At 74.3% G+C, this 114060-nt stretch carries 105 protein-coding genes and 3 pseudogenes (2 of these 108 only partly in view); 46 read left to right on the top strand and 62 right to left on the bottom strand.

Features of this window, described 5'->3' with window-relative positions:
* The 4 genes from H1D33_RS25960 to H1D33_RS25945 all read right to left on the bottom strand — a co-directional run.
* Positions 1-337: the start of an AfsR/SARP family transcriptional regulator gene (locus H1D33_RS25960; RefSeq protein ID WP_181570688.1), read on the bottom strand. It extends 2645 nt beyond the left edge of the window; only the first 337 of its 2982 coding nucleotides appear in the window; it begins with the start codon at positions 335-337; its stop codon lies beyond the left edge, outside the window.
* Positions 338-535: 198 nt separating this feature from the next.
* Positions 536-2203, bottom strand: coding sequence for a fumarate hydratase (locus H1D33_RS25955; protein ID WP_181570689.1), 1668 nt, complete (start codon positions 2201-2203; stop codon positions 536-538).
* A gap of 77 nt (positions 2204-2280) precedes the next feature.
* Positions 2281-3678 carry an outer membrane protein assembly factor BamB family protein gene (locus H1D33_RS25950; RefSeq protein ID WP_414685555.1) on the bottom strand — a complete coding sequence of 466 codons (1398 nt, stop codon included), beginning with the start codon at positions 3676-3678 and terminating at the stop codon, positions 2281-2283.
* Between the two features lie 138 nt (positions 3679-3816).
* The gene (locus H1D33_RS25945; protein WP_181570690.1) at positions 3817-4323 is read right to left on the bottom strand and encodes an Lrp/AsnC family transcriptional regulator; all 507 of its coding nucleotides are present in this window, start codon (positions 4321-4323) and stop codon (positions 3817-3819) included.
* A gap of 138 nt (positions 4324-4461) precedes the next feature.
* Between H1D33_RS25945 and hppD the strand changes: the two genes are divergently transcribed.
* Genes hppD through hisC form a run of 4 tightly spaced genes read left to right on the top strand, consistent with a single transcriptional unit; the run spans position 4462 to position 8505 of the window.
* Positions 4462-5667, top strand: a complete 1206-nt coding sequence (gene hppD, locus H1D33_RS25940; RefSeq protein WP_181570691.1) for a 4-hydroxyphenylpyruvate dioxygenase — start codon at positions 4462-4464, stop codon at positions 5665-5667.
* Positions 5668-5727: 60 nt separating this feature from the next.
* Complete coding sequence (locus H1D33_RS25935) at positions 5728-6360, top strand: RDD family protein (protein WP_307755253.1); 633 nt, start codon at positions 5728-5730, stop codon at positions 6358-6360.
* A gap of 19 nt (positions 6361-6379) precedes the next feature.
* Complete coding sequence (locus H1D33_RS25930) at positions 6380-7405, top strand: RDD family protein (protein WP_307755252.1); 1026 nt, start codon at positions 6380-6382, stop codon at positions 7403-7405.
* Positions 7402-8505 (top strand): histidinol-phosphate transaminase, encoded by a 1104-nt coding sequence (hisC, locus tag H1D33_RS25925; protein ID WP_181570693.1) that lies wholly within the window; start codon positions 7402-7404, stop codon positions 8503-8505. The genes H1D33_RS25930 and hisC overlap by 4 nt, the downstream gene beginning before the upstream one ends.
* Before the next feature lie 11 nt (positions 8506-8516).
* On the opposite strand, the gene H1D33_RS25920 is transcribed toward hisC, so the two are convergent.
* The 5 genes from H1D33_RS25920 to H1D33_RS25900 all read right to left on the bottom strand — a co-directional run bounded on the left by H1D33_RS25920 (position 8517) and on the right by H1D33_RS25900 (position 12934).
* Complete coding sequence (locus H1D33_RS25920) at positions 8517-9770, bottom strand: outer membrane protein assembly factor BamB family protein (protein WP_181570694.1); 1254 nt, start codon at positions 9768-9770, stop codon at positions 8517-8519.
* A gap of 98 nt (positions 9771-9868) precedes the next feature.
* The gene (locus H1D33_RS25915) at positions 9869-10351 is read right to left on the bottom strand and encodes an SRPBCC family protein (protein ID WP_181570695.1); all 483 of its coding nucleotides are present in this window, start codon (positions 10349-10351) and stop codon (positions 9869-9871) included.
* A 111-nt stretch (positions 10352-10462) separates the two neighbouring features.
* Positions 10463-10672, bottom strand: a complete 210-nt coding sequence (locus H1D33_RS25910; protein WP_181570696.1) for a DUF397 domain-containing protein — start codon at positions 10670-10672, stop codon at positions 10463-10465.
* Positions 10673-10817: 145 nt separating this feature from the next.
* Positions 10818-12017 carry a fumarylacetoacetase gene (gene fahA, locus H1D33_RS25905; RefSeq protein ID WP_181572581.1) on the bottom strand — a complete coding sequence of 400 codons (1200 nt, stop codon included), beginning with the start codon at positions 12015-12017 and terminating at the stop codon, positions 10818-10820.
* Between the two features lie 53 nt (positions 12018-12070).
* A complete protein-coding gene (locus H1D33_RS25900; protein ID WP_181570697.1) occupies positions 12071-12934 on the bottom strand; it encodes a hypothetical protein in 864 nt (287 codons plus the stop codon).
* Between the two features lie 93 nt (positions 12935-13027).
* On the opposite strand from H1D33_RS25900, the gene H1D33_RS25895 reads away from it, so the two are divergent.
* Positions 13028-14194: a homogentisate 1,2-dioxygenase gene (locus H1D33_RS25895; protein WP_181570698.1), complete on the top strand. Its 1167-nt coding sequence runs from the start codon at positions 13028-13030 to the stop codon at positions 14192-14194.
* A 52-nt stretch (positions 14195-14246) separates the two neighbouring features.
* Here the strand turns inward: H1D33_RS25895 and H1D33_RS25890 are convergent, their stop codons facing one another.
* The 3 genes from H1D33_RS25890 to H1D33_RS25880 are packed head-to-tail and all read right to left on the bottom strand — an operon-like array spanning position 14247 to position 17877.
* Positions 14247-15287: an NAD(P)-dependent alcohol dehydrogenase gene (locus tag H1D33_RS25890; protein WP_181570699.1), complete on the bottom strand. Its 1041-nt coding sequence runs from the start codon at positions 15285-15287 to the stop codon at positions 14247-14249.
* 9 nt (positions 15288-15296) lie between these two features.
* Positions 15297-16295 (bottom strand): tetratricopeptide repeat protein, encoded by a 999-nt coding sequence (locus tag H1D33_RS25885; protein ID WP_181570700.1) that lies wholly within the window; start codon positions 16293-16295, stop codon positions 15297-15299.
* Positions 16296-16335: 40 nt separating this feature from the next.
* Entirely contained in the window at positions 16336-17877 is a 1542-nt protein-coding gene (locus tag H1D33_RS25880; protein ID WP_246411865.1) for a BTAD domain-containing putative transcriptional regulator, read from the bottom strand.
* Here H1D33_RS25880 and H1D33_RS25875 point away from each other — a divergent pair.
* A complete protein-coding gene (locus H1D33_RS25875) occupies positions 17876-18400 on the top strand; it encodes a hypothetical protein (protein WP_181570701.1) in 525 nt (174 codons plus the stop codon). The two genes, H1D33_RS25880 and H1D33_RS25875, sit on opposite strands and share 2 nt — an antisense overlap.
* Before the next feature lie 33 nt (positions 18401-18433).
* Here H1D33_RS25875 and ispF read toward each other — a convergent pair whose 3' ends face one another.
* From ispF to H1D33_RS25860, 3 genes are read right to left on the bottom strand one after another with little or no spacing between them, the layout of a single operon-like run.
* Entirely contained in the window at positions 18434-18916 is a 483-nt protein-coding gene (gene ispF / locus H1D33_RS25870) for a 2-C-methyl-D-erythritol 2,4-cyclodiphosphate synthase (protein WP_181570702.1), read from the bottom strand.
* 29 nt (positions 18917-18945) lie between these two features.
* A complete protein-coding gene (gene ispD / locus H1D33_RS25865) occupies positions 18946-19641 on the bottom strand; it encodes a 2-C-methyl-D-erythritol 4-phosphate cytidylyltransferase (protein WP_181570703.1) in 696 nt (231 codons plus the stop codon).
* A 53-nt stretch (positions 19642-19694) separates the two neighbouring features.
* A complete protein-coding gene (locus H1D33_RS25860) occupies positions 19695-20180 on the bottom strand; it encodes a CarD family transcriptional regulator (RefSeq protein ID WP_013288937.1) in 486 nt (161 codons plus the stop codon).
* Between the two features lie 328 nt (positions 20181-20508).
* Here H1D33_RS25860 and H1D33_RS25855 point away from each other — a divergent pair, with 328 nt between their 5' ends.
* A complete protein-coding gene (locus H1D33_RS25855; protein ID WP_181570704.1) occupies positions 20509-21201 on the top strand; it encodes a hypothetical protein in 693 nt (230 codons plus the stop codon).
* A gap of 7 nt (positions 21202-21208) precedes the next feature.
* Here H1D33_RS25855 and H1D33_RS25850 read toward each other — a convergent pair whose 3' ends face one another.
* From H1D33_RS25850 to H1D33_RS25835, 4 genes are read right to left on the bottom strand one after another with little or no spacing between them, the layout of a single operon-like run.
* Positions 21209-21799 (bottom strand): hypothetical protein, encoded by a 591-nt coding sequence (locus tag H1D33_RS25850; protein ID WP_181570705.1) that lies wholly within the window; start codon positions 21797-21799, stop codon positions 21209-21211.
* Between the two features lie 25 nt (positions 21800-21824).
* Complete coding sequence (locus H1D33_RS25845; RefSeq protein ID WP_181570706.1) at positions 21825-22874, bottom strand: type III polyketide synthase; 1050 nt, start codon at positions 22872-22874, stop codon at positions 21825-21827.
* Positions 22875-22908: 34 nt separating this feature from the next.
* Positions 22909-24075, bottom strand: coding sequence for an acyl-CoA dehydrogenase family protein (locus H1D33_RS25840; RefSeq protein WP_181570707.1), 1167 nt, complete (start codon positions 24073-24075; stop codon positions 22909-22911).
* 41 nt (positions 24076-24116) lie between these two features.
* The gene (locus H1D33_RS25835) at positions 24117-24872 is read right to left on the bottom strand and encodes a methyltransferase domain-containing protein (protein WP_181570708.1); all 756 of its coding nucleotides are present in this window, start codon (positions 24870-24872) and stop codon (positions 24117-24119) included.
* 45 nt (positions 24873-24917) lie between these two features.
* Between H1D33_RS25835 and H1D33_RS25830 the strand changes: the two genes are divergently transcribed.
* From H1D33_RS25830 to disA, 4 genes are all read left to right on the top strand, one after another.
* Entirely contained in the window at positions 24918-25757 is an 840-nt protein-coding gene (locus H1D33_RS25830; RefSeq protein ID WP_246411867.1) for a UbiA family prenyltransferase, read from the top strand.
* A gap of 141 nt (positions 25758-25898) precedes the next feature.
* A complete protein-coding gene (locus H1D33_RS25825) occupies positions 25899-26684 on the top strand; it encodes a hypothetical protein (RefSeq protein WP_181570710.1) in 786 nt (261 codons plus the stop codon).
* 105 nt (positions 26685-26789) lie between these two features.
* A complete protein-coding gene (gene radA, locus H1D33_RS25820) occupies positions 26790-28238 on the top strand; it encodes a DNA repair protein RadA (RefSeq protein ID WP_181570711.1) in 1449 nt (482 codons plus the stop codon).
* A gap of 131 nt (positions 28239-28369) precedes the next feature.
* A complete protein-coding gene (disA, locus tag H1D33_RS25815) occupies positions 28370-29557 on the top strand; it encodes a DNA integrity scanning diadenylate cyclase DisA (protein ID WP_181570712.1) in 1188 nt (395 codons plus the stop codon).
* 6 nt (positions 29558-29563) lie between these two features.
* Here the strand turns inward: disA and H1D33_RS25810 are convergent, their stop codons facing one another.
* The 3 genes from H1D33_RS25810 to H1D33_RS25800 all read right to left on the bottom strand — a co-directional run bounded on the left by H1D33_RS25810 (position 29564) and on the right by H1D33_RS25800 (position 31509).
* Positions 29564-30331, bottom strand: a complete 768-nt coding sequence (locus H1D33_RS25810) for a hypothetical protein (RefSeq protein WP_181570713.1) — start codon at positions 30329-30331, stop codon at positions 29564-29566.
* Between the two features lie 105 nt (positions 30332-30436).
* Positions 30437-31000: a peptide deformylase gene (locus tag H1D33_RS25805; RefSeq protein ID WP_181570714.1), complete on the bottom strand. Its 564-nt coding sequence runs from the start codon at positions 30998-31000 to the stop codon at positions 30437-30439.
* On the bottom strand, positions 30997-31509 hold the full coding sequence (locus tag H1D33_RS25800; RefSeq protein WP_181570715.1) for a glycine cleavage system transcriptional repressor: 513 nt from the start codon (positions 31507-31509) through the stop codon (positions 30997-30999). Before H1D33_RS25800 ends, H1D33_RS25805 begins: the two co-directional genes overlap by 4 nt.
* A gap of 96 nt (positions 31510-31605) precedes the next feature.
* Here H1D33_RS25800 and H1D33_RS25795 point away from each other — a divergent pair, with 96 nt between their 5' ends.
* Positions 31606-32505 carry an HhH-GPD family protein gene (locus H1D33_RS25795; RefSeq protein WP_181570716.1) on the top strand — a complete coding sequence of 300 codons (900 nt, stop codon included), beginning with the start codon at positions 31606-31608 and terminating at the stop codon, positions 32503-32505.
* Between the two features lie 168 nt (positions 32506-32673).
* Here the strand turns inward: H1D33_RS25795 and H1D33_RS25790 are convergent, their stop codons facing one another.
* The 3 genes from H1D33_RS25790 to lysS all read right to left on the bottom strand — a co-directional run bounded on the left by H1D33_RS25790 (position 32674) and on the right by lysS (position 37656).
* Positions 32674-35211, bottom strand: a complete 2538-nt coding sequence (locus H1D33_RS25790) for an ATP-dependent Clp protease ATP-binding subunit (protein WP_181570717.1) — start codon at positions 35209-35211, stop codon at positions 32674-32676.
* Positions 35212-35682: 471 nt separating this feature from the next.
* Entirely contained in the window at positions 35683-36033 is a 351-nt protein-coding gene (locus H1D33_RS25785) for a histone-like nucleoid-structuring protein Lsr2 (RefSeq protein WP_091070408.1), read from the bottom strand.
* 114 nt (positions 36034-36147) lie between these two features.
* The gene (gene lysS, locus H1D33_RS25780) at positions 36148-37656 is read right to left on the bottom strand and encodes a lysine--tRNA ligase (RefSeq protein WP_181570718.1); all 1509 of its coding nucleotides are present in this window, start codon (positions 37654-37656) and stop codon (positions 36148-36150) included.
* A gap of 93 nt (positions 37657-37749) precedes the next feature.
* On the opposite strand from lysS, the gene H1D33_RS25775 reads away from it, so the two are divergent.
* Complete coding sequence (locus H1D33_RS25775; RefSeq protein WP_181570719.1) at positions 37750-38490, top strand: class I SAM-dependent methyltransferase; 741 nt, start codon at positions 37750-37752, stop codon at positions 38488-38490.
* A gap of 52 nt (positions 38491-38542) precedes the next feature.
* Here H1D33_RS25775 and H1D33_RS25770 read toward each other — a convergent pair whose 3' ends face one another.
* From H1D33_RS25770 to H1D33_RS25740, 7 genes are all read right to left on the bottom strand, one after another.
* The gene (locus H1D33_RS25770; protein ID WP_181570720.1) at positions 38543-39301 is read right to left on the bottom strand and encodes a type III pantothenate kinase; all 759 of its coding nucleotides are present in this window, start codon (positions 39299-39301) and stop codon (positions 38543-38545) included.
* Between the two features lie 17 nt (positions 39302-39318).
* Entirely contained in the window at positions 39319-40215 is an 897-nt protein-coding gene (nadC, locus tag H1D33_RS25765; protein ID WP_181570721.1) for a carboxylating nicotinate-nucleotide diphosphorylase, read from the bottom strand.
* Positions 40212-41903: an L-aspartate oxidase gene (locus H1D33_RS25760; protein ID WP_181570722.1), complete on the bottom strand. Its 1692-nt coding sequence runs from the start codon at positions 41901-41903 to the stop codon at positions 40212-40214. The genes nadC and H1D33_RS25760 overlap by 4 nt, the downstream gene beginning before the upstream one ends.
* A 61-nt stretch (positions 41904-41964) precedes the next feature.
* Entirely contained in the window at positions 41965-42858 is an 894-nt protein-coding gene (locus tag H1D33_RS25755; protein ID WP_181570723.1) for a septum formation family protein, read from the bottom strand.
* 219 nt (positions 42859-43077) lie between these two features.
* A complete protein-coding gene (panD, locus tag H1D33_RS25750; protein WP_307755251.1) occupies positions 43078-43503 on the bottom strand; it encodes an aspartate 1-decarboxylase in 426 nt (141 codons plus the stop codon).
* Positions 43504-43534: 31 nt separating this feature from the next.
* Positions 43535-44383, bottom strand: a complete 849-nt coding sequence (gene panC, locus H1D33_RS25745) for a pantoate--beta-alanine ligase (protein WP_181570724.1) — start codon at positions 44381-44383, stop codon at positions 43535-43537.
* Positions 44377-45312, bottom strand: coding sequence for a Rossmann-like and DUF2520 domain-containing protein (locus H1D33_RS25740; RefSeq protein WP_181570725.1), 936 nt, complete (start codon positions 45310-45312; stop codon positions 44377-44379). Before H1D33_RS25740 ends, panC begins: the two co-directional genes overlap by 7 nt.
* 186 nt (positions 45313-45498) lie before the next feature.
* Between H1D33_RS25740 and H1D33_RS25735 the strand changes: the two are divergent.
* Positions 45499-46586, top strand: a pseudogene (locus H1D33_RS25735) (SAM-dependent methyltransferase).
* On the top strand, positions 46583-47752 hold the full coding sequence (locus H1D33_RS25730; protein WP_181570726.1) for an NADH-quinone oxidoreductase subunit D: 1170 nt from the start codon (positions 46583-46585) through the stop codon (positions 47750-47752). The pseudogene H1D33_RS25735 and the gene H1D33_RS25730 overlap by 4 nt, the downstream one beginning before the upstream one ends.
* A 49-nt stretch (positions 47753-47801) precedes the next feature.
* Here H1D33_RS25730 and H1D33_RS25725 read toward each other — a convergent pair whose 3' ends face one another.
* The 4 genes from H1D33_RS25725 to H1D33_RS25710 all read right to left on the bottom strand — a co-directional run bounded on the left by H1D33_RS25725 (position 47802) and on the right by H1D33_RS25710 (position 52632).
* Positions 47802-49901: a hypothetical protein gene (locus tag H1D33_RS25725; protein WP_181570727.1), complete on the bottom strand. Its 2100-nt coding sequence runs from the start codon at positions 49899-49901 to the stop codon at positions 47802-47804.
* A 134-nt stretch (positions 49902-50035) separates the two neighbouring features.
* The gene (locus tag H1D33_RS25720) at positions 50036-51040 is read right to left on the bottom strand and encodes a glycine betaine ABC transporter substrate-binding protein (protein WP_181570728.1); all 1005 of its coding nucleotides are present in this window, start codon (positions 51038-51040) and stop codon (positions 50036-50038) included.
* A 186-nt stretch (positions 51041-51226) separates the two neighbouring features.
* Positions 51227-51949 carry an ABC transporter permease gene (locus H1D33_RS25715; protein ID WP_181570729.1) on the bottom strand — a complete coding sequence of 241 codons (723 nt, stop codon included), beginning with the start codon at positions 51947-51949 and terminating at the stop codon, positions 51227-51229.
* Entirely contained in the window at positions 51946-52632 is a 687-nt protein-coding gene (locus H1D33_RS25710) for an ABC transporter permease (RefSeq protein WP_181570730.1), read from the bottom strand. Before H1D33_RS25710 ends, H1D33_RS25715 begins: the two co-directional genes overlap by 4 nt.
* A gap of 2 nt (positions 52633-52634) precedes the next feature.
* Between H1D33_RS25710 and H1D33_RS25705 the strand changes: the two genes are divergently transcribed.
* Positions 52635-53627, top strand: coding sequence for an ABC transporter ATP-binding protein (locus H1D33_RS25705; protein WP_181570731.1), 993 nt, complete (start codon positions 52635-52637; stop codon positions 53625-53627).
* Between the two features lie 34 nt (positions 53628-53661).
* Here H1D33_RS25705 and H1D33_RS25700 read toward each other — a convergent pair whose 3' ends face one another.
* From H1D33_RS25700 to folP, 7 genes are all read right to left on the bottom strand, one after another.
* Positions 53662-54153 (bottom strand): hypothetical protein, encoded by a 492-nt coding sequence (locus H1D33_RS25700; RefSeq protein WP_181570732.1) that lies wholly within the window; start codon positions 54151-54153, stop codon positions 53662-53664.
* Positions 54154-54235: 82 nt separating this feature from the next.
* Positions 54236-54538, bottom strand: coding sequence for a hypothetical protein (locus tag H1D33_RS25695; RefSeq protein ID WP_120572796.1), 303 nt, complete (start codon positions 54536-54538; stop codon positions 54236-54238).
* Positions 54539-54601: 63 nt separating this feature from the next.
* Entirely contained in the window at positions 54602-55837 is a 1236-nt protein-coding gene (locus H1D33_RS25690; protein ID WP_181570733.1) for an ABC transporter permease, read from the bottom strand.
* A 118-nt stretch (positions 55838-55955) separates the two neighbouring features.
* Complete coding sequence (locus H1D33_RS25685; RefSeq protein ID WP_181572583.1) at positions 55956-56444, bottom strand: DUF3180 domain-containing protein; 489 nt, start codon at positions 56442-56444, stop codon at positions 55956-55958.
* Between the two features lie 38 nt (positions 56445-56482).
* The gene (gene folK, locus H1D33_RS25680) at positions 56483-57010 is read right to left on the bottom strand and encodes a 2-amino-4-hydroxy-6-hydroxymethyldihydropteridine diphosphokinase (RefSeq protein WP_181570734.1); all 528 of its coding nucleotides are present in this window, start codon (positions 57008-57010) and stop codon (positions 56483-56485) included.
* The gene (gene folB / locus H1D33_RS25675) at positions 57007-57366 is read right to left on the bottom strand and encodes a dihydroneopterin aldolase (RefSeq protein WP_181570735.1); all 360 of its coding nucleotides are present in this window, start codon (positions 57364-57366) and stop codon (positions 57007-57009) included. Before folB ends, folK begins: the two co-directional genes overlap by 4 nt.
* Positions 57363-58253: a dihydropteroate synthase gene (gene folP / locus H1D33_RS25670; RefSeq protein ID WP_181570736.1), complete on the bottom strand. Its 891-nt coding sequence runs from the start codon at positions 58251-58253 to the stop codon at positions 57363-57365. Before folP ends, folB begins: the two co-directional genes overlap by 4 nt.
* A gap of 359 nt (positions 58254-58612) precedes the next feature.
* Here folP and H1D33_RS25665 point away from each other — a divergent pair, with 359 nt between their 5' ends.
* The 8 genes and pseudogenes from H1D33_RS25665 to H1D33_RS25635 all read left to right on the top strand — a co-directional run bounded on the left by H1D33_RS25665 (position 58613) and on the right by H1D33_RS25635 (position 67025).
* Positions 58613-58927 carry a hypothetical protein gene (locus H1D33_RS25665; RefSeq protein ID WP_181570737.1) on the top strand — a complete coding sequence of 105 codons (315 nt, stop codon included), beginning with the start codon at positions 58613-58615 and terminating at the stop codon, positions 58925-58927.
* 14 nt (positions 58928-58941) lie between these two features.
* A complete protein-coding gene (locus H1D33_RS25660; RefSeq protein WP_089157613.1) occupies positions 58942-59304 on the top strand; it encodes a hypothetical protein in 363 nt (120 codons plus the stop codon).
* A 145-nt stretch (positions 59305-59449) separates the two neighbouring features.
* Complete coding sequence (locus H1D33_RS30420; RefSeq protein WP_479686825.1) at positions 59450-59914, top strand: hypothetical protein; 465 nt, start codon at positions 59450-59452, stop codon at positions 59912-59914.
* Positions 59915-60119: 205 nt separating this feature from the next.
* Positions 60120-62744: pseudogene (locus tag H1D33_RS25655) on the top strand (ATP-binding protein); the annotation flags it as partial.
* Between the two features lies 1 nt (position 62745).
* Positions 62746-64686: an MraY family glycosyltransferase gene (locus H1D33_RS25650; protein WP_181570739.1), complete on the top strand. Its 1941-nt coding sequence runs from the start codon at positions 62746-62748 to the stop codon at positions 64684-64686.
* Positions 64683-65243, top strand: a complete 561-nt coding sequence (locus H1D33_RS25645; RefSeq protein WP_181570740.1) for a hypothetical protein — start codon at positions 64683-64685, stop codon at positions 65241-65243. Before H1D33_RS25650 ends, H1D33_RS25645 begins: the two co-directional genes overlap by 4 nt.
* Complete coding sequence (locus H1D33_RS25640) at positions 65240-66415, top strand: M23 family metallopeptidase (protein ID WP_181570741.1); 1176 nt, start codon at positions 65240-65242, stop codon at positions 66413-66415. The genes H1D33_RS25645 and H1D33_RS25640 overlap by 4 nt, the downstream gene beginning before the upstream one ends.
* Positions 66416-66425: 10 nt before the next feature.
* The gene (locus H1D33_RS25635; protein WP_181570742.1) at positions 66426-67025 is read left to right on the top strand and encodes a hypothetical protein; all 600 of its coding nucleotides are present in this window, start codon (positions 66426-66428) and stop codon (positions 67023-67025) included.
* Positions 67026-67032: 7 nt separating this feature from the next.
* Here H1D33_RS25635 and H1D33_RS25630 read toward each other — a convergent pair whose 3' ends face one another.
* Complete coding sequence (locus H1D33_RS25630; RefSeq protein WP_181572584.1) at positions 67033-67587, bottom strand: hypothetical protein; 555 nt, start codon at positions 67585-67587, stop codon at positions 67033-67035.
* Between the two features lie 214 nt (positions 67588-67801).
* Here H1D33_RS25630 and H1D33_RS25625 point away from each other — a divergent pair, with 214 nt between their 5' ends.
* Both H1D33_RS25625 and H1D33_RS25620 read left to right on the top strand, forming a co-directional pair.
* Complete coding sequence (locus H1D33_RS25625) at positions 67802-70327, top strand: FtsK/SpoIIIE domain-containing protein (RefSeq protein WP_181570743.1); 2526 nt, start codon at positions 67802-67804, stop codon at positions 70325-70327.
* The gene (locus H1D33_RS25620) at positions 70327-71028 is read left to right on the top strand and encodes a hypothetical protein (RefSeq protein ID WP_181570744.1); all 702 of its coding nucleotides are present in this window, start codon (positions 70327-70329) and stop codon (positions 71026-71028) included. The genes H1D33_RS25625 and H1D33_RS25620 overlap by 1 nt, the downstream gene beginning before the upstream one ends.
* 70 nt (positions 71029-71098) lie before the next feature.
* Here the strand turns inward: H1D33_RS25620 and folE are convergent, their stop codons facing one another.
* From folE to H1D33_RS25600, 4 genes are all read right to left on the bottom strand, one after another.
* Entirely contained in the window at positions 71099-71803 is a 705-nt protein-coding gene (folE, locus tag H1D33_RS25615) for a GTP cyclohydrolase I FolE (RefSeq protein WP_181572585.1), read from the bottom strand.
* Positions 71800-73806: an ATP-dependent zinc metalloprotease FtsH gene (gene ftsH, locus H1D33_RS25610; RefSeq protein WP_181570745.1), complete on the bottom strand. Its 2007-nt coding sequence runs from the start codon at positions 73804-73806 to the stop codon at positions 71800-71802. Before ftsH ends, folE begins: the two co-directional genes overlap by 4 nt.
* Positions 73807-74238: 432 nt before the next feature.
* A complete protein-coding gene (gene hpt / locus H1D33_RS25605; protein WP_181570746.1) occupies positions 74239-74814 on the bottom strand; it encodes a hypoxanthine phosphoribosyltransferase in 576 nt (191 codons plus the stop codon).
* A gap of 99 nt (positions 74815-74913) precedes the next feature.
* The gene (locus tag H1D33_RS25600) at positions 74914-75051 is read right to left on the bottom strand and encodes a hypothetical protein (protein WP_181570747.1); all 138 of its coding nucleotides are present in this window, start codon (positions 75049-75051) and stop codon (positions 74914-74916) included.
* 150 nt (positions 75052-75201) lie between these two features.
* On the opposite strand from H1D33_RS25600, the gene H1D33_RS25595 reads away from it, so the two are divergent.
* Positions 75202-76161 carry a GlxA family transcriptional regulator gene (locus tag H1D33_RS25595; protein ID WP_181570748.1) on the top strand — a complete coding sequence of 320 codons (960 nt, stop codon included), beginning with the start codon at positions 75202-75204 and terminating at the stop codon, positions 76159-76161.
* Positions 76162-76208: 47 nt separating this feature from the next.
* Here H1D33_RS25595 and tilS read toward each other — a convergent pair whose 3' ends face one another.
* From tilS to dacB, 3 genes are all read right to left on the bottom strand, one after another.
* On the bottom strand, positions 76209-77174 hold the full coding sequence (gene tilS, locus H1D33_RS25590; protein ID WP_246412134.1) for a tRNA lysidine(34) synthetase TilS: 966 nt from the start codon (positions 77172-77174) through the stop codon (positions 76209-76211).
* Between the two features lie 61 nt (positions 77175-77235).
* Entirely contained in the window at positions 77236-78303 is a 1068-nt protein-coding gene (locus H1D33_RS25585) for a zinc-dependent metalloprotease (protein ID WP_181570750.1), read from the bottom strand.
* 66 nt (positions 78304-78369) lie between these two features.
* Entirely contained in the window at positions 78370-79782 is a 1413-nt protein-coding gene (dacB, locus tag H1D33_RS25580) for a D-alanyl-D-alanine carboxypeptidase/D-alanyl-D-alanine endopeptidase (RefSeq protein WP_181570751.1), read from the bottom strand.
* A 449-nt stretch (positions 79783-80231) separates the two neighbouring features.
* Here dacB and H1D33_RS25575 point away from each other — a divergent pair, with 449 nt between their 5' ends.
* Entirely contained in the window at positions 80232-80738 is a 507-nt protein-coding gene (locus H1D33_RS25575; protein WP_181570752.1) for an inorganic diphosphatase, read from the top strand.
* A gap of 53 nt (positions 80739-80791) precedes the next feature.
* On the opposite strand, the gene eccD is transcribed toward H1D33_RS25575, so the two are convergent.
* The gene (eccD, locus tag H1D33_RS25570) at positions 80792-82174 is read right to left on the bottom strand and encodes a type VII secretion integral membrane protein EccD (RefSeq protein ID WP_181570753.1); all 1383 of its coding nucleotides are present in this window, start codon (positions 82172-82174) and stop codon (positions 80792-80794) included.
* A 101-nt stretch (positions 82175-82275) separates the two neighbouring features.
* Between eccD and eccCa the strand changes: the two genes are divergently transcribed.
* From eccCa to H1D33_RS25550, 4 genes are read left to right on the top strand one after another with little or no spacing between them, the layout of a single operon-like run.
* Positions 82276-86220 (top strand): type VII secretion protein EccCa, encoded by a 3945-nt coding sequence (gene eccCa, locus H1D33_RS25565; protein ID WP_181570754.1) that lies wholly within the window; start codon positions 82276-82278, stop codon positions 86218-86220.
* Positions 86221-86276: 56 nt separating this feature from the next.
* Positions 86277-87611 carry a type VII secretion-associated serine protease mycosin gene (mycP, locus tag H1D33_RS25560; RefSeq protein ID WP_181570755.1) on the top strand — a complete coding sequence of 445 codons (1335 nt, stop codon included), beginning with the start codon at positions 86277-86279 and terminating at the stop codon, positions 87609-87611.
* Between the two features lie 30 nt (positions 87612-87641).
* Complete coding sequence (locus H1D33_RS25555; protein WP_181570756.1) at positions 87642-88436, top strand: phosphatase PAP2 family protein; 795 nt, start codon at positions 87642-87644, stop codon at positions 88434-88436.
* Positions 88437-88466: 30 nt separating this feature from the next.
* Positions 88467-89192, top strand: coding sequence for a phosphatase PAP2 family protein (locus H1D33_RS25550; protein ID WP_181570757.1), 726 nt, complete (start codon positions 88467-88469; stop codon positions 89190-89192).
* Between the two features lie 16 nt (positions 89193-89208).
* On the opposite strand, the gene H1D33_RS25545 is transcribed toward H1D33_RS25550, so the two are convergent.
* The 6 genes from H1D33_RS25545 to H1D33_RS25520 form a co-directional block, all read right to left on the bottom strand.
* Complete coding sequence (locus tag H1D33_RS25545) at positions 89209-90387, bottom strand: MarP family serine protease (RefSeq protein ID WP_181570758.1); 1179 nt, start codon at positions 90385-90387, stop codon at positions 89209-89211.
* Positions 90388-90463: 76 nt separating this feature from the next.
* Complete coding sequence (locus H1D33_RS25540; protein ID WP_181570759.1) at positions 90464-91153, bottom strand: NUDIX hydrolase; 690 nt, start codon at positions 91151-91153, stop codon at positions 90464-90466.
* A complete protein-coding gene (locus H1D33_RS25535; RefSeq protein ID WP_181570760.1) occupies positions 91150-91755 on the bottom strand; it encodes a TlpA family protein disulfide reductase in 606 nt (201 codons plus the stop codon). The genes H1D33_RS25540 and H1D33_RS25535 overlap by 4 nt, the downstream gene beginning before the upstream one ends.
* Positions 91752-92531, bottom strand: a complete 780-nt coding sequence (nth, locus tag H1D33_RS25530) for an endonuclease III (RefSeq protein ID WP_181570761.1) — start codon at positions 92529-92531, stop codon at positions 91752-91754. The genes H1D33_RS25535 and nth overlap by 4 nt, the downstream gene beginning before the upstream one ends.
* A 59-nt stretch (positions 92532-92590) precedes the next feature.
* Entirely contained in the window at positions 92591-93820 is a 1230-nt protein-coding gene (locus H1D33_RS25525; RefSeq protein ID WP_181570762.1) for a CapA family protein, read from the bottom strand.
* 139 nt (positions 93821-93959) lie between these two features.
* Positions 93960-94622 (bottom strand): adenosylcobinamide amidohydrolase, encoded by a 663-nt coding sequence (locus H1D33_RS25520; protein WP_181570763.1) that lies wholly within the window; start codon positions 94620-94622, stop codon positions 93960-93962.
* 175 nt (positions 94623-94797) lie between these two features.
* On the opposite strand from H1D33_RS25520, the gene H1D33_RS25515 reads away from it, so the two are divergent.
* From H1D33_RS25515 to H1D33_RS25485, 7 genes are all read left to right on the top strand, one after another.
* A complete protein-coding gene (locus H1D33_RS25515; protein ID WP_088976469.1) occupies positions 94798-95475 on the top strand; it encodes a Crp/Fnr family transcriptional regulator in 678 nt (225 codons plus the stop codon).
* Between the two features lie 159 nt (positions 95476-95634).
* Positions 95635-96378, top strand: a complete 744-nt coding sequence (locus H1D33_RS25510; protein ID WP_181570764.1) for a metallophosphoesterase family protein — start codon at positions 95635-95637, stop codon at positions 96376-96378.
* Between the two features lie 64 nt (positions 96379-96442).
* Positions 96443-96904 carry a glycosyltransferase gene (locus H1D33_RS25505; protein WP_181570765.1) on the top strand — a complete coding sequence of 154 codons (462 nt, stop codon included), beginning with the start codon at positions 96443-96445 and terminating at the stop codon, positions 96902-96904.
* 2 nt (positions 96905-96906) lie between these two features.
* Positions 96907-97401 carry a hypothetical protein gene (locus H1D33_RS25500; protein WP_181570766.1) on the top strand — a complete coding sequence of 165 codons (495 nt, stop codon included), beginning with the start codon at positions 96907-96909 and terminating at the stop codon, positions 97399-97401.
* Positions 97398-98276 carry a class I SAM-dependent methyltransferase gene (locus H1D33_RS25495; RefSeq protein ID WP_181570767.1) on the top strand — a complete coding sequence of 293 codons (879 nt, stop codon included), beginning with the start codon at positions 97398-97400 and terminating at the stop codon, positions 98274-98276. The genes H1D33_RS25500 and H1D33_RS25495 overlap by 4 nt, the downstream gene beginning before the upstream one ends.
* Before the next feature lie 28 nt (positions 98277-98304).
* On the top strand, positions 98305-99378 hold the full coding sequence (locus H1D33_RS25490; protein ID WP_181570768.1) for a radical SAM protein: 1074 nt from the start codon (positions 98305-98307) through the stop codon (positions 99376-99378).
* Positions 99379-99382: 4 nt separating this feature from the next.
* On the top strand, positions 99383-100150 hold the full coding sequence (locus H1D33_RS25485; protein WP_181570769.1) for a class I SAM-dependent methyltransferase: 768 nt from the start codon (positions 99383-99385) through the stop codon (positions 100148-100150).
* Positions 100151-100160: 10 nt separating this feature from the next.
* Here H1D33_RS25485 and H1D33_RS25480 read toward each other — a convergent pair whose 3' ends face one another.
* Positions 100161-102197, bottom strand: a complete 2037-nt coding sequence (locus H1D33_RS25480; RefSeq protein ID WP_181570770.1) for an aminotransferase class I/II-fold pyridoxal phosphate-dependent enzyme — start codon at positions 102195-102197, stop codon at positions 100161-100163.
* Between the two features lie 121 nt (positions 102198-102318).
* Here H1D33_RS25480 and H1D33_RS25475 point away from each other — a divergent pair, with 121 nt between their 5' ends.
* From H1D33_RS25475 to H1D33_RS25445, 7 genes and pseudogenes are all read left to right on the top strand, one after another.
* The gene (locus H1D33_RS25475) at positions 102319-102954 is read left to right on the top strand and encodes a TetR/AcrR family transcriptional regulator (RefSeq protein WP_181570771.1); all 636 of its coding nucleotides are present in this window, start codon (positions 102319-102321) and stop codon (positions 102952-102954) included.
* A 37-nt stretch (positions 102955-102991) separates the two neighbouring features.
* Positions 102992-103786 carry a TIGR03084 family metal-binding protein gene (locus H1D33_RS25470; RefSeq protein ID WP_181570772.1) on the top strand — a complete coding sequence of 265 codons (795 nt, stop codon included), beginning with the start codon at positions 102992-102994 and terminating at the stop codon, positions 103784-103786.
* Positions 103783-105460 (top strand): annotated as a pseudogene (locus tag H1D33_RS25465) (acyclic terpene utilization AtuA family protein). Before H1D33_RS25470 ends, H1D33_RS25465 begins: the two are co-directional and overlap by 4 nt.
* Positions 105457-106596, top strand: coding sequence for an acyl-CoA dehydrogenase family protein (locus H1D33_RS25460; protein ID WP_181570773.1), 1140 nt, complete (start codon positions 105457-105459; stop codon positions 106594-106596). Before H1D33_RS25465 ends, H1D33_RS25460 begins: the two are co-directional and overlap by 4 nt.
* On the top strand, positions 106593-108194 hold the full coding sequence (locus H1D33_RS25455; RefSeq protein ID WP_181570774.1) for an acyl-CoA carboxylase subunit beta: 1602 nt from the start codon (positions 106593-106595) through the stop codon (positions 108192-108194). The genes H1D33_RS25460 and H1D33_RS25455 overlap by 4 nt, the downstream gene beginning before the upstream one ends.
* An 11-nt stretch (positions 108195-108205) precedes the next feature.
* Positions 108206-110203: an ATP-binding protein gene (locus H1D33_RS25450; RefSeq protein WP_181570775.1), complete on the top strand. Its 1998-nt coding sequence runs from the start codon at positions 108206-108208 to the stop codon at positions 110201-110203.
* Positions 110200-111363: an acyl-CoA dehydrogenase family protein gene (locus H1D33_RS25445; RefSeq protein ID WP_181570776.1), complete on the top strand. Its 1164-nt coding sequence runs from the start codon at positions 110200-110202 to the stop codon at positions 111361-111363. Before H1D33_RS25450 ends, H1D33_RS25445 begins: the two co-directional genes overlap by 4 nt.
* Before the next feature lie 27 nt (positions 111364-111390).
* On the opposite strand, the gene H1D33_RS25440 is transcribed toward H1D33_RS25445, so the two are convergent.
* From H1D33_RS25440 to H1D33_RS25430, 3 genes are all read right to left on the bottom strand, one after another.
* Complete coding sequence (locus tag H1D33_RS25440; RefSeq protein WP_181570777.1) at positions 111391-112494, bottom strand: hypothetical protein; 1104 nt, start codon at positions 112492-112494, stop codon at positions 111391-111393.
* Complete coding sequence (locus H1D33_RS25435; RefSeq protein WP_181570778.1) at positions 112491-113432, bottom strand: transporter substrate-binding domain-containing protein; 942 nt, start codon at positions 113430-113432, stop codon at positions 112491-112493. Before H1D33_RS25435 ends, H1D33_RS25440 begins: the two co-directional genes overlap by 4 nt.
* A 126-nt stretch (positions 113433-113558) precedes the next feature.
* Positions 113559-114060, bottom strand: partial view of an alpha/beta hydrolase gene (locus H1D33_RS25430; RefSeq protein WP_181570779.1) — the 3' portion only. It continues 1283 nt past the right edge of the window; the window shows 502 of its 1785 coding nt (coding positions 1284-1785); its start codon lies off the right edge, out of view; it ends in the stop codon at positions 113559-113561.

The raw sequence follows: 114060 nt of genomic DNA, 5'->3' as shown, positions 1-114060 counted from the left end.
CCTGGGCGCGGGCGGTCTCCACGGTACGGGCGAACACCTCGGCGTCGAGGTCACCGGGCTCGACCCGGATGCCGTAGCCGGCCGGATCGGTGACGATGGTCTCGGCGGGCAGACCCAGCACCACGAACCGGTGTCGCAACCGGGACACGCAGATCTGCAACTGGGCCCGGGCGGTGGCCGGCGGGCGTTCCTCCCAGACCGCGTCGACCAGCTCCTCGAACGGCACCACCCGGCCGGCGCGCAGCAGCAGCAGGGCGAGCACGGCCCGGTCCCGACCTGCGGTGACGGTGGCTTCGCCGCCGCCCACCCGCAGTGGTCCCAGGATTCCGAACCGCATGCGCGCCCCCGTACGCCTTCGTGTCCTCCCAGGAGCGTAACGCGGTGGTCACCGAAGGCGGGGTTGAGGTGATAGAGATCTGATAGGGGATCGAGAGCGACGCGGTCCACACTCTTCCCGGGTTGCTGTCGGTGACGGCATCCGACGGGGGCGGTGCGCTCGCCGGGCCGACAGGCCGGGTGAGCGCACCGATGTCGGTCAGCGGCGACCGACGGTGAGCACCGGCTTGGTGACCTCGGCGAAGAAGTCGTTGCCCTTGTCGTCGACCACGATGAAGGCCGGGAAGTCCTCCACCTCGATCTTCCAGACCGCCTCCATGCCCAGCTCGGCGTATTCGAGCACCTCGACGTGCTTGATGCAGTCCTGGGCGAGGCGGGCGGCCGGGCCGCCGATCGAACCGAGATAGAACCCGCCGTGGGCGCCGCAGGAGCGGGTCACCTGGGCGGAGCGGTTGCCCTTGGCCAGCATCACCATCGAGCCGCCGGCCGCCTGGAACTTCTCCACGTAGGCGTCCATCCGGCCGGCCGTGGTGGGGCCGAACGAGCCGGACGCGTAGCCCTCCGGCGTCTTGGCCGGGCCGGCGTAGTAGACCGCGTGGTCGCGCAGGTACTGCGGCATCGACTCACCGGCGTCCAGCCGCTCGGCGATCTTGGCGTGCGCGATGTCCCGCGCCACGACCAGCGGGCCGGTCAGCGACAGCCGGGTCTTCACCGGGTATTTCGACAGCTCGGCGCGGATCTCGTCCATCGGCCGGTTGAGGTCCACGCGGACGACCTCCTCGGTCTCCAGCGTCTCGTCGGTGACGTCGGGCAGGAACCGCGCCGGATCGGTCTCCAGCCGCTCCAACCACACCCCCGACGGGGTGATCTTGGCGACCGCCTGCCGGTCGGCGGAGCAGGACACCGCGATCGCGACCGGGCAGGACGCGCCGTGCCGGGGCAGCCGGACCACCCGGACGTCGTGGCAGAAGTAGCGCCCGCCGAACTGCGCGCCGATGCCGAAGTTGCGGGTCAACTCCAGCACCTCGGCCTCCAACTCCAGGTCGCGGAAGCCGTGCGCGCTCATCGACCCCTGCGTGGGCAGCGTGTCCAGGTATTTCGCCGAGGCGTACTTGGCGGTCTTCAACGCGTGCTCCGCGGAGGTGCCGCCGACGACGATCGCCAGGTGGTAGGGCGGGCAGGCCGCGGTGCCGATCAGCCGCAGCTTCTCCTCCAGGAACTGCATCATCCGCGTCGGATTCAACAGCGCCTTGGTCTCCTGGTAGAGGTAGGACTTGTTGGCCGAGCCCCCGCCCTTGGCCATGAACAGGAACTTGTAGGCGTCGGGGTGGCCGTCCGGGTCCTCGGCGTAGAGCTCGACCTGGGCCGGCAGGTTGCTGCCGGTGTTCCGCTCGTCCCACATGGTCAGCGGCGCGAGCTGCGAGTAGCGCAGGTTGAGCCGGGTGTACGCCTGGTAGACGCCGCGGGAGATCGCCTCCGCGTCGGCGCCGTCGGTGAGCACGTGCCGGCCGCGCTTGCCCATCACGATCGCGGTGCCGGTGTCCTGGCACATCGGCAGCACCCCACCGGCCGCGATGTTGGCGTTGCGCAGCAGGTCGAGCGCCACGAACCGGTCGTTCGGCGAGGCCGCCGGGTCGTCGATGATCGACCGGAGCTGGGCCAGGTGCGCCGGGCGCAGGAAGTGGGCGATGTCGTGCATGGCCTCGGCGGTCAACGCGGTCAGCGCGGCCGGCTCCACGGTGAGGAACCGGCGGCCACCCGGGCCGTTGACGACGTCCACGCCCTCGTCGGTGACCAGGCGGTATTCCGTCTGGTCGGGACCGGTCGGCAGCAGGGGTGCGTACGAGAAGGCGGCGGCACTGCTCATGACCGAAAAGCCTAGGGCAGAGCGGTCGATTGGTGACACCCGCCGGTGGGTCCTGGGACGCCGATCTCAACCGGACGTCACTTGCCGCCGGAGCAGAGTTCCTTCTTCGGCCCGCAACTGCCCTGGTCGCTCGGGGGACGCCAGGTGTCGGCCGGGTCGGGAACCGGCACCGCCCCCTGGTCCGGCGGGGGCACGCCGGCGCCGGCCGCGCCCCAGCGGACGTACCCGATCTCCCGGCCCTCCCCGATGATCATGCCGTTCGGGCCGACCGCGAGCGCGTTCGCCGAGGTCCGCAGCTCGACCAGCACCCGGCCCCCGCGCGGCTCGACCGCGACCAGCCGGGACGGCTTCTCCTCGGTGAGCACCGCCGCGTACGGGGTGAGCGCCGCGCCGCTCTTCCCGCCGGCCGGGCGGGTCCACCGGGTCCGGTCGGCGGACAGCTCGCGGCCGAACAGCGAGTCCTTGTCGGCGCTGCGCACCACCGCGTAGCGGTCGTCGACGGCGAGCAGCTTCTCCCCGTCCGCGCCGACCTGGAGCAGCCGGCCGTCGTACCCGTCGAGCACCGCCTCGCGGCCGTCCGGGGCGACCCCGATGAGCACGTTCCGGGCGCCCTGCGGGTCCTCCCGCTGCACGCAGCCGGCGGAGTCCGCGGTGCGCAGGTTGATCCCGGCCCGGCGCCACACCTGCTGCCCGGTCGCCGGGTCGACGGCGGTGATGACGAAGTAGCAGCTCCCGTCACGGGAGGTGGCCGCGATCCGGAGCAGCCGGCCGCCGACCACCGCGAGCCGCTCCTCCCGGCCGGGCTGGACGTTCTGCAGCACCCGACCGGTGGCGGTGTCCACCACGTGCACCCGGCCGTCGACCGGGAAGCCGAGCAGCGGCGGGACCGACTCCGGCCCGGCCACCCCGCCGTCGATCCGGTTCGCGCCGAGCCGCCGGGTGCCGAGCAGCTCCGGGTTGTCGGCCAGCACGCCGCTGTGTACGCCGGGCAGGAACGCGGTCCACAACGGCGTGGCGCCGCGCGGGTCCCAGGCCCGCAACGTGCAGTCGGTCGGCTGCACGCAGTAGGCGTCGAGCAGCAGGTTGCGGTAGGTCCAGACGGCGATCGCCCGATTGTCGCGGCGACGCGTGACGCCGGACGCCGGGTCGAGCACCTCGTACCCCTTGTCCAGCAGCTTGCCCACGGCGACGACCGACTCCCGGCCGCTGCCGGCCACCGCCGACCAGTCGGCCTTGCGCTCCCAGAGCTGGCCGCCGTCGGCGAGCCGGCGCGACTCGATCCGGGTGCGCTGCTCCACGATCACGGTGTCGCCGGCGATGGTGACGCTGCGCGGGGTGCCGCCGACGCGCTGCTGCCAGGCCACGTCCGGCTCGGAGATCGGCTCGCTGCGGTCGACCCAGTCCCAGAGGCGGGGGAACGGGTTCCACACGCCGGTGGCGGCGAGCACGACCACGGTGATGAGCCCGAGCAGCAACCAGCCGCGTACGCCTAGGCCCTTCACACGGACACCGTAGCGACGATCACCGTTCTCCCGGGGTCCGCGCGGGGCGTGTCGCGCCGCTTCTTACCCGGGTTCGGATGTTAAGAGGGGGCCCCTGCTATGCAGAATGCGTTAAGCGGGGGCCCTTCCTTCCCCCCGGGCCGCGGAGCGGACCAGGGGGAGCGTGCGGTAGGGGATCTGCTCGGCCAGCGCGATGATGGTCGAGGCGCGCCGGATGCCCTCCGAGGCGACGATCTGGTCGATGACCCGCTGGAGGTCGGTGTTCGAGCGGGCCACGATGCGGCAGAGCAGGTCGCTGGAGCCGGTGATGGTGTGCGCCTCCAGCACCTCGGGGATCGCGGCCAGGTGCGCGGTCACCTGGTCGTGGCCGTGCCGCTGGCTGATCTCCAGGGTGACGAAGCTGGTCACCCCGAAGCCGATCGCGGCCGGGGAGATCTCCGGCCCGAAGCCGCCCACCACGCCCCGACCGACGAGCTTGTCCAGCCGCGCCTGGACCGTGCCCCGGGCCACCCCGAGCCGCCGCGAGCACTCCAGCACGCCGATCCGGGGCTCCTCCGCGAGCAGTTCGATCAAGCGCGCGTCCAACTCGTCGAGCTGTACATCCTGACCAGTGTTCATCATGGTTCACCGTACCGAATGCGCAACCTGACCAGGAATATCGCTGACTATTGCCCAACCGGAGGCGGTCCGGCGATGCTCGCCGGAAGCACATCCACGGCGGCCCACGAGGCCGGCCGGTACGCGAGGGAGGCCACCATGACCCAGGCGATCGACCGACCCCAGTCCACCGACGAGGCCGACGCCGACGTTCTCGTCGGCGCCGTCGACCACGACATCAGCCGGGACCCGTTCCCGGTCAAGGGGCTCGACCACCTGCACTTCCTGGTCGGCAACGCCAAGCAGGCGGCGCACTACTACTCCACCGCCTACGGCATGACCTGCGTCGCCTACCGCGGCCCGGAGCAGGGCTACCGGGACCACGCGCAGTACGTGCTGACCAGCGGTTCGGCCCGGTTCGTGCTGACCGGCGTGGTCCGCCCGGACGCCGACGGCGCGGAGCACGTGGCCAAGCACAGCGACGGCATCTCCGACATCGCGCTGGAGGTCCCGGACGTCGACGCCGCGTACGCGCACGCCACCGCGCAGGGCGCGACCGGCCTGGTCGAGCCGCACGACGTCAGCGACGAGCACGGCACGGTCCGGATGGCGTCCATCGGCGCGTACGGGGACACCCGGCACACGCTCGTCGACCGGTCCCGCTACACCGGCGTGTTCCTGCCCGGCTTCGTCGCCCGCGGCCCGATCGTGGACCGCCGGCCGATGATCGACGCCGGCCTCCAGCCGAAGCGCTTCTTCCAGGCCGTCGACCACGTGGTCGGCAACGTGGAGCTGGGCCGGATGGACGAGTGGGTCGAGTTCTACAAGCGGGTCATGGGCTTCACCAACATGGCCGAGTTCGTCGGCGACGACATCGCCACCGACTACTCCGCGCTGATGAGCAAGGTGGTGGCGAGCGGCACCCGTAAGGTGAAGTTCCCGCTCAACGAGCCGGCGGTGGCCCGCAAGAAGTCGCAGATCGACGAGTACCTGGAGTTCTACCGGGGCCCGGGCGCCCAGCACGTCGCGGTGGCCACCAACGACATCCTGGCCAGCGTGGACGCCATGCGCGCGGCCGGTGTCGAGTTCCTGGACACCCCGGACTCCTACTACCAGGACCCGGAGCTGCGCGCCCGCATCGGCAACGTCCGGGTGCCGATCGAGGAGCTTCAGTCCCGCAAGATCCTGGTGGACCGGGACGAGGACGGCTACCTGCTCCAGATCTTCACCAAGCCGGTGCAGGACCGCCCCACCGTCTTCTTCGAGCTGATCGAGCGGCACGGCTCCCTCGGCTTCGGCAAGGGCAACTTCAAGGCCCTGTTCGAGGCGATCGAGCGGGAGCAGGAGAAGCGCGGCAATCTGTGACACTGTCCGCGTGACCCAGCCTCCCCCGAACACGACGCCGCCGCCCGCCGGGCCCCGCCCGTGGGCGGCGGCTTCGCGCCGCCCACGCAGCACACCCCGCCGACGTACGCGGACCTGCCCGGCTACCCGACGCCCCCACCCGGGTACGCGCCGTACCCGCCGCCCGCCCCGCCCGCGGTCGCGCCGGACGGGCAGCCGCTGGCCAGCTTCGGCGACCGGCTGCTGGCCTGGCTGATCGACACCGCGGTGGCCTCGGGGGTGGCGATGGTGTTCTTCGCGCCGGTCTTCTTCCTGGTCTTCTATCGGGCGATCGACGATCTGGACCGGGCCGGCCCCACCGGCCCCGACCCGTCGACGATGCTGACCGACTTCTTCCTGCCGGTGCTCCTGGCCGAGTTGGGCCTGTTCCTGCTGCTGCTGGTCTTCTACTGGCTCTACCACGTGGAGTACGCCCGGCGCAGCGGCCAGACGCTGGGCAAGAAGGTGATGAAGCTGCGGATCGTGCCGGCGCAGCCCGGCGCCACGCTGACCCGGGGCATGCTCGGCAAGCGCTACCTCGTCGAGTTCGTCGCCGGGTCGCTGGTGCCGTTCCTCAACTACCTCGACGGCTTCTGGCAGCTCTGGGACAAGCCCTGGCAGCAGTGCCTCCACGACAAGTTCGCCGACACGGTCGTCGTTAAGGTTGGACCGTGAGCGCGAGGAGAACGGCACCGTGAGTCTGGAACCCGGCTGGTACGTCGACCCCGCCGAACCGGAGACCCGCCGCTGGTGGGACGGGGAGGGGTGGATCGGCGCGCCGATCCCGGTCGACGTCACACCGCCCGACGGTCCCCCGCCCGCCGAGCCGGAGCCGGCCACGACGCCGGCCGCCGGGGCGACGGCCGACCGGCCGACCTCCGGCACGGCCGGCGCGACCGGGCCGGTCCCCACGTCGGGCGCGCCCGGTCGGCCCGGCCCCTGGCCGGGGCAGCCAGGCCAGCCGGGGCACGCCGGACCGTGGCCGGGTCAGGGGGGCCAGCCGGGCCAGGCCGGACCGTGGCCGGGGCAGCCGGAGCAGCCGAGTCAGGCCGGACCGGGTCAGCAGGGGCCGCCGCCGGGCTGGCCGTACCCGCAGTGGCCGGGCCGGCAGCCGATCCCACGACCGCACGGACTGCCGCTCGCCTCCTACGGTGCCCGGCTGGTCGCCCGCCTGATCGACCTGGGCGTGGTGTTCCTGCTCAACGCGCTGGTCAACGGCTGGTTCGTCTGGCGCTACTTCGAGGCGGTCTCCCCCTACCTGCGGGAGACGATGCGTCGGGCGGTGAACGGCGACACCTCCACCGAGGGGCTGCCCCAGATCGACGACCAGGCCGGCGGGTTGCAGGTCGTCATCCTGCTGATCGCCACCGCGCTCTGGTTCGCCTACGAGGTGCCGTCGATGGCGGCGCGCGGGCAGACCTTCGGCAAGCGGATGGCCGGCGTACGCGCGCTGCCGGTCGAGGCGGACCAGCCACTCGGCTTCGGCCGGGCGTTCCGGCGGTGGAGCACGCTCGGCATGCCGACGCTGCTCTGGTACTGCTGCGGGCTGGGCCTGCTGCTCCAGTTCGTCGACGCCGTCTCACCGCTGTTCGACCAGCCGCTGCGCCAGGCGCTGCACGACAAGCGGGCGCAGACCGTGGTCGTCCAGCTCCCCCGCAACCGCCCCGACCCCCGTACCGCCCCGCACGACCGCGCCGACCCCCCGGGAGACACCCCATGACCGACACCGGACGTCACCAGCCTCCGCTGCGGCTCACCCGCGCCGACCTGGACGCGTTGCCCAACTACGTGCCCGGCCGCAGCCCGGCCGACCTGGCCCGTGAGCTGGGCCTGCCCGAGGCGATCAAGCTGGCCAGCAACGAGGTGCCGTACGGGCCGCTGCCCGGCGTGGTGGAGGCGGTCGCCGAGGCGGTCGCCGGTTCGCACCGCTATCCGGACATGGGCGTGGTGGCGCTGCGCCAGGCGCTCGCCGACCGCTACGGCGTGGACGCCGACCGGATCGCCACCGGCTGCGGCTCGGTGGCGCTGGCCGAGCACCTGGTCCGGGCCACCTGCCTGCCCGGCGACGAGCTGATCTATTCGTGGCGCTCCTTCGAGGCGTACCCGATCATCGCGGCGACCAGCGGCGCGACGAGCGTGCGGGTGCCGAACGACGCCGGCCACGGGCACGACCTCGCGGCGATGGCGGCGGCGGTGACCGACCGGACCCGGATGATCCTGGTCTGCAACCCGAACAACCCGACCGGCACGGCGATCCGCCAGGCCGACCTGGACCGTTTCCTCGACGCGGTGCCGGACGACGTGCTGGTGGTGATCGACGAGGCGTACCGGGAGTTCGTCACCGACGCCGAGGTGCCCGACGGCCTCGGCTACCTGGACCGGCCGAACGTGGCGGTGCTGCGCACGCTGTCCAAGGCGTGGGGGCTCGCCGGCCTGCGGATCGGCTGGCTGGTCGCCGCGCCGGCGGTGGCCGCCGCGGTCCGCAAGGTGGCCACCCCGTTCTCCACCAGCATGGCCGCCCAGGCCGGCGCGCTGGCCGCGCTGGCCCAGGCCGACGAGGTGCAGCGGCGCTGCGCGCTGGTCGTGGCCGAACGGGACCGGGTCACCGAGGCGCTGCGCAAGTTCGTGCCGGACGTGCCGGAGAGCCAGGCCAACTTCGTCTGGCTGCCGCTGGGCGAGCGGGCGGTGGCGTTCGGCAAGGCGTGCGAGGCGCGCGGCGTGATCGTGCGGCCGTTCCCCGGCGACGGGGTGCGGGTCACCATCGGCACCCCGGCCGAGAACGACGCGTTCCTCGCCGCCGCCGAAGCCGCCCTGGCGTAAGGAGGGGCCGCTCAGGTGGCGGCCAGGAGGACGGGCTCGGCCATCAGGAAGTAGCCCTGGTCGTCGTCCGTGGCGGCGGCGTCCTCGCGGACCCGCTCCACGGCGACGTAGCCGCCCGCCGCGTACGCCCGGCCCGGCTGCCAGCCGATCCCGTCCCGCCCGGCGGTGAACACGAACTCCGACCGCGTCGCACCGGTGAGCGGGTCGATCGTGACCAGTTCCCGCCGGTCGGTCAGCAGGTGCACCCGGCCCGGCTCGGTGGCGAGCACCCGCGCCGGGTGGATGTCCGCCCGCCGCCACAACTCCTCGCCGGTGCGCGGGGACCGCCCGGTCACCACGCCGCCGGAGGTGTCCACCACCCGCTCGCCGTCCAGCACCGACGCCGGGGCGTCCAGGCCCGGAGCGGCCGTCGGCTCACCCGGGTCGGTCACCAGCCAGCCCCGACTGTTCCCACCGTCCGGCCCGGCGGTACGCAGACCACGGCAACCGGAGTGCCCGTCGCGGCAGCCGACCGGGGTGACGACGAGCTGACCGGACGCGTCCGGCGGGCGCCACCGGGTCCGTACCTCGCCGGTCGCCGCGTCCCGCAGCTCGACCGCGGCCGGCCCGTCGCAGTTGTCCACGCCGACCAGCTCACCGCTCGCGGTGCTGCCCACGTCGACCCGGCAACCCCGGCCGAGGTCGGCGCGCCACAGCCGACGGCCGTCGGCCAGCGCGTACCCGCCGGCCGCGCCCGGACCGGTGGCGAGCAGCACGTCGAGGCCGTCGGCGGTGCGCGCCACGTGCAGTCCGGCCGGGTCCCAGACCGTGGTGGCGAACGTGCGGCGGGGCTTCGGCACCGAGCCCGGCGCCGGCCCGTCGGCGCGCCACACCACCCGGCCGGTACGCGCGTCCAGCGCCACCAGCTTCCCGTCGGACCAGCGGCTGACCACCGTGGCGCCCTGGGCGAGCACGCCGACCAGCTTCGCCGGCCAGCGACGGTACGACCAGAACGGGGTGACCCGGTGCGGGCCGGTGACCGGCTGGTCCGCGTACACCTGGCGGGTGCCGGCGTAGACGCGGAGCCGGCCGTCCACGACCAGCGGCGCCACCGGCAACCGCCCGATCACCCCGGCGGTCGGCGCGGGCGCCGCCGGGTAGGGGTCCCCCGCCACGGTCTCGACCTCGGCCGGCGCGAGCACCCGGACGACCACGGCGACCGACGCCGCGACGGCCAGCACCGCCACCAGCGCCACCAGGGCCCGCCGCCTGCCGGCCTTCGCCATCCGCCACCTCCGCCCCGGCACCCTACCGGCCGGGTCCGGACCACGATCCGGTTGCCCGGCCGGGACGCACGGTCGGGCACGGCGAGCGGCCGGACGGGTCAGGCGGCCTCGGCGGAGCGGGCCGGGCCGGCGGCCAGGGCCAGGTCGGCCAGGTCCCGCCGGAGCGCGCCCTCCACCGCCCGGGCGGCCAGGCCGCCGAGGATCAGGGCGAGCACCCGCCCGTAGGGCCGGGTCGGCACCGCCTCCTGCCGGACGGTCACCTCGGTGCAGCCGCGTCGCCGCCGCTCGACGGTGCGCAGGGTCCAGGTGATCCGGTAGTCGACGCCGGCGCCGGGCGAGCAGAGCACCAGGCGACGCGGGGCGGTCGCCTCGACCACCTCGAACTCCTCCGGCTCGGCGCCGCCGTCCGGCCGCACCCGGGTCTCCCGCCAGGTGGTGCCGGGAGCGAACCCGCCGTCGGTGAGCACCTCGACCGCGCCCACCGCGGAGAGCCAGTCGGCGCGGGACGAAAGGTCGGTGAGCAGGCGCCACAGATCGGCGTCCTGCGCTTCGATGAAGGCGGAAACGGTCACCGTCGACATGGCACCTCCCGTGTCCTCCACGGTACGGGCCGTCACCGGTCCAAGGGAGCCCCGGAGTGACATTTCCACCACCGGCGCCCCGTCCGGGGCGCCGGGGTCCGGCGGGATCGGTCAGCCGCAGAAGGCGTCGCCCCGCAACGCCGTGACGAACGCGGTCCAGCCCGGCGGGCTCACCGCCAGCGCCGGACCCTCCGGGTCCTTCGAGTCGCGTACGCCCACCACGCCGTGCGCGGTGACCACGTTGGTGGCCACCTCGACGCAGAGGCCCTGATCGTTGGAGCGGCTGCTGGTGCGCCAGACGGCGCCGGTCAACTCGGACATGCTCGGTCCTTCCTGTGTTCACTCCTCGCGTACGCACCGGACCGGCACCGCCCGGGCGCACGCGACCCGCGTCGATCAACGCACGACGAAACGGCCCCGATCGCACCTGCTGTGCGATCGGGGCCGTCGATGCGGAAGGTGGATCTCAGCGGGCCGGGAGGACCGTTCCGGTCACCTCGCCGAGCGCGATCGTGGTGCCGTCCGGACCCGGCGCGGTGGCGGTGATCGTCACCGTGTCGCCGTCCTCCAGGAAAGTCCGCTGGCTGCCGTCGGCGAACTTCACCGGCTCGGACCCGCCCCAGGTGAGTTCCAGGAACGAGCCGACCTGGTCGCGTTCCGGGCCGGAGACGGTGCCGGAGGCGTAGAGGTCGCCGGTGCGCAGCGACGCCCCGTTGACGGTGAGGTGGGCGAGCTGCTGGGCCGGGGTCCAGTACATGGTGGCGAACGGCGGCTCGGCCACCCGCTCGCCGTTCCACACCACCGACAGGGTCAGGTCCAGCCCGAGGTGCGGGGTGTCGCGGAGGTACTCCTGCACCGGCGGGTCCTGGTCGGGCGCGGGCACGAACGCGTCGGCGAGCGCCTCCAGCGGCGTGACCCAGCCGGCGACCGAGGTGGCGAACGACTTGCCGAGGAACGGGCCGAGCGGCTGGTACTCCCAGGCCTGGATGTCCCGGGCCGACCAGTCGTTGACCAGCACCACGCCGAAGACGTGGTCGGCGAAGTCCGCCGCCGGCACCCGGTCGCCGAGCCGGCTCGGCACGCCGACCACGAACCCGACCTCGGCCTCGATGTCCAGGCGTACCGAGGCGCCGGTGGTCGGGCCCTGCGTGCTGGCCCGCTGCCCGGTGGGGCGCACCACCGGGGTGCCGGAGACGACCACCGTCCCGGCCCGGCCGTGGTAGCCGATCGGCACGTGCTTCCAGTTCGGCAGCAGCGGCGGCTGGCCGGGCCGGAAGATCTGCCCGACGTTGCCGGCGTGGTGCTCCGACGAGTAGAAGTCGACGTAGTCCGCCACCTCGATCGGCAGCAGCAGCTCGACCTGGCCGACCGGCACCAGCAGCGGCTCCACCGCCGGCCGGTGCGCCGGGTCGGTGAGCAGCTCGACGATCCGCTCCCGGACGGCGGTCCACTGCGGCCGGCCGAGCGCCAGGAAGGCGTTCAGCGTGTGCCGGCCCAGCGCCCCGCCGGCCAGCACCAGGCCGGCCGCCTCGGCGCCGGCGAGGTCGAGCACGAGGTCACCGATCCGGACGCCGATCCGCGGCTCGCGGTCGCCGTGCCGGAACACGCCGTACGGCAGGTTCGTGACCCCGTACGACGACCCCGCCGCCCCCTCAACCCACGTCATGCGGAGCCGGCCGGGCATGCCCTCACGGCCCTCGCTCCGCTCGGTGCGTTCGGTCATGCAAAGCCTCCGTTCACCAGCCCCAGCCGGATCAGATCGGTCAGTGGTTCGGAGATGCTGCACGAGCCGTACCCGACCCAGAGCGGGCGCGGGGACTCGCGCCGGGCGCGGGCCGACTCGACCACGCGCACCGGGTCGGTGGCGGTGAGCAGTTCGGCCACGGCGTCCACCTCGGCGCCCTCGGCGGCGGCCAGCGTGGCGGCCAGCACGTTGACGAAGCCGTGGTGGGTGAAGCCGGTCTCCGGGTCGCGGTGCCGGATCGCGTGGTGCAGCCCGGCGGTGAGCTTGAACGGCAGGTCCCGTTCGTGGCAGGCGCTGATCACCGCGGCCAGTTCGGCCGGGGTCGGGAACAGCTCGGCGGCCAGCCCGCCGGTGCGGAACTTGGCCGCCAGCGGCAGCCCGTCGGCGCGCGCCCGGGCGAGCGCGTCCAGCGCGCCCATCAGCCCGAAGGTCAGCGGGATCTCCGCGTAGACGGCGGTGCCGTCGAGCCGGCCGGCGAGCGCGACCAGCTCGGCCAGGCCCGGCTGCGGGTCCTCGCCACGCTTGGCGACCGGCGCCTCGACCTGCCGGGCGGTCACCCCGTCGGGTCCGAGGGCGGACAGCGCGGCGGGGAGCTGGTCGAGGCCGGTGTCGCCGATCAGGCCGATGACGTAGCGCTCGGCCGGGTCGACCAGGTCGCCGAGCGCGCCGCGCTGGATCTCCGAGGCGGGCAGCAGCAGCGGGCCGACCAGGTCGGCGTACCAGGCCGTGCGGTGGGTGCGGTGCGCGGTCACCGCGTCGGGCAGCGCGGCGCTGCCCGGGGGGAAGACCGCGGCGTCGTCCACCAGGCCGGCGAGGAGGCGGGGCACCTGCGTTGACACGAGACAAGAATGTACGGGACGCTACGAGGAACGGACAACAGCGTCCGATTATCGGACGCCACCGGCCGGAGACGGGACATAACGGGAGGCGAGATGCCCTACTACCGCAGCGTGGGCGAGGTGCCGCGCAAGCGCCACACCCAGTTCCGGCAGCCGGACGGCACGCTCTACGCGGAGGAGCTGGTCGGCCAGGAGGGCTTCTCCTCCGACTCGTCACTGCTCTACCACCGCCACGCGCCGACCGCGATCCTCGCCGCCGAGGAGTTCGCCCCGCCCACCGTGACGCGGGTGCCGAACCTGCCGCTCAAGCCGCGCCACCTGCGCACCCACAAGCTCGACGGCACCGGCGCCGACCCGGTGCTCGGCCGGCAGTACCTGCTCGCCAACGACGACGTCCGGATCGCGTACGTGCTGGCCGACCGGCCCTCGCCGCTGTTCCGCGACGCCACCGGCGACCACTGCCTCTACCTGGAGTCCGGCTCGATGCGGGTGGAGTCGCCGTTCGGCGTGCTCGACGCGGTGGCCGGCGACTACGTGGTCATCCCCACCTCGACCATCCACCGCCTGGTGCCCACCGGCGACGAGCCGACCCGGCTGCTCGCCGTCGAGGCGGCCGGGCACATCGGGCCACCCAAGCGCTACCTCTCCGTCCGCGGGCAGTTCCTGGAGCACTCGCCCTACTGCGAGCGCGACGTCCGGGGGCCGGACACCCCGCTGCTCGTCGACGGCGAAGAGGTCGAGGTGCTCGTGCGGCACCGCCGCGGTTGGACGAGGTACGTCTACGCGAACCACCCGTTCGACGTGGTCGGCTGGGACGGGCACCTGTACCCGTGGGCGTTCTCCATCCACGACTTCGAGCCGATCACCGGGCGGATCCACCAGCCGCCGCCGGTGCACCAGACGTTCCAGGGCCCGAACTTCGTGATCTGCTCGTTCGTGCCGCGCAAGGTGGACTACCACCCGGCCGCCATCCCGGTGCCGTACAACCACCACAACGTCGACTCCGACGAGATGCTGTTCTACACCGGCGGCAACTACGAGGCCCGGCGCGGCTCCGGCATCGAGCAGGGCTCGATCTCGCTGCACCCGTCCGGCTTCACCCACGGCCCCCAGCCGGGCGCTGCCGAGCGCTCCATCGGGGCGGACTTCTTCGACGAGCTGGCGGTCATGGTGGACACGTTCCGCCCGCTGGACCTCTGCGACGCGGGCACCGCCTGCGAGGACGACGGCTACGCCTGGACCTGGGCGCGCAAGCCCTGACGTACGACGGAAGGGGGCCGCGCGGACGCGGCCCCCTTTCGTGCGTCGGTCGTCAGAACGTCGACGCGTCGATGACGAAGCGGTAGCGCACGTCGGAGGCGAGCACCCGCTCGTACGCCTCGTTGATCTTCTCGGCGCCGATCACCTCGATCTCCGCGCCCAGCCCGTGCTCGGCGCAGAAGTCGAGCATCTCCTGGGTCTCGGCGATGCCGCCGATCATCGAGCCGGCGAACGACCGCCGGGCCGGGATCAGCGAGAACGCGCGCACCGACAGCGGGTGCTCCGGCGCGCCCACGTTGACGAGCGTCCCGTCCACGGCCAGCAGCCCCAGGTAGGCGTCCAGGTCGATGACGGCGCTGACGGTGTTGACGATCAGGTCGAACGAGCCGGCCAGGTCGGTGAACGTCGTCTCGTCCGAGGTGGCGAAGTAGTGGTCGGCGCCGAGCCGCAGCCCGTCCTCCCGCTTCTTCAGCGACTGGGACAGCACGGTCACCTCGGCGCCCATGGCGTGGGCCAGCTTGACGGCCATGTGCCCGAGGCCGCCCATGCCGATCACGGCCACCTTGCGGCCCGGCCCGGCGTTCCAGTGCCGCAGCGGCGAGTAGGTGGTGATGCCGGCGCAGAGCAGCGGCGCGGCGGCGTCCAGCTCGATGCCGTCCGGGATCCGCAGCACGAAGTCCTCGGTGACCACGATCGCCTGCGAGTAGCCGCCCTGGGTCGGCTCGCCGTCCCGGCCGACCGCCCCGTACGTGCCGATGTTGCCCTTGAGGCAGTACTGCTCCAGGCCCCTGCGGCAGTTGTCGCACTCCCGGCAGGAGTCGACCATGCAGCCGACGCCGACCCGGTCACCGACGGCGAACTTCGTCACCGCGGAGCCGACCTCCCGCACCACGCCGGCGATCTCGTGGCCGACGACGATCGGGTAGGTGGTCGGGCCCCACTCGCTGCGCGCGGTGTGGATGTCGGAGTGGCAGATGCCGGCGAACTTGATGTCGATGAGGACGTCGTCCGGTGCGAGGTCCCGCCGCTCGATGGTGGTCGGCGCGAGAGGTTCGGACGCGGACGTCGCCGCGTAGGCGTTGACGGTCAGCATCCGATTTTTCTACCCCCGGCGGAAGACGGTGAATCCGGCGACCACCGTGGCAGTGATCGCACCCACCAACGGCCACGGGCCGCCGACCAGGGCGTACACCGCCAACAGCAGCGGCGCGGCGGCCACCGCGTAGACGGCCGGGGACAGTCCGCGCGACATCGCGTCGCGCGCGCCGGGCAGCCGCGACGCCGGCAGGCCGGCCAGCAGCCCGACCCCGACCGCCGCCAGCACGGCCAGCAGCCGGGACGCACCGGGCGCGGTCGGCGCCAGCGCGGCGACCAGCACGGTGAGCACCAGCGACCACCCGGCGGCGGACAGCACCAGCCGGCGCAGGCCGGCGTCGGCGGTCCGCCCCGGATCGGGGCCGGTCGGGGAGATGTCGGCCGCGTCGGTCAGGCGCTCCAGCGTCTCCGCGTAGCGGCGCCGCTCCAGCCGGGCCACCCCCGGGTCCTGTCCCGCCCCGGCCAGCTCCGGGTCCAGCCGCAACGCCTCCCGGTAGGCCCGCTCGGCCAGGTCGAACAGCTCCAGCCGGACCGCGACCAGGCCGAGCACCAGATGCCCCTCCGGCTCGTCCGGGGCCAGCTCGACCCCCCGCCAGGCCGCGTCCAGCGCCGGCTGCCCGTTGCGCGCGGCGGAGAGGATCGCGGCGGCGCTGCGTTGCGCGTACGCGTCGGCGGGGCCGAGCGCCAGGATCTCCTCGGCGGTGCCCGCGGCGGCCTTCCAGCGCTCCAGGTCGAGCTGCGCGAGCCCGCGTGCCACGAGCGCCGGCAGGGTGCCCGGAGCGGCTGCCACGGCCGTCTCGGCGGTGGTAAGTGCCTCGGCGGGGTGGCCGGCGGCGAGCTGCATCCGGGCCAGCATGGTCAGCGCCTCGACGTGCGCGGGCTCGGCCGCGATCAACGCGGTCAGCTCGCCGATCCCCTCGTCGTAGCGGCCCAGCTCGGCGAGGAGGTGGGCGCGCTGCAGGAAACCGTCGGCGGCGGACTGGTCGGGGGCGGCGTCACTCGGCATCCCGGCGAGCGTAGCCGCCCGGCGCGTCGCCCGGCCACGGTCAGGCGCCGCGGCAGGGCGTGCCGGCCCGGCCCCCGCAGGTGCCCAGGCTGCACCACCGCCGCAGGCCGCTCCCGTCGAGGAACAGCCACCCGCAGCGCTCGTCCGGGCAGGCCCGGACCGTGAGCCGGCTCGGATCGGCGAGCAGTTGGGCGCCGCTGAACGCGGCGGCGTGCAGGGGCAGCCGCAGCCCGGCGGCGAGATCGATCCACCAGCGACCGCGCCCGTCCCCCTCGCGTCGGAACACCAGCGTCCGGGCGGCCACCTCGGCGGCCCGGGCGACCGCGTCGAAGGCCCGACGGTCCGCCGGATCGACCAGGCAGGCGCGGAGGTCGGCCCGGAGCGTACGGGCCTCGGCGAGCACCCGCTCCGCCGTGTCCGGGTCGCGGCGCGCGAGGTGCAACAGCCGGTTCACCGCCACCTCGTCGGTCAACCCGGCGTGTCCCGCCCAGACGGCCAGCGTCCGGTAGCCGCGCAGCCACTCGGCCCCGGGCAGCGGAGACGCGGCGCCCCACCCGGCGAGCGTGTTGCAGAAGTCCAGCGCGGGGTGGCCGCCGACGCTCCACGGCAGGCTCTCGTCGCGGACCCGCACCTCGTACATCGGTCGGCCGACCCGGTCGAGCCGGTCGTCGCCGGCCACCACCCGGCGGTGCACCTCGCGCAGCCGCGGTCCCGGCTCGACGCCGAAGTCCGTCGCGAGCAGGTCCCGGGTGGTGCGGTAGAGCCCCAGCGCCTCGGCCCGCCGACCACCCCGGTACAGGGCGGTCATCAGCACCACCAGGAGCTGCTCCCGGGACGGGTGCCGGGTCGCCAGCGGCATCAGCTCGGCGATCACCCGGGTGTGCCGGCCCAGCGCGAGCTGCGCCTCGGCGCGCAACTCCACCGCGACCAGCCGCAACTCCTCGACCGTGCCGCGCAACCGGTCCCGTAGTTCGCCGTCCGCCGCGTCGGCGAGCAGCGGGCCCCGCCAGAGGGCGAGCCCTCGGTCCAGCAACCGCACCCGCTCGGCGGGATCGGCGACGGCGCCTGCCGCCCGAACCAGCTCGCCGAACTCGTCGACGTCGACGTGGTGCCCGGTGACGTCGACGAGATAGCCCTCGCCCCTGGTGTCGATCCGCACCCCGTACGGGTGCAGCGCTCCCCGCAACCGCCCGATGTACGTCTGCACCGCGCCGCGCGCCGAGGCCGGCGGCCGGCCGTTCCAGAGCAGGTCGATGAGACGGTCGGTCGGCACCACCCGACCCGGGTCGAGCAGCAGCAGCCCGAGCAGGCAACGCTCCTGCCGGCGGCTGCCGACCTCGACGGTCCGGCCCTCGTGGCGCGCCTCGAACGGTCCGAGCAGGCGGAAGTCCATACCGATCAGGACGAGTCGGCCGGGGCGCGCGGTTGTCGTCGGCGGTGAGCGCGTGGTCGGACGGCCCCACCGAGGGCCGGTGGCGCGGGTCGGGCGGCCCGGTGCCGCCGCCTCGGTGGTGAGCCGGTGGTGAGCCGCCGCGGTGAGGCTGGGATCGCCCTTGATCAGCAGGACGGATGGAGTGAGCATGCGGTTCAGCAGGATGAGCGTGGCGGTGGCGTCGGTCGTGGCCGCCGTGGTGGCGACCCTTCCCGGTACGGCGTCCGCCGCCGACGTCGCCCCGGGCGCCTGGGTGCCGGCACCCCAGGAGGCGTTCGAGATGCCCGCCGGCGCCCGGTGCGAGTTCGCGGTACGGGTGGAGCCGATCGTGGACGAGGTGCGGAAACTGACGCTGGCCACGTATCCGGACGGCTCCCCGAAGCGGGAGTTGTTCACCGGCGCGCTCGTCGACCGGGTGACCAACCTGGAGACGGGGGCCACCGCCACGGCCGACGCGAGCGGCACCTCACTCGTCGTCTACCACCCCGACGGGTCGATGACCTGGTACGTCACCGGTCCGGTGCTGCTCGGCTTCCGGGAGAACGCCGGTTCGCTGCCCAAGGGGCTGTGGATCGTCGACGGCCAGTTCCGGGTGGCGTTCACCCCCACCTACGACAAGACCATCACGATGCTGCACGGCACCACGCACAACGTCTGCACCGACGTCGACTGACCCCGGCGCGGCGGTCGGTCCCCGGCCGCCGCGTCAGTCCACCGGTGCCTCGTACACCAGCGCCACCGCGATGCCGGCCAAGCCCTCGCCGCGCCCGGGGAAGCCCAGGCCGTCGGTGGTGGCCGCGGACACCGTGACCGGCGCGCCGACCGCCTCGGACAGCACCCGCTGCGCCTCGTCCCGGCGCGGCCCGATCTTGGGCCGGTTGCCGACCACCTGGACGGAGACGTTGCCGATCGCGAAGCCCGCCGCCCGCACCCGGCGGGCCGATTCGGTCAGCAGCGCCACCCCGGAGGCGCCCGCCCACTCCGGCTGGTCCACCCCGAAGTTCGCGCCCAGGTCACCGAGGCCGGCGGCGGAGAGCAGCGCGTTGCAGGCGGCGTGCGACACCACGTCGGCGTCCGAGTGGCCGGCCAGGCCGTCCTGGTCCGGCCAGTGCAGGCCGGCGACCCAGCAGGGCCGCCCGGCGGCGAACGCGTGCACGTCGGTGCCGACGGCCACCCGAGGAACGATCATGACCAGAGGGTACGCGCCGCCCCCGGTGGTCAGCGGGTGATGGTCAGGAGGTGTTCGGCCAGGGAGAGGTCGAACGGGCGGGTGATCTTCATGGCCAGTTCCGAGCCGGGTACGCAGACCACCGCGACACCCTGCTTCTCCACCAGGCCGGCGTCGTCGGTGAGCGGATCCCCAGCCGCCCGGTGCGCGGCGGCCAGCACCGGCCGGCGGAAGCCCTGGGGCGTCTGCACCGCCCGCAGCGCCGCCCGGTCGACCGTGCCGAGCACCCGCTCCACGGCGTCGACCTCCTTGATCGTGTCGACCACCGGCAGGACCGGGATCACCGCGTCGTGCCCGTCCCGGACCGCCGCGGCCACCGACTCGACCAGCTCGGGCGGGGTGAGCGCCCGGGCGGCGTCGTGCACCAGGACGATCTCCGGGCCGGCGGGCACGGCCGCGAGGGCCGCCGCCACGGACGCCTGTCGCTCGGCGCCGCCCGGCACCACGGTCACCGGCGCCACCGGCGCGAGCAGCGCCCGCACCGACTCGACGTCGGCGGCCGGCGCGGCCACCACGATCGTGTGCACCGAGGGCGCGGCGGCGATCCGGCGGACGGCGTGCACCAGCAGCGGCTCGCCGGCGAGTGGTCGGAGCGCCTTCGGCCCGCCCGGGCCGAGGCGTACCCCGGCACCGGCCGCAGGAACGAGGACCGCGACGTCACCGCGCGGATTGAGCTGCGCGGTCACGTCGCGGTCCTCGGTTTCGTTCGCTGCGGTGCGGGTAGAGGCAGAGTTGCGGATCAGGCCTCGGTCAGCACCTTGTCGAGCAACGTCTCCGCCTCGTCCTTGGTGCTCTTCTCGGCCAGCGCGACCTCGCCCACGAGGATGTCACGGGCCTTGGCGAGCATGCGCTTCTCGCCCGCCGACAGGCCCCGCTCCCGCTCCCGGCGCCACAGGTCGCGGACGACCTCGGCCACCTTCAGCGGATTGCCGGAGGCCAGCTTCTCCAGATTCGCCTTGTAACGCCGCGACCAGTTGGTCGGCTCCTCGGTGTGCGGTGCACGGAGCACGTCGAAGACCTTGCCCAGGCCCTCTTCGCCGACCACCTCGCGCACACCCACGATCTCGGCGTTCTCGGCGGGCACCCGGACCGTCAGGTCACCCTGCGCGACCCTCAGGACGAGGTATTCCCTCGGCTCGCCCTTGATGACCCGAGTCTCGATTGCCTCGATGAGTGCGGCCCCGTGGTGGGGGTAAACAACGGTCTCGCCGACACTGAAAACCATAGGTTCGAAACCCCTTTCGCTGTGTCTAGGGTAACACGCTCAGGCACCGATGTCTCACCGCTGTCCTGACCGTTGGCGCAGCTCAGGGGCCCTGTGAGAGGTATTTCTTCGGCTTGACAGGAGGTCAAGTCGATGATTTGGGCACGCTCCGTGACTAGCAGATGACAACCGGGTGTGGGCAGTCGGAGCGTCGCAGATCTAGGGCAATGCGCTCCTTCCATGGTAGCTCCGCAACTCCACCCGCGCCCAGGTGTGGCGGTACGGCCCCCGGTGCGGGACGCTGGTAGGCGGACGCGACGTCCGCTCACCGAGACGTTCTGGGGGTCCGATGGGCGTGCCTGACGCTGACGGCCAGGGGCCGCCGGACGGGCTCGGTGGGCTGCCCCCGGAATGGGGCCGGGTGGTCGTCCCCGACGACGCCTCGGCGCTCGCCGAGGAGGCCCGGCAGGTGCGCCGCGAGCTGCGCCGCGACCCCCGGCACGCCCACCGGGCGCCCCGGGTCCGGCTCGGGCTCCCCCTGCTCGCGCTCCTGGTCTCGGTGCTGGTCACGCTCGCCGGGCTGGCCGCCGTCACCTGGCCACGGCCCCGCACCGGCGGCGGCCCGACCGTGCTCCCCCGGGTCACCACGGCCGCGCCGTCCCCGGTCGGCCCGCTGCCCGCGTTGGACCTGGTCGGCGCCGACGACACCCCGGTGCCGCTGCGCAGCCTGCTCCCCGCCATGATCATCCTGGTCGACGCGTGCGCCTGCGCCGACCGGGTCGGCACCGCCGCGGCCACCGCGCCCGCCGGGGTCACCGTGGTCACCGTCACCGAGGGCCGCAGCGCCGGGCCCGCCGTCGTCACCGGCGTACGCCCGCTCGGCGACCCGGCCGGCGGGCTGCGGTCCTACCTGCACCTCTCGGCCCACCCCGGCACCGCCGCCGCGCTGCTGGTCGACCGGCGGGGCGCACTGGTGCGGCTGGTGCCGGAGCTCGGCCCGGCCGCCGACTACCGGGCCGACCTGGCCCGCCTGGCCGGCTGACCCGACCTCAGTAGAGCGCCTCCAACCGGGCGTCCAGCTCCGCCTCGCCCCGCAGCGGGGCGAACCGCACCCACACCGGCGAGCCGGTGCCCTCCAGCAGCGGGACGTCCAACCGGCTACCGCAGCTCAGCACCCGCTCCACGTCGTCGCCGCCGGCCCCGGTCACCCGCACCCCGACCGCCCCGTCACCGGCGCAGCGCACCGACAACCGGTAGGTGTCGCCCGACGAGGGGTTGGCCTGCCGGACCACCGGCGGGCCGCCCGGCGACAGCCGGGACGTCTCCCGCCACACCACGTGCGACACCTCGAGCGGACGCGCCGAGCCGTCGGGGTCGACGTGGACCCAGACCGACCGGTCCGGCCCGGAGCGCACCTCGCCGGAGCCGGGGTCGATCACCACCGCGTCGGAACCGGTCGGCAGCGCCCGCCCGGCCGCGGCGTCGGCCTCGACCCGGGACCGGACGAGGTCGTCAGTGGTCGAGCCCCGGGTCGTGCCGAGCCAGGGCGCCGCCGACCGCCACCACCCGACGCCGAGCGCCAACGCCAGCACGGTCAACCCGACCAGCATCGCCCGCCGGATCCGCTCCTCGGAGGCCATGCCCGTCAGGGTATCGGCCCACCGGTCAGCCCGCGCGCTCCAACAGCGCCGCGTAGAGCGTCAGCCCCGGCCCGAACGCGAGCATCACCACCCGGCGCGGCGGCGACGGCGCACCGGCCAACCGGTCCAGGATCAGCAGCACCGTCGGGGACGAACAGTTGCCGTGCTCGGCGAGCGTCTCCCGGGACGCCGCCAACGCGGTCGGTGGCAGGGCCAGCTCACGTTCCACCACGTTGAGGATGCGCGGGCCACCCGGGTGCACCGCCCAGCCGTCCACCCCGGACCGGTCGCACCCGTGCCGGGCCAGCAGGCCGTCCACCAGGTCACCGACGAAGCGGGAGAGCACCTTCGGCACCTTCGGCGACAGGCCCATCCGGAAGCCGGTGTCGGTGACGTCCCAGGTCATGTGGTCGGCGGTGGAGGTGTCGGTGACGGAGGTGACCTCGCGCACCGCGTACCCCCCGCCGCCGGGCACGACCACGGCGGCGACCGCGGCGTCCGAGAAGAGCGCGTGCGAGACGATCTGCTGGGTGTCCACCCGTGCGCCCGCCGGCTGGATGTGCAGGCTGGTCAGCTCCGCGCAGAGCAGCAGCGCGGGCCGCTGCCGGGCGGTGACGAAGTCGCTCGCCGCGCCCAGGCCGGGCAGGGCCGCGTAGCAGCCCATGTGGCCGACGAACATGCGCTGGGTGTCCGGGGCCATGCCGAGGTCCCGGGCGAGCAGGATGTCCAGCCCGGGGGTCGCGTACCCGGTGCAGGAACAGACCACGAACAGGCCGATGTCGGAGGCGTCCAGGCCAGCGGCGGTGAGCGCGCGGCCGACCGCCTCCTTGCCCAGCGGCAGCGCCTCCACCTGGTAGCGGCGCATCCGACGCTCGGTCGGCCACTCCGAGACGTCCTCCAGCAGCGGGTTCACCGCCGCCTGCCGCCGGGTCACCCCGGAGTTGGCGAAGATCTTCTCGGCCAGCACCCGGGTGGTGCCCGAGAAGTGCTTCTCGAAGAACCCCGTCCACAGCTCGTCCTGCGCGGCGCCCGGTGGCAGCGCCATGCCCAGACCCGCGATCACCGGTACGCCCACGTCCCCCACCTCTCGACAGCTTTCTCCGCTCCGCTCACCAACGAGGGACCGCGCCGTCCCGGTCCGGGTCGCCGCCGAGCGCGGCGATGCCCAACCAGTCGGCACACACGTCGGAGGTGGCCGGGTGCAGCGAGCCGCACCGGGCGTCCCGGTAGAGCCGCTCCAGCGGATGACCCCGGCGGGTCGCCGAGGTGCCGGCGGCCTCCAGCATGGACGCGGCCACCTCCGCGGCCGTGGTGCCGGCGAGCAGCTTCGCCCGCCACACCCAGCGGTTCGTCTCGGCGGAGCCGGGCTCCTCGTCGACCCGGCGGGCCGCCTCCGCGACCACCAGCTCGGCGGCGGCGGTCGCCGCGTCCGCCCGACCCAGCCGGGCCCGGACCGCCGGCAGGCCGGCCAGGTTGCGGGCGTTCAGGTGCTCGGCCGCCGCGTCGATCGCCGCCCGGGCCACCCCGACGTAGACGGCGGCGTAGCTGGCCACCAGCCAGTGCGGCATGAGCTGGGCCACCACCAGGGCCAACCCCTCGACGCCGCCGAGCAGCCGGTCGGCCGGCACGGTCACGTCCAGGTGCAGGTCGTGCGAGGAGGTGGCGCGCATGCCGAGCGAGTCCCAGGTGGGCTCGACCGTGATCCCGTCCCCGGCCGGGACCAGGAACTGGGAGACCACCGACTGGTCGGTGGCGCTGCGCGCGGCCACCAGATAGCCGTCCGGGTGGCCGGCGCCGGAGCAGAAGGTCTTGCTGCCCTTGACGTGCCAGCCGCCGTCGACCGGCTCGTAGACGGTGCTGAGCTGGGACAGCCGGGCGCCGGCGCCGCGTTCGCTCATCGCCACCGCGTACCAGGCGCCGTCGGCCGCCGCGCGCAGCAGCCGGTCCCGGGCGGCCAGCGCCTCGTCCGGCACGCCGAGCGCCTCGGCCAGCTCCTCGGTGACCGCGCCCAACGCCCCGGTCACCGAGGCGTGCATGTTGAACACCAGCGCGGTCGCGCCGTTGCCCCGGGCCAGCTCGGTCGCGACGGCGGTGTACTCGGCGAACGTCGCACCCGACCCGCCCAGCTCGCGCGGGACCATCAGCCCGAACAGGCCGGCCTGGCGCAGGTCGGCGAAGTCGTCGACGGGGAACGAGCCGTCCCGGTCGTGCCCGGCCGCGCGGGCGGCCAGTCGTGGCGCCAACCGGCGGGCCGCCTCCAGCGCGTGCACAGTCATGTCGCCCCCTTCTCGACGTCCCTTACCCCGGGTGGTCCCGGCTACCCGCCCCGGCGCCCACTGCCCTGGTAGAGCACCGCGGTCGACCGGGTCGGCACGATGCGCGGCTCCGTCCGCACCGGACGGTCATCGCCGCGCCACCGGCGCAGCAACCAGGCCAGCGTGCCGCCCAGCTCCGGCCGGACGCCGCGCAGGCGCAGCGCCACGCCGTGCCGGGCGCACTCGGCCACCAGCGCGCGAGCGTCCACGAACAGCCGGGGGTCGTGGATGCCGCGCGGCACCGTGGGCAGCCGTTCGCCCAACTCCACCGCGACCAGCCGGGCCAGCAACGTGTCGTTGAGCGTGTCCAGCACCAGCAGGCCGCCCGGCCGCAGCAGCCGGCACGCCTCGGCCACCGCCCGCCGCCAGTCCGGCACGTGCTCCAGCAGCTCGCCGGCGGACACCACGGCGGCACAGCCGTCGGCCAGCGGCACCGCGGTCGCGTCGCCCTGGAGCACGGTCACCCCGTGCGCGGCGGCCAGGTCGAGCGCGGAACGGGTCAGGTCCACCCCGACGTGCCGGTAGCCCTTGCCGGCCAGGTGCGGCGCCAGCAGACCCGCCCCGCAGCCCAGGTCGACCAACAGGTCGTCCCGGGTGGACGCCGGGGGCACCAGGGCCGCGCGGGCGCGGGCCAGCCAGTGCAGCATCGCGAAGGCGCCGTCCGGGCGCCACCACTCGCCGGCCAGGTCGTCGTACTGCCGGGGGTCGTTCGGGGGCAGCGCCCGGCGCGGACCGACCACCGGGGACGCGTCTGGCATGGACCGAGCGTGGCACGACTCCCCGGTAACGACCAGACTTCCCTTATGTCGACGCGGGTGTTAGGGCTGGTCAGGGCGAGCCATCCGGAGCCGGCGGCGGCGGTCGTGCTGGTCGCCGCGCTGCTCGCCGCCGGTGTCGGGCACACCGCCGCCGGAATCGCGACGGTGGCGCTGACGGTGCTCGCCAGCCAACTCGCCGTCGGCTGGAGCAACGACCTGATCGACGCCGAGCGGGACGCCGCGGTGGGGCGTACCGACAAGCCGGTGACCACCGGCGCGGTCGCCCGGTCGACGCTGGCCCGGGCCACCGTGGTGGCCGCCGTCGCCACTCCGCTGCTGGCGCTGCCCGCCGGCCCGGCCGCGGCGGCCTGCGCCACCGTGGGGCTGGTCTCCGCGCTGCTCTACAACAGGCCGCTGAAGTCGACGCCGGTGTCGGTGCTCCCCTACGCGGTCTCGTTCGGCGCGTTGCCCGCGTTCGTGGTGCTGGCGCTGCCCGGCTCGCCCGCGCCGCCGGCCTGGCTGGTGGCCGCCGCCGCGCTGCTCGGGGCCGGGGCGCACTTCGCCAACGTGCTGCCCGACCTGGCCGACGACGCCCGCACCGGGGTGCGCGGCCTGCCGCACCGGCTGGGCCCGGCGGGCAGCCGGCTGGCCGCCGCCGGGCTGCTCCTCGCGGCCACCGTCGCGCTGGTGTTCGGCCCGCCCGGGCCGCCGTCGTGGACCGGCCTGTCGGCGGTCGCCGCCGCCGTCGCGGTGCCGGCCCTCGGGTGGTACGCGGGACGCGCCACCGCCCGGGCCGGCGGTCGCCCGGTGGCCGCCTTCCGCGCGGTGCTGGTGGTGGCGTTGATCGATGTGGTGCTGCTGGTGGCGAACGGTCGGGTGGTCTGAGGGGCCCCTCCGGGGGTGGCATTGCCGGGTCCGCGTGCGGGCCTCGATCAGCTCCAACTACCCTGGAGCGCGGTCTGCGCGGGTATGGCCACCCCGTGCCCGGGGGTCGACCGGGCGGGGATCGTGACGAGGAGGACCGACGTGACGCGCTCGATCAGGGGTTCCCGGGGGCCGGCCCTGCTGCTGGCCGGCACGGCGGCGGCGGCGAGCCTGCTGCTGTCCGGGTGCGGCGCCGGGCAGATCGCCGAGACCGCCAACAAGATCCCGTCGGTCCAGGGCGTCAACGTCCAGACCTCGGACAACCTCTACCAGGTGCGCGGCCTCTACGTGCAGTTCCCCGGCCCCAAGGGCTACGAGGCGGGCGCGACCGCGCCGCTCAACGTGGTGATCTACAACGACAGCAAGGCGCCGGTGACGGTGACCGTCACCACCGACAGCGCCCGCGAGATCGTGCTGACCGGCGGCGCCGGGTCCAGCGGCGCGGCCACCCCGACCGGTTCGCCGACCGAGCCGGCCTCGGCCTCCCCGACCGCCACCGACCCGAGCGCCTCGCCCAGCCAGTCGCTGGAGGTACCCGCCTCCCCGTCGGCCGGCCCGTCCGAGAGCGGTTCCGCCTCGGCCGGCCCGTCGCCGTCGGAGAGCGCGTCGGCGCCCGCCGGCGAGCCGGCCCGGATCGAGATCCCGGCGCTCGGCTACGCCCAGCTCAACAGCGGCAACCCGCGGTTCCTCCAGCTCGTCGGCCTGAACCAGAAGGTGCAGGTCGGCCAGCAGGTCAACCTGAAGTTCGACTTCGGCAACGGCAACGTGATCTCCACGCCGGCGCCGATCGGCGTGCCGCTGACCCCGGAGGCGCAGCCGTCGCCGGTCGTCAACCCGCGTGAGCACGCCGGCGAAGAGGGCGGCACCGAGGGCGGCAGCCACGGCTGACGCCGTACCGGTTCCGTCGACACCGCCGCGGTGGCCTGTGCCACACCGGCGGTGTCGTCGTTTCCGCGGTGGGCTTTCGTCGTACCGGCCGGTTAGCGTCCGGTGGTGACCACGCCCCGATCGACCTCCTCCCGCGCCGGCGCCGGCCGCGGCCGCGCCGCCGCCCGCGAACCCCGCCCCGCCTACGAGTGCGACGCCTGTGGCCACCAGCCACCCAAGTGGGTGGGCCGGTGTCCCGAGTGCGGCGAGTGGGGCTCGGTGGTCGAGTCCACGGTCACCGGTCCGCTGGTCTCCGGCCGGGTGGTCAGCTCCCGGATGCCGGCCGAGCCGGCCCGCCCGATCGCCACCATCAGCGCCGCGCCGGCCCGGGCCCGGGCGACCGGGGTGAGCGAGCTGGACCGGGTGCTCGGCGGCGGTCTGGTCCCCGGCGCGGTGGTGCTGCTGGCCGGCGAGCCCGGCGTCGGCAAGTCGACCCTGCTGCTCGACGTGGCCCAGCAGTGGGCCGCCGGCGCGGGCAGCCCGTCGCTGGTGGTCAGCGGCGAGGAGTCGGTCAGCCAGGTCCGGCTGCGCGCCGAGCGGATGGGCACCCTGCACGACCAGCTCTACCTGGCCGCCGAGAGCGACCTGGCGGCGGTGCTCGGTCACCTCGACGCGGTCAAGCCGGGGCTGCTGGTGCTCGACTCGGTGCAGACCATCTCCACCACCGGCACCGAGGGCGTGCCGGGCGGCGTGACCCAGGTGCGCGCGGTCACCGCGGCGCTGGTCGCGGTCGCCAAGGAGCGCGGGGTCGCCACCGTGCTGGTCGGGCACGTCACCAAGGACGGCCAGGTGGCCGGCCCCCGCGTGCTGGAGCACCTGGTCGACGTGGTGCTCCACTTCGAGGGCGACAAGCACTCCTCGCTGCGCATGGTGCGCGGCGTGAAGAACCGGTTCGGCGCGGCCGACGAGGTCGGCTGCTTCGAGATGCACGAGGGCGGCATCAGCAGCCTGGCCGACCCGTCCGGCCTGTTCCTGACCCGCTATTCCGAGCCGGTGCCGGGCACCTGCGTGACCGTGGCCATGGAGGGCCGGCGGGCGCTGGTCACCGAGGTGCAGGCGCTGATCGGGGCGACCGTCGCCGGCTCCCCCCGGCGCACGGTGTCCGGCCTCGACGGCGCCCGGCTCGCCATGGTCCTGGCGGTGCTCCAGCGGCGCACCGAGCGGCTGACCCTGCACGACCGGGAGGTCTTCGCCGCCACCGTCGGCGGCATCCGGGTGGTCGAGCCGGCGGCCGACCTCGCGGTGGCGCTCGCGGTGGCCTCCGGCGGGCTCAACCTGGCGCTCAACCCGCATCTGGTCGCCATCGGCGAGGTCGGGCTCACCGGCGAGGTGCGGCGGGTCGGCGCGGTGCCCCGCCGGCTGGCCGAGGCCGCCCGGTTGGGCTTCCGGATGGCCCTGGTCCCGCCCGGGTGCGGCCCCGGCAGCAGCGGCGTCACCCCGGAGAGCATGCGCGTGATCGAGGTCACGGACGTGCGGGCCGCGCTCCAGGCGGCCGCTCGCGCATCCGCGGAGTGACCGTGCGTGCTCGCGCGCGGGGAGCGGCCGGGCGATTCCGGACAGGTCACGCGGTGGGACGCGTCCGGCATCGTGACACATCACAGTAACCACGAGAGCACCCACCGCTCCGCAGTCCGTAGACTGTGTCCGTGCCGATCGACCGCGATGCCACCAAGCCCGCAACGGCGACGCCGCACGCCCGCACCGGCGCCGTGAGCGGCAACCCCACCCGCGCCATCAGTGTGACCGTGGGCGGGAGCGTCGGCGGTGCCGGCGCCGACCCGCTGCGCGCCAATCTCGCCCTGATGGCGCCGGGCACCGCGCTCCGCGACGGCCTGGAGCGGATCCTGCGCGGGCGCACCGGCGCGCTGATCGTGCTCGGCTACGACAAGGTGGTCGAGCAGATCTGCACCGGCGGCTTCCCGATGGACGTGGAGTTCTCCGCCACCCGGGTCCGCGAGCTGTGCAAGATGGACGGCGCGGTGGTGCTCTCCAGCGACGGCACCCGGATCGTCCAGGCCGGCGCGCACCTGATGCCCGACCCGTCCATCCCCACCGAGGAGTCCGGCACCCGGCACCGCACCGCCGAGCGGGTGGCCCGACAGACCGGCTATCCGGTCATCTCGGTCAGCCAGTCGATGCGGATCATCAGCCTCTACGTCAACGGCCAGCGGCACGTCCTGGACGACTCGGCGGCCATCCTGTCCCGGGCCAACCAGGCCCTGGCGACGCTGGAGCGCTACAAGCTCCGGCTGGACGAGGTCTCCGGCACGCTCTCCGCGCTGGAGATCGAGGACCTGGTCACCGTCCGGGACGCGGTGGCCGTGGTGCAACGGCTGGAGATGGTGCGGCGGATCGCCGACGAGATCGCCGGCTACGTGGTGGAGCTGGGCACCGACGGCCGCCTGCTGGCGCTCCAGCTCGACGAGCTGATGGCCGGCGTGGACGCCGACCGCACCCTGGTCATCCGCGACTACCTGCCGGTGGGCCGCAAGTCGCGCACCCTCGACGAGGGGCTGGTCGAGCTGGACCTGCTCAGCGCCACCGAGCTGATCGACCTGGTGGCGGTGGCCAAGGCCATCGGCTACCCGTCCGCCTCCGACGCGCTCGACGCGGCGGTCAGCCCGCGCGGATTCCGCCTGCTGGCCAAGGTGCCCCGGCTGCCGGCGGCCGTGGTCGACCGGCTGGTGGTGCACTTCGGCAGCCTCCAGCGGCTGCTCGGCGCGACCGTGGAAGACCTCCAGGCGGTCGAGGGGGTGGGCGACGCCCGCGCCCGTGGGGTCCGCGAGGGCCTGTCGCGGCTCGCCGAGGCGTCCATCCTGGAGCGGTACGTCTGATCCGCCTCAGCCGGTGACGGTCAGCTTCACCGGCTCACTGATCTTGGTGCCGACCCGGGCGAAGACCTGGTACGTGCCGATCGGGGCGTACGGGCCGGCGGCCAGGCCGGCCTCGCAGCGGCTGGTGTCGCGCCCGTTCCAGCCCAGCTCGTAGGCGCGCTCGAAGTTCGGCGTGAACGACTGCACGTCGGAGCCCTTGCCGGTGCCGCAGGTGTCGGACGACCAGACCTTCTCCGCGCCGGCCTTGACGTACAGCTCCTGGAGGTCGGCCCCGACGTCGCGGCTGCACGTACGGTTCGACACGTTCTTGATCTTGAGGCGCAGCGTGACCACGGTGCCCCGCTGGGCGTTGGCCGGCACCGCCACCGGCGTCACCTGGATCTCCGAGTCGGTGCAGGCGCCGTCGGCGGACACCGGCTCCCCCGACGCGCCACCGTCACCGGTGCCCGAGCCGCCCCCGGTGCTCCCGCCGCCGTCGGTGCCCGTGCCACCGCCGGTGCTCGTGCCGCCGCCCGTGTTGGCGCCGCCGCTGTCACCGGAGGCGCCCGGCGTGGGCGACGGACCTGTCGACTGGGGGCTCAGCACCGAGCCGGTGGGAGCCGGCGCCGCGGCCGAGCCGCCCGGGGACGGGTCGCTGCCCGGCGCACCGGTGTTCTTGTCCGTGCCGGTGCAGGAATAGAGCAGGACAATCAGGAAGAGCAGCCCCGCGCCGAGCACGACGGCACGACGCCGCCAGTAGACAGCGGGGGGCAGGGAACCGACCGTCAGACGCATGATGCGCCTACCGTAGTCGCGCGGTGCTCGGCACGCCGGTCCGACGCGCCGGTAACCGCGTGCGACGCCCGTACCGGCCTCCACAGTGGATGCTCCCGGCCATCGTCAGAGATAGACCTTGCGCTGGTAGACGGCGTGCGCGCCGGCGACCTGATCGAGGAAGAGCAACCCGGCGCAGTGGTCGATCTCGTGCTGGAGCGCACGCGCCTCGAAACCGTCGGTGACCAACCGCACCGGCTCCCCGCTGCCCGGCAGCATCCCCTCCACCACCAGACGGCTGGCCCGCTTCACGTCGCCGGTCAGGTCCGGCACCGACATGCAGCCCTCCCGGCCGGCCTTCCACCGGCTCGCCTCCACCACCCGGGCATTGCAGAGCACGAACGTGCCGTGCACGGTGACCGCCTTCGGATGCCCGGTCACGTCCACCGCGAACACCTGCGCGCTCACCCCGACCTGCGGCGCCGCCAGGCCCACACAACCCGGCGAGACCCGCATGGTGGCCACCAGGTCGGCGGCCAGCCGCACCACCTCGGCCGAGGTCGGGTCGACCTCCGGACCGGGCCGGCTCAGCACCGGCTCCGGGGCGGCCACCACCGGGCGCACCTCACCCGCGACGCCGAGCTTCTCCGGCGTCCAGCCGCCCAGGCCGGCGTACTCCTGGCCGGTCACAGCAGGTCCGTGTCCGCCGGGCGGAGGCTGACCCCGACACCCAGCTCCGCCGCGGCGCGGGTGAGCCGGCCGGCCACCTCGTCCGAGCTGCCCGGCGGCAACTCCACCTCGGCGACCACCACGTAGAGCGAACCGGTCAGCCGGGTGCTCAGATCGGTCACGTTGCCGCCCGCGTCGGCCAGCACCCGGGTCATCGCCGCCACGATGCCCATCCGGTCCGCGCCGTGCACCGCCAGCACGTACGGCTCGCCGGCCGGCTCATTGGCGCCGTCCGGAGTGACCACGCGTACGGTGGCCAGCAGGTGCCCGTCGGCGGCGAGCGGGGCGAACGCGGCCTCGACGTCGGCGGCGGCCGGCCCGACACAGATCAGGGTCATCGCGAAGTGCCCCCGAAGCCGGGTCATCGTCGAGTCGGTGAGGTTCGCGCCGAGCCCGGCGAGGACCTCCGCGACGTCGGCCACGATGCCCGGCCGGTCCCGGCCGATGACGGTGATCGCGAGCTCGTTCATTCGGACATTCTGCCCCGCCGCCGAAGATCCACCGCAGCGGCCCACCCGGCCCGCCCACCCTGCGGGAAAGCCGCCCGTGGCATCATCGGCTCCGCCATGACTGAACCCACCTTCGCCACCCAGGTCAGCCGGTGGTACGAGCGCAACGCCCGCGACCTGCCGTGGCGCCACCCCGGCATCGGCGCCTGGGCGATCCTGGTCAGCGAGGTCATGCTCCAGCAGACACCCGTGGTCCGGGTGGTGCCGGCGTGGGATGCCTGGCTGGCCCGCTGGCCGGAACCGCGAGCGCTCGCCGAGGACACCCCGGCCGAGGCGATCCGGATGTGGGGCCGGCTCGGCTACCCCCGCCGGGCGGTACGCCTGCGCGAGTGCGCGGTGGCGATCGTGGAGCGGCACGGCGGCGTGGTGCCCGACCGGCTGGAGCAGTTGCTGGCGCTGCCCGGGGTCGGCACGTACACGGCCCGGGCGGTGGCGGCGTTCGCGTACGGGCAGCGGCATCCGGTGGTCGACACCAACGTCCGGCGGGTGGTGTGCCGCGCCGTCGCCGGCGAACCCGACGCCGGGCCGACCACCCGTCCCGCCGACCTGGTCGCCACCGAGGAACTGTTGCCGGTCGAGCCGGCCGCGGCCGCGCTGGCGAGCGCCGCGTTCATGGAACTCGGCGCGGTCGTGTGCACCGCCCGCGCCCCGCGCTGCGCGGTGTGCCCGGTCGAGGCGAGCTGCGCGTGGCGAGCCTCCGGGCAAGCCGCGCCGGAAGGTCCCAGCCGCCGTCCGCAGCGCTACGCCGGGACCGACCGGCAGGTACGCGGCCTACTCCTCGCCGTGCTCCGGGAGACCACCGGACCGGTGCCGCACCAGCGACTGGATCAGGTCTGGCACGACGACGTGCAGCGGGCCCGGGCACTGGCCGGACTGGTCACCGACGGCCTGGTGGAACCGGTCGGCCCGGAGTCTTTCCGGCTGGCCGGCGACGGCCCACCCGTCCCCCTCCTCTGACCCCTTCCCTCACCTCGCACCAATGGTGACCAAGGAGTTGGCGTCACCCGCACGTCCTCACGCGACGCAAACTCCTTGATCAACGGGGCGGGCGGGGCGGGGAAGGCGACGGCCCCGGTGGCTTTCGCCTACCGGGGCCGTCGCCCTGGAACCTTGTCTCGCCCGGCCTTACGCGGCGGTGTCGTCCGCGCCGGTGGCGGCGGCGCCCAGATCCGCCGGGACCGCGTCCGGCACGGCGTCCGGCCGGTCCGCGCCCCGGAAGACGAGCTTGGACTTGTCGATGTTCTCCGGGTCGCCCTCGCAGTCGACCACCACGATCTGACCCGGGGTCAGCTCGTTGAACAGGATCCGCTCGGACAGGTTGTCCTCGATGTCGCGCTGGATCGTGCGACGCAGCGGCCGCGCGCCCAGCACCGGGTCGAAGCCCTTCTTCGCCAGGTACTTCTTGGCGTTGTCGGTCAACTCCAGGCCCATGTCCTTGTTGCGGAGCTGGCCCTCGATCCGCTGGATCATGATGTCCACGATCTGCAGGATCTCGTTCTCGCGCAACTGGTGGAAGACGATGGTGTCGTCGATCCGGTTCAGGAACTCGGGCCGGAAGTGCTGCTTCAGCTCGTCGTTGACCTTCTGCTTCATCCGGTCGTAGTTCGACTCGGAGTCCTCCGACTGCTGGAAGCCCAGCGACACCGCCTTGGCCACGTCACGCGTGCCCAGGTTGGTGGTCAGGATGATGACCGTGTTCTTGAAGTCCACGATCCGGCCCTGACCGTCGGTGAGACGACCGTCCTCCAGGATCTGCAGGAGCGTGTTGAACACGTCCGGGTGGGCCTTCTCGATCTCGTCGAAGAGGACCACCGAGAACGGCCGGCGACGCACCTTCTCGGTCAGCTGCCCGCCCTCGTCGTAGCCGACGTAGCCGGGAGGGGCACCCACCAGCCGGGAGACCGTGTAGCGGTCGTGGAACTCGGACATGTCCAGCTGGATCAGCGCGTCCTCGCTGCCGAAGAGGAACTCGGCGAGCGCCTTGGACAGCTCGGTCTTACCGACACCGGACGGGCCGGCGAAGATGAACGAGCCGGACGGGCGCTTCGGGTCCTTCAGGCCGGCCCGGGTCCGCCGGATCGCCTTCGAGACCGCCTTGACCGCGTCCTCCTGGCCGATGACGCGCTTGTGCAGCTCGTCCTCCATGCGCAGCAGGCGCGAGGTCTCCTCCTCGGTCAGCTTGTAGACCGGGATGCCGGTCCAGTTGCCGAGCACCTCGGCGATCTGCTCGTCGTCGACCTCGCTGACGACGTCCAGGTCACCGGCCTTCCACTCCTTCTCCCGCTGCGCCTTCTGGCCGAGGAGCTGCTTCTCCTTGTCGCGGAGCTGGGCGGCCCGCTCGAAGTCCTGCGCGTCGATCGCGGACTCCTTGTCGCGGCGCACCTGGGCGATGCGCTCGTCGAAGTCACGCAGGTCCGGCGGCGCGGTCATCCGGCGGATCCGCATCCGGGCGCCGGCCTCGTCGATCAGGTCGATCGCCTTGTCCGGCAGGAAGCGGTCGGAGATGTACCTGTCGGCCAGCGTCGCGGCGGCGACGAGAGCGGCGTCGGTGATGCTCACGCGGTGGTGCGCCTCGTAGCGGTCGCGCAGGCCCTTGAGGATCTCGATGGTGTGGGCCAGCGACGGCTCACCCACCTGGATCGGCTGGAAACGACGCTCCAGCGCGGCGTCCTTCTCCAGGTGCTTGCGGTATTCGTCGAGCGTGGTGGCGCCGATGGTCTGCAGCTCGCCACGGGCCAGCATCGGCTTGAGGATGCTGGCGGCGTCGATCGCGCCCTCGGCCGCGCCCGCACCCACCAGGGTGTGGATCTCGTCGATGAACAGGATGATGTCGCCGCGGGTGCGGATCTCCTTGAGCACCTTCTTCAGGCGCTCCTCGAAGTCACCGCGGTAGCGGGAGCCGGCGACCAGGGCGCCGAGGTCGAGCGTGTAGAGCTGCTTGTCCTTGAGCGTCTCGGGCACCTCGCCCTTGATGATCTTCTGGGACAGCCCCTCGACCACAGCGGTCTTGCCGACGCCGGGCTCGCCGATCAGCACCGGGTTGTTCTTGGTGCGGCGGGACAGCACCTGCATGACCCGCTCGATCTCCTTCTCGCGCCCGATGACCGGGTCGAGCTTGCCCTCGCGGGCGGCCTGGGTGAGGTTCCGGCCGAACTGGTCCAGCACCAGGCTGGTCGACGGCGCGGCCTCGCCCGGGGCGGCGCCGGCGGCGGCCGGCTCCTTGCCCTGGTAGCCGGAGAGGAGCTGGATCACCTGCTGGCGGACCCGGTTGAGGTCGGCGCCGAGCTTGACCAGCACCTGGGCGGCGACGCCCTCGCCCTCGCGGATCAGGCCGAGCAGGATGTGCTCGGTGCCGATGTAGTTGTGGCCGAGCTGCAGCGCCTCGCGCAGCGACAGCTCCAGCACCTTCTTGGCCCGCGGCGTGAACGGGATGTGCCCGCTCGGCGCCTGCTGGCCCTGGCCGATGATCTCCTCGACCTGCTGGCGCACACCCTCCAGGGAGATGCCGAGGCTCTCCAGGGCCTTCGCCGCCACGCCCTCACCCTCGTGGATCAGGCCCAGCAGGATGTGCTCCGTGCCGATGTAGTTGTGGTTGAGCATCCGGGCCTCTTCTTGGGCCAGGACGACAACCCGTCGCGCTCGGTCGGTGAACCGCTCGAACATGCCCTCGTGCTCCTCACGTGCCGTGCGCCTTGATGGTCAGATCTCGGCGGGGCCGGTGCGCGGACGTCCGGGACGGGCGTCCGTGCCTCCTTACTCTATCGCCGCGGACCGTCTCCGCTGAGGTCGTGTGACCCCCTGGATGACCGTTCCGACGTCGTTTCTGCCAACCGTCCACGCTCAGGAGGTGTTCCGGGACCCCCGCCTGTACGCGCAGAGCGAAATTCGAGAACCGGTGGACGGCCCGGTCGAGGGGCTCGCGCGGGGGTGTACGCGCCCCGCAACGGTCGTCCACAGCCTGTGGACGGAATCTCCACCGCCTGTGGACAACTCCACCGGACGCCGGTTTCTTCCCGCCGGACCCGCCCGCCCGCACCGGGGCGGACCGGACATCCGGCGCGGCCGGGCGGAAACGGCGACGCCGGCCCGGAGTCTCCTCCGGGCCGGCGTCGGGTCGCCCGTCGCGTGGTCGGGTCAGTGCCCCGCCTTCGCGTGGTACTCGTCCACGATCTCCTGCGGGATGCGACCGCGGTCGGAGATGTCCTTGCCGGCCTTCTTGGCCCACTCCCGGATGGCCCGGTTCTGCTCGCGGTCGGCGGTCGCGCCGCCCCGGCCGCGCGCGGCCCGGCCACCCACGACCACCCCGCCCCGACCGACCTTCGTGCCGTGCGCGATGTACTGCGCAAATTCACCACGCAATTTTTCAGCGTTGGAGGCCGAGAGGTCGATCTCGTACTGCACGCCGTCGAGCGCGAACTTGACAGTCTCGTCAGCGTCCCCGCCGTCCAGGTCATCGACCAGCTTGTGAATGATCTGCTTGGCCACGTCCCACATTCCTTTCGAGCAGGGTTGTGCTCCTGCAATACAGGAGCACAGTAACCTGTCCGATGCTTGCCCCGTCAATAGGATGGCGTAACGAGGCGGAGAAGCTTTGCCCGCCTACTCGGGGCGGACCAAGGGGAACAGGATGGTTTCCCGAATTCCCAGGCCGGTCAACGCCATCAGGAGCCGGTCGATTCCCATTCCCATACCACCGGCCGGCGGCATTCCATACTCCATCGCCCGGAGAAAGTCCTCGTCGAGGCGCATGGCCTCGTCGTCCCCGCGCGCCGCGAGCTGCGCCTGGGCCACCAGCCGCTCCCGCTGCACCACCGGGTCGACCAGCTCGGAGTACGCGGTGCCCAGCTCGAATCCCAGCACGTAGAGGTCCCACTTCTCGGCCAACCCGGGCTCGCTGCGGTGCGCACGGGTCAACGGGCTGGTCTCCTCCGGGTAGTCGCGGACGAACGTGGGCGCCTGCAACGACGGCACCACCAGTTCCTCGAACAACTCCTCGGCCAGCTTGCCCGGCCCCCACTTCGGGTCGACGGAGAGGCCGACCTTGTCCGCGTACTCCACCAGGCGTGACCTTTCGGTGCGGACGGTGACCTCCTCACCGAGCGCTTCGGAAAGAACACCGAACAGTGTCACCGAGCGCCACTCGCCGCCCAGGTCGAACTCCCGGCCGTCGGCATGCGTCACGGTCGTCGAGCCGGCGACCGCGATGGCGGCCTGCTGCACCAGATTCCGGGTCAGCGCCGCCATCGTGTCGTAGTCGCCGTACGCCTCGTAGGTCTCCAGCATCGCGAACTCCGGCGAGTGCGAGGAGTCGATGCCCTCATTACGGAAGTTGCGGTTGATCTCGAAGACCCGGTCCACGCCACCCACGACCGCACGCTTGAGAAACAGTTCCGGCGCGATTCGCAGATACAGATCGGTGTCGAGTGCATTGCTGTGGGTCACGAATGGGCGGGCCGCCGCGCCACCGTGCAGCAACTGCAGCATCGGCGTCTCGACCTCGACGAAGTCCTGCCCGTGCAGGGTGTCGCGCAGGCTGCGCACCGCGGCGGCCCGGGTGCGGACCATCTGCCGGGCCTGCGGGCGGACCACCAGGTCCACGTAGCGCTGGCGGACCCGGGACTCCTCGCTCAGCGGCTTGTGCGCCACCGGCAGCGGGCGCAGGGCCTTGGCGGTGACCGCCCATTCGTCGGCCAGCACCGACAACTCACCGCGTCGGCTGGTGATCACCTCACCGGTCACCCCGACGTGGTCGCCGAGGTCGACCAGGCGCTTCCAGTCCGCCAGCCGCTCCGGGCCGACCCGGTCCAGCGAGAGCATCGCCTGCAACTCGGTGCCGTCGCCGTCGCGCAGGGTCGCGAAGCAGAGCTTGCCGGTGTTCCGAATGAAGATCACCCGGCCGGTGACCGAGGCCCGGTCGCCGGTGGCGGTGTCGGTGGGCAGGTCGGCGTAGCGCTCGCGGAGCTTCGCGAGCGTGGTGGTCCGGGCGAAACCGACCGGGTACGGCTCGACGCCCTCGGCGAGCATCCGGTCCCGCTTCTCCCGGCGGACCTTCATCTGCTCGGGAAGATCGTCGGCGGGGTCTGCTGGCAGGGCGTTCTGCTCGGTCACGGCACGCTTCCTCAGGCCTGGGGAACATCGGCGGGGTCAGCCCATGAGCGTACTCAAGCGCCGTGCCGGCCGTTACGGGATAACCTGCCCGCCATGACCGACCCCACTGCGGCGCTCTCGTTCGGCGCCGCCGCCGCCGAGTACGACCGCTTCCGGCCCCGCTATCCCGAGGCGGCGCTGCGCTGGGCGCTGGACGGGCTGCCCGCGTCGGCCCGGGTCGTCGACCTCGGCGCCGGCACCGGCATCCTCACCCGGGGCGTGGCCGCGCTCGGGCGTCACGTCGTACCGGTGGAGCCGGATCCGGGGATGCGGGCGCAACTGGCCGCCGCCACCGGAGGCACGACGGCGCTGGCCGGCAGCGCGGAGGCGGTGCCGCTGCCGGACGGCGACGCCGACGCGGTGCTGGTCGGTCAGGCCTACCACTGGTTCGACCGGGACCGCGCGAACGCCGAGGTGGCCCGGGTGCTGCGCCCCGGCGGCACGTTCGCGCCGGTGTGGAACGTCCGCGACGAGCGGGTCGACTGGGTGGCCGAGCTGACCCGGATCGCCCACCTCGACCACAACGCCGGCGACGTGGTCGACCGGTACGCCGACTTCGGCCCCGCCTTCACCCCGGTCGAGGTCGGCGAGTTCGACCACGCCACCACGCTCACGCCGGGCGAGCTGGTGGCGATGCTGCACACCCGCTCCTACTGGCTGACCGCCACCCCGGCCGAGCGGGCGCGGGTCGACGAGGGGCTGACGGAGCTGTTCGCCACCCACCCGGAGCTGGCCGGCCGGGACGCCGTGGAGCTGCCGTACCGCACGGTCGTGCTCCGGGCGAGCCGGCGTTAAGCGGGGGCCCCTCCTCTACCGGAAGCGTTAAGCGGGGGCCCCTCCTTGCACCTCAGGTGTTGCGGTCGTAGACCATCCGCAGGCCGATCAGGGTGATCATCGGCTCGTGGTGGGTGATGGTGCGGCACTCCCCCACCACCAGCGACGCCAGGCCGCCGGTGGCGATGACCGCCCGCACCTCGCCCAACTCCTCGGACATCCGCTCGACGATCCGGTCCACCTGCCCGGCGAAGCCGAAATAGAGGCCCGACTGGAGGCACTCGACGGTGTTCTTGCCGATCACCGAGCGCGGCCGGGTGGCCTCCACCTTGCGCAACTGCGCGGCGCGGGCGGCCAGCGCGTCGAACGAGATCTCGATGCCCGGCGCGAACGCCCCGCCGAGGAACTCGCCCCGGTCGCTGATCACGTCGAAGTTGGTGGTGGTGCCGAAGTCCACCACGATCGACGGCCCGCCGTAGAGCGTGTACGCGGCGAGCGTGTTCACCACCCGGTCCGCGCCCACCTCCTTCGGGTTGTCGATGGCGAGCTGCACCCCGGTGCGGACGCCCGGCTCGACGATCACGCTCGGCAGGTCGGCGTAGTAGCGACCCAGCATGGTGCGCAGCGAGCGCAACGCGGCCGGCACGGTCGAGCAGGCCGCCACCCCGGTGATCTCCACGGCGTCACCGGCCAGCAGCCCGCGGAACATCAGGCCCAGCTCGTCCGCGGTGGAGCGGGCGTCGGTCTTGATCCGCCAGGAGTGCACCAGCTTGTCGCCGTCGAAGGTCGCCAGCACGGTGTTGGTGTTTCCGATGTCGATGCAGAGCAGCACAGCGGCAGCCTAGACCGTCACTTGTCGCGCAGGTCGAGGGCGATGTCGAGGATCGGCGAGGAGTGGGTGAGCGCACCCACCGAGAGGAAGTCGACGCCGGTGGCCCCGTACTCGGCCGCCACCGGCAGGGTCAGCCCACCGGTCGCCTCCAACTCCGCCCGGTCGCCCACCGCGTCCACCACGGCACGCAGTTGCGCCGGGGTCATGTTGTCCAGCAGCAGGAAGTCCGCGCCGGCCTCGACCGCCTCCACCGCCTCGGCCAGCGTGTCCACCTCGACCTGCACCGGCACCTCCGGGAACGCCTCCCGGACCCGCCGGAACGCCGGTGCGATGCCGCCGGCCGCCAGCTTGTGGTTGTCCTTGACCATGGCGACGTCGTGCAGGCCCATCCGCTTGTTGGTGCCGCCGCCGGCCCGGACCGCGTACTTCTCCAACGCGCGCAGCCCCGGCGTGGTCTTGCGGGTGTCCAGCACCATGGCCTTCGTGCCGGCCAGCGCGTCGGCCCAGGCCCGGGTGTGGGTCGCCACCCCGGACATCCGGGAGAGCAGGTTGAGCGCCGTCCGCTCGGCGGTCAGCAGCAGCCGGGTCGGCCCGGTCACCGTGGCCAGCACGTCGCCGCGCGCCACCCGCTGACCGTCGTGGGCCACCAGCGACACCGCGACGGTACGCCCGGCGCCGGTCACCTCGCCCACCAGCTCGAACACGGCGGCGGCCACCGGCAGCCCGGCGACCACCCCGTCCTCGCGCGCCACCAGGTCGGCGGTGTCCTGCTGCTCGTCCGGCACGGTGGCGACGCTCGTGACGTCGAGGAAGTCCGGGCCCAGGTCCTCGGCCAGCGCGTCGACCACCACGTGCCGGACCCGCTCCGGGTCCAGGCCGCCGTCCCGCAGCGCCCGCACCGTCGACTCGATCATGCTGTGCTTCCCTCCCAGCCCTCGATCAACCGTCCGTCCGGACCCACCTCGGCGACCAGGTGGCCCCGCCACCGGTCGTCGGCCGCCGGGAAGTCCTCCCGCCAGTGGCAGCCCCGCGTCTCCGCCCGCGCGTACGCGGCGGCGACGAGCGTCGACGCCACGGTGAGCAGGTTCGTCGCCTCCCAGTCGGCGGTACGCGGCGCGCCCCGCCCCTCGGCCAGCCCGGTCAGCGTGCCGGCGGTGGCGGCCAGCGTCTCCGCCGAGCGGAGCACGCCCGCGCCCCGGGTCATCGCCCGTTGCAGCTCCGGTGTGCCCGCCGCCGGCGCCAGCCGGCCCTCGCCGCCCACCCACGCGCCGGTCTCCGCCGGCCGGACCTGCTCGGGCAGCCCGGCGGCGATGTCCTCGGCGATCCGGCGGGAGAAGACCAGCCCCTCCAGCAGCGAGTTGCTCGCCAGCCGGTTGGCGCCGTGCACCCCGGTGCAGGCCACCTCGCCGCACGCGTAGAGACCGGGGATCGAGGTGCGCCCGCGCAGGTCGGTGCGGACGCCGCCGGAGGCGTAGTGCGCCGCCGGCGCGACCGGGATCAGGTCGGTCGCCGGGTCCACGCCGATGGCCAGGCAGGACGCGACGATCGTGGGGAACCGCCGGGCCAGGAAATCGCCGCCCAGGTGCCGCGCGTCCAGGAAGACGTGGTCGGCTCCGGTGGCGAGGAGCACCCGGTGGATGCCCTTGGCCACCACGTCCCGGGGGGCCAGTTCGGCCAGCTCGTGCTGGCCCACCATGAACCGCTTGCCGTCGCCGTCGACCAGGTGGGCGCCCTCGCCCCGCAGCGCCTCGGAGACCAGCGGCTGCTGCGCCAGGCCGGCGCCCGGCCCGCCGGCCGGCACGATCAACGCGGTCGGGTGGAACTGGACGAACTCCAGGTCGGTGACGGCCGCGCCGGCGCGCAGCGCCAGGGCGACCCCGTCACCGGTGGAGACCGCCGGGTTGGTGGTGGCCGCGAAGACCTGCCCCATCCCACCGGTGGCCAGCACCACCGCGCGGCCGAGGATCGCGCCGACGCCGTCCTCGCTGCCCTCGCCGAGCACGTGCAGCGTGATCCCGCAGGCCCGGCCGAGCCCACCGGGGCCGTCGCCCGGCGCGCGCAGCAGGTCCAGCACCAGGGCGTGCTCCACCAGCCGGATCCACGGGTCGCGGCGCACCGCGGCGTGCAACGCGCGCTGCACCTCGGCGCCGGTGGCGTCGCCGCCGGCGTGCACGATCCGGTCGGCCCGGTGACCGCCCTCCCGGGTGAGCATCAGCGAGCCGTCCGGGTTGCGGTCGAACTCCGCCCCGATCCGCATCAGCTCGCGCAGCCGGACCGGGCCCTCCTCGACCAGCACCCGGACCGCCGCCGGGTCGCAGAGGCCGACGCCGGCCACCTCGGTGTCGTACGCGTGCGCGTCCGGGCTGTCCGCCGGGTCGAGCACCGCGGCGATGCCGCCCTGCGCCCAGCGGGTCGAGCCCTCGTCCATGTCGACCTTGGTGACGACGGTGACGTGCAGGCCGGCCTCGCGCAGGTGCAGCGCGGCGGTCAGCCCGGCGACGCCGGAGCCGACGACGATCACGTCGGTGGTCTCCACCCAACCGGGCGCGGGCGCGGCGAGCAGCCGGGGCAGCGCCGGCAGGTCGACGGTGGGTAGGTCCATGGGCACAGTCAACCCGAAGCTTCCTCGTCCCGGGCGGCGGGGGCGGGACGAGAGGTTTCGGCTACCTCGTCCGGACCGGCAGCCGGGCCGGGCCGGCGCTCTTCAGCGAGCCGGTCACGGTGCGGTTGCTCAGCCACAGGTAGCAGCGGACTCCCCGGTCGCCGACCTGCCAGCGACCGGCGGCGGGCGGCCGGACCACCACGTCGCTGCGGTAGCGCAGGGCCGCGTCGGCGGGCACCCCGGAGAAACGCGCGATGGCACCGAAACAGCCGGCGTAGAGCGGGGCCCAGTCCGCCGGCTTCTTCGGGTACGGCCGGTCCGGCGCCACCCACACGCCGGCGAACTCGGCGTCGTGCGCCACGGCGCAGTCGACCGCGGTGAGCCTCTGCACCCGGCCACGGTCCTGCCCGGTGCGCTGGCAGCCCAGGCGCAGCCGGGACGGCGACTTGAGCGCGTCCCGCAGGCTGCCGGTGCGGGTCACCACGACAGCCGCCGCCTCGACCGTGTTCAGCTCGGTCAGGTCGCAGCGGTACCAGCGGGAGCCGGCCGTCCAGCCGGTGCCGGTGGGCACCGCCACGGCCAGCCGGAGCCGACCGGCCCGCCAGTCGTCGCCGACGTAGCCCCGGGCCCGGGTGTCGCACTCGGTGAACGCGGTGCGCATCTCCGGCGACCCGACCGCCGGCGGGGCGGCCCGGTCCACGGTGAACGCGCCGACGTGCACCGTCTCCACCCGGTGCGGCAGGTCGCAGCCGACCGGCGCGTACGCCGGCAGGCCCACGGTGGGGGTGAAGTCGGCGACCTGGCAGACCTCGGCGGCCGGGGTGAACGGGCCGGCCGGTGGCATGGCCGCCCAGTCGTCGCCGAGATCCCCGTCCAGACCGCCCGTCGAGGCACACGCGGTCAGCAGCACGCCCGCGACCACGGCGGCGACGAGGCTTCGCGTCACACGGCCCATCGCGCCTCCCCCAGCCCGACGACCGTCGATTCCGACGGTGCGCCCAGGGTAGCCGAAAATGACCTTCCAGTAACAGACCGCGCTCACCCACCCCACCCCACCCCCACCGCCCCACCCCACCACCCCGCCGATCTTGCACTTACTGCCCCGACAAACTCGACAAAAGGCGCATTAGAAGGGCCGAAACTGCAAGATCGCGGGGAGGAAAGGGGACGGGGGTTAGGGAGGGCGGCGGCCAGGGGTTGGGGTGGGGTCGCCGGCGGTGCCGGGGGCGGCGGTGGTGGGGTCGGCCGTCAGGTCGACGATGCGGTTGTCGGCGTCGACGTGCACCACCCGGGGCTGCCAGGCGCGCGCCTCGGCGTCGTCCATCTGCCCGTACGAGATGAGGATGACCAGGTCACCGGGGTGCACCAGGTGCGCGGCGGCACCGTTGATGCCGATCACGCCGCTGCCCCGCCGGCCCGGGATCACGTACGTCTCCAGGCGGGCGCCGTTGGTGATGTCCACGATCGCGACCTGCTCTCCGGGGAGCAGGTCCGCCGCGTCGAGCAGATCCTCGTCCACCGTCACCGAGCCGACGTAGTGCAGGTCGGCCTGGGTCACCGTGGCACGGTGGATCTTCGACTTGAGCATGGTCCGGAGCATCGTGGTGCCTTTCCGCGATTTCGTGGTGGGGTCAGGGACGCGGCGCGAGGTGGATCGCCGTGTTGTCGATCAGACGGGTGGCGCCGACCCAGGCGGCGATCAGCAGCCGGGCCGCGCCGGCGACCGGCCCGGGCTCCAGATCGGTGTCGGTGAGCACCAGGTAGTCCAGGCGGGCGTCCGGCGTACCCGGGTCGAAGGCCCGGTGCGCGGCGGCCAGCACCGCCCCCGCGTCGTCGCCCCGCCCGGCCGCCTCGACGCCGGCCCGCAGCGCGGCGGAGAGACTCAGCGCGGCCCGCCGCTGTTCGGCAGACAGGTAGCGGTTGCGGCTGGACAGGGCCAGCCCGTCCGGCTCGCGGACGGTCGGCACGCCGACGATCTCGGTCGGCACGTCGAGGTCGGCGACCATCCGGCGGACCAGGGTGAGCTGCTGGTAGTCCTTCTCGCCGAAGAAGGCCAGGTCCGGGCGGGTGAGCTGAAGCAGCTTCATGACCACGGTGAGCACGCCGTGGAAGAAGCCGGGCCGGCTCAGGCCCTCCAGGTCCTCGCCGAGCGGGCCCGGGTTCAGCCGCACCGTCGGCTGCCCCTGCGGGTACATCTCGTTCACCGGGGGCGCGAAGACCAGGTCCACCCCGGCCCGGCGGCAGATCTCCAGGTCGGCGTCGAGCGTGCGCGGGTAGCGGTCGAAGTCCTCGTTCGGGCCGAACTGGAGCGGGTTCACGAACACGGTCACCAGCACGTGGTCGGCCCGCTCCCGGGCGGCCCGCAGCAGCGTCCCGTGCCCTTCGTGCAGCGCGCCCATGGTCATCACCACGCCGACCGTGCCGCTCAGCCCGTCCCGGGCCGCCGCCAACTCCTTGCGCGTGTGCACCACGTTCACCACGAGGAGGCCACCTCCATCCCGTCCAGCACGTCGAACAGCGGCGCCGCGTCCGCCGGGCGCAGCCGGCCCGCCGCGACGGCGCGGTCCGCCGTCCGTCGGGCCAACGCCAGGTAGGCCGGTACGGATTCCGGCGCGGTCGCGGACAACCGGTCCAGGTGCCGGCGTACGGTGCCCGCGTCGCCCCGGGAGACCGGGCCGGTCAACGCGTCGTCGCCGAGGCGCAACGCGTTCTCCAGGGCGGCCCGCAGCAGTGGGGCGAGCACCTTCTCCGGCCGGTCCACCCCGGCGTCGCGCAGCCGGTCGGCCGCGTCGTTGACCAGGGTCACCAGGTGGTTGGCGCCGTGCGCGAGCGCCGCGTGGTAGAGCGGCCGCTCGGCCTCGCCCACCCACTCCGGCACCCCGCCCAGGTCGGCCACCAGCCGGGCCGCGAACGGGCGCAGCTCGGCCGGGGCGGTCACCCCGTAGGAGGCGCCGGCCAGGCGGGACAGGTCGTCAGGCGTACCGGTGAAGGTCATCGCGGGGTGCAGCGCGAGCGGCCGGGCGCCGGCCGCGGCGGCCGGGGCCAGCACGGCCAGCCCGTGCGCGCCGGAGGTGTGCGCCACCACCTGCCCGGGGCGCAGCGCGCCGCTCCCGGCCAGGTCGGCGACCACCGCGGCCAGGGCGTCGTCGGGGACCGCGACGATCAGCAGGTCGGTGGCGGCGCGCGCCACGGCGGGCGCGGACCGGTGCGGGGTCTGCGGCAGCAGCAGCGCCAGCCGGGCCCGCGAGGCGCCGGACGAACCGGACGCGGCGACCACCCGGTGACCGGCGGCGGCGAGGGCCGCGCCGAGCACGGCGCCGACCCGGCCGGCGCCGAGCACGCCCACGGTGAGGGTACGGGGGAAGGCGAGCGGGGCGCGGAGGGCCCGCGGGCGCAGCGGTGCGCTCATGTCAGCGATCCAGTCCTCGAAGGGGGTACCGGTCGATGGCAAGTATGCGCCCGGGTGACAGACCGGGAACAAGAAGGTGTGAAAACCTTCACCGACCGCCCGAAGCGCCCGCCCCGGTGGCGCGCCGGGGCAGCTTAGGGTCGGCGGGTGAGATCCGGGAACCCCTGCCTGCGCTGGCGCGACGCGATGGAACGGGCGCTCTACGGGCCGGACGGCTTCTTCGTCGCCGGCGCCGGCCCCGCCGCCCACTTCCGCACCAGCGTGCACGCCTCGCCGGCGTTCGCCGCCGCCCTGACGCGACAGCTCACCGCCCTGGACGAGGCGCTGGGCCGGCCGGCCCGGCTGGACGTGGTCGACGTGGGCGCCGGCCGGGGCGAACTGCTCCGCGCGCTGCTGGCGCACGCCGCCCCCGAGCTGGCGGACCGGCTGCGTCCGGTCGCGGTGGAACGCGCCACCCGCCCGGACGACCTGCCACCGGAGATCGACTGGCAGGACGAGATCCCGGAGCGGATCACCGGCCTGCTGCTGGCCACCGAGTGGCTGGACAACGTCCCCCTGGACGTCGCCACCCACACCGGCGACGGCTGGCGCCACGTCATGGTCGACCCCACCTCCGGCGAGGAGGCCCCGGCCCCCACTCTCCCCGCCGACATCGCCTGGCTGACCACCTGGTGGCCCCTGCCGCCCCACCCGTCCCCGGTGATCAAGGAGTTCGCGTCGGGCGGGGTCCCGGACGACGACGCAAACTCCTTGATCGACGACGGGAGCACGGCCCGGCGGACGGGCAGCCGGGTGGGTGGGGCGACGGGTGGGGGCGGGTGGAGATCGGGCGGGCTCGGGACGAGGCGTGGGCGGGGGCGGTGGGACGGGTCGAGCGAGGGCTGGCGTTGGCCGTCGACTACGGGCACCTGCGGGACGCCCGGCCGGTGGACGGGACGTTGACCGGATACCGGGACGGGCGGCAGGTCCCGCCGGTCCCGGACGGCTCGTGCGACGTGACCGCGCACGTCGCCATGGACTCGGTCGCCTCCGCCGGTGAGCGGGTCGCGCGGTGCGCGTACACCCTGGTCTCGCAGCGGGAGGCGCTGCGGGCGCTGGGGGCCGACGGCGGGCGACCACCGCTGAGCCTGGCCGCCCGGGACCCGGCCGGCTACCTGCGGGCGCTGGCCACCGCATCGGCGGTGGCCGAACTGACCGACCCGGCCGGCCTCGGCGGGCACTGGTGGCTGTGGCAGCCGGTCGGCGTCGCCCTCGACCCGCTCGTGGCACGATGACGGGCATGACCACGGACGCCGGCGACCTCCGCGAGCTGACCGTCGGCACCGGAGCCGGCGGTGAGCAGCTCGGCACCGACATGGTGCTCAACATCGGGCCGCAGCACCCGTCCACGCACGGCGTGCTGCGGCTGCGCCTGGTGCTCGACGGGGAGCGGGTGGTCGCCGCCGAGCCGATCGTCGGCTACATGCACCGGGGCGCGGAGAAGCTCTTCGAGGTACGCGACTACCGGCAGATCATCGTGCTGGCCAACCGGCACGACTGGCTGTCCGCGTTCTCCAACGAGCTGGGCGTGGTGCTCGCGGTGGAACGGCTGATGGGCATGGAGGTGCCGGAGCGCGCCACCTGGCTGCGGATGGCGCTGGCCGAGCTGAACCGGGTGCTCAACCACCTGATGTTCCTCGGCTCCTACCCGCTGGAGATCGGCGCGATCACACCGATGTTCTACGCGTTCCGGGAACGGGAGACCATCCAGGCGGTGATGGAGGAGGTCTCCGGCGGCCGGATCCACTACATGTTCAACCGGGTCGGCGGCCTCAAGGAGGAGGTTCCGGCCGGCTGGACCGGTCGCGCCCGCGCCGCCATCGGCGAGGTCCGCCGGCGCATGCCCGACCTGGACAACCTCATCCGGCGCAACGAGATCTTCCTGGCCCGCACCGTCGGCGTCGGCGTGCTCTCCGCCGCCGACGCCGCCGCGTTCGGCGCGTCCGGGCCGGTCGGCCGGGCCTCCGGGCTCGACCTGGACCTACGCCGGGACGAGCCCTACCTGGCCTACGACCAGCTCGACGTGCCGGTGGTGACGAAGACCGCCGGGGACTGCCACGCCCGGTTCGAGGTGCTGCTCGACCAGGTGTACGCGTCGCTCGACCTGGCCGAGCAGTGCCTGGACCGGGTGGACCGGATCTCCGGGCCGGTGAACACCCGACTGCCCAAGGTGGTGAAGGCGCCCGAGGGACACACGTACGCCTGGACCGAGAACCCGCTCGGCATCAACGGCTACTACCTCGTGTCCCGGGGCGAGAAGACGCCGTGGCGGCTCAAGCTGCGCACCGCCTCGTACGCGAACGTGCAGGCGCTGTCGACGCTGCTCCCCGGATGCCTGGTGCCGGACCTGATCGCCATCCTCGGCTCGATGTTCTTCGTGGTCGGCGACATCGACAAGTGACGCCGTCCCGGCGGCTCCCGGTGCCGGCCCGGTGCCGCCGCGCCGGCGGTCAGCGCCAGCGGTCGGCGGCGTCCCGGGGCGGTGGTCCGTAGCCGCCGGGCTCCGGCCGGTGCCACTGCGGCTCGGGCTGCCGCCGTTCCGGCTCCGGTTGCCGCCACTCCGGTTCGGGCTGTCGCCACTCCACCTCCGGTTGCCGCCGCTCCGGCTCGGGCCGGCGCCACTCGGGTTCGACCTGGCGCCACTCCGGCTGGCCGCTGCGCTGGGTCGGCGGTCGCCACTCGTCCGGCACCGGCACCCCGCCGGCCGGCAACGCCGGTCGGCTCTCCGGCGACCGGCCGGAGTCGCCGTGGTCCGGGTCCGGCCACGACGAGCCCGAAGCGCCGTACGACGGGTCGGGGTCGTGCCGTGGCGGGGCGCCGTACCCGCCGGGCGCGCCACGGACCGCGGCCCAGCGGTCCTCGATCCGGTACTCGGTGCCGGCGCCGTCGGCGTGCACCGCGGCCCGCCGCTCACCGACGCGGAACTCCCGCCCCTCGCCGTCGTCGCGGACCGCCGCCCACCTGTTGCCGGCACGCAACTCGGACCAGTCCGCGCCGTCCGGCTCGGCGGGCGTCGCGCGGCCGGGACGATCGACCGGCTCGGCGTGGCCGTACCGCTCGGGCGCAGCCTCCCGGTCGTACCGCTCGGGCGCAACCGCCGGACCGTACCGCTCGGGCGCGGCCTCCCGGCCGTACCGCTCGGGCGTCGTCGCCGAACCGTATTGCCCGGCCCGCGGCCACGCCGGCGCCGGCGGCGCCTCGTCCGCCGGCCGACCCCGGTCGTCGTCGGTGGCCCAGCCGCCGTCCCCCGCCCGCGAGGTCCAGCCCGGCCCACCGGCGGCGGACCTGCCGACGCTCGCCCAGGGATGCTCGCCACCGGCCGGGCCGGAACCCTCGCCGGTCCACCCGTTCCCGTCGCCGGACCACCCGGCCTCGTCGCCGGACCACCCGGCCGCATCGCCGGCCCGCCCGGTGCGGTCGCCGGCCCATCCGGGACCGCCGCTCGGCGCACCCGGCCGGACGTCGCCGTCCCGCGAGTCGTCGTCGTGCGCGCCGGGCCAGGGCCGGTCCACGCCGGCCCGCAGGCTCCCCGGCCAGCCGTCCGCATCCGCGCCGGCGCGCGGCTGGTCGTCCCGGCCGGCCCCGCGGTACTCGCCCGGCCCGGTGCCGTGCGACCGGTCCGCCTCCGGGGACCACCGGCCGGCGAATCCGCCGTACCGGGAACCGGACGGGTCGCCGCCGCCCACGAAGGTGTGCCGCGTGGTGACGTGCACCGTCTCGGTGTGGTGGACCATGCCGACCGGGCGGGACTCCGGCCGCGCCCCCGGCTGGGGCACCCGCGCCGCCCCGTACACGCCGGCCGTGCCGCGCTCCGGCCCGCGTCCGCCGGGTCGGGCCGGCTCCGTGCCGTGGCCGTCGAACTCCGCCCGCCTGGGGCCGGGTCGGGGCGGGTCGGCGTCGTGACCGCCGAACCCCGGGTGCTCCTCGTCGTGGCCGGCCGGTCGGTCGCGCCCGCCGCCGGGCGGCTCGGGTCGGGCCCGCCCCTCGGCGGCGTACGTGTCGGACCCGGTCCGCTCGACGTCGTGACGGCCCGCCCGGGACGGCTCGGCCCGCTGGTCGGTGCCGTAGCGACCGCCGGCTTCGTCCTCGTCGCGGCGCACCCGACCCGCCTCGTACGCCCCGGCGGCCGGCACCCGGGCCCGGCCACCCGGCCGCTCCTCCACGGGCGCGGCGGCCAGACCCGCGGCGGCCGCGTCGAGTCGATGGCGCACCGCGCCGGCCGTTTCCTCCGCCCGACGTGCCTGGTCGAGGGCCTGGTTGCCGCGCTGGGCGGCGGCCACGATCTCGGCCCGCAACTCCCGGCGGAGCTGTTCCAGCTCCTCGCGCAACTCCTCGGCGCCGGCACCACCGGACTCGGGCCGCAGCGCGATGGACAGGCCGATCAGCACCACGGCGAGGATCGCGAGCACGGCGCCGAACCGGAGCGTGCCGTTGCCGTCCGCGACCAGCAGGATCAGTGCCGCCAGGGGCGCCAGCCCCACACCGATCCAGAACAGGACGGTCAGCGGCGTCGGGGTGCGCTTGTCGGCGAGGGATACCGAGGCGGGCATGGGATCGGAGAGTACCGAGAGTTCCACCGGAGGGGAACGGGTCGGCGTGACCCGGTGCACGGAGCGCTGAGCGTGCCGCCCGGGTGGGACGCCGCCGGCCGGTCACCGAGGTGCGACCGGCCGGCGGCGGTGGATCAGCTCGTGGCGAGCGCGGCGTCGGAGGAGAACACCAGGCCGACGCTTGCGGAACCGGTCTTCAGCGCGTTCTTGGTCTGCGGGCCGCCCGCGTCCAGCGAGCTGAACGAGCCGGCCTTGAAGTCGTAGACCTGGACGAGACCGGCCTGGCACTTCGGCCGCTGCGGGCACTCCGGCGGACCGGCCAGCACGGTGGCCTGGCCCGAGCACTTCGCGGCCAGGTCGGAGAGGGTCGACACGCCGTACTTGTCGGCGAAGGCCTTGGTGACCGCGAAGGCGTTCTGGTCCTGCGCCTGGGACGGCTGGCCGAACACCAGGCCGGCCTTGTCGCCCTGGGACTTGAGCGCCGAGACCGTCTTGTCCAGCTCGGGCGAGGAGACCGGCTGCGCGTCCTTGCCGTTGGTCTTGGTGTTGAGGAACTCGGCCATGGTGGCGGCGTATTCCGGAACGACCTGGATCTGGCCCTTCTGCAGGGCCGGCTCGTAGAGCTCCCGGTTGCCGATCGTCTGCACCTTGACCTGGTAGCCAGCGGCGGTGAGCGCGATCTTGTAGAGCTCGGCGACGGTCTGGCTCTCGCTGAAGTTGCCCGCGCCGACCGTCACCTGGCCGCCCGGGCCCTTCTCGATCCCGTCGGTCACGCCGTTGGCGCCGGCGAACTCCTGCGCCGCCACCTGCGGGGTCTTGCGGTCGACGTCGACCGCCCGGTTGAGCTGGATCAGCTTGGGCGTGTCGAGCTTCGCGGAGACCTTGTCGAGCGCGGCGACCAGCGGCGGGGTGGCCGCCTTCGCGTTGATCGCGGGCAGGACGTTGTCGGTGTTCTGGAGCTTCTTGTCGTCGGTGAGGACGACCAACTGGTCACCCGCCACCGGGGCGCAGCCGGCGCCCGAGGCGCCGGCGTCGGGCGCGTCGGTGCCGGACGAGCCGGCGTCGCCGCAGCCGGTGAGGAGGCTCGCCGCGACGAGGGCCCCGAAGGCCCCCGCGGCCAGCCGTGAACGTGCGCGCATCACTGCCCGCCTTCCGTGTCCCGGCGCGACCCCTTCGGGCCGGCCGCGTGTCCGACGGGCGATCCGAACGCCGCCCGCGACTTCACCCAACATCCTCCGGACCCGACCGACAAATTCGGAGCGGTTTTCGTCATCCGATCGTCACCCGGACGGTGACCCGGCACTCACACCGGGCCGGAGGAGCGGTCAGCCGCCGGCCGTGGCCGCCTCGGCGCGGCGGTTCGCCCGCCGCCGGACCCGGCGCAGCGGACGCGGCGTCACCATCCGCTCCACCACTGCGAGCACGGCCTCGACCAGCATCGCCAGGCCGGCCACCAGCAGGCCGCCGGCGATGATCTGGCCGCCGCCGGCGGCGATGTCCAGACCGAAGCCGGCCCGGATGATCTGGCCCAGCCCGCCGCCGTTGACGAACGACGCCAGCGCGGCGGTCGCCACCACCTGCACGGACGCGGTCCGGAACCCGGCCGCCAGATAGGGCACCGCGAGCGGCAGCTCCACCCGGCGCAGCACCTGCCCGCCGGAGAGCCCCATTCCGCGCGCGGCGTCCCGGGCCTCCGCATCGGCCTGCCGCACCCCGGTGTACGCGTTCGCCAGCAGCGGCGGCACCGCGAACACCGCGAGCGCCACCACCACGGACGCGCGGCCGAACCCGAGGAAGGTCAGCGGCAGGATGGTGAGCAGGGCCAGGGTGGGGATCGCCAGGGTGACGTTGGAGACCAGCAGCACCAGCCCGCCACCGCGCCCGCTGTGCCCGAGCCAGAGGCCCACCGGCCAGGCCACCAGGCAGCCGAGCAGCACCGCCAGGGCGGACATGCTCAGGTGCTCGCCGAGCCGGTCCAGCACCCCGCCGGGGTTGGTCCAGTTGAGCGGGTCGTTCAGCCAGGTCACCGCCGCCTGCACCGGGTTCATGAGATTCTCCCGCGCAGCCACGGGGTGAGCAGCCGGCCCACCCCGGCCAGGATCAGGTCGAGCACCAGCGCCAACAGCACGCAGAGCACCGTGCCGGTCATGATCTGCGCCTTGTAGAAGTTGTTCTGGAAGCCGGCGAAGATGAGCTGCCCGAGGCCGCCCCGGCCGACCACCACCCCCACCGTGACCAGCGCGACCGTGGACACCGTCGCCAGCCGTACGCCGGTGAGGATGCCGGGCAGCGCCAGCGGCAGCTCGATCCGGAACAACCGGCCCCAGCGGCCGTAACCCATGCCCTCGGCGGCCTCCCGCACCTCCGGTGGCACCTGGTTCAGGCCGGCCAGCGTGTTGCGCACGATGACCAGCAACGCGTAGAGCGCCACCACGGTGAGCACGGTCGCCGCGCCGATCCCCAGATAGGGCGCGAGGAAGGCGAACAGCGCCAGCGACGGGATCGTGTAGAGCACCCCGGTCAACGCCAGGATGGACGCGGCCAGCGACCGGAACCAGTACGCTGCCACCGCGAGCGGCAGCGCCACCAACGCGGCGATCACCACGGCCCGGGCGGTCAGCCAGGTGTGCTCGCGCAGCGCGGCGAGGATGGTGTCAGAGTTGTCCCGCACGTACTGCCAGGAGAACCACGGATTACCCGGGGCGGCCCGGTAGCTCAGGTGGAGGAACACACGTGGACGTTACCCCGGAGACCACCGCCGGTCACGGCGCCGCCTCGATCACGCTGGAGCGCATCCGCAAGCGCTATCCGGACGGCACCGAGGCGGTCCGCGAGCTGAGCCTGGACGTCAAGGCCGGCGAGCTGGTGGTGCTGATCGGCCCGTCCGGCTGCGGCAAGTCCACCGTGCTGCGGATGATCAACCGGCTGATCGAGCCGACCGATGGGCGGATTTTGCTCGGCGACGACGACGTCACCCGGGTCGACCCGGTGGCGTTGCGTCGCCGCATCGGCTACGTGATCCAGAACGTCGGCCTGTTCCCGCACCAGACCGTGGCCGCCAACGTGGCCACCGTGCCGGGGCTGCTGGGCTGGTCCCGGGACCGCACCCGCGACCGGGTGGGTGAGCTGCTGGAACTGGTCGGGCTCGATCCGGCGCAGTTCGGCAAGCGCTACCCGCACGAGCTCTCCGGCGGCCAGCGGCAGCGGGTGGGGGTCGCCCGGGCGCTCGCCGCCGACCCGGTGGTGCTGCTGATGGACGAGCCCTTCTCGGCCGTCGACCCGATCGTCCGCACCCGCTTGCAGGAGGAGTTCCTCCGGTTGCAGGCCGAGGTCCGCAAGACCATCGTGCTGGTCACCCACGACCTCGACGAGGCGGTGCGGCTGGGCGACCGGATCGCCGTGCTGTCCGAGGGCGGCGTCCTGGAGCAGTACGACACCCCGGCCGCGCTGCTCGGCTCGCCCGCCTCGGCGTTCGTCCGCGAGTTCGTCGGCGCCGACCGGGGCATCCGGCGGCTGGCGGTGACCCCGGTGACCCACGCGGTGCTCGAGCCGCTGCCGGCCGACGAGGGCGCCGGCCTGCCCACCCTGGCGCTGGGCGGCTCGGCCTACGAGGCGCTGGGCGCGCTGCTCACCTCCGGCGCCGAGCAGGCGGTGGTCACCGAGGAGGGCCGCCCGGTCGGGCTGCTGACCCGGGCCCGGGTGCTGACCCTCGGCGCGGTGGACTGAGACCGACCTGGCCGGGCCGACGATCCGGGCCGGGTCAGGCGCGGCCGCCCAGGCTGGCCAGGCCGACGATCCAGCCGGCGAAGAAGCCGTACGTGACGCCGGCGCTCGCGGCCTGGAAGGCGGCGTAGAGCGTGCCGCCCGGTCCGAGGAGCGTGGCGAGCAACGCGGCGATGCCGGCGGCCAGGGCGTACGCGCCCCAGCCGGAGAGGAACTGGCTGCCCGAGGCGGCCACCCGGTCCACCTGCGGGCCGGGCAGCAGGTAGAGCAGCGCCGCGGCGGCCACGATCAGCAGGATCGCCCGCAGGTTGGCGGTGAACAGCCCCTCGTCCGCGTGCCACCGCCAGGCCGGCCAGGCCAGCAGCCGCAGGAACCAGCCGCCGGCGCCGGTCGGGTCGGTGTGGCCCTGCGCCCACCCCACGTACATCGGGCTGCCGCCGACCGCGACGAGCAGGAACGCGGCGAGCGTGCCGGTGCCGGCGGCCGTGCCGTACCGGGAGACGGTGCGGGGGCGGTTGGTGAGGGCCATGGAACGGTCAGTTCCCGGGCCGCCGCGCCGGGCAAACCTGCGCCACCGCGCGGCCGGCGCCGGCCGGCGGACGGCCACCGGGTCAGTGCTTCATCAGGTAGTCGATGAAGGCGGCGCGCAGCAGCGGCGCGGACTCCTCGTAGCCGTGCCCGGTCAGCTCGCGCCACAGCGCGTTGGCCTCGTCGATGGTCGGGCCGACCGAGTTCGGCGCCCCGTCCAGGGCGGCGGCCTCGTCGGCGTTCGGCAGGTGCCGCAGCACCGACCAGAAGAACCCCACGTCGCGACGCTCCCGGGCCAGGTGGAACGCCTGCTCGCGCAGCTCCTCGGTGGAGAGCTTGTCGAGCTCGTCGAAGGTACGGCCGCCGGGGGCAGGAGTCTCCGTCATGCCGCCGAGCCTAACCGGCGAGATCAGCTCCGGCCCGCCGGACGCGACGCCACACGGGCGGCGTCAGCGGCCGTCGGCGTCCCAGCGGCGCGGCTCGCTCTCCCAGCGCGGCGCCTCCCACGCGTCGACAGGCGTGTCGGTGTCGCCGCGCACCGGCAGCACCGACGGCCAGGTGTCGGCCGGCTCGGGCGCCGGCGTCATCGCCCAGCCGCTGCTGAGCGTGCCGTCGCCGGTCGGCCGCGGCGGGCCGGACGCGCCCGGACCGGGCGGCGCGGGGCGGGGCCGCCCGAACGTCTCCACCAGCCGGGTGACCAGCAGCCCGGCGCCGAGGGCCGCGCCGCCGACCGCCCAGCGGCTGACCGTCCAGTCGTGCGCCACGGTCCAGGCCAGGAACACCACCACCAGGCAGACCGAGAGCAGCGCGCCGAAGATGCCGCCGCGCCGGCCGTACGCGCTGGTGCCGCCGAGCAGCACCGTGCCGACCGCCAGCACCGACCAGTCCAGGCCGGTGCCCGGGGTGACCGTGCCGTCGCCGTTCGCGGCGATCAGCATCCCGCCGAACATGGCCAGCACCGTGGAGCCGACGATCGCCAGCGCGGTCACCGTCGCGGCCACCGCGCCGCGCCGCCGGGCCGGGTCGGCGACCGGACGGAACCGGCCGATCAGCCGACGCACCGGTTTGATCGCGCCGAAGAGGCCACCGAGGACGGCCACCGCGGCGAAGCCGACGAAGAGGTAGAGCGCGGTGCGCCGGGGGTCGTAGTCGCCCTGGACGGTGACCGGGGCGGTCCGCCGCTCCAGCCAGACGATCACGCCGGCCGCGCCGGCCAGGCTCGCCGCCCAGCCGGGCACGTGCAGCACCACCACGGCCAGGGCGATCGCCAACCCGCCGGCCGCCGCCACCGCGAGCGCCGGCAGCAGCGCCTCCCGGGCGCCCTGGTCACCCTGCTCGGCGTAGTGCAGCGCGGCGGCCAGGGCGACCGGGCCGATCGCCAGGTTCACCGCCGCCGCCCGCAGGCTCAGGCCGGCGGCCAGGGTGAGCAGGCCGAGCCCGGCCACGTCGACCAGCAGCGTCTTCAGCGCGCCGCCGCGCAACGCGTCGGAGTCCTCCCGCCAGAGCAGCCAGGTCACCGTCACCAGGCCGGCGAGCAGCAGGAACTCCCAGACCACGTGCACCGCGATCCGGTCCCGGCCGGGCTCGCCGTGCGACGGGTCGTCGAAGACGTTCTCCAGCACCGCGGCGGGCACGCCGGACGACGTCTCCGGTGGGACCGTCCGGCCCGACTCGTCGTACCCCATGTGCCCGTGCCTCCCAGGTGGCCGCGTCCGGCCCACTCGGCGGGCGGACCGGCGGCGGCCGTCGCTCTCCGGTCGCCAGGGACGGTACCTGCGGGCGGGGGGTGGGGGAACCCTACGATCAGCGACGCCCGCGCGGCGTCTCCCGGTCGCCCGGCTCGCGGTCCTCGTCGTCCTCCTGCTCGGGCACCCGGCACGAGCGCTCCAACCAGAGCGCGGCCGTGACCAGGGCCAGCGAGGCGACCAGCCCGGCCACCGCGGCGGGCCGGTCGCTGACGGCGGCGTTGGTCCGCTCCACGAACAGCCAACCGGTGAGCCCGGCGTAGAACCCGGTGAAGATGGCCCCGGCCAGCGCGGACGCCTTGGCGAGCACCACGAACCGGGCGACCAGCAGCGGGTTCACCGGCTCCCGGCCGGGCCGCCGCTCGATCCGGCTGCGGGTGTTGACCGCCGCGTAGGCCTCCAGCACGGCCAGCCCGGCCAGCGTGATCACCGGCAGCCAGGGCAGGTCCGGGGCGAAGTCGTAGTAGAGGCCGCTGATCAGCAGCCAGGCCACCGCGGCGGCGGCCAGCCCGGCCACCACCAGCGTGGAGACCCGGGTCGGACCCATCCGGAAGCGGTCGGGGTCCTGCGGGTTCCGGGCCGTACTCATGCGTCCGACTCTAGCGTCAGATCGGGGCGTGGGCTCAGTTCCAGGGCGTCGGCGGCCAGCGGCTCGGCGTTGAGCAGGTCGGTCAGCCAGCCGTGCCCGGGCAGCTTGCCGTGCGGCTCGATGTCGATCCACGGCCGCAGCACGAAGGCGCGCAGGTGGGCCCGCGGGTGCGGCAGGGTCAGCTCGGGGTCGTCGGCGAGCACCGGCTGCCCGGCGGAGTCCCAGACCGCGATCACGTCCACGTCCAGCGTGCGCGGCCCGTACCGCCGGGCCGGGTCGCGGGTCCGCCCGGCCGCCGCCTCCGCGGCCCGGGCCCGCGCCAGCCAGTCGCCCGGCGCCGCCGCCGGGTCCGCGACCATCACCGCCGCGTTCAGGTACGCCGGCTGCGCCGCGTCCCCCCACGGTGGAGTCTCGTAGACGCCGGAGACCAGCAGCACGTCGTCGCCGAGCGCGGCCACCGCGCCACGCAGGTGGTCGAGGCGGTCGCCCAGGTTGCTGCCGATCGACAGCACGGCCCGGGTCACCGGGTACGCCGCATGCTGACGGCCACGTCCCGGAAGGTGTGCGGGATCGGGGCCTCTGGCTTGTGCACGGTCACCGTCGCGGCGGCCACCCGGGGCTCGGCCAGGCAGATCGCCAGCAGCCGGTCGGCCAGCGTCTCGATCAGGTTCACCGGCTCGCCGGTGACGACCGCGACCAGCTTCTCGGCCAGCTCGCCGTAGTGCACGGTGTCGGTCACCTCGTCGGAGCGGGCGGCCGGGGCCAGGTCGAGTTCGAGCACCGCGTCGACCACGAACTCCTGCCCCTGGGCCCGCTCGAAGTCGTAGACGCCGTGCCGGCCGTGCGCGCGCAGGCCGGTCAGCTCGATCCGGTCGGTCATCGGTCCCCTCCGTTCCCGGCGCCGGCGGTCGCGTCGGCCCGCGCGGCGGTCGTCAGCCGCGGGCTGCCGGTGGCCCGCCAGACGGCGAGCGCGTCGGCGGTGCCCCGGACGTCGTGCACGCGTACCCCCCAGGCGCCGGCGGCCACCGCCAGCACGCTCGTCGCGACCGTCGCGGCCTCCCGCTCGGCGGTGGGGCGGGGCGCGCCGGCCGGGTCGGCGAGCAGCCGGCCCAGGTAGGACTTGCGGCTGGCCCCGAACAGCAACGGGAAGCCGAGGTCGACCAGTTCGGGCAGGCGGGCGCTGAGTTCCCAGTTGTGCGCGGCGGTCTTGGCGAAGCCGAGCCCCGGGTCGACGATGATCCGGTCGGCGGCGACGCCGGCGGCGAGCGCCGCGTCGACCCGCTGCCCCAGCTCGGCCCGGACGTCGGCCAGCACGTCGGTGTACGTGGCCAGGTCGCGCATCTGCCGCGAGTGCCCCCGCCAGTGCATGAGCACCCAGGGGCAGCCGCCGTCGCGGACCACCCGGGCCATGTCCGGGTCGGCGAGCCCGCCGGAGACGTCGTTCACCACGTCCGCGCCGGCGGCGAGCGCGGCCTCGGCGACCCGCGCCCGGCTGGTGTCGATGCTGACCGGGATGCCGGCGGCGCTCAGCTCGCGGACCACCGGCAACACCCGGGCGATCTCGGTCTCCGCGTCGATCCGGTCGGCGCCGGGCCGGGTGGACTCGCCGCCGACGTCGACGAGGTCCGCGCCGGCGTCGCGCAGTCGCACCCCGTGTGCGACGGCGGCGGCCAGATCGGCGTATCTGCCGCCGTCGGAGAAGGAGTCGGGGGTGACGTTGAGGACGCCCATCACCACCGGGGCGTCCGCTCGTACCAGATCGGTCACGGACCCGACAGTACCGTTCGCCGGCAGGGCTTCCGGCGACCGGGCGTGCGCCGGATCCGGCGGCCCTGACGTGCGCGTTAGAACGGGTGTACGATCGGTCGTCCGGGTCGATCCGGGTCGACTCTTCGCGGCTTGTCGCAAAGGTGGCCGGCCCGTACGCTTTGGAATTGCCCAGCATCGAGATGGCGAAGCCTGGAGGGAGGGCCGAAGCGGGACGAATCCGCCCAGGACTCACCACCCTGCGTGGCGAGTGACGGACTCAGCGTCGAGTGCGCTGTTCCTGACGAGCACCATCCCGCCAGGCTTGCCTAACTGCACCACCGCGGCACCGCCGGCCGCGACCTTTGGGGAGGTTTCCAGTGATCGCCATCGAGCTCATGGCAACGGCGACGACCGCCGTCGACCACGCGCTCCATACCCTGGCGTCGACTCCACTCGCCGAGCCGGCCCCGAAGGGCATCGACACCGACAACGTCGTCACCTTCTTCGCCAGCAAGGTCGCGCCGATCCTGCTCGCCGTGCTCGGCGTGATCTTCATCGGCCGCGCCAGCCGGGGTGAGATCTCCAAGGTGCTGACCAGCTCGGCCATCGCCATCATCGGGTTGGCCTTCATCGCCGGCGCGGCCACACTCTTCTTCGTCGGCGACTACCTGATCAACCTCATCTTCGAGTAGGGCGTTGGGCGACGATGCGGCTGCGCACCGACGACGACATCTACCGGGCACGCCTGGTCTACCTGGGCCCGCCCGGCTACACCCTTCCCGTCCACCTGCCGTACGCCCAGTACGGCCTGTTCATGCTGCTCGTACCCCTCTACGTGTTCATCCACTGGTTGTTCACGCTCCAGGTCGAGCTCTTCCCCGCCTGGGAGATCTCACTCGCCATCGTGACGACCTCGTTCATCTTCCGGTACGTCGACCCGGACCGGCCGGCGCGCATGGTCATCCGGACCGCGCTGACCGACTGGCGACGCACCCGGGAGCCGGCCGCCGAGCTGCGGGACCCGCGCCTCGTCGCGAGCCGGATCAGGATCCGGGAGGAACTGGCATGACCGGGCGTACACCGACGGTGCAGACGTACGACGCGGGTGAGGCGGTCGCATGAGTCGCTCTTCCACGCCGGGATCCCCGGCCGGGCGTCCGGCCGGCACGCCCGGTCACCGTGCGCGATCATTCGACTACCCGTCCGACGAGGAGATGGACGAGGTCGTCCTGGACACCGCGCTCGTCACCAGTCCGGGGCACGGCCGGGTCGGCGTCTTCCAGCCACCCCGCCCCCTCGCCCCGCGCGGCGCCGAACCCCGCGAGCCGGTCCGCCCCGACGGCGACATCGACTCGCCCTTCCTCGACCTGTTCGGCGGCGCGTCACCCCGGGCCCGACGCCCGATCGCCCCGGCCACCCCGCCGGCCGCCCAGGTGGAACCGGTGGTGGCGCCACCCCGGCGCGGAGTGGGCCGTGACGCCCTGCCGATCCCGCACCAGCCCGTCGCGCCGGTCGAGGCGGCGCCGCCGGCCGCACCCGAGCCGCCGGTCCGGGAGCACACCCCGGTGTACGCGCGGTGGGTCGCCCCGCCCGGAGCCCGCGATCACCGCGCCCACGCCGCCGCCCGCGCTCGAACCGCCACCCGCCACCCGTGGTCGGGTGCCGGTGCAGGCCGGTGACCGGCTGCCCGCGCTCCGGCCCACCGCCGAGCCGGAGCCGGCCACCGAACCCGTCGCCGGTCCCGCGGCGCCCGTCGAGGTGCGCGCCCCCGCCCGCCACACCGACCGGCGGGAGCCGACGCCCGACCCGGTGGACGCGTACCCGATGCCGGCCGCGCCGTCGCGCGAGGTCGGCCGGCCCGCGCACCGGGAGGTGACCCCGCCCCGGCAGCGTTCCGCCGACCGCCGGAACAAGCCGGCCAAACCGGTCCGGGTCCGCGCTCCGAAGATCAAGTTCGGCGATCGGGACCCCTCGGTCGAGCTGGCCATCACCGAGATCGCCGGGCACCTCACCTTCACCCCCAACACGGTCACCGCGTGGTACTGGCTACCCGAGGTGCGCTGGGCGTTCCGCCCGGACGCGGAACGCGAGGCGCTGCTCTCGGCGATCTCCGAGCAGTACGCCGGCCTGGCCGGGTTCCGGCTGCACCTGCGCCGCACCACCCGGCCCTTCCCGGCCGACGAGTGGGCCCGCACCATCGACGGGCTCACCGCCTCGCCGCTGCCCGACGTGCCCGGCACCACCGGCTGGGCCGACCACCTGGTCGCCGCCCAGCGGCACCTGATGTCGGTCAACCACGCCGAGGGCCAGACCTACCTCGGCGTCACCTTCGCCCGCCGGTCGCTCGGCGACTCGCTCACCGAGCGGCTGCTGCGCACCTTCGGCCGGGGCACCGCCGACGGCGAACGACGCCGACTCGGCCGCACCGTCGAGCAGTTCGACGAGGTGCTCGGCGCGTTCGGCATGCGCGGTCGCCGGGTCAGCGCGCCCGAGCTGGAATGGCTGCTCTACCGCTCGGTGGCGCTCTGCATGGCGCCGCCCGGCGTGCTCTCCCCGATCACCAACGGCCGGTGGGAACGCGGCGACCTGCTGGCCCTCACCGAGCAGGTGGAGCGCTACCGCACCCCCTACGGCTCGACGGTCAAGCTGGTCAACCGGATGACCGGCGAGGAGCGGCACGTGGCCGTGCTCGCGGTCGGCCGGATGGAGCCGCTGGAGATCCCCGAGCGGCACGAGCCGTGGCTGCACTTCCACGAGCGGCTGCCGTGGCCGATGGAGCTGTCCACCCGGGTCGACATCCTCGGCCCCAACGACTCCTTCCGGAACCTCGAACACCGGCTCCGGATGATCCGCTCCCAGCAGCTCGACTACGCCGAACACGGCATCGACGCCCCGCCCGAGCTGGAACGGCTGGCCAAGCGGGCGCTGGTGATCGGCGACGAGATGACCACCGGGCTGCCGGTCGACTCCGCCCGCGCGCACGGCTGGCACCGCATCGCGGTCGGCGGCCGCACCCGGGAAGAGTGCCTGGAGCGGGCCCGCCGGCTCATCCAGCTCTACTCCCGCGAGCTGCGGATCTCGCTCCAGCACCCGAAGAACCAGGATTGGCTGGCCCGCGAGTTCATCCCCGGCGAGCCGATCGCCAACACCGGCTACGTCCGGCGGATGCCGGTCAACCTGCTCGCCGCCGCGCTGCCGCAGGCCGCGAGCACCGTCGGCGACCGGCGCGGCGACCTGATCGGCCGGACCGCCGGCACCTGCCGCCGCCCGGTCTTCCTCGACCTGCACTTCCCGATGGAGGTGCGGGAGCGCTCCGGCCTCGCCGTCTTCGTCGCCGAGCCGGGCGGCGGCAAGTCCACCCTGCTCGGCGCGCTCGGCTACCTGTCCGCGCGACGGGGCGTGCAGGTGACGCTGCTCGACCCGTCCGGCCCGCTGGCCCGGCTCTGCGCCATGCCCGAGCTGGCGCCCTACTCGCGGGTGCTCAACCTGACCGGTTCCGAGCAGGGCACGCTGGCGCCGTACGCGCTGATCCCGACGCCGCTGCGCAGCGAGTTCACCACCGGGCCGGCCGGCGACCGGGAGTTCGAGATCGCCGTCTCCAACGCCCGGGCCGAACGCCGCATGCTCGTACAGGACATCTGCATGATGCTGGTGCCGCCGCAGGTGGCCCGGGAGGCGTCCACCGCCACGCTGTTCCGGCACGCGGTGCGCCAGGTGCCGGCCGAGGAGACGTCCACCCTGGACGACGTGGTCGCCTGCCTCCAGGGGCTCGACGACGACGCCGGCCGCGAGCTGGCCAACCTGCTCCTCGACACCGCCGAGATGCCGCTGGCCATGCTCTTCTTCGGCCGACCGCCGGAGGGGCTGCTCGGCGCCGACGCCGCGCTCACCGTGATCACGATGGCCGGGCTCCGGCTGCCCGACCTCAAGATCGAGCGGGAATACTGGTCGGCCGAGGAGGCGCTGGCCCTGCCGATGCTGCACACCGCGCACCGGCTCGCGGTCCGCCGCTGCTACGGCGGCTCGATGTCCTCCCGCAAGCTGGTCGGCCTGGACGAGGCGCACTTCATGGAGGGCTGGCGCTCCGGCCGGTCGTTCCTGGTCCGCCTCGCCCGCGACTCCCGCAAGTGGAACCTGGCCGCGCTCGTCGCCTCGCAGAACCCGAAGGACATCCTCGGCCTCGACGTGCAGAACCTCGTCTCCACCGTCTTCGTCGGCCGGATCGCCGAGGACAGCGAGATCGCCTCCGAGGCGCTGCGGCTGCTGCGGGTCCCGGTCGACGACGGCTACGAGGCGACACTCGCCTCGCTCTCCCAGGCCGACAGCGGCTCCGCCAACCGGCTCGGGTTCCGTGAGTTCGTCATGCGCGACGTCGACGGACGCGTGCAGAAGGTCCGGGTCGACGTGTCGTACGTCGACGGGCTGCTCAAGCACCTGGACACCACCCCCACCGCGGTCGCCCAGGCCGCGGGGCAACTGCCGACCGTGCTGGCTGATCTGGAGGCGTGACATGGCGAGGGCCCGGGCACGGATCACGGCGCTCCTCATCGCTCTCGGCGTACTCGCCGGGGCCACGATCTCCTGGCCGCTGATCGGCGGCACACCCGCGTACGCCGCCGGCCCGACCGCCCAGGCGCGGGCCGAGCTGTGCAGCACGAAGGAGTGGCAGACCGACTTCCGCGCCTGCGTCAACCGGCTCAAGGCGGTCAGCGAGGACCAGGTCGAGTGCCGTAACGCGCCGGTGCCCGGCGCGCCGGACTCCGGCCTGGCCGGCTGGTTCGCGTCCCGGCCCGACTCCGCCAAGGAGCCCGGCCCGAAAGGGCTCTACAGCGACTACGGATACGCCGGTTACAGCTACACCACGTACGACGTGGACGGCGGCTGCGCCTCGTCGGTGCTCCATCCGGACTACCGCTTCACCACCATGGTGGCGAACGGCGAGTTCATGTTCGCCAACGCGGTGATCGGCGCGTCGAACGCGTTGCGGGAACGCGCCTGGGACCCCCGGACCATGTGGCGCTGGGCGGATCCGCTGGTGGAGCAGGCCACCAAGGCGGTCTACCAGAAGGTGTTCAGCGTCTTCGGCATCATCACCATCTGCGTCGTCGGCCTCTACCTGTTGTGGCGCTCCCGCCAGTCGGACATGAGCAACGCGATGACCACGGCCGGCTGGGCCATCCTGGTGATGGTGGCGGTGACCGCGCTGGCGGCCTGGCCGGTGAAGTCCGCGAACATCGCCGACAGCACGTTGATCACCACGCTCGGCGTGGTGCACGACGCGGTCGGCCCCGCCACGAAGGACATCCCACCGGACAAGTGCGTCCTGCCCAACCCGAGCGCCTGTGTCGACAAGCGCCCACCCGCCGTACGGGCCAGCGACACCGCCACCGAGACCATGCTCTACCGCAACTGGCTGCGGGGCGTGCTCGGCTCGGCGGACAGCGAGACCGCGAAGAAGTACGGCCCGGCGCTCTACGACGCCAAGTCCCTGACCTGGGGCGAGGCCGAGTCCATCCGCGCCAAGCCGGCCACCCGCGATGTCGTGATCAAGGCGAAGCAGCAGCAGTGGGCCCGGGTCGCCGAGCAGGTCAAGTCGGAGGACCCGGAGGCGTACGAGTATCTCCAGGGCACCAAGGACATGGACCGGATCGGGGCCGGCTTCATCGCGGTCCTGGCCTCGCTGCTCTTCGCCATGTTCGACCTGACCGCGTCGGTGCTGGTGCTGCTCGGCTTCCTGATCTTCCGGTGGGCGGTGATCGCCGCACCGATCCTCGGCACGGTCGGTCTGATGCGCCCGGCCAGCGCCGGCCTCCGCCGGCTGGCGAACGCCGTGGTGGCCGCCGTGTTCAACATCGCCATCTTCGGCACCGGCGCGGCCATCTACCTCTTCGCGGTCGATCTGATCATGAACACCGCCACGCTGCCGGGCTGGCTCCAGGTGGTGCTGGTCTGGCTCTGCGGTGTGGTGGGGTGGCTGCTGCTGCGCCCGTACCGCCGGATCACCCAGCTCGGCGGCAAGGACAGCAGCGAGGCGGTCAGCTCGGCCGGCTCCTGGCACCGCCGGTTCTTCCGGGACATGCGGGTCGCCGCCCGGCTGGACGTGGCCGAGCCCGGCGGCACCAACGAGCCGGCGCTCGGCCGACGGCGCGGTGTCGTGGCCGACCAGCGCAGCCTCCGGCCGGAGGCCCGGCACGAGGACCCGGCGCACTCGGCTACGACCGTGGAACGGGAGCGACCGGACGGGCGGGAACGGCCGGACGAGGCGCCCGCGACCGAGCGCCGGGGTGGGCGTCCCGCCACCGCGCCCCGGCCGCGCCGCGCGCCGTCCACCTGGACCGAGCCGGACGTGCCCGAGGAGGTGCCCTCCTACGCCGTCTACCGGCCGGACTCGGCGGGTCGTGACACGCCGGCCGCCCGGCCGGCACCGCGGATCCGCTCCGAGGCGAGGTGACCCCGGTGCGGCGGGCGGTGGAATTCCTGTTCACCCGGGTCCTCCGGTCCCGACTCGGCGTCGCGCTGGTGATCGCCGTCCTGATCTTCGGCGTCATCGGCGCGGCCCGGCTCGTCTCCGGTCCCGGCGACCCGGGTGCCGGCGTGGCCGTCCGCCCCACCCAGCCGATCAGCACGGTGGATCCGGAGGCCGGCGAGGACGGGGTGCTGTCCAGCCCGCCGGCCGCGGTCACCCCGAGGACCCGCTCGGGCGAGCCCACGCCGGAGCAGGTCGCCCAGCGGTTCACCACCGCGTGGCTGTCCGGCCCGGGCAGCACCGGCGACGCCTGGCAGGCCCGGCTGCGCCCACTCTCCACCCCGGCGCTGGTCGAGAAGATGAGCGGCGCCGACCCGGAGACCGTGCCCGCCCGGCGGTCCACCGGCCCCCCGACGCTCCGCCCCCGCACCGAGTCCTTCGTGGAGGCGTCGATCCCGCTGGACAACGGCACGCTCCGGCTCGACCTGGTCGCTGAGGACGGACCGTGGCTGGTGGACGCGGTCGACTGGGAGCGGTCGTGAGCACCGGGCCGGCCGCTGCCACCCGGGTCCGCCGCAAGCTACGCGTCGGCGTGCTGGCCACCGCCGTCACCGCCGTCCTCACGCTGCTCTGCTGCGTCGGCGGCGCCGGTGCCTTCTTCCTCACCGAACTGGGTGGCGACCCGGAGGATCCGAAGCTCGCCGGCCTGAGCTGCGACCCCACCTACCAGGTGAACCTGACCGGGGACATGCCGCGCTTCGCCGAGTACGGCGAGGGCCAGTTGCGGAACGCCGCCGTCATCATCAAGGTCGGGCAGGACATGAAGCTCCCCGCCCGCGGCTGGGTCATCGCGCTGGCCACCGCGATGCAGGAGTCCGCGCTGCGCAACCTGGCAAACACCACGGTGCCGGCGTCGCTGGCGCTGCCGCACGAGGGAGTCGGCGCCGACCACGACTCACTGGGCCTGTTCCAGCAGCGGCCCGGCTGGGGCAGCGTCGAGCAGCGGATGACGCCCTCCTACACGGCCCGCAAGTTCTACCAGAAGATGGTCAAGGTGCCGAACTGGCAGCAGCGACCGCTCACGGTGGTGGCACAGCGGGTGCAGGTCAGCGCGTTCCCCGACGCCTACGCCAAGCACGAGGAACTGGCCGGGCGGATCGTCGACGCGCTCGCCGGCGGGGCGGCCCGGACCGTCGAGATCGCCGGCAAGGCCGTCTGCGACGCCGCCGCCGGGGCGCGGATCGCCGCCTCCGGCTGGACCGCGCCGCTGCCCGGCGGCGTGGTTTCCGGCTTCCGGACCGATGCCCGCCCGAGCCACGACGGCGTGGACCTGGCCGCCGGCAAGCGCACCCCGATCCACGCCGCGTCGGCAGGGCGGGTGCTGGTGTCCAAGTGCGACCCCGACCACTCCGGTCGGCGGGACTGCGACCGGGACGGCTGGCCGGACAAGGGCGGCTGCGGGTGGTTCGTGGACATCCTGCACGCCGGTGGGTTCATCACCCGCTACTGCCACATGATCGAACGGCCCAAGGTCCGCCCGGGCCAGGAGGTCGCGGCCGGCGAGGTGATCGGGCTCTCCGGCACCAGCGGCAATTCCTCCGGCCCGCACCTGCACTTCGAGGTGCACCACGACAGCGACCGGTCGAGCAACGGCGCTGAGAACCCGGTGCCGTTCATGCGCGAACGGGGCGCGCCCCTGGGCGAGACCGAGTGAGGTCCCGACGGTGAGCAATCCCCTTCCCGACCCCTTCGCGGACCGGCCCGACTGGGCTCCACTGCCGCCCCGCCCGATCGACGTCGTGCCTGCAGTCGGCGGCGCCGAGCTGCGCGGTCGCCGGGTGCTGGTCGGCCTGCCCGGGCTGGGCTGGCGGGGTGACCTGCGGGCCGACGAGCGGGTGGTGCAGGGCAGCCGCACCTACGTGCCGGTCATTCCGGAACACGAGTGGTACCGGGCCGAGTCCGAGCAGGTGGAGGTGTTCGCGCCGCTGGTGCCGGTGGAACGCGTCTGGGTCGAGACGGTCGGCGAGCGGCGAGCGTCCCCGGCTTCCACCGGATCGGGCCTCCAGTTGGTCTCCCTCGACGCGCCGACCCGCCGGCCGCCGACCCCGGTGTTCGAGGCCGACGCCGTGACCGGGCGGCGGGTGGTGCATGTGGACGGCGGCGCGGAGCGGCGTGACCTGCGCGCGGTCACCGAGACCTACTCCGGCGCGGACGGCGACATCTGCGTCCGGGTGGCGTCGGAACTGGAGTGGTACCGATGGGCCTGGCGCGGTCAGGCACCCACCACCCTGGAGGTGCCGGTCCACCTGCTCTGGTTGGAGTGAGCCGAAGTCAGAGATGCGCCGCCGCGCAAACCCGCCACCCATCGTTACGTTTCATCTCGAAACGCCACTTCTGGCGGTCACTCTGTTTCAATCCGTCTACCGAAGCTGAGATGACTAGGTCAGCCCGCACGTCAGCCTGATCACCTCCTTGCCGGACATCGAGGTTCTCCCACCCAACGGAAATCGTGGTCTCGAAACGCTGCTCCCGCGCAAGAAGGTCGTCGCGAAGAGACCTCAGCGCATCCAAGTCGGCACCGTCTTTGCAGAGATACTCCGCTGCCCTCGTGTCGTTGCGCTCGGCGAGAAAGTATTGGACGAAGTTGGCAACCACAACCTCGGGTGAGCTGCGGTCCGGTGCCGTCGCCCGGTCGTACAGCACGAAACCGACCACCGCGCCGCCCGTGCAGAGCAACGCCAGCACCCCCGCGACGATCGCGAGCACGGTACGCAACGGCCGCTTCGGCCGCACCGGAGCCGGAGCGGGCGCGGGGGGCGCCAACTGCTCCGGCGGGGTCCGCTGCGCCGGTACGCGGGAGACCTGGGAACCGGCGGGGGGCTGCACTGATTCCACCTCCTGAGGCTATCGGCTGCGCGCCGCGTACCCAATGCCTCAGAACTGGCGGATCGTGGCGAACCGCCGGGCGGACGGCGACCGGCGATCGGGTGAGGCTGCTCACCGCCGCGCAGCTCACCGCGCCGACCGACATCCCGGTGGACGGCTGTCGGCTGGGTTACCGTCACAGCTCGGGGGGAAGATGTCGGCCTCGGGAAGAGAGGTGGACGCGGTGGCGACTCCGAAGGCACGCGCCGGCCGGGCCGCCGCGCTGCACCGGCGGGCCGAGGCCGCGGCGACCGCGGCGGCCGGCATCCTCGACGAGATCCGGCCCGCGCCGGCGGACCACCATCGGCAGTACGAGTTGGCCGAGCGCCTGCGGGCGGCGGCCGAGCGGGTGGCGCCCGGTTGGGCTGGCGCGCCGCTGGAGGCGTTGACGCCGGCCACCCCGCCGGGCGACGGCCCGCCGGGCTGGGTGCGGGTCGGCGGGGCCGCGCCGCTGGACGACGCCCGCTTCCCCGCGCTGGTGCCGTTGTTCGGCAGTGGCCACCTGAGTGTCGACGTGGACGCCACCGATCCACGGGTCGCCGGCCTGCTCCGGGCGCTGCTGCTGCGGTTGTTCGCGGCCACCCCGGCGGGCGCGCTGCTGGCCCGGGTGGTCGACGGCGGCCCGGGCGACACGTTCGCCGGTTTCGCGGCGCTCGCCGACGCGGGTCTGCTGCCGCCGCCTGCCATCGACCTCGCCGGGTGGCACGCGGTGCTGGCCGAGGCGGAGCAGTGGGTAGCCGCCGGGACCGCCCGGCAGCGCGGTCACGACCGCACGCTGCTGCTGGTGGTGGCCGCGCTGCCGGACGGCGCGACCCCGGCCGACGTGGAGCGGCTCGCCGACCTGGCCGATCGGGGGCCCCGCGCCGGCCTGCACCTGGTGGTCGCCGGTCGGCCCGCCGGCGACGCGCTGCCCCGGGCCACCCCGCTCGCGGTGCGCACCGCGTACGCGCTGGTCGGTGACCCGCCCCTGGCCGGGTTCAGCAGTCCGGGCGCCGAGTCGCCGGGCGGGTTGAACTCGCCGGTGTTCGTGGACGAGGATCCGCCGGCGGAGCTGGTGGACGGCGTGTGCCGGCGGCTGGCCCGACAGATCGAGGACGGTTCCCGGCTGGCCCTGGCCGATCTGCTGCCGTCGGACGGGCTGTGGACGGCCGACTCGGTCGACGGGCTCAGCACCACGGTGGGCGACGCGGCCGGCCGTCCGGTGAGTCTCGGTTTCACCGAGCTGACCCCGCACTGGCTGGTGAGCGGCCGGTCGCAGGCCGGCCGGTCGGCGTTCCTCACCGACGCGTTGTTCGGGCTGGCCGCCCGCTACGGCCCGGACGAGCTGGCGTTCTACCTGGCCGACCTGGGGGACGGCGAGTCCTTCGTGGAGTTCCTGCAGACCGAGCGGGACCGGTCGTGGGTGCCGCAGGTCCGCGCCGCCGGGATGGCCGCCGACCGGGAGTACGTGGCGGACCTGTTCGGCGAGTTGGAGGCGGAGGTGCGTCGCCGGGAGGAGGCGTCCCGGCGGGCCGGCGGGCAGCGCTACACCGAGCTGCGCCAGCACCAGCCGCTGCCCCGGGTGGTCTGCGTGATCGACAACTTTCCGCTGGTGCTGTGCGAGCGGGACCGGCTCGCCACCGACCTGCTGGCCCGGCTGGACGCGCTGGCCCGCGCCGCCCGCGCGTACGGGATCCACCTGGTCCTGGCCGGCGAGGGCGACCTGGGCATCGGCGGCCCGCGCGATCCGCTGCTCGGGCAGTTTCCGGTGCGGGTGGCGCTGCCCGGCGGTTCGGCGGTGCTGGAGCCGGCCAACGACTCGGCGGCGGGCCTGCCGGTGGGCAGCGCGGTGGTCAACACGGCCGGTGGGCTGGGCGGCCCGCGCGGCGCGACCCGCGGTCACGAGCGGATGATCCGCTTCCCGGATCCGTACGGGGATCCGGAGGTCCTCGGTGACCTGCGGCGACGGCTCTGGTCGGCCCGGCCGGAGGGGTCCGTCCCGCCGGTGGTGTTCGCCGGTTACGCCCGCCCGTTGCTCGCCAACGACCCGCGTCACCGGGCCGCGCTGTCCGGGCGGGTCCACGCGCCGGCCGCGCTGCTGGGTCGCGCGGTGGACGTGCGGCGCACCACGGTGGCGGTGCCGCTCGGGCCGGCCGCCGGGCGGAACCTGGCCGTGCTGGGCCGCGACGAGGAGGCGGAGCGGCTGTTGGTCACCGCGGTGCGCAGCGCGGCGGCGGCGCATCCGGAGCCGGGGCGGTTCGTGCTGGCGCCGCTGGCGAACGGCTCGGCCGAGCCGGCCGGTGTGCTCGCCGCCGAGTTGGCCGGGCGGCACCGGGTGGAGACGGTCGACGCGGCCGGGTTGCGGGCGGCGATCGAGTCGGGCGAGCCGGGTTACCTGGTGGTGTTCGGGTCGGACGTGCCGGACGCCGCCGAGCTGCCGCCGGAGCTGCTGCGGTCGTTGCTGTTGGAGGGTCCGCCGGCCGGCCGGCACCTGCTCGGCTGGTGGCGCACGCCGGGCCCGTTGGCCGGGCTGCTCGGCCCGGAGGGCGAGGTGGACAAGCTCACCGCCGTGGCGGTCACCGACGTGCCGGGTGGCCGGCTGGAGCGCCTGTTCGACCGCCCGGTGTGGTGGCTGCCGCGCCCCGGCCGCGCGGTGCTCTGGGACGGCCCGGAGGAGCAGGGCACGGTCTTCGTGCCGTTCGGCGCCGGGGAGGCGGCCTGATGAACGAGACCCCGACGGCGGTGCCGGGGCCGCGGGTCGGCGACCCGACGGTGGCGGTGGACCCCGCCGAGTCGGCCTGGGCGGAGTACGTGGCGGCCGCGCGGCAGCTCGACGGCGTACGCCGGGCGGCCGCGACCGCCGCCGGCGAGCAGGCCCGGTCGGTGGCGGCGGCCCGCGAGGAGCTGACCGGGGTACGCGAGCGGCTGGCGGCCCAGCAGTCGCGGCTGCGTGAGCTGGGTGTGCCGGCGATCTCGCTGGTCCCGACGCCGCCGGAGGTGAGCGAGGCGGCCCGGTCGATGGCGGGTGGACCGTCGGCCGTGCTGGCGGCGCTGCGGGCGGCCGGCGGTTGGGCGGACGCGGCCGACGGCTCCCTGTCCGCGCGCGGCCTGCCCCGGCTGGCTCGCTGGCCGTCGCGCCCGCGCAACCTGCTGGTGTACGGGCCGGTGGCGCTTGTGGTGCCGCTGCTGCAGCTCGTCCTCTACGCGGTGGCCGGCCCGGGGCCGGTGACCGTGCTGGCGCTGCTGGTGGGGCTGCCGCTGCCGGCGGTCTCGTTCATGCTGGGCTGGCTCGCGGTGGGGCGGATCTTCCGTCCACGCCCGAGCGACCGGGTGGACCGGACGCCCCGGTTCGGGGCGCTGGTCTGCCTGGTGCCGGCGGTGCTCACCGCCGCCGGCCTGCTGCTGGCCATGCTGCCCGGCTGATCGTCACCGCAGGGAACGGCGACGGCCGCGCCTCCACGGGTGGGGAGCGCGCGGCCGGGGAGCCGTCGGGTCAGCGGTGCATGATCAGCGCCATCGCCTCGGCCCGCGACTTGGCGTCGTTCTGCAGGCCGCCCCGGACCGCGGAGGTGATGGTCTTGGCGCCGGACTTCTGGATGCCGCGCATGGCCATGCACATGTGCTCGCACTCGAGCACCACGATGACGCCGCGCGGGGCGAGGCTGGACATCAGCAGGTCGGCGATCTGCGAGGTGAGCCGTTCCTGCACCTGCGGCCGGCGGGCGAACACCTCGACCAGCCGGGCCAGCTTGGACAGGCCGGTGATCCGGCCGTCCGGGCCGGGGATGTAGCCGATGTGCGCGCTGCCCCGGAACGGCAGCAGGTGGTGCTCGCAGAGGCTCATCACGTCGATGTCCCGTACGAGCACGAGTTCGTCGTGGTTGGCCTCGAAGGTGGTGCGGAGGACCTGCGCCGGGTCGACGCGCAGGCCGGCGAAGAGTTCGGCGTAGGCGCGGGCGACCCGGGCCGGGGTCTGCTGGAGGCCGTCGCGGTCGGGGTCCTCACCGACCGCGATGAGGATCTCCCGGACCGCCTTCTCGATCCGGCCGAGGTCGACGCTGTTCTCGACCGGGCCGCCGGTCAGCTTGCCGCTGATCAGGCGCGCGGCGACGTAGTCGAGCGCGTCGTCCCCGTCGGGCTCGGTCGCGGAGACGGCCGGCTCCCGGTCAAGGGAGCCGGCCGTCGAGTCGCTGCTCAGTGGGTACCGTCCGAGTTGTTGCTGGATCCGCCCACCGAGATGCCGTCGGCCGTCGCCTGCTTCTGCAGCGCGTCCTTCTCGGCCTGGGTGAGCACCGGCGGCTCGGTGGAGGGCTGGCGCTTGCCGAAGCCGTGGTAGGGCGCCATCGGCGGGCGCTTGACCACCCGGGCGGCGATCCGGGCCATGTCGGCGGTGGAGAGGGTTTCCTTCTCCATCAACTCCAGGACCATGTTGTCCAGCACGTCCCGATATTCCACCAGGATCTCCCAGGCCTCGTCGTGGGCCAGTTCGATCAACGCGCGCATCTCGCTGTCGATCTCGGCGGCCACCGAGTCCGAGTAGTCCCGCTCGTGGCCCATGTTGCGGCCGAGGAACGGCTCGTCGCCGCTGGTGCCGTACTTGATCGCGCCGAGCTTCGAACTCATGCCGTACTGGGTGATCATCGCGCGGGCCAACTGGGTGGCCTTCTCGATGTCGTTGCCGGCGCCGGTGGTCGGCTCGTGGAACACGAGTTCCTCGGCCGCCCGGCCGCCCAGCGCGTACGCCAGGGTGTCGATCATCTCGGCCCGGGTCTGGGTGTACTTGTCCTCGGTGGGGAGGACCAGCGTGTGACCCAGCGACCGGCCACGGGACAGGATGGTCACCTTGTGCACCGGCGCGGCGTGCGGCAGCGCCCAGGCGACCAGCGCGTGCCCACCCTCGTGGTACGCGGTGATCTTCTTCTCCTGGTCACTCATCACCCTGGTCCGGCGCTGCGGACCGGCGATCACCCGGTCGATCGACTCCTCGAGCGAGTCGTTGCTGATCGCCCGCTGTTCCTTGCGCGCGGTGAGCAGCGCGGACTCGTTGATCACGTTGGCCAGGTCGGCGCCGGAGAAGCCCGGGGTGCGCCGGGCGACCGCGTCGAGGTCGACGTCGGGCGTGAACGGCTTGCCCTTGGCGTGCACCCGGAGGATGGCCTTGCGGCCCTCCATGTCGGGGGCGTCGACCGGGATCTGCCGGTCGAACCGGCCCGGGCGCAGCAGCGCCGGGTCGAGGATGTCCGGCCGGTTGGTGGCGGCGATCAGGATGACGCCGCCCTTGGTGTCGAAGCCGTCCATCTCGACCAGGAGCTGGTTGAGGGTCTGCTCCCGCTCGTCGTGGCCGCCGCCCATGCCGGCGCCACGGTGCCGGCCGACCGCGTCGATCTCGTCGACGAAGACGATCGCCGGGGCGTTCGACTTGGCCTGCTCGAAGAGGTCGCGGACCCGGCTGGCGCCGACACCGACGAACATCTCCACGAAGTCGGAGCCGGAGATCGAGTAGAACGGCACCCCGGCCTCGCCGGCCACGGCCCGGGCGAGCAGCGTCTTACCGGTTCCGGGCGGGCCGAAGAGCAGCACGCCCTTCGGGATCTTGGCGCCCAGGGCCTGGTATTTCGCCGGGTTCTGCAGGAAGTCCTTGATCTCGTGCAGTTCCTCGACGGCCTCTTCCGCCCCGGCCACGTCCGCGAAGGTGGTCTTCGGCGTGTCCTTGGTGATCATCTTCGCCTTGGACTTGCCGAAGTTGAGCACCCGCGAGCCGCCACCCTGCATCTGCGACATGAAGAACAGCAGCAGGAGCACGAGCAGCGCGATGGGGAGGAGATTGACGAGCAGGCTGACCCAGATGCTGTCCGACGACACCTTGGTGTCGACCGCACCGGTGATCCGGTCCGCCGCCTCAGCCTCGCGGACCTGGTTCCAGACCTGGCCGCCGACCTCGTAGGGGAACTGCGCCTCGATCTTGTCGGTGGTGGTGTCACCGAACTTGGCCTTGTCCTTCAGGTCGAGCTGGAGCGTCTGCTCCTTGTCCTGGAAGACGACCTTCTCGATGCCACCCTTATTGAGCTGGTCGAGCGCAACGGATGTGTCCACCCGGTGGTAGCTCGGACCAGCGGTGAACAGTTGACTGAGCACAACGGCGCCGAGGATGACCAGGATGATCCAGACCACCGGTCGGCGGAAGAAACGCGTACGTTCCATGCTGTCGTCGGGCGCCGAGACGCCCGCATCCTCCTGATCGACGTCCTGACCGTCTGAATGGTGTCGCCGCCTCGGGCGGCGGCCGGAGCCGCCGTGCGGGCCGGCCCGACCCCCGGGGCGCGCGAACTGCCGCACCACGGTCATTCGACGGTACACCGTGCGCGCGAGGAGTGAGCTTGCGAGCCCCGCAGTCGCGCACATTGATGACTCGATGCGAGCGAGGTGTGAGCTTGTGAGCCCGGCACTTACGCGTAGGGCGAACCAGGGTTTGAGCCGGCGTGGCGGGGAGCTCCGCACCCGACCCGCCCACGCCGCACGGTCTTGCGGCTCGAGGGGTCGGGCGTGGAGGGTGCCTCCACGTCACCGGCCCCTACCGTAGACCGAAAGACTGAGAGCCCGCTGAACGTCCGCTGACGAGCGGCCCGCCGGGGGTCAGGCCCGCGCGTAGACCTCGGGCTTCAGCACCCCGACGTACGGCAGCTCGCGGTAGCGCTCGCCGAAGTCGAGGCCGTAGCCGACGACGAACTCGGTCGGGATGTCGAAGCCGACGTACTTCACCGGCACCTCGACCTTGACCGCGTCCGGCTTGCGGAACAGGGCGACCACCTCGACGCTGGCCGCGGAGCGCGACTCCAGGTAGCGCAGCAGCCAGGAGAGGGTCAGGCCGGAGTCGACGATGTCCTCGACGACCACCACGTGCCGCCCGGCGATGTCGCGGTCCAGGTCCTTGAGGATGCGGACCACACCGGACGAGGTGGTGCCCTGGCCGTACGACGAGACGGCCATGAACTCCAGTTCGGCGGGCGGGCCCTGGCGGCCCAGCGCGCGGGCGAAGTCGGCCATGAACATGACCGCGCCCTTGAGCACACAGACGAGCAGGAGGCCGTCCTCGACGTGTGCGTAGTCCGCCGAGACCTGCTTGGCCAGCTCGGCCGTCTTCTCGCGGATCTGCGCCTCGGAGATGATCACGTGGTCGATGTCGGCGTCGTACCAGGAGCCGTCAGACATGCTCCTAGCCTGCCGTACGCCGGATGCCCTGCGTCGGCGGGGCCGCCCCTTTTGGCGCGGTCCCGCCGAGGATTTTCGTCGCAAAGGAAATAAATCGCCTCAGCAGGTGCGGGAGCGCCAGCGCCGCCCGTCGTCGGTCGGCTTCCAGTCGGCCGAGTCGCGGGTGTCGGCGGTGAGCCCGAGGGCGCTGGCCCCGACGAGGAGGAACAGGAAGAGCAGGAGCAGCAGAACGGTCATGGCGGCGCTCACTTTCGAAGGGTTGAGACTGTTTTCGCCGCCGGTGCGCACCGGACACCACCTAGTCTGCGGCCCGCCGTCCGGTGCGGACAGTGGCAGACATGCCACTGGGCATCGATTTTCTGCCACCCGCTGGGTTACCCTCGTCACATGCTCCGCTCGGTCGCCGTCATCACCCTCGACGAGGTCGCCGCGTTCGAACTCGGCGTGCTCGCCGAGGTGTTCGGCACCGACCGCACCGCCGACGGCTTCCCCGGCTATCGGTTCGACGTCTGCACCGCCGACGGCGGGCCGGTGCGCAGCCGCTCCGGCTTCCTGCTCACCCCGACCGCCGACCTCGCCCCGGTCGACGACGCCGACCTGGTGGCGGTGCCGGCGCACTCGGGCGACACCGCCGTGCCCGAGCCCGTGCTGGCCGCGCTGCGCCGCGCCGCCGACCGGGGCGCGTGGCTGCTCAGCGTCTGCTCCGGCGCGTTCGTGCTGGGCCGGGCCGGGCTGCTCGACGGGCGCGACTGCACCACGCACTGGCGGCACGTCGACGAACTCCAGGAGCAGTTCCCGACGGCCCGGGTCCGGTGCAACTCGCTCTACGTGCAGGACGGCCGGCTGCTGACCAGCGCCGGCACCGCCGCCGGGATCGACGCCTGCCTGCACCTGGTCCGACAGGAGCACGGCTCGGCCGTGGCCACCCGACTGGCCCGGCGGATGGTCGTCCCGCCGCACCGCGACGGTGGCCAGGCGCAGTACGTCGAGGCGCCCATCCCGAAGGCGCCGGAGGCGCCCACCCTCGAACCGGTGCTGGAGTGGCTGATGGGCCACCTGGACCGCGGCGTGACCGTGGACGAGCTGGCCGCCCGGGCCGGGATGGCCCCGCGTACCTTCGCCCGCCGGTTCCGGGCCGAGACCGGCACCACGCCGCACGACTGGCTGACCAACCAGCGGGTGCTGCTGGCCCGCCGGCTGCTGGAGGACACCAGGCTCAGCGTGGAGAGCGTGGCCGACCAGGCCGGCTTCGGCGACGCGGCCGCGCTGCGGCACCACTTCACCCGGCGGGTCGGCACCACGCCGCAGGCCTATCGGACCACCTTCCGCGAGCGCGTCGACGCCTGACCGGCCGCCGAAGGCGTTAAGCGGGGGCCCCGCCTATACCGAAGGCGTTAAGCGGGGGCCCCGCCTTGCACCAGGCGGCCCGCGTGGCGGCGCACCGGCAGGTTGCCGGGCAGGTGTGCCGGGCCCTGGCCGCGCCAGTCGGTGACCAGGGCGTCCAGCGCCGCCACGTGCCGGTGGGACAGGTCGGCCGGCGGAGCGCCCAACTCCCGCGCCCAGGCGTGCAGCACCCGACCGCGAACCGCGTCCGGCAACGCGGCCAGCCCGTCCACCGAGAGCCCGCCGCCGGCCGCCCGGACATCGTCGAGCGCCGCGGCGGCCAGCGTGTCCAGCGCGGCGGCGTCCGCCGCGATCAGGCGGGCGGTCCGGGCCAGGTTCGCCACCACGCCCGGCCCGAGCGCGTCGACCAACGCCGGCAACGCCTCGGCCCGGACCCGGGCCCGGGCGTACGCCGGATCGGTGTTGTGCGGGTCGGCCCACGCGGTCAGGCCGAGCGCGGCACAGGCCGCCCCGGTGTCGGACCGCGCCACGTCGAGCAGCGGGCGCAGCAGCGGCACCCCGTCCAACTCCCGCCGCTCCGGCATCCCGGACAGCCCGCGCGGCCCGGCGCCGCGCGCCAGCGCGAGCAGCACGGTCTCCGCCTGGTCGTCCCGGGTGTGCCCGAGCAGCACCCCGGCCGCGTGGTGCCGCTTCGCGGCCACGACCAACGCCTCGTAGCGGGCCGTGCGGGCGGCCGCCTCCGGGCCGCCGGGCCGGCCGGCCACCCGCACCGGAAGCACCTCCACCGGGTCGAACCCGGCGGTACGGGCCCAGCCGGCGACCGCCTCGGCCCGCTCGGCCGAACCCGGTTGCAGGTCGTGGTCGACGGTCACCAGGCCGGCCGGACGGCCGAGGCGGGGCGCCACGAACGCGGTGGCCGCCGCCAGGGCCAGCGAATCCGGGCCGCCGGAGCAGGCCACCAGCACCGGACCGGCACCGGGCAGCCCGGTCAGCAGCCGGCGTACCGCGAGCCGCACGGCGGCGACGGCCGGTGCCGGCGACGGGGTGAGCGGCGACCGACCGGCCGGCGCGGCCGGTTCAGCCGGCGGTCGGGGTGGCACCGGCCGGCCCGTGCACCCGGGACACCCAGGCATCCGGGTCGCCCAGCTCGTCGAGCCGGGGCAGGGTGAGCGGGGACGAGAAGATCTTGTTGAAGCCGGCCATGCCGACCCGCTCCACCACGCCGTGCACGAACTTGCGCCCCTCGGCGTACTGGCGCATCTTGACCTCGACGCCGAGCAGCCGCCGGATCGCCTTCTCCAGCGGGTTGCCGGACTCCCGGCGGCGGTTGAACGCCGCCCGGATCGACTCGACGCTGGGGATGACCGTCGGGCCGACGCCGTCCATCACGAACTCGGCGTGTCCCTCCAGCAACGTCATCAGCGCGGTCAACCGGTCCAGCACGGCGCGCTGCGCCGGGGTCTGCACGATGTCGAGCACGCTGGCGCGGCTCTCCGGGTCCTTGACCGCGTCGGAGAGCGTCGCCACGCCCCGGCGCAGGCGCTCCAGCACGTGCTCGCCGCCCTGCGAGGCGTCCACGAACGCCTGCACCTCGCCGAGGAAGTAGGCACGCATCCACGGCACGGCGGTGAACTGGGTCCGGTGGGTCACCTCGTGCAGGCACACCCACAGCCGGAAGTCGCGCGGGTCGGCGCCGAGCTTCCGCTCGACCTCGACGATGTTCGGGGCCACCAGCAGCAGTTGGCCGGGGTCGCCGGCGAAGACCTCGTACTGGCCGAGCACCCGGCCGGACAGGTAGGCCAGCACGGTGCCGGCCTGCACCCCGGTCAGCCGGGAGCCGATCGCCTCGGTGAACGCGCCCGGCCGCTTGTCCCCGGAGAGCCGCTCGACCAGCGGGGTGACCACCTCACGCAGCCCGGCGATGTTGGCCGCCGCCCAGTCCCGGCGGTCGACCACCCGCACCGGTGGGTGGGCCACCTGGGCCCGCAGCCCGGTGTAGTCGGCCACGTGACCGGCGGCCTCCTCGGTCAGCCGGCGCAGGTCGCCGACCACGTCGGTCGCCTCGGTGTACGACACCCGGGGGCCCGACTTGCTCAGCGCCCCCGCGGTGGCGGCGGCCAGATCCCAGTCCACGAACTGCGCCATGAACCCACCGTACCCGCGCCGCGACACCCCCACCCGGGCTCGCGCCGGCCGATCGACGCCGGTCGGTCAGCGGCAGCCGCAGCCGGCCAGCGCGGACGTGATCCGGTCGAGCGCCTGCCGGGTCTCGTCGAGCGAGCCCTGCGTCCGGTCGGTGAGCACGGCGAACGTGAGCAACCGGCCGTCCGCGGTGGTCACCGTCCCGGCGATGGCGTTCACCCCGCTCAGCGTGCCGGTCTTGGCCCGCACCACGCCGGCGCCGGTCCGGGTGGCGTCCGCCCGGTAGCGCTCGTCCAGCGTGCCGGACCAGCCGCCGACCGGCAGGCCGCCGAAGATCGCGGCCAGCTCCGGGTGGCTCCCGTTCCCGGCCAGCGTGATCAGGTCGGTGAGCAGGGACGGGCTGATCCGGTTGGTGCGGGACAGGCCGCTGCCGTCGGCCAGGCTGATCTCGCCGGCCGGCAGCCCCAGCCCGCCGAGCACCTCGTCGGTGGCCGCCGCGCCGCCGACGAAGGAGCCGGGCTTGCCCTTGGCCAACGCGACCTGGCGGGCCATCGCCTCGGCGATCACGTTGTCACTGTCGCTGATCATGATGTCGACCTGCCGGATCACCGGCAGCGACTCGACCTTGCCCAGCTCGGCGCCGGGCCCGCCCGCCGCGCCGGCCGCCGGCGCGGTCCCCCGCGTCACCTTGGCGGCGCTGCCGCCGAGCCCGAGCAGCTTCGCGAACTGCCGACCGGCGGTCAGGTCCGGGTCGGGGACCCGGTCCGCGGCGTGGTTGGTCTCCTCGGCGGTGCGCCGGGCCCGCGCCGGGTCCGTGCGGGCGCCGTCGGTCATCAACGCGGTGATCGCCGCGCCGAACCCGCCGGTGGGGATGTCCGCGTCCCAGCCGGGCTCGAAGACCGGGCCGCTGAACAGCGAAGAGTCCACGATCACCTTCGTCGGAGCGGTGCCGCCGAGCGCGGTGCGCACCTGGGCGGCGAGGTCGTCCAGCCGGGCCGCGCCCGGGTAGAAGGCGTTCTTGCGGTCCACCGCGAGGGTGGGGTCGCCGCCGCCGACGAGGACCACCTCGCCCGGGTTGGCGCCGGCCACCGCCCGGGTGGGGATCCGGTGGGCCGGACCGCGCGCGGAGAGCACCGCGACGGCGGTGGCCAGCTTGGTCACCGAGGCGGGCACGGTCGGCGTGTCCGGCCCGCTGCCGTAGAGCGCCTGGCCGGTGGTCACGTCCGCCACCGACACGTGCACCCGGTCGCCGAGTGCGGCGGCGCGCACCAGCGGATCCAGGGCGGCGCGGATGCCGGCCCCGCTGGGCAGCGGCGCGTTGGCGTCCGGGCCGGCGAGCACCGCCTGCGGGTCGGGCTCGGGCGGCGCGGCGGTCGCGCCGGACGGGGTGGCCTCGCTGCCCAGCCAACCGGCGACCGGGCCGGGGCGGAGCACGGCCAGCCCGGCCCCGGCGAGGACCAGCACCAGCAGCGCGGCGAGCACCGTGACCAGCCGGGCCCGGCGGCGCGGGCCGGCCGGCGGCGGGGTGGGTGGGTGCGGGGCCGCTCCGACGGGCGGGACCGGCGGGCTCACCGGGATCGGGGCCGGCCAGTTGCCCGGGTGCGCCCGGTCGTCGGGGCGACCGACCCGGGCGGACCCGGTGGCGGGGGCGCCACGGTGGGTGACGTTGGCGCCGGGGACGGACACCCGGCCGGTGGCACCGGCCGGACCGGAACCGAATCCGGCGGACCGCCGCCCGTCAACCCCTCGGGGCGGTAGTGTGAATCTTCCCTCCCCACGGCCCCTCCTCCCCCGCTCGAATTCGCCTTGGGTGACACTACTTCGGTCCGAACACTATGCGGCGGCCGGAGCCGGCGGGGGGCGTTCCTCCCGCGCGGGCGGCGAGCCGCAGGTTCCGTTAGCCAGCGTGGGCAGACGAGGGAGCGTGGAAGATGGATTTCGACGTCACGGTTGAGATCCCCAAGGGTCACCGCAACAAGTACGAGGTGGACCACGCGACCGGCCGGATCCGGCTGGACCGCACCCTCTTCACCTCCACGCAGTACCCCGCCGACTACGGCTTCATCGAGGGCACCCTGGGCGAGGACGGCGACCCGCTGGACGCGCTGGTGCTGGTGCCCGAGCCGACCTTCCCGGGCTGCCTGATCCGCTGCCGCACCATCGGCATGTTCCGGATGACCGACGAGAAGGGCGGCGACGACAAGGTCCTCTGCGTCCCCTACGAGGACCCGCGCCAGGAGCACCTGCGCGACATCCACCACCTGGGCGAGTTCGACCGCCTGGAGATCCAGCACTTCTTCGAGGTCTACAAGGACCTGGAGCCGGGCAAGTCGGTCGAGGGCGCGACCTGGGTGGGTCGCGTCGAGGCCGAGGCCGAGATCGCCAACTCGTACCGCCGGGCCAAGGAGGCCGAGGAGCGCGGCGAGACGCTGCACTGACGGCGAGACTTCTCCAAGCCCGGGTCGCACAGGCGGCCCGGGCTTCGTCGTGTTCAGGCCAGCAGGCCGCGGGCCCGGTCGTAGAGGTCGAGCACCGCGCAGGCCACCGGCACCACCGCGACCACCAGCGCGGTGTCGGTCAGGTCGGCCAGCCGGCCCAGGTACGGCGAGACCGGCCGACGCGCGTACGTGGCGCCGGCGGTGACCGCCACCAGGGCCAGGGCCAGCCCGCCAACGGTCAGCGCGAGCCGGCCGCCCGGCCCGGCCCGCTCCGCGAGCACCGCGCCGAGCAGGGCGTAGCCGGCCAGCCCGGCGGTGACGGCGGGCACCCGGTGCCGCACCGCCACGAAGAGCCGGGAGCGCAGCAGCAGCACCGCGCAGCCGACCGCGACCAGCAACCGCCCGGCCGTCCCGCCGGTGGCCACGAGCACCGCGGCGGCGCCCACCGCCAGCACCGCGTGCCCGAGCAGCATCCCGGTCAGCGCCTCCTCGGCCCGCGCCACCGCCGCGTGCACGCGCCCCCGGTCGGGCAGGTCGCGGGTGCCGGCCGGGGTGGGCAGGGTGAGCGGGGGCAGCGGCAGCTTGCCGACCCGGATGGCCAGCAGCGGCAGCCCGCCGAGCGCGAAGACCAGCACGGCGAGCAGCACCGCCGCCGCGCCGGCCGGGTCGAGCGGTAGCGCACCGAGGGCGGCCGCCGCGCCGGCCACGCCGACCGTCACGCCGGCCACCGGGACCCGGGACCGGTGGGCCACGCCGAGCAGGGCGAGCACCGCCACCAGGAGCAGCGCCACCGAGCCGACGAGCAGCTCGGGCGCGCCGATCCAGCGCAGGCCGGGGATCGGGCCGACCGGGTCGCCCGAGCCGACCGCGAGCGCGCCGGCCGCCGCCGCCCAGGGCAGCGCGTAGCCGCCGAGGGTGGCGCCGGCCGGGCCGTCGGCGTAGGCGCGGGAGGCGGCGGTGGCGGCGAGCACCAGGATCAGGGCGACCGCGGCGGCGACCGGCCAGCCGCGTTCACCCGGCCCGGCCGCGAGCACGGCGACCAGCCCGACGGCCAGCGGCACGGCGGCGCCGGCCAGCGCGGCGACCCGGGTGGCCCCGGGCGACCAGGCGGCGCCCCGGCGGCGGGCCCCGTCGACGATCGCCTCGACCACGTCGTCGTACTCCAGCTCGGGCCACTCGGCGCGGGCCGGCACGAGGTGCAGCACCTCGCCGTCGCGGACGCCCTGCGGCAGCAGCGCCTGGGCGGTCGCCAGCACCGCGCCGTCGGTGCGTCGCAGCACCCACCCGCCGTGCCGTTCACCGTCGTCGGCGAGCCCTTCCCCGGCGTGCCGCAGCACCTCCGGCAGCAGCTCGGCCAGGGGAACCTGCTCCGGCAGGGCCACGTCGACGCGACGGCGGGGCGCGCTGATCGTGACCCGGGCGAGCCCGCTTGTCATCGACGTATCTCCATCATCGAGCCGGATCGGTGGGCTGACGGACGAGAGGACTTTACCTACTATGAGCCAGGCTCGGGTTACCGAGAGCCATGGGAGGCTGCGTGTCCACTGTCGTCATCAAGCGGCCGCCGCGCCGACCGGCCCCGGAGATCCCGGTCGGCGAGCTGCCCGTCGAGGCGCCGCCGGAGATCCCCGCGGCGACCGGTGGGCGCTGGCAGCAGGCGCTGCTGGTGCTGCCGATGCTCGGCGGCACGGTGGCCATGGCGATGATGTTCGGCCGGGGTGGCGGCGCCTACTCGTACGTGGTGGGCGGGATGTTCGGGCTCTCCTCGCTGGCGATGCTGGTGACCACCTGGGGCAACGCCGGCCCGAAGAAGTCCGAGCTGATGGCTGCCCGCCGGGAGTACCTGCGCCACCTGGCCACGCTGCGCCGCCGGGTCCGGGAGACCGCCGGGGCCCAACGGGCCGGCCTGGCCTACCGGCACCCGGAGCCGGGGCGGCTCTGGTCCACCGTCGACAGCCACCGGGTGTGGGAACGCCGCCCGGGCGACCCGGACTTCGCCGTGGTCCGGGTCGGCGTCGGGCCGCAGACGCTGGCCACCCCGCTGGTCCCGCCGGTCACCCGGCCACTGGAGGAGCTGGAGCCGATGACCGCCGGGGCGCTGCGGCGCTTCCTGGACGCGTACTCGGTGGTGCCGGACCTGCCGGTGGCGCTGTCGCTGCGCAGCTTCGCCCGGGTCTTCGTGCGCGGCCCGGCCGGCGAGGTACGTGGCACCGGCTCGCCGGCCGCGCAGGCGCTGGCCCGGGCGGTGCTCACCCAGCTCGCCGTCTTCCACGCCCCGGACGAGCTGCTGGTCGCGGTCTGCGCCGGGCCGGAACGCCGGGACCGGTGGGAGTGGGTGAAGTGGCTGCCGCACGCCCACCATCCGGCCCGCACCGACGCGCTCGGCCCGGTGCGCCTGGTCACCAGCTCCGCCGCCGACCTGGAACACCTCCTCGGCGACGTGCTCGGCAGCCGGTCCCGGTTCAGCCCGCACGGCCCGGCGACGGACGGGCCGCACGTGGTGGTGGTGCTCGACGGCGGCGACCTGACCGGGGCGGCCGACCTGGCCGGCGACGGCGGCATCGACGCGGTCACCGTGCTCGACCTGGACACCCCGCCGCCCCGGCTGCTCGACCGGTACGCCCTGCTGCTCGACCTGGTCGACGGCCGGCTGCACTCGCACTCGGCGGAGGGGCACGCCGAGGTGGGCGCCGCCGACGCGCTCGCGGCGGCCGACGCGGAGGCGGTCGCCCGGCGGCTCGCGCCGCTGCGGCTGGCCGGCACGGTACGCGGGCCGGACGCGCCGGCCGGCGCCGAGCCGGGCCTGCCGGAGCTGCTCGGCCTCGGCGACCCGGAGGGTTTCACCGCCGAGCAGGGCTGGGCGCCGCGCGCCGCCCGGGACCGGCTGCGGGTGCCGATCGGGGTGGGCGCCGACGGCGGGGCGATCGACCTCGACCTGAAGGAGTCGGCGCTGGACGGCATGGGCCCGCACGGGCTGCTGATCGGCGCCACCGGCTCGGGCAAGTCGGAGCTGCTCCGCACGCTGGTCCTCGGGCTGGCCGCCACGCACAGCTCCGAGCAGCTCAACTTCGTGCTCGTCGACTTCAAGGGCGGCGCCACCTTCGCGCCGTTCGAACGGCTGCCGCACACCGCCGCCGTGATCACCAACCTGGCCGACGCGCTGCCTCTGGTCGACCGGATGGTCGACGCGATCAACGGCGAGCTGATGCGCCGGCAGGAGCTGCTGCGCCGGGCAGGCACCTTCGCGAGCGTCCGCGACTACGAGCGGGCGCGCGCGGCCGGCAGCCCGCTCGCCCCGCTGCCGTCGCTGCTGCTGATCTGCGACGAGTTCTCCGAGCTGCTCTCCGCCAAGCCCGACTTCATCGACCTCTTCGTGCAGATCGGCCGGCTCGGCCGGTCGCTCGGGGTGCACCTGCTGCTGGCCAGCCAGCGGCTGGAGGAGGGGCGGCTGCGCGGGCTGGACACCCACCTGTCGTACCGGATCGGGTTGCGCACGTTCTCGGCGCTGGAGTCCCGGACGGTGCTCGGCGTGCCGGACGCCCACGAGCTGCCCCGCAGCCCGGGGCACGGCTACCTGCGCTCCGGCACCGACCCGCTGGTCCGGTTCAAGGCCGCGTACGTCTCCGGGGCGGTCCGTCGCCGCACCGGCGGAGCGGGCGCGGGCGGTGGCGGCGCGGCGCGGGTGCTCGCGTTCTCCACCCACCTGGCGCCGGTGCCCCGGCCGACCGGGCCGGCCGCCCTGCCGGCGGAGGAGGAGAGCGGCGAGACGCTGCTCGAGAAGATGGTCGACCGGCTCGCCGGGCAGGGCCCGCCGGCGCATCAGGTGTGGCTGCCCCCGCTGGACGCCTCGCCCACGCTCGACGAACTGCTCGGCCCGGTCGGCGCCGACCCGGTCCGCGGGCTCACCGTGGCCAATCCGGAGCTGCACGGCGCGTTGCAGGTGCCGGTGGCCGTGGTGGACAAGCCGTTCGAGCAGCGGCGGGACCTGCTGTGGCTGGCCCTGGACGGTGCGGCCGGGCACGTCGCGGTGGTCGGCACCACCCGCAGCGGCCGGTCCGGTCTGCTGCGCACGCTGATCTGCGCGCTGGCGCTCACCCACACGCCGGCCGAGGTGCAGGTCTACTGCCTCGACTTCGGTGGCGGGACGCTCGGCGCGCTGCGCGACCTGCCGCACGTCGGCGGGGTGAGCGGGCGGACCGACGGCACCGCGGTCCGCCGTACCGTGGGCGAGGTCGCCGGGCTGCTCGCCGAGCGGGAGCGGCGGTTCACCGAGTCCGGGGTGGAGTCGATGGCGGCGTGGCGCCGGCGGCGGGCCGCCACCCCGGCGGCCGGGGCCGACCCGTTCGGGGACGTGTTCCTGGTCGTCGACGGCTGGAACACGCTGCGCGGCGAGTACGAGGACCTGGAGCCGCTGGTCACCGAGCTGGCCACCCGGGGGCTGGCGTACGGGGTGCACGTGGTGGCGAGCGCGCTGCGCTGGTCGGACTTCCGGCCGGCGATCCGCGACCTGTTCGGCTCCCGGCTGGAGCTGCGCCTCGGCGACCCGTCCGACTCGGTGGTGGTCAAGCGCGCGCTGGCGGCGACCGTGCCGGAGGAGCGGCCGGGGCGCGGGATCACCGCCGGCGGGCTGCACTTCCTCACCGCGCGGTCCCGGCTGACCGCCGGCGGCGAGACCGGCGACCTGGTCAAGGCGGTGGCCGGCGGGTGGACCGGCCCGGTGGCGCCCCGGGTGCGGCTGCTCCCGCCGGTGCTGCCGTACGCCGAGCTGGACCGGAACGCGACCACCGGGCTGGCGTTCCCGGTGGGGGTGGCGGAGGCGGACCTGTCCCCGGTGGTGCTGGACTTCGCCACCGAGCCCAACTTCGTGGTCTTCGGCGACGCCGAGTGCGGCAAGTCGTCGTTCCTGCGCGCGCTGGCCACCTCGATCGTCGCCCGGTTCACCCCGGAGCAGGCCCGGGTGATCCTGGTCGACTACCGGCGCAGCCTGATGGGCACGATCGAGACGCCGCACCTGATCGGCTACGGCACGGCCGCGCCGCACACCGCCGAGCTGATCGAGTCGGCGGCCGGCTACCTGCAGGGGCGGCAGCCCGGCCCGCACGTCACCCCGGCCGAGTTGCGCGCCCGGTCGTGGTGGACCGGGCCGGAGCTGTTCGTGCTGGTGGACGACTACGACCTGGTGGCGGGCGGGCCGACGAACCCGTTGCGGGCGCTGGAGGAGCACCTGCCGCACGCCCGGGACGTCGGCCTGCACCTGGTGCTGGCGCGGCGTTCCGGGGGCGCGGGCCGGACCGCGTACGAGCCGATCATCCAGCGGTTGCGGGAGTTGTCCACGGCCGGGCTGGTGATGTCGGGCGGCCCGGAGGAGGGACCGCTCGTCGGTCAGGTGAAGGCCGGGCCGCTGCCCCCGGGGCGGGCCCGTCTGGTCACCCGCCGTGAGGGCGTACGTCTGGTGCAGTTGGCTCATCTCCCGCCCGGGTGACCGGGAGCGCGGAGTTGCCCCGTGACGGCGGGGACAACCGGTAATCTCCGAGCAGCATGTGTCGGAAGCGACGGAATGGCTGGGGGAACGTGACCAGGGACCGGCAGGGATCTCCCGACGTGCCGTCCCGGCGTCTCGCCGGGCGGGCGCTGCTGGCCGCCGCGGCGGCGCTGGCGGTCACGGCCGGCCCGCTGGCGCCACCGGCGCACGCCGCGCCGGCCGCTCCGGTCACCGTGCTCCGCACCGACCAGGTCCGCGACGAGCAGTGGCAGTTGGCGGAGCTGCGGGCGAAGACCGCCTGGCGGACCTCCACCGGGCGCGGCGTGGTGGTCGCGGTGATCGACTCCGGGGTGGACGGTTCGCATCCCGACCTGGCCGGCCAGGTGCTGCCCGGCCTCGACCTGGTCGACCCGGACGCCGGCCGGACCGAGCCGGACCCGGTCGGGCACGGCACCACGGTGGCCGGCCTGATCGCCGGGCGCGACGACGACGACCGGGGCGTGGTCGGCCTCGCGCCGGACGCCAAGATCCTGCCGATCCGGGTGCTCGACGCCGAGAACCGGTACGACGACGCCCTGGTCATCGCGAAGGCGGTGCGCTGGGCGGTCGACCACGGCGCCCGGGTGATCAACCTGTCGCTCGGCGGCAGCGGTGACAGCCCGGCCCTGGCCGCGGCGCTCGACTACGCGTTCGCCCGGGACGTGGTGGTGGTCGCCTGCACCGGCAACCTGGCCACCTCGACCACCACCAAGGTCTGGTACCCGGCACGCGAGCCGGGCGTGCTGGCGGTCACCGGCCTGGACCGGAACAGCGAGAACCTGTGGTCCGGTTCGATCACCGGCCACGAGACCGTCCTCAGCGCGCCGGCCACCGCCCTCTACGGCGCCCGGTCCCGGGGCGGCTACTGGCGGGTGCAGGGCACGAGCTTCGCCGCGCCGCTGGTCGCCGCGACCGCCGCCCTGGTCCGCGCCCGTTATCCGCAGATGACCGCCGGTGACGTGGTCAACCGGCTGGTGAGCACCGCCCGGGATCTCGGCCCGACCGGCCGGGACGACCGGTTCGGCTACGGCATGGTCGACCCGGTGGCCGCGCTCACCACCGACGTGGCGCCGGTGGGGCGGAACCCGTTGGACGACAACGCCTCCCCCGGTGTGGTGGGCTTCGGGCCGGCGCCGGGCTCCGGCCCGGACACCCGGGCCGCGGCGGCAGGGCAGGGTGGCGACCCGTTCGGCGGCCCGAAGCAGACCGGCTGGTCGGCCCGCCCGGCGGGTCAGGCCGAGTCGTCCTCGCCGGAGCGGCTCTGGGTGGGGTCGGCCCTGTTCGTCGCCCTGCTCACCGGCGCCGCGCTGATGGTGCGCCGGTTCCGCCGGGCCCGCCGCGGGGCGGTCTGACCGGGGCGTGCCCGGGGTAGTGAACGGCGCATGAACACCACCGGCCCGACGTCCACCCGTGACCGGTCCTGGCGGAGCCGCCGCCTGGACCCCGACCGCTCGCTGGGCCTGCGGCTCACCCTGGCCGCCATCGCGGCGGTGCTGGTGCTGGTGCCGTTCGCCCTGCTCGCGCTGCTGGTCCTGGGCGCGTGGCCGCCGCTGCTGCGGCTGGACGCGTCGGTCACCGACGCGTTCCACGGCTACGCGCTGGCGCATCCGGCCTGGGTCCGGGCGATGACCGTGTGGACGCACGTCTTCGGGCCCGGCCCGCTGCGGGTGGCCGCCGCGGTGGTGGTGGTCTGGTTGCTGCGGCGGCGGGCGCCCCGGCTGGCCGTCTGGGTGGTCACCACGATGGTCGTCGGCGGGCTGCTCGGCGCGTTGCTCAAGTTGCTGGTCGGCCGGAACCGCCCGGACCTGCTGGAGCCGGTGGCCCGGGCGGCCGGCTACTCCTTCCCGTCCGGGCACGCGCTGAACGCAGCGCTGGCCGCCGGGGTGCTGCTGTTGGTCTTCCTGCCGTTCGCCCGGCACAGCCGGGCCGGGCGGGTCGCGTTGTGGACCGCGGCGGCGCTGCTCACGGTGGTGACCGGGCTCAGCCGGATCGCGCTCGGCGTGCACTGGACCAGCGACGTGGTGGGCGGCTGGGTGCTGGGGGTGGCCGTGGTCGCGGCCACCGCGGCCGGGTTCGCCACCTGGCGGACCGGCGTCGGTCACCGGCCGGCCCGCCCGCTGCGCGAGGGGGTCGAGCCGGAGCTGGCCGACCCGGGGCCGGAGGGCCGGCGCGCGTAGCGACGCGCGCGCCGGGGTAAAGGGCGGCTCATGTCCGATGTCGCGGTCCAGATCGCCCGGCGCGTGCTGCTGCCGGTGTCCCTGCTCTTCGCCGCCATGGTGGGGTTGGGTCTCCTGGTCACCCGGGTGCTCACGCACACCTGGCCGTTCACCGTGGAGGACGGGGTGAACCGCGAGTTCGCGGGCGACCGGACGTCCGGTTGGAACGACGTGTCGCTGGTCTTCAGCACGCTGGCCAGCACCCAGATGATCGTCGTGGTGACGGTGCTGGCCGCGCTGGTGCTGCGGCTGGTGCTGCACCGCTGGCGGGAGCCGCTCTTCCTCTGCGCGGCGGTCACCGCCCAGGCGCTGGTCTTCTTCTTCACCACCATGGTGATCGACCGGCAGCGGCCGGCGGTGGAGCACATGGACGCGTCCCCGCCGACCTCCAGCTTCCCCTCCGGGCACACCTCGGCGGCGACCGCGCTCTACGTCGGCCTGGCGGTGCTGCTGGCGCTGCGGGCGCGCAGTACCCCGGCCAAGGCGGCCTGGTGGACGCTGCTGGTGCTGGTGCCGGTCGGGGTGGCGCTCACCCGGATGTACCGGGGCATGCACCACCCCAGCGACGTGGTGGCCTCGTTCATCAACGGCGGCACGTGCGTGGCGATCATGGCGCGGGCGGTGCTCGACAGGACGCTCACCTGGGGCCGCGCGAAGCTGTCGTCGATCCGGCCGGGCGACGACGTCGCCCCGGCCGGGGCCCCGGCGGCCGGCTGACCGCCGGTCGGCCCGCTCAGGTGCAGTCGCCGGTCGCGACGCCCCGGGTACGCTCCGCCCCGGCCAGCGCCACCGACCGCGCCTCGGCGGCGGTCACCGCGAAGCCGGTGTTCGGGTCGTCCGCCGCCGCCGCGAAGATCACCCCGAGCACCAGGCCGTTCGAGGAGACCAGCGGGCCGCCGGAGTTGCCGCTGCGCACCAGCGCCCGGATCGTGTAGATCTCCCGCGTCACGTCGCCGGACGAGTAGATGTCCGGCCCGGTGATTCGGTCGACGTCGCGGACCCGGGCCGGCCGGGCGTCGTACGGGCCGTCGAGGGGGAAGCCGAGCACGATCGCGTCGGCGCCGCTGGCGGCGGCCCCGGCGGCGAAGCGCAGCGACGGCCCGGGCAGCCCCGGCACGTAGAGCACGGCCAGGTCCCGGTCCGGGTCGTAGACCACCACCTCGCCGTCGTAGCGCTCGCCGCGCAGCTCCACCGCCACCGAGCGGGTGCCGGCCACCACGTGCGCGTTGGTCATCACCCGGTCGTCGGCGTAGACGAAGCCGGAGCCCTCGATCCGGCGGGAGCAGCTCGGCGCGGAGCCGAGCACCTTCACCACGGACCGCTTGCTGTTCTGCACCACCTGGGAGTTGGCCAGCGCCGGGTCGGGCGGGGAGACCTGTCGCGCGTTGGTGCTGCCCAGCCCGTTGAACACGTCGGGGAAGCCGTTGGTGTCGACGGTGTCCCGCAGGGCGGTGGAGAGGTCCTGGGCGCGGTCGGGCAGCACCCGGTCCACCACGGTGAGCAGCGCGCTGTCCTTGACCGAGGCGGCCAGCCAGGGCACCGAGGAGGAGCCCAGCGGCACCGCGACCAGCCAGGCCACCAGCATGACCGCGATGACCGAGATGAACGCGCCGCCGACGTCGTCGACCTTCTTGCCGGCCGGGCCGGTGATGGCGGCGCGCAGGTTGGAGCCGAGCCAGCCGGCCAGCGCCTGGCCCAGCACGGCGAGCCCGAAGATCGCCACCAGGGAGACCAGCACCCGGGTGCCGCTGGCCGCGAACTGGCGGGCGATCAGCGGGCCGATCTGGAGTCCGAGCAACGCGCCCAGGAAGAACCCGGAGAACGACAGGGCGCCGATGACGAAGCCCTGACGGTATCCGCTGATCGCGAACACGAGCATGAGCAGGAGCAGTACGAGATCCACGGCGGACACGCCCCAAGGGTACGGGCACCGGGCTCGCGGGCGGTTCAGCGCTCGCTGAACGTGACCTGAGGATGCGTGCGGGTGATCAGCGCACCGGACTCTCGTCGGCGGCGTCGGTGCCGGCCGACGGCGCGGGTGCGACGACGGGCGGCAGCTCCACCACCCGCGAGCGCGGCCAGGGCCGGGCCCATCCGCCCAGCTCCAGCAGCCGGTCGATGACGCCGGCGGTGAAGCCCCACACCAGCATGCCGCGCACCGAGAAGGCCGGGCCGATCCAGCCGCTGGAATGGCGTACCCGCATGCGGTTGTCCGGGTCGACCAGCTCGGCGACCGGCAGCCGGGCGACGTGCGCGACCTCGGCCGGCTCGCGCGGGTGCACCGGGTGCGGGTCGTGCCACCAGGCGAGCACCGGGGTGACCACGAAGTCGCTGACCGGGATCCAGAGCCGGGGCAGCTCGGCCAGCACGGTGACGCTGCCCGGGTCGAGGCCGACCTCCTCGTTCGCCTCGCGCAGCGCGGTGGCCCGGGCGTCGGCGTCCTCCGGGTCGGCGGCGCCACCGGGAAAGGCCGGCTGGCCGGCGTGGTTGCGCAGAGTGGCGGCGCGTTGCAGGACGAGCACGTCCGGCCCGGTGCCGGGCTCCTCGCCGAGCAGCACCAGCACGGCGCTCTCCCGGCCGCCGGTCTCCGGCGTGGTGAGCCGGGTGAAGTCCTCCGCCCGCGCGGTGCCGAGCCGGCCCAGCAGCGGGTCGAACCATCCCGGGGGCTGTCGGGTCACACCCGCACCCCGAGGTGGGTCCGGACGAGCGTCGCGAGGCGGGCGTCGTCGAGCGCGCCGGTCGCCTCGACGTGCCGGATCCGGCCGTCGGCGCCGACCAGCACGGTCAGCGGGAACGCGCTGCGTTCGAGCGCGCGCTCGAACGCGTCGCCCTGGTCGACGAGCATCGGGAACGCGACGCCGTAGTCCTCGCCGATGGACTGCGCGCCGCCGCGGCTGTCCCGGCTGTTCACGCCGATCACCTGGAACCGGCCGTCGGCCCGCTCGCTGAGCCGCTGGAAGGCGGGTAGCTCCTTGCGGCACGGCGGGCACCAGGAGGCCCACACGTTGATCACCGCGGGACCCTTGACGTCGCGCAGCTTCACCGGCGCGCCGCCGGTGAAGCAGTTGAGCGCCAGGTCGGGCAGCGGATCGCCGGGCTTGCCGGCCGGCGACGGCGCGGCCGAGGCCGGCGCGACGGTCAGCGGGGCGCAGTCGGCGAACGGGGACGGGCGTTCCGCCCGGGTGGCCGGCGCCGGGCCGGCCGGTTCCTCGGCCGTGGCGGTGCAGCCGGCGCCCGCGAGCAGCAGCGGGACGAGCAGGAGGGCGAGCCGACGGTTCACGGCACGTCCGCCACGGTCGCCTGCTGCGGCACCAGGTCGGGGTCGAGGCCGACGGCCGCCGCGAGGTTCCGTGCGCGGGGGCCCTTCAGCAGCTTCGCCGCCGCGGCCGGCTCGGTCGGCCCGGTGCCGTAGGCGGGGCAGAGCTTCGCCAGCGTGCACGCGCCGCAGGCCGGCTTGCGGGCGTGGCAGACCCGGCGGCCGTGGAAGATGATCCGGTGCGACAGCATCGTCCAGTCGCGCTTCGGGTAGAGCGCGCCGATCGCGTGCTCGATCTTGACCGGGTCGGTCTCGGCGGTGAGCTGCCAGCGCTGCACCAGCCGCTGGAAGTGGGTGTCGACCGTGATGCCCGGCACGTCGAACGCGTTGCCGAGGATGACGTTCGCGGTCTTGCGCCCGATCCCGGGCAGGGTGACCAGGTCGGCCAGCTTGCCGGGCACCTCGCCGTCGTGGCGCTCGCAGAGCGCCCGGCCCAGGTTGATCAGCGAGCTGGTCTTGTTGCGGTAGAACCCGGTGGGCCGGATCAGCTCCTCCATCTCGCCGCGCTCCGCCCCGGCGTAGTCGGCGGCGCTGCGGTAGCGGGCGAAGAGCTTCGGCGTGACCTCGTTGACCTTCTTGTCGGTGCACTGGGCGGACAGGATCGTGGCGACCGCCAGCTCCAGCGCGTTGGAGTGGTCGAGTTCACAGTGCGCGTCGGGGTGGGTCTCGGTCAGCACCCGCCCGATGCGGCGGGCCCGACGCGTACGGCCGAGGTCGGTCTCGGGGGAGCGCGTGGTCACGACGGCCAGCCTACGTCGCGGGGCCGACGCTCCGGTGGGTCGACGCGGGCGGCGTGCGCTCAGCCACCCGCCGGGGCGCTGATCTTGCCGGACGTGTCGATCTTCGCGCCGGTGTCCGGGAAGTCGGCCCGGGTCACCTCGCGCACCAGCCCGAGGCCCCGGTCCTGCCGGTCCACGGCCGGCCGGCCGACGCCGTTCATCGCGGTCGAGGTGAACGTGCCGCCGACGAAGCGCCCCTCGGCGGTGAGCGACACCTTGAGCACGCCGCCCCAGCCGAGCCGACCGGAGCTGTTCAGCGACTTCCCGCCGCCGGCGAAGTTGCCCAGGCTGTAGGCGATCAGCCGGCCCCGGTAGAACTCCATGCCGCGCAGCACGTGCGGGCCGTGCCCGACCACCAGGTCCGCGCCGGCGTCGATCACGGTGCGGGCGAAGCGCATCGGGTCGCCCCGGTTCTCACCGACGTACATCTCGGTGCCCGGCTTCACCCGCGTCCGGTCGGCGCCCTCGGCGCCCATGTGCACCTGCACCACCACCAGCTTGGCCATCCCCTTGGCCATCTCGATGACCTGCTTGGCGGCGTCGAGGTCGATCAGGCTGTTGGACCACGGGTACGACGAGAAGCCCACCACGGCCACCTTGACGCCCTTGACGTCGACCACGGTGATCTCGCCGGGCGCGCCGGTGTGCTTGAGCCCGTGCGCCTCCAGCGCCGACTGGGTGTTCTCGTAGCCCTGCTGGCCGTAGTCGTTGCCGTGGTTGTTGGCCTGGTTGAGGAGCTGGAACCCGGCCGAGCGCAGATGCGCCGCGTAACCGGGCGGCGCCCGGAACTGATAGCAGTTCTGCGGGTTCGGGCCGCACTTGCCGGCACCGGTGTCGTCGGTGAGCGGCTCCTCCAGGTTGCCCATCACCAGGTCGCCCTTGAGCGCGGACTTCACGTCGTCGAAGAAGCCCTTGCCACCGTTCGGGGGCAGCCGGTTCGGCGCGTTACCCATGATCACGTCACCGGTGGCGGTGAGCGAGATCGACGCCTCGGTCGAACCGCCGGGCGCCGCCGGCTGGTCACCCGTGGCGGGCCCGGCCGAGCCGGTCGAACCCCCGCCCTGGCCGGTCTGCCAGATCGGGCCGTCACCATCGCCGGAGTCCGAGCAGCCGGCGGCGAGCAGGACGGCGACGAGCGCGACGAGCGTGGCGAGGCGCGAGCCGGGAAGGCGGCCCCGCCGGCCGGGGCCGGTGGGGTGCGGGCCGGCGGCGCGGCGGGAACGGGACGCAGAGCGGGCGGGAGCGTACATCGTCGGCGACGCTACCGTGCCGGGAACGCCACGACGAGGACCGAATGGCCGGAACACCCGGACCGGCGGTTGTCGGCGGGGCCCGCCGGCCCGCCCCGCACGGCGGCGGCCCGCCGGTCGGACCGGCCAGGACGGCACGTCAGCCCGCCTGCCGGTCGGACCAGGGCACCACGGTGCCGGCGCCACCGGCCCGGACAGCGGCGCACACCGCGCGGGCCAGCGGAGCGCCCCAGGCCGAGCGGGGACCGCCGTACGGGGCCGGCTCGCCGTCGGCCGGGCAGAGCACGGTGACCGCGTCGGTGGGGGTGCCGGTGGCCGGCAGCCCCAGCTCCCAGATCGCCTGCGCCTTCGCCTCGGTGGCGGTGGCCACCGCGTTGACCAGCGCCGCGTCGCCGAGGCGCGCCGGCACGTACACGACGATGTTGACCGTGCCGACCCGCTGGGCGGGCGTCGCGGGCGCCGGCGCGGCGGCCCACACCGGGGTGCCCAGGCCGACGGTCGCCCAGACCCGCACGCCGCCGTCCGTCCGGCGCACCACCTCGCTCACGTCCACGCCGGTCAGCAGCCCCACCCCGGGCCCGTCCAGGTCCAGGTCGCGGGCCAGCTCGGCCAGGTGGGCGGCGGGGTCCTCCCGGTCGTACGACATCGGCACGGTCGCGTTCAGCACCCACCGGCGGACGCCGATCCCCCCGCCCAGCGGCGCGGAGCCGACCGCCAGCAGCGGCGCCGGCGCCCGCCAGCACAGCAGCGGGACGTCCCGCCCGGATTCGGACCGACTGGTCAGGGTGGGCTCGCTCAGCACGCCGGTCACCCTACGATCACAGGTGGGGACGGGTGGTGCCGACCCGGCCCGGAGGGCGGGGATCCAGGGGTGCACCTCCGATTCCTGCTCATGTGCGCCTAGACTGGCGGCGCGCGAGGGATCAGCGGACGGCGGACCCGGGCCGACGGACGGCAGGCGCAGGCGGAGGTGCGCGATGGACGAGGTACTGGCCCGCAGCGGGATCTTCCAGGGTGTCGACCCGGAGGCGGCCGAGGCGCTCGCCAAGGAGATGGAGACGATCGACGTCCGCAAGGGCGAGGTCGTCTTCAACGAGGGCGAGCCCGGCGACAGCCTCTACATCCTCCTGTCCGGCAAGATCAAGGTCGGTCGCCGCGCCGCGGACGGCCGGCAGAACCTGATCGCCGTGATGGGCCCGTCGGACATGGTCGGCGAGCTGTCGCTGTTCGACCCCGGCCCGCGGACGGCGACCGCCACCGCGGTCACCGACACCCGGCTGGTCCGGCTGCGCAAGCAGGCCCTGCGGCCGTGGCTCAACAATCGGCCCGAGATCGCCGAGCAGTTGCTCCGGGTGCTGGCCCGCAGGCTGCGCCGGACGAACGACTCGCTGGCCGACCTGATCTTCACGGACGTGCCGGGCCGGGTCGCCAAGAACCTGCTCCAGATGGCCGGCCGGTTCGGCACCCGCGACGGCGGCGTGCTGCGGGTGACCCACGACCTCACCCAGGAGGAGATCGCCCAGCTCGTCGGCGCCTCCCGGGAGACCGTCAACAAGGCGCTCGCCGACTTCGCCTCCCGCGGCTGGCTGCGCCTGGACGGCAAGAGCATCATCATCCTCGACCCGGAGCGCCTGGCCCGCCGCGCGCGCGTCTGACGCACCTCCGGCCGGCGTTCCCGGCCCTGCCTCGTTCCGGCCCGGCCCGCCTCGCGCGGTCCGGGCCGTTTCGCGCTGCCCGGCGGGCGGTGCCGGCGGGACGTCTGCCGGGCGCAGAATCGCTGGACGTGCCGGCGCCGGGTCCCGCAGGCTCGGACGATGCCTGACCGCGTCGCCGTCCTCTCCGACATCCACGGTGTGCTGCCGGCGCTGGACGCCGTCCTGGCCGAGCCGGACGTCGCCGCCGCCGACCTGATCGTGCTCACCGGCGACCTGGCCGCCGGCCCGCAGCCGGTCGAGGTGCTGGACCGGCTCACCGAACTCGGCGACCGGGCCCGCTGGGTCGGCGGGAACGCCGACCGGGAGCTGGTCGAGGCGCGGGCCGGGAAGCCGGCGGGGATCGAGGTCTCCGACTGGGCCGCCAGGCAGCTCCGCGACGACCAGGTGGCCCGGCTGGCCGCGTTGCCGAAACGGCTCACGCTGCCGGTGACCGGCCTCGGTGAGGTGCTGTTCTGCCACGCGACGCCCCGCGACGACGAGGAGGTCGTGTTGGTCGACTCCCGGCCGCAGCGCTGGGCCGAGGTCTTCGCCGACCTGCCGGCCGAGGTGGGCACCGTGGTCTGCGGGCACACCCACATGCCGTTCACCCGGCTGGTCGACCGCCGCCTGGTGGTCAACCCGGGCAGCGTCGGCATGCCGTACGGGGGCGCGGGCGCGTGGTGGGCGCTGCTCGGACCCGGCGTGCACCTGCGCCGCACCCGCTTCGACACGGATGCCGCCTGCGCCGAGGTGGTCGCCGGGTCCGGTTACCCGGAGGCGGCGCGGTGGGTCGACGAGTACCTGCGCGGGCGCTACTCCGACCTGGACGCGCTCACCGCCTTCGGCCCCCGGGACGGCCGCTGACCGACCTCGTCGTCCACGCTGGACAGGGACGTCCTGAGCCGCAACTCTGCGATAGCGTGACGTGATGGGCCGGCGGTACCGGATTCTCCTCGTCTCCAGCAGCGGCGGCGTCCTGCTGGACCTGCTCGCCCTGCGCCCCTGGTGGGAACGGCACGACCCGGTCTGGGTGGCGGTCCGCGCCCCGGACACCGAGGTCGCGCTGGCCGGGCAGCGGGTGCACTGGCGGCCCGAGCTGTCGACCCGCACCCGGCTCCGGGTGCTCCCGGCGACCTGGCGGGCCCTGCGGCTGCTGCGACGGGAGCGACCCGACGTGGTGGTGTCGGCCGGCACCGGGGTGGCCGTCGGCGTCTTCCTCGCCGCGCGCCTGCTCCGGGTGCCGTCACTGTGGCTGGAGACGTTCAACATGACCGGGCCGGCCGGGGCCGCCGCCCGGCTCTGCTCCCGACTCGCCGCCGCCGTGCTGGTGCAGCGGCCCGCCCTGCTGGCGTCCCGACCCCGCGCGGTGCTCATCGGGGAGCTCTACTGACCATGGCCCGCGTCCTGGTCACCGTCGGCATGGGTCCGTGGCCGTTCGACCGCCTGGTCGCCGCCGTCGCACCGCTCTGCGCCGCGCACGAGGTGTTCGTCCAGACCGGCACCTCGACCGTGACGCCGCCCTGCCCCTACGCCGCGTTTTTGCCCCTGGACGACCTGCGGGAGCGGCTCGCGGCGGCCGACGTGGTGATCACCCACGCGGGCAACACCGTCCGGCTGGTGCAGCGGCTCGGCCGGGTGCCGGTGGCGGTGGCCCGGGAGGCGGCGCGGGGCGAGATGGGCAACGACCACCAGGTCGCCTACCTGCGTGAGGAGGAGCGCTCGGGCCGGGTGGTCGCGGTGTGGGACGTGGCCGACCTGCCGGCCGTGGTGGCCGCGCATCCCGAGCGGCAGCGGCGGCTGGTCGCCGAGCGACCGTTGCCGGGCGCGGTCGACGGCGAGCGGCTGGCCGACACGCTGGACGCGCTCTGCGCCCGGCTGGTCCGATGAGCGACGCCGACGAGCGCCCCGCCGGTCCGACGAGCGACGCCGACAAGCGCCCCGCCGGTCCGACGAGCGACGCCGACAAGCGCCCCGCCGGTCCGACGAGCCGCACCGGCGAGGCGACCGGCGCGCCGCCCTTCGCCACCCACCCGCTGCGCCGCTACGCGTTCGCGTGGACGGCGCTGGCCGGGCGCACCGGCCGGCACCTCGACCTGGGCTGCGGCCCCGGGGAGTTCGTCGGCGCGCTGCACCGGCACGGCACGGTGACGTGCGAGGGCGCCGACCCGCACCCGGGCTACCTGGCCGGGCTGGCCGCCCGCCACCCGGACCTGCCGCTGCACCGGCTCCGGGTGGGCGGGCCGCTGCCGTTCGCCGACGGCCGCTTCGACTCGGTCAGCCTGCTCGACGTGCTGGAGCACGTGCCCGACGAGGCGGCGGTGCTCGCCGAGGCGCACCGGGTGCTCGCCCCCGGTGGGCTGCTGGTGCTCACCGTGCCGCGCCGGCACGTGTTCAGCTTCCTCGACCCCGACAACGCCAAGTTCGACTTCCCCCGGCTGCACCGCCGGATCTACTCGTGGCGGTTCGGCGCGCAGGTGTGGCACAGCCGCTTCGCCGACCTCTCCGACGACCTGCGCGGCGACATGTCGGTCGGCCGGGACCGGCACACCAACTACCGCACCGCCGACCTGCTCCGCCTGCTGCACGCGGCGGGTTTCACGCCGACCACGGTGACCGGCGCCAACCTGTTCTGGCGCTGGTTGCAGATCCCGGCGCTGCTCACCGGCGGCCCGGTACGCCGGCTGCTGGAACGCGGCATCCACCTCGACGGCCGGCTGTTCCGCTCGGCCAACCTCTTCGTCGTCGCGCGGAGACGCCCGTGAACGGGCCCGACACCACCCGGAGGCGACCGTGAGCGTGACCGACACCGCCCGGCTGGCCTGGTTCTTCGGCCGGCTCGCGGTCAAGGAGCGGGTCGCGCCCCGCCTGCACGTGCGTCCGCTGGTCGCCGAGCTGTTCCTCACCGACAACTGCAACCTGCGCTGCACGAGTTGCGGCTGCTGGACCACCAACACCAGGGGCGAACTGTCCACCGAGGAGTGGCGGGACGTGCTGCGCCAACTCGTCGCGCTCCGCATCCACAAGGTGAACTTCACCGGCGGTGAGCCGCTGATCCGGCCGGACGCGCTGGCGCTGATGGCGTACGCCACCGAGGTGGGGGTGCGCCACCTGCACCTGAACACCAACGGCATCCGGCTCACCCCGCCCGTCCTGACCGAGGTGCTCGCCGCCGGCGTACGCAGCTTCAACGTCTCGGTCGACGGCCCGAACGCGTTGGTGCACGACCGGATCCGGGGGCGGCTCGGCGCGTTCGAGACGACGACCCGGCACCTGCGGAACCTGATCGCGGAGCGCGACCGGCTCGGCCTGAAGGTGCGGATGAACTTCACCGTCATGCGGGACAACGTGGACAGCCTGCCCGGCATCGCGGCGCTGGCCCAGGAGCTGGGGGTGGCGCTCTATCTCAACCTGGTCACCGACCGGACGTTCCTGTTCCGCACCGACGCGGTGACCGGCCAGACCGACGTGGCCGGCGACCGGCTCGACGCGGCGCTCGCCGAACTGGAGGCGATGGCCCGCGCCGACCGGAGGTGGCTGCCGCGCTACTCGGAGCTGCGCTACCTGCGCGGGCACTTCGACGACCTGGTGCAGCGCGACCTGCCCTGCGCGGAGTCCCAGCTCAAGCTGATGGTGCACTCCCGGGGCGAGGTGGGCGGCTGCTGGGCGCACGACCCGACCGCCTCGGTCCGGCAGCGACCGATCGCGGAGATCGTGGACGCCCCGGAATACCGCGAGGAGCACGCGAAGCTGTTCCGCAAGGAGTGCGTGGGCTGCGGCAGCAACTACAGCCTCAACCTGCGCTGGCGACCGGGCACCTACCTGGCCGACCGGCAGTGGCGGCGCGGGCGGCGCAGCCTTGTCTGAGCCGATGCGCCCGAGCCAGCCGCTGTACGACGCGCTGGCCCCCGGCTACGAGGAGCACTTCGCGGTGCCGCACCGGCGCGCGTACGACGACCTGGCGTGGGAGCGGGTGCGGGCGCTGCTGCCGCCGGACGGGCCGGTGGTGGACGCCGGCTGCGGTGTGGGCCGCTGGGCCCGGCGGCTGCTCGACCTGGGCCATCCGGTGACCGGCGTGGAGCAGGCGCCGGGGATGGTCGCCGAGCTGCGCCGCCGCCCGCCCGGTCCCGGCTTCACCCTGGTCGAGGGCTCGATGACCGAGGTGACGTTGCCCGCCACGGCCGGCGCGGTGCTGGCCATGGGCTCCCTGCAGTACACCGCCGACCCGGAGGCCACGGTCCGGCACCTGGCCGGCTGGCTGCGCCCGGGCGGGGTGCTGGCCGTCCTGGTGGACTCGCTGGTGGGCCTGGTGCTGGAACTGGTCGGCGACGGCCGGGGCGACGAGGCGGCGGACCGGCTGGCCCGGCGCCGGGGCGTCTGGCGGTCCGACGGGCACGCCGCCGACCTGCACCTGCTGGACCGCGCCCGGCTGGAGGCCGCGTTCGCCGCCGCCGGGCTGGTCGAGGTCCGCAGCACCGGGTTGCTGGTCAGCGCCGGGCCGCTGGGCCGGGCGGGGCTGGCCCAGCGACTCGCCGCCGACCGGGACGCGCTGCTGGCGCTGGAACGCCGCCTCGGCGACGACCCGGTCCTCGCCGACGCCGGCAAGCAGTTGCTGGTGACCGGCCGCCTCCCGGGCTGACCCGCGTCGGTCAGCGCAGGCAGCGGCGCAGCGCGGCGACGACCCGTTCGGCCTGTTCCACGGTGAGTTCCGAGGACATCGGCAGGGCCAGCGCCTCGGTGTCCAGCCGTTCGGTGACCGGCAGCCGCTCGCCGCCGCCGAGCGGGCCGCGGTGGATCGCCGCGAAGTAGGGCTTGGTCTGCACGCCGAGGGCGGCCAGCTCCGCCGCCACCCGGTCCCGGTCGGCGATCCGGGCCACCCAGTGCACCCAACAGTGCCGGTTCCCGGGGCGGACCTGCTGGACGCCGACCGGCAGGGTGCGGGCGGCGGTCGCGTACACCTCGGCCACCTCGGCCCGGTGCCGGATGAGCGTGTCCAGCTCCGCGAGCTGGTCGACCGCGACCACGGCGTGCAGCTCGTTCATCAGCTCGGAGCGGGTCCAGCCGGCCGCCGAGGCGAGCACCGCCTCGGCGGCGTCGGCGGGCAGCACCAGGGCGCCGCCGGCCCCGCCGGCCGAGACCACCTTGGCGAAGCTCATCGAGTACGAGTGGGCCAGCGCCTGCTGCGCCACCGGGCGGCCCTGGTGCAGGCTGCCGAGGGCGGCGGCGGAGTCGGCCAGCAGCGCCACCCCGGCGGGTTCGCAGACCGCCCGCAGCGCCGGGTAGTCGCACGGGTTGCCGAAGGTGTCCACGCCGAGCACCAGTCGTACCCCGCCCCGGTCGATCGCGGCGGCCACGGCCGCCGGGTCCAGCGTCCAGGTTGCGGCGTCCACGTCCACGAAGCGCAGCGCGTAGCCGAGCTGGACCAGGATCTCCGCGGTCGCGGGAAAGGTGTACGAGGGCAGCACCGCCACGTCGCCGGGCCGGGCCGGGCCGACCGTGGCGGCGACCATGATCCGCAGCGCGGCGGTGCCAGACGCGGTGACCAGCACCCGGTGGTCGTCGTCGAGTTCCAGTTCCTTGCCCAGCCGCTCGGTCAGCTCCCGCGTCCACCGGTTGCCGTGCTTGACCTCGCCGGTGGCGAGCGCCTCCTGCTGGCGGGCGGCCACCAGGTCGGGGACGGCCGGCGGCGGTGGCACGACGACCGGCAGCGGCGGCCGGAACAGGGGTGTCCCGTCGTCCACCTCGGCGGCCAGCGTCGCCAGGTGCGGGCGGAGCGGCCCGATCCGGTGGCCGGCGGCGGCGAGCTTGTCGGTGACCACCCGACCGGAGCTGTCCGGCGCCTGACGGGGCACGGTCAGCAGCGGCGCCGAGCCGCCGCACAGGTCCCGGATCCAGGTGGCGACGTCGGCCAGCGGCACCGGCGCCCCGCCGACGTTCCACACGCCGGGGCCGATCCCGTCCCGCAGCATCCGGGCGAGGGCGTCCGCGGGCAGGAAGCTGCGCACGGCGTCGGCGGTGACCGGCAGCGGCAGCCTCTGGCGGGCCCGGCGGATCAGCCGGGTGACGACCCGGTGCTGCCCGGCGCCGACGACGTTCGCGAGCCGGAGCACGGTCAGCCGGTCGGGGTCGACCGCGCCGGCGACGAGCCGTTCCTGGGCGAGCTTCGCCATCGCGTACGTCCAGCGACCGCTCGGGTCGGCGTCGGCCATGGTGCGGGCCAGCGGGGCGGCCCGCCAGGGCGGGCAGGGTGTCCGGGCCAGTTCGCGGGCGCGGGCGCACCAGTCGTCGATCTCCTGGAGGGTCCACGGCAGCACGGGCGCGGTGTCCTCGGCGAGCGGGCCGTCCGCCGCGCCGTACACCTCGACGGAGGAGGTGAGCACCACCTGCCGGCCGGCCAGCCGGGGCAGCAGCCGGGCGGTGCTGACGGCGTTGTCCAGCGGCAGCGTCCAGGGCCGGCGGGGGCGCGGCTCGCTCGCGCCGAGCAGCACCACGACGATGCCGGGTGGCAGTTCGGGCGGGTCGTCGGTGAGCAGATCCGCGCGGATCCAGGCGAGGCCGGCGGCGGTGGTCGTCTCGGCCGGCGGGTGACGGTCCACGGTGGTGACCCGCGCGCCGTCGGCCAGCAGTGCCTGGGCGGTCGCGGTGCCGAGGAATCCGGAACCGCCGACCAGCACGAATTCATCCATGTCGTGCCCTCCCCCGTGAACGGAGCACAGTATCGCGGAATCCGGCCGACGGGGGTGTCGGATAACGGGCGCAGAAAAAGTCAGTCTTGACTGTTTGTTTCGGGGGCGGGACGCTGTCCCCGTGCCCACCGCACCGACCCGCGTCCCGCAGCAGGAACGCAGCCGCGCCACCCAGGCCCGGCTGCTGGAGGCGACCGTCGACTGCCTGGTCGAGCACGGCTGGTCCGGCACCACGACCACCGTGGTGGCCGCCCGGGCCGGCGTCTCCCGGGGCGCGCAGTTGCACCACTACCCGACCAAGGCCGCCCTGGTCACCGCCGCCGTGGCCCACCTCGCCGAACGCCGGGCGATGGAGCTGCGCACCGAGGCGGACGCGTTGCCGGCCGGCCCGCGCCGGCTGGACCGGGTAGTCGACCTGCTCGCCGCGGCCTTCACCGGGCCGCTCTTCGTCGCCGCCCTCGAACTCTGGGTCGCCGCCCGCACCGACGCCGAGTTGCGCGACGCGCTCGTGCCGCTGGAGGCGACCGTGGGCCGGGAGATGCACCGGCTCACGGTCGAGCTGCTGGGCGTGGACGAGAGCCGCCCCGGCGTCCGCGAGGCGGTGCAGGCCACCCTCGACCTGCTGCGCGGGCTCGGCGTGGCCAACCTGCTCAACGACGACTCGACCCGCCGCACCGCCCTGCTGCACACCTGGAAACGCCAGCTCGCCACGCTGCTCACCCCGGCCGCCGACACCGACGCGCGCGGACCGCACTGACTCGACGCCCCTGACCGGCACACCCTGCGGAGGCCCCATGGTCGACCCGACCGCACTGCTCGCGGATCTCGCCGCCGAGTCCGACCAGCTCGACGCGCTCGTCAGCGGGCTGCCGCCGGAGGGCTGGTCCCGGGCCACGCCCGCCGCCGGGTGGACCGTCGCCCACCAGATCGCTCACCTGGCCTGGACCGACCACGTCGCCGGGCTCGCCGCCACCGACCCGGACGCGTTCTACGCCTCGGTGCTCTCCGCACCCGACCCGGCCCGCCTGGTCGACGACGGCGCCGAATCCTTCCTCGCCCCGCCGCCCGCGCTGCTGGCCCGCTGGCGGGACGGCCGGACCGCGCTCGCGGCGGCCCTGGCCGCCACCCCGCCCGGCGAGAAACTTCCCTGGTACGGCACCCGGATGTCACCCGCCTCGATGGCCACCGCCCGGATCATGGAGACCTGGGCGCACGGCGAGGACGTCGCCGACGCGCTCGGCGTCACCCGTACCCCGACCGCGCGGCTGCGGCACGTCGCCCACCTCGGCTTCCGTACCCTCGGCCACGGCTTCGCCGCGCACGGCCGCGCGGTGCCGGCGGACCCGGTCCGGGTCGAGCTGGGCGCGCCGGCGGGCGACGAGGTCTGGGCCTTCGGGCCGGCGGACGCCGCCGACCGGGTGACCGGGCCGGCGCTCGACTTCTGCCTGCTGGTCACCCAGCGCCGGCACCGCGCCGACCTGGCCCTGGTCGCCACCGGGCCGGTCGCCGACGAGTGGCTGGACGTGGCCCAGGCGTTCGCCGGCCCACCCGGTAACAAGCGCGAGCCGGCGAGCGGGGTCTCCTCATGAGCGTGCTGCGGGTCGGCAACGCGTCCGGCTTCTACGGCGACCGCTTCGCGGCCTGGCGGGAGATGCTCGACGGCGGCGAGCTGGACGTGCTCACCGGCGACTACCTGGCCGAACTGACCATGCTCATCCTCGGGCGCGACCGGATGCGCGACGAGTCCCTCGGCTACGCCAAGACGTTCCTGCGGCAGGCCGAAGGCGTGCTCGGCACGGCGCTGGAGCGCGGGGTCACGCTGGTCACCAACGCGGGCGGCCTCAACCCGGCCGGCCTGGCCGACGCGGTCCGGTCACTCGCCGCGCGACTCGGCCTGGACGTGCGCGTGGGGTACGTGACGGGCGACGCGCTCCAGCGACCGGACGCGCTGACCGCGAACGCGTACCTGGGCGCGTTCGGGATCGCGGCCTGCCTCGACGCGGGCGCCGACGTGGTGGTCACCGGCCGGGTCACCGACGCGTCGCTGGCGGTCGGGCCGGCGATCGCCCGCTTCGGCTGGACCCGGGACGACCTCGACGCGCTGGCCGGGGCGACCGTGGCCGGGCACCTGATCGAGTGCGGGGCGCAGGTCACCGGCGGCAACTTCAGCTTCTTCACCGAGCTGCCGGACGGCGGGCACCGGCCAGGCTTCCCGATCGCCGAGCTGCACCCGGACGGCTCGTCCGTGCTGACCAAGCACGCCGGCACCGGCGGCGCGGTCACCGTGGAGACGGTCACCGCCCAGCTCCTGTACGAGGTGGGCGGGCCGGACTACCTCGGGCCGGACGTGGTGACCCGGCTGGAAACGGTCCGGCTGGAACAGGAGGGCCCGGACCGGGTACGCGTCTCGGGGGTGCGCGGCACGCCGCCGCCGGACACGCTCAAGGTGGGCGTCAACAACCTGGGCGGCTTCCGCAACTCGATGACGTTCGTGCTGTGCGGGCTGGACATCCCGGCCAAGGCGGCGCTGGTCCGGGGCCAGGTGGAGGCGGCGGTCGGCCCGGAGGGGCTGGAGTTCACGCTGGCCCGCACCGACCACCCGGACGCCGCCGACACGGAGGCGGCGAGCGCGCTGCTGCACGTACACCTGCGCGACGGCGACAAGGCGCGGGCCGGGCGGGCGTTCTCGGCGGCCGCGGTGGAGCTGGCGCTCGCCTCCTACCCGGGCTGCACGCTGACCACGCTGCCCGGCGACGCCACCCCGTACGGGGTGTTCACCGCGGACACGATCCCGCAGGACGCGGTGGAGCACACCGCGGTGCTCCCCACCGGCGAACGCGTACCCATCCCACCGCCCCCCACGACGAAGCGATTGGCGGGGCCCCCGCCTCTACCGAATGCGTTAAGCGGGGGCCCCTCCTTACCCCGCACCCGGCGGGGGCGCTGGGGAGGTGGTGGGCGCGCGGTCGGGCGACAAGGGTGGGGACGCCAACCTCGGCGTCTGGGCCCGTACGGACGCCACCTGGGCCTGGCTGCGCGGCTGGCTCACCGTGCAACGACTGGCCGAGTTGCTGCCGGAGACCGCGACGCTGACCGTCGAGCGGTACGAGCTGCCGAACCTGCGCGCGGTCAACTTCGTGATCCGGGGCCTGCTCGGGCAGGGTGTGGCCGCGTCCACCCGGTTCGACCCGCAGGCCAAGGCGCTCGGTGAGCTGCTGCGCGCCCGGGTGGTCGACCTGCCGGCGGAGGAGGTGCCGGCGTGACCATCGTGGACACCCCGGAGCGCCGGCAGCTCCGCGAGCTGACCCGCGCCTTCGTCACCCGCGAGGTGCTGCCGCACCTGTCGGACTGGGAGCGGGCCGGCGAGGTGCCCCGGTCGCTGCACGAGACCGCCGCGAAGGTCGGGCTGCTCGGCATCGGCTTCGCCGAGTCGGTCGGCGGCAGCGGGGGCGACCTGCTCGACTCGATCGTCGTCACCGAGGAGATCATCCGCTCGGGCGGCTCGTCCGGGCTGGTCGCCGCGTTGTTCACGCACGGCATCGCGCTCCCGCACATCATCGCGGCGCAGGACGAGCACCTGATCGACACGTACGTGCGGCCCACGCTGGGCGGGACGATGATCGGCGCGCTCGCGATCACCGAGCCGGACGGCGGTTCGGACGTGGCGGCCATCCGCACCTGCGCGGTACGCGACGGCGACCACTACGTGGTGAACGGGTCGAAGACGTACATCACCAGCGGCGTCCGGGCCGACTTCGTGACCACCGCGGTCTGCACCGACTTCCCCGGGTCGGGTTCGCTGAGCCTGCTGGTGGTCGACAAGGGCACACCCGGGTTCACCGTGGGCCGGCGGTTGGAGAAGCTGGGCTGGCACTGCTCGGACACCGCCGAGCTGTCCTTCGTCGACGTCCGGGTGCCGGTGGCGAACCGGGTCGGCCCGGAGGACACCGCCTTCCTGGCCATCATGCAGCAGTTCGCCGCCGAGCGGCTGTCGCTCGCCACGCAGGCGTACGCGACCGCGCAGCGCTGCGTGGACCTGGCCGTGCGGTGGTGCCGGGACCGGTCCACGTTCGGTCGTCCGCTCGCCGGCCGGCAGCTCGTCCGGCACCGGCTGGCGGACATGCACACCCGCGCCGAGGCGGCCCGGGCGTACGTGCACGAGGTGGCCGAGCGGGTCGCCGCGGGGCAACCGGTGGTGACCGAGGTGGCGATGGCGAAGAACGTGGCGGTGGCCGCCTGCGACTTCGTGGTCGACGCCGCGCTGCAACTGCACGGCGGCTTCGGCTACCTGCGCGACGCGGAGGTCGAGCGGCACTATCGGGACGCGCGCATCCTCGGCATCGGCGGCGGCACCACCGAGATCATGAACGAGATCATCGCGAAGGGCATGGGCCTGTGACCGTTCTCCGGACTACGATCGACACCTCCGCACCCGCCTTCGCGGCCAACCGGGAGGCGCTGCTGGAACGCCTCGCCGAGCTGGACGCGGCGCTGGACCAGGCCCGCGCCGGCGGCGGCGAGAAGTACGTGACCCGGCACCACAAGCGCGGCAAGCTGCTCCCCCGGGAACGCATCGAGCTGCTGCTCGACCCGGACAGCCCGTTCCTGGAGCTGTCGCCGGTGGCCGCGTACGGCACGGACTTCCCGGTGGGCGCCAGCACGGTGACCGGCATCGGCGTGGTCGAGGGCGTGGAGTGCCTGGTCGTGGCGAACGACCCGACGGTACGCGGCGGCGCGATCAACCCGTGGTCGCTGGCGAAGACCCGGCGGGCGGGTGAGATCGCGCTGGCCAACCGGCTGCCGATGGTGAACCTGGTCGAGTCGGCCGGCGCCGACCTGCCCACCCAGGCGGAGATCTTCATCCCCGGCGGGCGGGTGTTCCGCGACCTGACCCGGCTCTCCGCCGCGAAGATCCCCACGGTCAGCGTGGTCTTCGGCAACGCCACGGCCGGCGGCGCCTACGTGCCGGGCATGTCCGACTTCACCGTCATGATCCGGGACCGGTCGCAGGTCTACCTGGCCGGGCCGCCGCTGGTGAAGATGGCCACCGGCGAGGTGACCGACGACGAGTCGCTGGGCGGCGCGAAGATGCACGCCGGCACGTCCGGCCTGGCCGACTTCCTCGCCGAGGACGAGCGGGACGCCGTCCGGCTGGCCCGGCAGTGCGTGCGCCGGCTCAACTGGCGCAAGGGCGGCCCGCCGCCGCGCAATCCGTCCCCGCTGCCACCCCGGTACGACCCGGAGGAGCTGCTCGGCATCGCCAGCGCCGACCTGAAGGTGCCGTTCGACCCGCGCGAGGTGCTGGCCCGGGTGCTGGACGACAGCGCGTTCGACGAGTTCAAGCCCGCGTACGGCAGCGCGCTGGTGACCGGGTGGGGCGAGCTGCACGGCTGGCCGGTGGGCGTGCTGGCGAACGCCCGGGGCGTGCTGTTCAGCGAGGAGGCGCAGAAGGCGGCGCAGTTCATCCAGCTCGCCAACGCGGCCGACACCCCGCTGGTCTTCCTGCAGAACACCACCGGCTACATGGTCGGCACCGAGTACGAGCAGCGCGGCATCATCAAGCACGGCGCCCTGATGATCAACGCGGTGTCGAACTCGACGGTGCCCCACCTGACGGTGAACCTGGGCGCCTCCTACGGCGCCGGCAACTACGGCATGTGCGGCCGGGCGTACGAGCCGAGGTTCCTGTTCACCTGGCCGAACGCGAAGTCGGCGGTGATGGGGCCGGCACAGTTGGCCGGTGTGCTGTCGATCGTGGCCCGGCAGGCCGCCGCCGCCCGGGGACGCGAGTACGACGAGGACACCGACACCGCGATGCGGATGATGGTCGAGCAGCAGATCGAGTCGCAGTCCGGGGCGCTGTTCCTCTCCGGCCGGCTCTACGACGACGGGGTGATCGACCCCCGGGACACCCGTACCGTCCTCGGGCTCTGCCTGTCGGCGATCCACAACGGACCGGTGAAGGGCGCCGACGGTTTCGGCGTCTTCCGGATGTAGGGGGCTGGCGAATGATCACGAAGCTTCTCGTGGCGAACCGGGGGGAGATCGCCCGCCGGGTCTTCGCCACCTGCCGGGCGCTCGGCGTGGCGACCGTGGCCGTGCACTCCGACGCGGACGCCGACGCGCCGTTCGTGGCCGAGGCCGACCTGGCGGTCCGGTTGCCGGGCAACACGCCCGCCGAGACGTACCTGCGCATCGACCTGATCCTGAACGCGGCCCGGCGGTCCGGCGCGGACGCCGTGCACCCCGGCTACGGCTTCCTCGCCGAGAACGCCGAGTTCGCGGCCGCGGTGACCGACGCCGGCCTGACCTGGGTGGGGCCATCGGCCAAGGCGATCGCCGCGATGGGCGACAAGATGGCCGCCAAGGCGCTGCTCGCCGACGCGGGCGTGCCGATGCTGCCCACCTGGACCGACCCGGAGCAGGTCACCGACTTCCCGGTGCTGGTGAAGGCCAGCGCGGGCGGCGGCGGCCGGGGCATGCGGGTGGTCCGCGACGCGGCCGGGCTGGCCGAGGCCGTCGCGGGCGCGCGCCGCGAGGCGGCGGCGGCGTTCGGCGACGGCACCGTCTTCATCGAGCGGTACGTCGAGCGCGGCCGGCACGTCGAGGTGCAGATCTTCGGCGACACCCACGGCACGGTGGTGGCGCAGGGGGTACGCGACTGCTCCATCCAGCGCCGGCACCAGAAGATCATCGAGGAGGCGCCCGGCGTGCTCCCCGACGACGTGCGGATGCGGCTGCACGAGGCGGCGGTGGCGGCCGGCCGGGCGGTCGACTACGTGGGCGCCGGCACGGTGGAGTTCCTGCTCGCGCCGGACGGGCAGGTCCACTTCCTGGAGATGAACACCCGCCTCCAGGTGGAGCACCCGGTCACCGAGCTGACCACCGGGCTGGACCTGGTCCGGCTGCAACTGCTGGTGGCCGAGGGCGAGCCGCTGCCGGCAGGGGCAACCGACACGGCCTGGATGCGCGGTTACGCGATCGAGGTACGCCTCTGCGCCGAGGAACCGGCCCAGGGCTTCCGCCCGGCCACCGGCACGTTGCACCGGTTCGCGATCCCCGGGGTGGACCGCGAGTTCGGGAACCTGGCCCGCGCCGGCCTGCGTCTCGACTCGGGCGTGGTGGACGGCTCGACGGTGGGCGTGCACTACGACTCGATGCTGGCCAAGCTGATCGCCTGGGCGCCGACCCGGGCCGAGGCGGCCCGCGCCCTGGCCGGCGCGCTGGCCCGGGCCGAGCTGCACGGCGTGGCCACCAACCGGGACCTGCTGGTCCGGGTGCTGCGCAGCCCCGAGTTCGCCGCCGCGGACGTGGACACCGGCTTCCTGGACCGGCATCCCGAGGTCTTCGAACCGCTGTTGCCGGCCGACCAGCTCCCGCTGGCCGCGTTGGCCGCCGCGCTGGCCGGCGCCGCCGCCCGCCGGGCCGCCGCCCCGGTGCTGGCCGGCCTGCCGTCGGGCTGGCGCAACGTGCCCGCCGTCCCCCAGCTCGCCCGCTTCACCGACATCGAGGTCACCTACCGCCTCACCCGCACCGGCACGCTCGCCGAGTGGGAAAGGCGGGGCCCCCGCTTAACGGATTCGGTAGAGGAAGGGGCCCCGCTTAACACCGAGCTGGTGAGCGCCGCGCCGGATCGGGTGGTGCTCGACGTCGACGGGGTGCGGCACGCGTTCCGCGTACACCGGGTGGGGTCGGCGGTCTTCGTGGACGGCCCGGACGGGGCGGCGAGCCTCACCGAGCTGCCGCGGCTGCCCCGGCCCACCGCGGCGCTGGCCGCCGGTTCGCTGCTCGCGCCGCTGCCCGGCGCGGTGACCAAGGTGCACGTCGAGGTCGGTCAGCGGGTCGCCGCCGGTGACCTGCTGCTGACGCTGGAAGCGATGAAGCTCGAACATCCCGTGCTCGCCCCGGCCGACGGTGTGGTGGCGGAGCTGCCGGTGCCGCCCGGCGGCCAGGTGGAGACGGGCGCGGTACTGGCCGTGGTCGACCCCGAGGAGGACCCGCAGTGAACTTCGACCTCACGCCCGAACAGGACCAGCTCCGCGACGCCGTGCGCGCGCTGGGCCGCAGGTACGGCCACGACTACTTCGTCCGCAAGGCCAAGGCCGGTGAGCACACCACCGAGTTGTGGCATGAGGCCGGAAGACTCGGCTACCTCGGCGTCAACATCCCCACCGAGTACGGCGGCGGGGGCGGCGGCATCACCGAACTGGCGCTGGTCTGCGAGGAGCTGGCCGCGGCGGGCTGCCCGCTGCTGCTGCTCGTGGTCTCCCCCGCCATCGCCGCCACCGTGATCACCAAGCACGGCACCGAGGAGCAGCGCAAGAAGCACCTTCCCGGGCTCGCCGACGGCTCCCAGAAGATCGTCTTCGCGATCACCGAGCCGGACGCCGGCTCGAACTTCCACCGGCTCGGCACGGTGGCCCGCCGCGACGGCGACGACTGGCTGGTCTCCGGCCGTAAGGTCTACATCTCCGGCGTCGACGAGGCCGACCACGTGCTGGTGGTGGCACGCACCGAGGACTCCGCGACCGGGAAGCTCAAGCCGGCGTTGTTCATCGTGCCCACCGATGCGCCCGGGCTGGAGAAGTCCAGGCTGGACATGGAGATCCTGTCCCCGGAGAACCAGTTCCTGCTCTACCTGGACGACGTCCGGCTGCCCGCCGACGCGCTGGTCGGCGAGTCGCTGGACGCCGGCCTGCCGGCGCTGTTCGCCGGGCTCAACCCGGAGCGGATCACGGTCGCCGCGATGGGCGCCGGCACCGGCCGGTACGCGATCGAGAAGGCGTCCGACTACACCACCACCCGCAAGGTCTGGGGCGGCCGGTCGATCGGCTCCCACCAGGGCGTGGCGCACCCGCTCGCGCACGCGGCCGTGCAGGTGGAACTGGCCCGCCTGATGATCCAGAAGGCGGCGGCGCTCTACGACGCCGGCCGCGACCTGGAGGCCGGCGTCTCCGGCAACATGGCCAAGTACGCGGCCGGCGAGGCCGCCGCGCTCGCCGTGGACACCGCCGTCCAGGCGCTCGGCGGGGCCGGCATGACCACCGAGTACGGCGTGGCGACGCTGCTCGGCGCGGTGCGGGCCGGGCGGATCGCCCCGGTCAGCCGCGAGATGATCCTCAACTTCGTCGCCCAGCACGTGCTGGGCCAGGACAAGTCCTACTGAGTCGTCGGGTCCGCCCGTGACCGGAACTCAGGTGGCCGTGCGGCAGGCGGCGTCGATCCGGTGCACCGGGCGGACCCGGCGGCCCAGCCCCTCCAACAGCGAGTCCTCCACGTGGAAGTCGCGCACCCGCAGTTGCCGCCGGGGCAGTTCGTCCTCGCTCGGGCAGAGCACCTGCGCGCGTACCTGGCCGACCGGCAGGTAACGCACGCCGCCGCGCTCCTGGAGGAGCACCACGTCGACGTCGTCCACGGTGACCACGTGACCGCGGACGTCCTCCATGACGCCGGGCGACGACTCGACGGTGGTCACGGTCAGCGGCAGCACCGGCGTGGTGATCACCGGTAGTGCGGCCCAGACCAGCATGGCCAGCACCGCCGCCTCGGTGATCGAGGCGAGCGGCCGGATCACCGCCGCCGGCAGCGGGCCGGTCACGAAGAGCGCCAGCACCGGGGGTACGACCAGGAGCGTCAACGCGAGCGCCTCCCGCTGCCGGACGGCGTCGAGCAGGGTGGGCCCGAGCAGCCAGAGATATCCGGCGAAGCCGGCGGCGAGCAGCAGCAGGCGGGGTGCCCGCTGCTCGTGCAGCCGTTCCGGGCTGAGCTGGAAGGCGGCCACGAACGCCGGGAGCAGCAGCGGCAGGTACAGCAGCGGCCAGGTGCCCAGCGCGAGCAGGAAGCTGGCCACCGCGAACCAGGCCGGGGTGCTGTCCACCCATCGGGCGAAGAGCGGGCGGCGGGTGCCGGGCGGCATCCGCTCCACGCTCACCCGCAGCACCGCGCCGAGCGCGAAGACCGCGACCAGGGCGGTGGAGAGCAGCGCGGCGGCCGTGGTGAGGAAGCCGGCCAGCAGGTTGACGGTGCCGACGTTGGCCACCAGCAGCAGCGTGGTCTGCAACTCGCCGCCCGCCTCGACGCCGAGCCGGAGCACCGAGAAGACCGCCGGCACGCCGACCACCGCGGTCCAGAACGACTGGGTGGCCCGGGCGCGGCGCTCGGCCGGGTCGGCCGGCGGCGGTACGGGTCGGGCGGGCGGCGCGCCGACCGACCCGGAACCGGTCGGGGTCCGACGGGGCGGCGGGGCGGCGCCCGGCACGTCGCCTTCGGGCGGGGCGGCCTCGGGCGGGGCGGTCATCGCCGGGGCGCCTTGTCGTCGAAGTCGACGAGCTTCGGCACGTTCAGCGGCTGCGGCTGGGACTTGTCCGCCTTCAGCCACGGTCCGAGCGTGCGGTTGTAGGCGGTCAGCCAGGGGCTGCTGATCCCGTCCCGACCCTCCAGGTAGCTCTTCTGCAGGGCGAACGCGACCAGGTCACGCAGCGCCGGGTCGCCGATCGGCACGCCGACGCCGAGCAGTTCGCTGGTGCCGAACGGCATGTCGACGATCTCGAACTCGGTCGGGTACTGCGACAGGAAGCCGGCCAGGATGGTCTCGTCGGAGCTGACCGCGTCGTAGCGCCCTTCCCGGATGCCCCGTACGCAGTCCCCGACGGTCTTCACCACGTATGCCCGGACCTGGTGCTTCTCCAGCTCCGCCTCGGTGGTGGAGCCGCCGCTGGTGCAGATCTTCAGCTCCGGCCGGCGCAGGTCCTCGATGGTGCGGACGCGGTCGCGGAGCCGCTTCGGCACCATCACCTCCTGGGTGGTGACGAAGTACGGCCCGGCGAAGCTGATCAGCTTTTCCCGTTCCTCGGTCATCGAGAAGCTGGACACGACCAGGTCGACGGTGCCGCCCTGGAGCGCGGGGATGCGGTCCTCGGTGTCCAGCGCCACCCACTGGATGCGCTGTTCGCCCTGGAAGCCGAGCGACGCGGCGATGTAGCGGGCGATCTCGACGTCGAAGCCGGTGTGCGCGCCGTCGCGCAGTTCGCCCATCAGCGGCTCGGTCTCGGAGATCCCGATCTTGATTTTCGCCTGGCCGTCGACGTGCGACTCGTGCAGCTTGTCGAGGACCGACGGCAGCGGGGGTTCGCGCCGGTTGTCGCAGCCCGCGGCGGCGGCCAGGGTGAGCGTGACCGCCACGGCCAGCGTGGTGGCGAGCGAGCGGAGCCGGTGGCGGGGCGGAACCTCGGGCATCGGGCACCTCGATCACGGACACGTCGACAGGGGCACCCAGAGTAGCGGTCGACACACAATGGGCAGTGTCGCCGCGGGCCCGGGATACGGCGGGCGCCCGATCGCCCGCCGTACCCCGGGGGTCCGTCAGCGGACGGTCAGCGTGCCGACCGCGGGCCGCGGGGTGGCCACCGGCGGCAGCCGCTTCGGCTCGCCCCGGCCCGGCTCGCCGGCACGGGCCAGCTCGCTCTTGGGCGCGTCCGCCCGCTCGGCCGACGGGTCGTCCTGGAACGGCTGGGAGTCACCGACGCAGCGCGTGCCCTTGGCCGGCGGCTTGCCGGTGAGCAGGTACGCGTCGACCTTGCCGGTCACGCACGCCGAGGTGCCGTACGCGGTGTGGCCCCAACTGTCGCTGCTGAGCAGCCGGCTGTTCGGCAGCAGTTGGGCCGAGCCGACCGCGCCCTGGTAGTTGGTCGCCGGGTCCCAGTAGTTGCCGACCACCAGCACCGGGGCGGCGGTGGTGCGGTTGAACGGGCCGGTGTAGGCGTCCTCGTCGCGCACGGTCCAGGTGTTGCGGGCGCAGGGCGAGGTGCCCCAGGCCCAGGCCCGCCCGAAGTAGGGCGCCCGCTGGTCCTCCTTGGCCGACAGC

Source organism: Micromonospora ferruginea, assembly GCF_013694245.2.
Classification (GTDB): domain Bacteria; phylum Actinomycetota; class Actinomycetes; order Mycobacteriales; family Micromonosporaceae; genus Micromonospora; species Micromonospora robiginosa.
Note: the sequence above shows the minus strand (reverse complement) of the source record. Positions and strands in the feature narration are given on the sequence as shown.

Excerpts from the sequence above, each read along its gene's own strand:
- H1D33_RS25955 (WP_181570689.1), bottom strand. The coding sequence starts at position 2,203 with ATGAGCAGTGCCGCCGCCTTCTCGTACGCACCCCTGCTGCCGACCGGT.
- H1D33_RS25945 (WP_181570690.1), bottom strand. The coding sequence starts at position 4,323 with ATGAACACTGGTCAGGATGTACAGCTCGACGAGTTGGACGCGCGCTTG.
- hppD (WP_181570691.1), top strand. The coding sequence starts at position 4,462 with ATGACCCAGGCGATCGACCGACCCCAGTCCACCGACGAGGCCGACGCC.
- hisC (WP_181570693.1), top strand. The coding sequence starts at position 7,402 with ATGACCGACACCGGACGTCACCAGCCTCCGCTGCGGCTCACCCGCGCC.
- H1D33_RS25920 (WP_181570694.1), bottom strand. The coding sequence starts at position 9,770 with ATGGCGAAGGCCGGCAGGCGGCGGGCCCTGGTGGCGCTGGTGGCGGTG.
- H1D33_RS25915 (WP_181570695.1), bottom strand. The coding sequence starts at position 10,351 with ATGTCGACGGTGACCGTTTCCGCCTTCATCGAAGCGCAGGACGCCGAT.
- H1D33_RS25910 (WP_181570696.1), bottom strand. The coding sequence starts at position 10,672 with ATGTCCGAGTTGACCGGCGCCGTCTGGCGCACCAGCAGCCGCTCCAAC.
- fahA (WP_181572581.1), bottom strand. The coding sequence starts at position 12,017 with ATGACGTGGGTTGAGGGGGCGGCGGGGTCGTCGTACGGGGTCACGAAC.
- H1D33_RS25895 (WP_181570698.1), top strand. The coding sequence starts at position 13,028 with ATGCCCTACTACCGCAGCGTGGGCGAGGTGCCGCGCAAGCGCCACACC.
- H1D33_RS25890 (WP_181570699.1), bottom strand. The coding sequence starts at position 15,287 with ATGCTGACCGTCAACGCCTACGCGGCGACGTCCGCGTCCGAACCTCTC.
- H1D33_RS25885 (WP_181570700.1), bottom strand. The coding sequence starts at position 16,295 with ATGCCGAGTGACGCCGCCCCCGACCAGTCCGCCGCCGACGGTTTCCTG.
- H1D33_RS25875 (WP_181570701.1), top strand. The coding sequence starts at position 17,876 with ATGCGGTTCAGCAGGATGAGCGTGGCGGTGGCGTCGGTCGTGGCCGCC.
- H1D33_RS25880 (WP_246411865.1), bottom strand. The coding sequence starts at position 17,877 with ATGCTCACTCCATCCGTCCTGCTGATCAAGGGCGATCCCAGCCTCACC.
- ispF (WP_181570702.1), bottom strand. The coding sequence starts at position 18,916 with ATGATCGTTCCTCGGGTGGCCGTCGGCACCGACGTGCACGCGTTCGCC.
- H1D33_RS25860 (WP_013288937.1), bottom strand. The coding sequence starts at position 20,180 with ATGGTTTTCAGTGTCGGCGAGACCGTTGTTTACCCCCACCACGGGGCC.
- H1D33_RS25855 (WP_181570704.1), top strand. The coding sequence starts at position 20,509 with ATGGGCGTGCCTGACGCTGACGGCCAGGGGCCGCCGGACGGGCTCGGT.
- H1D33_RS25850 (WP_181570705.1), bottom strand. The coding sequence starts at position 21,799 with ATGGCCTCCGAGGAGCGGATCCGGCGGGCGATGCTGGTCGGGTTGACC.
- H1D33_RS25840 (WP_181570707.1), bottom strand. The coding sequence starts at position 24,075 with ATGACTGTGCACGCGCTGGAGGCGGCCCGCCGGTTGGCGCCACGACTG.
- H1D33_RS25835 (WP_181570708.1), bottom strand. The coding sequence starts at position 24,872 with ATGCCAGACGCGTCCCCGGTGGTCGGTCCGCGCCGGGCGCTGCCCCCG.
- H1D33_RS25830 (WP_246411867.1), top strand. The coding sequence starts at position 24,918 with ATGTCGACGCGGGTGTTAGGGCTGGTCAGGGCGAGCCATCCGGAGCCG.
- H1D33_RS25810 (WP_181570713.1), bottom strand. The coding sequence starts at position 30,331 with ATGCGTCTGACGGTCGGTTCCCTGCCCCCCGCTGTCTACTGGCGGCGT.
- H1D33_RS25800 (WP_181570715.1), bottom strand. The coding sequence starts at position 31,509 with ATGAACGAGCTCGCGATCACCGTCATCGGCCGGGACCGGCCGGGCATC.
- H1D33_RS25795 (WP_181570716.1), top strand. The coding sequence starts at position 31,606 with ATGACTGAACCCACCTTCGCCACCCAGGTCAGCCGGTGGTACGAGCGC.
- H1D33_RS25790 (WP_181570717.1), bottom strand. The coding sequence starts at position 35,211 with ATGTTCGAGCGGTTCACCGACCGAGCGCGACGGGTTGTCGTCCTGGCC.
- H1D33_RS25775 (WP_181570719.1), top strand. The coding sequence starts at position 37,750 with ATGACCGACCCCACTGCGGCGCTCTCGTTCGGCGCCGCCGCCGCCGAG.
- nadC (WP_181570721.1), bottom strand. The coding sequence starts at position 40,215 with ATGATCGAGTCGACGGTGCGGGCGCTGCGGGACGGCGGCCTGGACCCG.
- H1D33_RS25760 (WP_181570722.1), bottom strand. The coding sequence starts at position 41,903 with ATGGACCTACCCACCGTCGACCTGCCGGCGCTGCCCCGGCTGCTCGCC.
- H1D33_RS25755 (WP_181570723.1), bottom strand. The coding sequence starts at position 42,858 with ATGGGCCGTGTGACGCGAAGCCTCGTCGCCGCCGTGGTCGCGGGCGTG.
- panD (WP_307755251.1), bottom strand. The coding sequence starts at position 43,503 with ATGCTCCGGACCATGCTCAAGTCGAAGATCCACCGTGCCACGGTGACC.
- H1D33_RS25740 (WP_181570725.1), bottom strand. The coding sequence starts at position 45,312 with ATGAGCGCACCGCTGCGCCCGCGGGCCCTCCGCGCCCCGCTCGCCTTC.
- H1D33_RS25730 (WP_181570726.1), top strand. The coding sequence starts at position 46,583 with ATGACGGGCATGACCACGGACGCCGGCGACCTCCGCGAGCTGACCGTC.
- H1D33_RS25725 (WP_181570727.1), bottom strand. The coding sequence starts at position 49,901 with ATGCCCGCCTCGGTATCCCTCGCCGACAAGCGCACCCCGACGCCGCTG.
- H1D33_RS25720 (WP_181570728.1), bottom strand. The coding sequence starts at position 51,040 with ATGCGCGCACGTTCACGGCTGGCCGCGGGGGCCTTCGGGGCCCTCGTC.
- H1D33_RS25715 (WP_181570729.1), bottom strand. The coding sequence starts at position 51,949 with ATGAACCCGGTGCAGGCGGCGGTGACCTGGCTGAACGACCCGCTCAAC.
- H1D33_RS25700 (WP_181570732.1), bottom strand. The coding sequence starts at position 54,153 with ATGGCCCTCACCAACCGCCCCCGCACCGTCTCCCGGTACGGCACGGCC.
- H1D33_RS25695 (WP_120572796.1), bottom strand. The coding sequence starts at position 54,538 with ATGACGGAGACTCCTGCCCCCGGCGGCCGTACCTTCGACGAGCTCGAC.
- H1D33_RS25690 (WP_181570733.1), bottom strand. The coding sequence starts at position 55,837 with ATGGGGTACGACGAGTCGGGCCGGACGGTCCCACCGGAGACGTCGTCC.
- H1D33_RS25685 (WP_181572583.1), bottom strand. The coding sequence starts at position 56,444 with ATGGGTCCGACCCGGGTCTCCACGCTGGTGGTGGCCGGGCTGGCCGCC.
- folB (WP_181570735.1), bottom strand. The coding sequence starts at position 57,366 with ATGACCGACCGGATCGAGCTGACCGGCCTGCGCGCGCACGGCCGGCAC.
- H1D33_RS25660 (WP_089157613.1), top strand. The coding sequence starts at position 58,942 with ATGCGGCTGCGCACCGACGACGACATCTACCGGGCACGCCTGGTCTAC.
- H1D33_RS30420 (WP_479686825.1), top strand. The coding sequence starts at position 59,450 with ATGGACGAGGTCGTCCTGGACACCGCGCTCGTCACCAGTCCGGGGCAC.
- H1D33_RS25650 (WP_181570739.1), top strand. The coding sequence starts at position 62,746 with ATGGCGAGGGCCCGGGCACGGATCACGGCGCTCCTCATCGCTCTCGGC.
- H1D33_RS25620 (WP_181570744.1), top strand. The coding sequence starts at position 70,327 with ATGAACGAGACCCCGACGGCGGTGCCGGGGCCGCGGGTCGGCGACCCG.
- ftsH (WP_181570745.1), bottom strand. The coding sequence starts at position 73,806 with ATGGAACGTACGCGTTTCTTCCGCCGACCGGTGGTCTGGATCATCCTG.
- hpt (WP_181570746.1), bottom strand. The coding sequence starts at position 74,814 with ATGTCTGACGGCTCCTGGTACGACGCCGACATCGACCACGTGATCATC.
- H1D33_RS25600 (WP_181570747.1), bottom strand. The coding sequence starts at position 75,051 with ATGACCGTTCTGCTGCTCCTGCTCTTCCTGTTCCTCCTCGTCGGGGCC.
- H1D33_RS25595 (WP_181570748.1), top strand. The coding sequence starts at position 75,202 with ATGCTCCGCTCGGTCGCCGTCATCACCCTCGACGAGGTCGCCGCGTTC.
- H1D33_RS25585 (WP_181570750.1), bottom strand. The coding sequence starts at position 78,303 with ATGGCGCAGTTCGTGGACTGGGATCTGGCCGCCGCCACCGCGGGGGCG.
- H1D33_RS25575 (WP_181570752.1), top strand. The coding sequence starts at position 80,232 with ATGGATTTCGACGTCACGGTTGAGATCCCCAAGGGTCACCGCAACAAG.
- eccD (WP_181570753.1), bottom strand. The coding sequence starts at position 82,174 with ATGACAAGCGGGCTCGCCCGGGTCACGATCAGCGCGCCCCGCCGTCGC.
- mycP (WP_181570755.1), top strand. The coding sequence starts at position 86,277 with ATGTGTCGGAAGCGACGGAATGGCTGGGGGAACGTGACCAGGGACCGG.
- H1D33_RS25555 (WP_181570756.1), top strand. The coding sequence starts at position 87,642 with ATGAACACCACCGGCCCGACGTCCACCCGTGACCGGTCCTGGCGGAGC.
- H1D33_RS25550 (WP_181570757.1), top strand. The coding sequence starts at position 88,467 with ATGTCCGATGTCGCGGTCCAGATCGCCCGGCGCGTGCTGCTGCCGGTG.
- H1D33_RS25525 (WP_181570762.1), bottom strand. The coding sequence starts at position 93,820 with ATGTACGCTCCCGCCCGCTCTGCGTCCCGTTCCCGCCGCGCCGCCGGC.
- H1D33_RS25515 (WP_088976469.1), top strand. The coding sequence starts at position 94,798 with ATGGACGAGGTACTGGCCCGCAGCGGGATCTTCCAGGGTGTCGACCCG.
- H1D33_RS25510 (WP_181570764.1), top strand. The coding sequence starts at position 95,635 with ATGCCTGACCGCGTCGCCGTCCTCTCCGACATCCACGGTGTGCTGCCG.
- H1D33_RS25505 (WP_181570765.1), top strand. The coding sequence starts at position 96,443 with ATGGGCCGGCGGTACCGGATTCTCCTCGTCTCCAGCAGCGGCGGCGTC.
- H1D33_RS25500 (WP_181570766.1), top strand. The coding sequence starts at position 96,907 with ATGGCCCGCGTCCTGGTCACCGTCGGCATGGGTCCGTGGCCGTTCGAC.
- H1D33_RS25495 (WP_181570767.1), top strand. The coding sequence starts at position 97,398 with ATGAGCGACGCCGACGAGCGCCCCGCCGGTCCGACGAGCGACGCCGAC.
- H1D33_RS25485 (WP_181570769.1), top strand. The coding sequence starts at position 99,383 with ATGCGCCCGAGCCAGCCGCTGTACGACGCGCTGGCCCCCGGCTACGAG.
- H1D33_RS25480 (WP_181570770.1), bottom strand. The coding sequence starts at position 102,197 with ATGGATGAATTCGTGCTGGTCGGCGGTTCCGGATTCCTCGGCACCGCG.
- H1D33_RS25470 (WP_181570772.1), top strand. The coding sequence starts at position 102,992 with ATGGTCGACCCGACCGCACTGCTCGCGGATCTCGCCGCCGAGTCCGAC.
- H1D33_RS25450 (WP_181570775.1), top strand. The coding sequence starts at position 108,206 with ATGATCACGAAGCTTCTCGTGGCGAACCGGGGGGAGATCGCCCGCCGG.
- H1D33_RS25440 (WP_181570777.1), bottom strand. The coding sequence starts at position 112,494 with ATGACCGCCCCGCCCGAGGCCGCCCCGCCCGAAGGCGACGTGCCGGGC.
- H1D33_RS25435 (WP_181570778.1), bottom strand. The coding sequence starts at position 113,432 with ATGCCCGAGGTTCCGCCCCGCCACCGGCTCCGCTCGCTCGCCACCACG.